Below are 115,343 nucleotides of genomic sequence, written 5' to 3'. Positions count from 1 at the left end.
TGTTTGAATGTTGCGCAAAATCTCCATTCCAAGCTGCTCGATATTTGGCATCTTAAATCCAGTGGAATTTAACACAAAATGCGCAAATTGGTTGTATAAATCAGGTAAACCAAGAACCATGGAAACAGCTTGTTGCACAAAAAGATTGCCAAAAAGAACAAGCAGCAAAATAATAACCGCAAGCAGCCCAACCAAGCTTGCCAAAGACGCAAAAGCCCTACTCCAACCGTGTTTTATAAGGCGCACAACAAGTGGCTCTATTGCCAACGCTATAAAAATGGAGATTACAACGTCGAAAACTATAAAAGCTATACTTCCCCACGCAAACCAAACAAAAATCGCAACAAATGCTGCGATTACCGCATACATAAGCGCGCGACTTAGCCAATCAGGAGGCCTTCGATTATCTCCCTTAGCTGGAAAAATCGAAGCTAAGTCGATTTTTGCGCTTGTGCCGTTGCTATCCATACGGCTTTCGTGGTTTTCTTTATTTGTCATAAATTCCATTGTACTTTACAAAGCGTGTAACACAATCAACAAAGCGTGTAACACAATCGTAACCAGATAGTCGAGTCGCTGAAATACAAAATCATATACAACAATCTAAACTATTTACTGAGATTTTTATGAAAGGATCGTGGCATGACCACTTTGCAAACTAAAGAAGATGCCGAGGCTTTGATTAAGCAAGAAGGCATTGAGTACGTATCTGTTCGATTTACTGATTTGATTGGTGTTCAGCAGCATTTTACTGTGCCAGCAAGCGAATTCTTAAACAGCGCATTTACGGATGGAATGGCTTTCGACGGCTCTTCTATGCAAGGATTCCAAGCTATTAACGAGTCCGACATGAAGCTTATTCCAGACGTAGACACCGCATACATTGACCCATTCCGCAAGCATAAGACTTTGAACGTTGCTTTTTCGATTGTGGATCCTGTAACAGACGAGCCTTATTCTAGAGACCCTCGCCAAGTGGCAATTAAGGCAGAAGCCTACTTAAAGGCCACTGGCATTGCAGATACCGCAAGCTTTGCTCCAGAAGCCGAGTTCTTTATTTTCGACAAGGTTCGTTTTGCAAACGACATGCAGCGTTCCTTCTACGAGGTGGATTCTAACGAAGCTCCTTGGAATTCTGGCATCGACACCGAAGACGATGGCAGCAACAACATTGGTTTTAAGAATCGCGTAAAGCACGGATACTTCCCTGTGCCACCTGTTGATCACAACCAAGACTTGCGCGACGACATGGTTTACAATCTTCAAAAGGTTGGTTTGATTCTTGAGCGTTCCCACCACGAGGTTGGCGGCGCAGGCCAGCAGGAGATTAACTACCGTTACAACACGCTTGTTCACGCTGGCGACGACTTAATGAAGTACAAGTACGTTGTTCACGAGACTGCTGCTTTGGCTGGCAAGGCTGCAACGTTTATGCCTAAGCCAATTGCTGGAGATAACGGCACTGGCATGCATTGCCATCAATCGCTTTGGAAAGATGGCAAGCCATTGTTCTATGCGGAAACTGGTTATGCTCAGCTTTCCGATATTGCGCGTTGGTACATTGGCGGCCTTATTAAGCACGCGTCTTCTGTGCTCGCTTTTACGAATCCTTCGCTTAACTCTTACCACCGCCTTGTTCCAGGCTACGAAGCTCCAGTCAACTTGGTTTACTCTGCTCGTAACCGTTCTGCAGCTATTCGTATTCCTCTTGCTGGAGATGCTCCTGCTGCTAAGCGTATTGAGTTCCGCGCGCCAGATCCTTCTTGTAACCCGTTCTTGGCGTTCTCTGCTCAGCTTATGGCTGGCTTAGACGGCATTATGAACCACATTGAGCCTCCTGCTCCTGTTGATAAGGATTTGTACGAGCTTCCTCCAGAAGAGCACGACGGAATTAAGCAGGTTCCTTCTTCTCTTGGTGAGGCTTTGCAGGCTTTGGAAGAAGATCACGACTTCCTTATGCAAGGAGATGTGTTTACTAGCGACTTGATTGAGACTTGGCTTAATCTAAAGCACGAAGAGATGGATATGGCTCGTTTGGCTCCAACGCCACTTGAGTACGAGCTTTACTTCCACATCTGATGCGAATAATGCGTAATAAATCGCGATAATACGCAAAAATACGCGATAAGCAAATCCCCCGCAAGAAAACTTGTGGGGGATTTTAATTTGCATTCGTCTTTTATTTTAAATCGCAAAGCCTAGTGTTCTAGCAGCGTTTACAGGAACTGCCTCATCTGCCCAATAATCCTCAAGATTTTCGTCGCTAGAAAGCGAGCGCATTTCTGCGCGATCAATGTAAAGCTCACCGCGCAAATGATCCGTCTCGTGCTGGAAGATTCGCGCTGGCCAACCGTGCAAGCGTTGCGAATGTTGCTTTCCATCCTCGTCTTGCCAAGTGGCTTGAATGTCTAGCCAGCGTTGACGAACAGCTTGATACCCAGCAACGCTTAAGCAGCCCTCATAGAAGCTGCGCGTTTGCGTGCCAATTGGCTCATAGTGCGGGTTAATAATCGCCCTAAATGGCAATTCCGCAATATCTCTAGGGTCGTCTTCGTCATCCCTAACGTGGTCTTCTACAACCGCAATCGCTAAGCCAAGCCCGATTTGCGGAGCGGCCAAACCAACTCCTGGAGCGTCTAGCATAGTGCTGTGCATAAGCGAAATAAGCTTATTAAGCGTTGCGCGCGTAAGCTGACCATCGTAAGCAACCGTGCGCTGCCTTAAAACAGGCTCCCCTGCTTGAACAATCGACAAAACGCCATCTTCTGTAGCAGAATCCAAAAGGCGCTCTACTGCGCGGCTAAGCTTAGTGTCGACACTTGCGTGATGCGTAAACATAGGACTCCTTTACAAGGCGATTCTACAAAACTTCTAACTCTATAAGTCTAACTTTGACTATTGTTGATAAAACACGTACATCAACAACAATACCAAAAGAATCAGTATATCAAGATTATCCGCGTTTTGTAGCTGTAAACGGCGTGTCTAACAACATTTTCTGGCAATCGCTCGCGCGCTACAGCTTAAGATTATCCGTTACAACTTGTGCAAGTCGTGCGCAAACCTCATCTGCTTGCTCTTGCGTTGCAGCTTCGCACATAACGCGCACAAGTGGCTCCGTTCCGCTTGGTCTAAGAAGAACGCGACCCGTGTCTCCCAAAAGCGCACTTTCCTTCTCTACAGCATTAAGAACAGCAGCATTTGTCTTAGACGCCATCTTATCTACATTCGGCACATTTACTAAGCATTGCGGAAGTTGTGGGAAGTCGGCAGCCATTTGCGAAAGCTTCTTGCCTTCGCGCACAACTTCGCGGCACAACGTAAGCGCTGTAAGAGTGCCATCTCCCGTGGTTGCAAACTCGCGATTAATCACATGCCCTGACTGCTCGCCGCCAAGAGAATAATCGCCTCTAAGCATTTCTTCTAGAACGTAGCGGTCTCCAACGCTTGTTTGAACGGTAGAGATGCCCATGTCTTTTAGCGCAAGCTTTAATCCAAGATTGCTCATTACAGTAACCACAAGAGTATTGTGATTCAGCTTGCCTTCGGCCTTCTTAGAACGCGCAAGAATGCCCATGATTTGGTCGCCATTAACCATGTTTCCGTTTTCATCAACAGCCAAGCATCGGTCTGCATCTCCGTCGAAAGCTACTCCTAAATCGGCCTTAGACGCCTTAACCATGGCTTGCAACTGCTCGGGATGCGTGGAACCCGCGTGATCGTTAATGTTGTACCCATCTGGAGAAGCGTTAATAACAATCACTTCTGCGCCAGCCCTGCGCAATGCTTCTGGAGCCACTACAGACGTTGCGCCATTTGCGCAATCTGCCACTACTCTAAGACCTGCAAGAGGCTTAGGACGAGTAGAAGACTCACTGCTTAAAGGCGCTACAGAAGAAACAAGATGATCAATATAAAGATTTGTAGCTGTAGTAGTATCGTGGCTGATTCGCCCAACACCGCTGCCAGTAGGACGCTGCCAATCCTTACCTAAAACCGCCTCAATCTCGTCTTCTTTACTGTCTGGAAGCTTAAAACCACCGCGCGCAAAGAACTTGATTCCATTATCTGGCATTGGATTATGCGAAGCAGATATTACTGCACCCATCTCTACGTTTAGCACAGAAGTTAAAAAGGCCACGCCAGGAGTTGGGATTATGCCAGCGTCTATAACGTCAAATCCGCCTGCACTCATGCCTGCAGCTAAAGCGGACGCTAGAAAATCGCCAGAAACGCGAGTATCGCGACCAACCAGCGCCCTTCTCCTAGCGTGCATTTTCTTCCCTGTATCTTCGCTATTTGAATCACTGCTATGCGTTACCTCTCCTAAAACACGAACGGCAGCATCGCCTAAATCTAGCGCTAATTGTGCAGTTAAATCACGATTCGCTAATCCTCTAACGCCATCGGTACCGAACATATTTGGCATAATCAGACTCTTTCAATTAGATTTCAAAAAACACACTGCATTCCATTTTACTCTGCAATGCGCTAGACGCGCCACAGTTTCACGCTACGACTTAAGCACTTAATAATTAAACACAAAACCAGGTTATAAACCTAATATATGCACAAAAACAATTAAGTCCGCCTAAAAAGACGGACTTAATATCTAATGCTATTTAATGCTATCTAATTCTTAAAGTGATTAAATCACTCAAATAAAACCGATAATCTAAAATCAGGCTTCTACTGGAGCATTAACATCTGCAGGCAAAGCAGCCTTAGCAGCTTCAACGATTGCCTTAAAGGTCTCGACGTCGCTAACAGCAAGCTCTGCCAAAGCGCGGCGATCCAATTCGATGCCAGCTAAGCGCAAACCCTGAATAAAGCGGTTGTAGGTGATTCCTTCTGCGCGAACAGCAGCGTTAATGCGCTGAATCCACAACTTGCGGAAGTCGCCCTTGCGAGCCTTGCGGTCGCGGAAGTTATAAGTAAATGAGTGAAGCAGCTGTTCCTTTGCCTTGCGATAAAGGCGGGAACGCTGACCGCGATAACCCGAAGCCCTATCAAGAACAACGCGACGCTTCTTGTGAGCATTAACTGCGCGTTTTACTCGTGCCATAAGTATTCCTCAGCTTTCTTAAAAATTTTTAATTGCGTCTTCGTTTTACTGCACTTACTTAGTTAGCAAGCCCTTCAAATTCTTGCTCTGTGCTGTAGCTAAAACCTTATCTGCAGACAAAGCACGACGCTTACGAGCAGACTTATGCTCCAAGTTGTGGCGCATTGCGCTACCATCGTGCATTACCTTACCAGTGCCGGTGAGGCGAACGCGCTTGGACGCTGCGGAATTAGTTTTCATCTTCGGCATTGCTGCCCTCCTTATGATTCTGATCAGATTCTACAGAAGCTTTTGCGGACACATCGGCCGCTGCCTGAGCTCCTTGCTTTGCCGCAAGTCGTGCTGCTTGACGAGCTTGACGCTCTGCGCGCGATTCAGCGCCTCTACGACGCTGCTCAGACTGAGTATGAATCTTTTTACCCTTAGGCGCGAGAGTCATTATTATGTTACGACCCTCTTGCTTAGGGGCAAACTCCACGGTTCCACTTTCGGAAACCTCATCTGCAAGCCTACGCAATAACTCAACTCCGCCTACAGGCCTCGACTGTTCGCGGCCGCGCAGCATAATGGTGACTTTTACTTTGTCTCCACCATTTAGGAATCGAAGAACATGACCCTTCTTAACGTCGAAATCGTGGTCGTCAATCTTGAGTCGGAAACGAATTTCCTTAATCTCGGCCGTACTTTGATTACGACGCGCTTCACGAGCCTTAATCTTCTCGTTGTACTTGTACTTACCGTAGTCAATAAGCTTGGCTACAGGAGGCTTAGCAGTAGGCGCAACCTCTACAAGATCGAGGTTTGCTTCCTTTGCCAGGTTCAACGCTACCGAGGTCGCAATAACACCCACCTGCTCGCCTTTCGGACCGATAAGGCGTACTTGTGAGACGCGAATCTCTTCGTTAATGCGTGGTTCGTCGCTAATGATGACTCCAATCCTTGTTAAAACAGTGGAACAGCGCACCAAAAGGTCAAAGATAAATTCAAGTTCAAACATCAATCAAATGCGCTCAAAAATAGCGCTGTAGCAAGCATATTGCCACGTGACCGAAGTCATGAACCCGAAACCCTTTAGGCTTCCAGGTGGGATATACCACTTTCTTGATTACTCAAGCCAAATGTCTATTCTACTTGGAGCCTTGACAATAATGAATGACAATAATCAAGCATGCTCAAAAATACTAAACAAGTCGCATTAAATCTCAACAAATCGCAACAAAACACGCGATATAATCGCAATTCCGCGCGCGCGATATTATATGACTATGGAGCCTTTGAAGCGCTGCGTTGTTTTAGCAGCTGGAGATTATTACGACCATACGCGCGAACACGTTCCTGATCGCGCTTTAACTATTGCAGCAGATGGTGGCTGGGATCATGCATGCAGACTTGGTTTGCATGTTGATGCTCTAATTGGCGACTTTGACTCTGTGCGATTAAAGCTCCCAACAGACGCTGCGATTACGCGACTTCCTGCAGAAAAAGATGACCCTGATTTGCTTTCTGCTCTTAAAGTTGGCTGGTCTAAAGGCTCTAGAGAATTCCATATTTTTGGCGGCTTAGGCGGCCGCGTTGATCACACGATTTCCAATATTCAGCTTATGGTTCGACTTGCAGTTAGAGGCGGAATTGGATTCTTATATGGAGACGGCACGATTGTTACAGCAATTCACAACGGTTCCCTTGACTTTCCTGCGTCAGGCGGTCCCGAAGGCCGAATGGTTTCTGTGTTCTCACACACGCCTGTTTCTAGCGATGTAAACGAGATTGGGCTTAAATATCAACTTCAGCACGAAACTATGTATGGCGATGCCGTTCAAGGATTAAGCAACGAATTACTAAACGACACTCCTGCGCATATTGACGTTCACGAAGGCACTCTTGTAATCACATTCCCTATAGACGCTCCACTGCCGCAAGTTAGCTGGTTTAAGCGACCAGTTGGCGATTTGGGAGATATAAACACCAGTGTTTCAAGCGCTCTCGCCGTTTCGCCAAAGTAGTTTTTGGCTTACATTTTATTGGCCTACATTTCAATTCCAGGAATCATGCTGCTGTTTTCCGATATACTTTTGGCTAATTTTTCTACAGTATTTTCTAAAACGTGATTAATCTTGTTGCTATTAACAGTTGTAATAGTTTCTATTAGATCGTTGTAGAAATCTTTATCTCCAGTAAAAGATTCCCAAAATTCTTGGCCAATTTTTACAGTATAACCTTCGGCTTCAATCCTCTTATAATTCGCCGATAAATCTTCTCTGGAACCATACAAAATACCAACTACGCAATCAGTTAATGGATTTATATCTTTAGACCCATTTGTTTTAGCCAATCTTGCTAAATCTTTAAAATGGTCACATATTGTTTTTACATCATCTTTATTAATTGTTTCTGGACCAGATTTTAACTGACAATAAATATGACGATTTGTAAAACTATCTTTATATTCAATATCTATTCCAGATGTTGTAGACGCAAATCCACTCAAAACTTGAGAACTCAACTTTTGTATTGCAGAACCAAAAGATGTAGAAATAGAAGTTCCAAGAACTCTAGGATATAAAATTGCCTTAGCAATTGAACGCGGCGAGGCATCACCAAAAGCAAATCTAGAAAGATATGCTATTAAGAATGGATTAAAGCTGATCTTCTTTATATCAACAAGTTTTTCGGTGTTTTTTACATGATTTTCTATTACTTGCTTATCAAAAAAAGATGAAATCTGGCTTAAAATATTCTTTCTTTCAATATCTGAAAACATAAAATCTCCCTTGACTATTCACAAAACAAACAGGCTAACATGCCGAATTTTGTATTAGAAAATTATAACATAGATAAGGCTTGAGATTTTAATTCATCGGTAGTTATATTCGATAAATCAACAGGCTTAATATCTCTAAACAACTCTCTATTTTCACCACTTAGCATAGCGATTATTGCTCTACCAACATGATAAGCAAGATTGCAAGGAACAGCATTGCCTATCTGCTTATATTTGCTTGCCATACTGCCTTCAAATTCCCAACTATCTGGAAAAGATTGAATGCGAGCATATTCTCTTACCGTTAATGGTCTAGTTTCAGCTGGATGACATCTTTCTGTTTGTCTTTGTGCTGGAGAACATGTGAGAGTGAGTGACGGCTCATTCCACGAGAGTCGCCTTGCCATACCAGTTTTTCCGCCTGGCAAATTGAACGAACCCTTCATGTAATCTTTTTGAACATCCAAAGGAAGATCACGCCAATAGCCTCCAGGAGGTACTAAGTCTAAAACCTTCTTCTTGCTTTCTGGATACGTTGCACCCTCTGATTTTGGGCACTCTCCTATTGCATCCCATAATGTAAGAACATCACTGTTTTCTTTAGGGAATAAAATCGGAATATCTAAATCTTTTCTAACTCCGATTATGACTAATCGCTCACGCTTTTGAGCAACGTCAAGAAATTGAGCGCGCAAAACTTTTAAAGCAACTTTATAGCCCAAACTATCCAAAGTATTTAGCATAACCATAATGGTTTTTCCAGAATCGTGAGTAAGCAATCCGCGAACATTTTCCATCATCAATACTTTTGGCTTAACTTGTTTAATAGCCCGCGCAAATTCAAAGAAAAGTGTTCCTCTTGAATCTTCAAATCCTTTAGACAATCCAGCATACGAAAACGCTTGACAAGGAACACCACCTTGCAATAAGTCAACTTTTCCTCTGTATTTAGAAAAATCAATATTGTGAATATCTTCTTCTACAACATTCCATTCAGGATTATTTTTGCGCAAAGTTGCACACGCATATTTGTCTACCTCATTTAACATTAAATGATTAAAACCAGCGTTACTCATTCCTAGTGCAGTTCCTCCAGCGCCAGCAAATAACTCAATTGACGTAAAGCGAGTTTTATTGTTTTTTAACACAAAAAAATGAGATTTTTTATTTTCACTATGATTTTCATAACGATTTTTAATACGTTCCAAGTCTGAAATTTTGAAAAGTCGTTTGTTGTTTGAATCCCTAACACATATTAAAAGTCCCAGTTTTGCCCAACGTCGTATAGTATCTATAGAAACGCCGATAATACGCGATGCTTGCCCAGCGGTTACATTTGAATCTTTGCTAGGGATAATATTAACAGTGACTTTAGCTTTATGCTCTAGACCTTCTAAGACTTGCGTACTTTTCTTCATAAAAACAGCATACCACAATTCTTGTAACCTTTGCATATGCAATGGTTATGATTCTATAAAATAATAGATACACATAGCTAGTTTAGAAACGCAAAATGTAGCAAAGAAGGCCAAAATGTTGCGCAAGTGTAGTACAAAATGATGCACTAACGTAGTACATACCGCACATTAAAATAAACATGTTAGTTTAAATAACGAAGACCAAAAACGTATTGTTAAAAATCGCGAAAAATCGCAAAAACCGTGCGTTAAGGTTTCACTCAAGGGAGATTCCACATGACAGTCAAGATTGGTATTAACGGCTTTGGACGTATCGGCCGTTTGGCATTCCGTCGTATTTTTGAGCTTCAAGCTCGTGGCGGTCAAGCTGGCGATATTGAAGTCGCAGCCATCAACGATCTGACCACTCCTTCAATGCTTGCTTACTTGCTTAAGTACGACAGCACTCATGGCACTTTCCGCCACGACGATGGCACCCCAGTTGAGGTGACTTCCACCGAAGACGCAATCGTAGTAGATGGCAAGACTTACAAGGTTTACGCCGAAAAAGACGCAAACAACATTCCATGGGTTAAGAACGATGGTGTTGAGTTCGTGCTCGAGTGCACTGGTTTCTACACTTCTGCAGAAAAGTCCCAGGCTCACTTGAACGCTGGAGCTAAGAAGGTTCTTATCTCTGCTCCTGCTAAAGACGAAACCACTCCAACCGTTGTGTTTGGTGTAAACCAAGAGATCTTAAAGCCAACCGATAACATTGTGTCTGCTGGCTCTTGCACCACCAACTCCATGGCTGCAATGGTTAAGCTTTTGCAAGATAAGTGGGGCATTAAGTCTGGCTTTATGACCACTATCCACGCTTACACTGGCACCCAGATGATTCTCGACGGCCCACGCGGCTCCAAGCCACGCAACAACCGTTCTGCTGCTTGCAACACAATCGAGCACTCCACTGGTGCTGCTAAGGCAATCGGCAAGGTTGTTCCAGAGGTTAATGGCAAGCTTCAGGGTCACGCTCAGCGTATTCAGGTTCCAGATGGATCCGTTACCGAGTTGACTACTGTTCTCGAGAAGCCAGCAACCACCGAAGAAATCAACGAAGCCTTTAAGAAGGCATTCGAAAACTGCGATTACTTTGGCTACAACGCCGATAGCATTGTGTCTTCCGACATTATTGGCGATACCCACGGTGGCGTTTTCGATCCAACTCAAACCGACGTTAACACTGTTGACGGCGTAACCTTGGCTCGTACCGTTACCTTCTACGACAACGAATACGGCTTTACTGCTAACATGATTCGCACATTGCTTTACTTTGCTGAGATTGCTGAGTAAAATTAGCGAAACAAATAAAGCTAAATAGTCTAGTAAAGCTAGTCTAGTAAAGCTAAATAAAGCTACAAACCCCTTGCGGTGACTCATCGCAGGGGGTTTTCGCAACGCATTGCACATGGGGGTAAAAATGGGCAAAAAACATGCTGCAACAGGCAAAGCAACGCCAGCAATCGCACAGTTAGAAAACGCTGGAATCACATTCCGCGTTGTTGATTACGAACACGATGCAGATCATATGGATGACGGCTACGGCATGGAAGCAGCGCAAAAATTAGGCGTAAATGCTGAACAAGTTTGCAAAACGCTTATGGTAGACACAGGCGAAAAGCGCGTAGTCGGCATTGTGCCAGTAAACGCCCGATTAAGCATGAAGGCGATTGCTAGCGCGGTAAATGCCAAAAAAGCAAGCATGACAAGCCCAGATGTAGCTCAACGAGAAAGTGGCTATGTTGTTGGAGGAATCAGCCCATTTGGCCAGCGCACTCATCACGAAACCGTTCTGGATGCTAGCGTTATGCACTTTGACGAGATTCTTGTTTCTGGAGGAAAACGCGGTCTTGACGTTGTTCTAAATCCAAACGATTTGGTTAGCTTGCTTAACGCAACTGTGGCAAATATTCTAGCTTAAAGTTAGCAAACGTCGTGGCAACGTGCGATAATCCGTAAGGTTGTTCATTTTAATCGTTAGGAGTTTATTATGGGTATGCGTGGACGCAAACGCAAGGCTCGCCGCAAAAAGGCAGCAAATCACGGCAAAAGGCCAAATGCTTAATGCAAATGCTTAATGCAAATGCTTAATGCAAATGCTTAATACGTTTGATTTGCGTATAAATTTGTAACTAAAAGCCCACGGATTTATTACCGTGGGTTTTTTGTTTACGTGATTTTTAATCAAACAACCAAACGACTCAAAAACGCACGCAAGGGTCTTCGCTGCATTCTAGGATTATTGCATGGCAAAGAACATAGATGAGTTGCTAGAAGCACTAGAAAAAGCACCGCAGCAAGATAAAAACACAACATTGTGCAAATCAATGCTGCTTGGCTTCGACACAGAAACAACGGGCGCAATTATTGGCAGTGATTCAATATGCTCTGCAACGCTCGTTTTTAGAGACCCAGCGCGTGGGCGTAACAATGACGTTATTGCAACGTGGCTTGTAAACCCGCATAAGCAAATCAACCCTAAAGCAAGCGAAGTAAACGGCTTTACAAACGAGTTTTTGCAAGAAAACGGAGGCGATCCAACTCAAGAAATCGAATTACTTGGAAAAGCCATTAGCCTTGCACAAAGCAAGAATATTCCACTTCTTGCATACAATGCGCCTTTCGACGTTAAAATGCTAAACCATGATTTGCAAAGATGGAGTCTTGACTCTTTGCAAAATCGCCCAAAAAGCACGATTAATGGCGGCGAGATGCTTGTTGTAGACCCACTTGTTATAGATAGAGCCATTTCTAAGCGCACTGGCAAACGAACTCTTACTTACACAACGCAGTTTTATGGAGTAGATCCAATTGGCAATTTTCACGATGCTACAGCAGATACAGTTGCTGCAGTTGATTTGATTGAGCCTATAAGCGAGTTGCACGAAAACGTTGCAAATCTTAAATTATGCGAGATTATGAATTGGCAACGAGACGCTTACGCAAAGTGGAAATTAAGCTTTGATAGCTGGCTTAAGTCTAAAGGAAGACCAGCTAGCGAAGGAAACTGGCTGTAATTAGTAGCGATTCTTGCACAATTTGCACATTTAGTGCATTTTTCGCATTTTGCAAAAGATACACAAGATGAACGCGGAAAAATCGCAAGCAGCCGCACGAATCAAATAAACACAACTAAAATAAAATCAACTAAAATAAAACGCAAATAACAAAAATAACACGAAAAACAACACGGAAAAGCAAAATGTCTTTACAAAAATTATCTTTAGACGAAGCATGCAATATTTTGTTAAAGCAAAATCTTTTGCGAGAAATAATACAAAATAAAAGTGCGCAAAAACATGACGATTTAACGCACGAAAACGACCAAACTTGGTCAATAGATGCTAGCGATTTTAGTGCACACTCAAAGCCGTACAGCCACATAACGTACGATTCGCGCGATATTAAGCCAAACACATTGCTTTTTATTAAAGGCAATTTTAAGCCAGAATATCTTAAAGACGCAGATAAAAATGGCTTAAACACATACGTTGCGCAGGATTGCTACGCGGATTACACAAATGCGGTTGGATTGATTGTAACAGATGTTCATAAAGCTATGAGCTTACTTTCGGCAGCATTCTTTAACAACCCGCAAGAAAAGCTTACGACTATTGGCATTACGGGAACAAAAGGCAAAACAACCACAGCATACTTTACTCATGCTATTTTGAACGCACATTCTAATGGCAAAGCGGCGCTATTCTCTTCGGTAGACAATTGCTTAGATGGTAAAACATATGTTGAGTCGGACTTGACTACGCCAGAAAGCCTAGATGCGTTTAGAATGATGAGCCAAGCCGTAGAAAATGGCATGAAATACCTTGTTATGGAAGTTTCGTCGCAAGCATACAAAGTCAACCGCGTGTATGGATTGCACTTTAATGTTGCGGCATTTTTGAACATTAGCCCAGATCACATAAGCCCAATCGAACACCCGACTTTTGAAGATTATTTGTATTGCAAGCGTCAAATCGTAAAAAATACGGATGCACTTGTGCTTAATGCGGATTGCGCGCATGCGGATTTGCTTCTTCAAGACGCACAAAAAAATGGCGTAAAAGTCACGACTTTTTCCAGAATACACAAAGAAGAACTAGACGGAAACACTTGTAATTGCACAGAATGCAGCGATTATTCCGATATTCATCCTTACGAAAACAGCGAAAAATACCCAGAGCTTGTTTTGCCAAGATATGTAGCGATACCAGAGTTGCAAGAATCGCAAGAATCCGATGAATCGCAAGGATTACCAAGTTCACAAGAGCATTGTATTGCGATCTTAGAAGGCGAAGCTAACGAGTACGTAAATCAAGACATGCCTAATTACAGCGCTATAGACAAATTCAATCTAAAGATTGCTGGCGACTTTAACTACGAGAACGCCACTGCAGCAATCGCAATCGCAAACGCATTAAGCATAAATGAAAACACAGATCAAAAAGCCCTACATGCTATAGAAAACGTTCAAATATCGGGGCGAATGGAAGTCTTTAAAGACACAAAATCCAATACAGTTGCCATAGTTGATTACGCACACAACTACATTTCCACAAAATCTGTTGTCGACTTCGTATACGACAAATACGGTAACAATGATCTTAGAATCACGCTTGTAACAGGATCCACGGGAGACAAAGCCGTTGACAGGAGAAAAGAAATAGTTCAAGCCGCACAAGATCGAATCAACCAATTTGTGTTCACTCAAGAAGACACAAATGTCGAAGACGAAATGGACATTTGCAAATACATGCAATCTTGCGTAACCAATCCAAACGTTGAATCGCGAATTATTATAAACAGAGCTGAAGCTATTGAGTACAGTGTTGAAGAAGCAAGAAAAGATGCTAGAGAGAACAACAGACTAAACATAATACTTGCTATCGGAAAGGGCGACGAACGCTGGATAAAGGTGCACAACAAACATGTTCCTTACGAAGGAGATTCGTTTATTATTAAACGCTTATTTAGCTAATCACCTCTTTAGCTAAAGTCATTCCGCAAGATTTGGATGAATATTAGCGCGTTGATCTTTTGGCTTCTTTAAGTCTGGATTAACGCGCTCAATCAGCATAGTGCGCGCATCTCCTGCCGTAACAAAGCTGCCGCAAATCAGCACTCCGTGCCCATACCCCACTCCAAGTTCATCATCTTCGTCAACAAGATTCACTGCCGTTTGAATAGCGTCTGGAAGATCGTCAACGCGAATCACGCGATCTTTACCAAACACGCCAATCGCAATCTTCTCTAAATCTTTAGGGTCCATAACGCGGTCTCGCCAAGAGTTACGCGTAACAATAATCTTAGTTAAAATCGGCTCAAGCACACCCAAGTATTCTTCAACTTGCTTATCTGCCATCATTGCCACAACGCCAATGAGCTGCTCAAAATTATAGTTTTCTTCGATTGTTTTACGAAGCGACTCAGCAGCATTAACATTGTGGCCGCCGTCAATAATAATCGTTGGAGAAGTGCGCACTTGCTCAATTCGGCCAGGAACCTTAACTTGACTCAAAGCCTCGGCAACCAAATCGCCGTCTAAAGCGCCATTTACAGGAAGAACAACCTCCGCAGCGGCAAGCGCCGCCAAAGCATTATGCGACTGATGCACACCAAACTTATCAATCGGCACATCTTCATAAGTGCCATTTGGAGTTCGCAAAGTGGCAACTTGACCACCAACAGCTGGAGTGCGCGAAACAACCTCTAGTTCGCCGCTGCCGTCACTAAAGTCACACAAAAGCTTGGCATTATTGCGATTTGCCACCTCTTGAATAATCGGCAAAACTTGCGACTCGTGTGGCTGCGGCCCCAAAATCACAGTGCAATTTGGCTTAATAATGCCAGCCTTTGTGCGCGCAATCTCTTCAACCGTGTTTCCAAGCCATTGCATGTGGTCCATGTCTACAGGGCCAATAATCGCAGCATCCGCGTTCATAACATTAGTGGCGTCCCATTCGCCGCCCATGCCAACTTCCATCACAGCAACGTCTACAGGAGCGTCGGCAAAGGCCCAAATCGCCATAGCTGTAAGCACTTCAAAAAAGCTCATGCGCGGCTTGCCGTCAGCATCCATGCGAGCGTCAACCATGTTTATAATGTCTTTCATTTGATCAAACACGTCAACAAACTGGTCATCGCTAATTTCTTGGCCGTCAATCATAATTCGCTCATTTACGCGTTGCAAATGCGGCGAAGTGTAAAGACCCGTGCGCAAACCGTACGCGCGGCAGATCGCCTCTGCCATGCGCGCCGTGGAGCCTTTGCCGTTTGTGCCAGTAATGTGAATCACGTGCATAGACTGCTCTGGATGCCCCAAAATATCGAGGATTAAGCGCATTCTATCTAAATCAAGATTTGTCTTGTTATGCTCTGGAGCGCGGCTCATAATATCTCGCTCAACGTCAACAATTCGCTCATTGGTGCGATTTGGATGTTCCATCGACATTTTGTGCTCCCATTTTTGATTTACGTTTTCGGATTTACGTTTTCGGATTTACGTTTTCGGATTTACGTTTCGCTCATTTTTCCAACTATCTAGATTAATAACTGTAGTGTTTTTGTACCTGATTTACGGCGTGTCGTGATACAAAAAGCGGAGATAGCGTTTGCGTTGAATAATCGGTTTTATAGCGCGTTATAGATTTCTGCAATAATCAAAAACGTTACAAATCGCACAAAACTAGCGCATAAAGGCGTGTTAGTGGCGATTAAATGGTAAAGTACACGTTGGCGTTTCTGCCCAGGCTGCGTAGGTCGAGAAACGCTCAAAGAAATTACAATGCGCAGCAATCAATAGTTAGGAACACTAATGAGTGATATTCTAAGCAACGAATCCGCAAACAATCAAAGCGAAGAAAACGCACAATACTCCGCACAATCCGAAACTCCAATAACCGATAAGGCTCGTGCAAACGCAAATCCTGCACCAACAACAATCGCAAGTCTTAAATGGCGCGTTGCAGATATATCGCTCGGCGCCGCTCTAGCCGCCTTGTTTGGCATAATCTACTGGGGCTTTACCATTGTGTTCTTCTCCCAAATCTCCCCTATTTTGCGCACTGTTTTGCCTGGATTTGGCAGCATTTTGCACGGCGTTTGGTACCTTTCTGGCCCACTTGCTCTTCTTTTAATCCGCAAGCCTGGTGCTGCAATTTACGTAAACGTTGTTGGCGCCGTGTTTGAGAACATTCTTGGCCAGCAATTCTCTGCGTTTATGGTTTTAGCTTCTGCTGCTTTGCAAGCCGTGTTTAGCGAGCTTCCTTTTGCTATCGCTCGCTACAAAAAGTACAATCTTACTTTAAGCGTAATTTCTGGCACGCTTACCGCTCTTGAATATGGTATTTACTTAATGTTTGTGGTTTACCAGGGCAAGAGCGCAAACTATCTTACAATTCACATGATTTGCGAACTTATAAGCGGCTTTGTGATTGCAGGCATTGTTCCTTGGCTTCTGTTCGTTGCAGTTCGTAAGACTGGAGCTTTGAGCAATTTTGCTTCTGGAAGAGACCAAGAAGTAGTAGCATAACTATTTACTCTAAAGCTGCTTGCGACTTGTCTTGCGCGCACCCATGCGCTTTGCGTGCTAAACAACACGTTAATCGTAGTGTGTTAAACAGCGTGTTAAACGTTTATGGGTGTGTGCTAATCTAGTCGTTGCTAACTTTGTTAGCGTGGGGCTTTAGCTCAGTCGGTTAGAGCAACGGACTCATAATCCGTCGGTCCAGGGTTCAAGCCCCTGAGGCCCCACTAAATAATCGCCTTAATGGCGTATAAAAAAGCTTCAACTCGTTTGATTCTAGGAATTACCTAATTCATCTAACAAGTTGAAGCTTTTATTTATATTCTTGCAGCCTACAGTCCTGCTTTAGAAAGATAGTCTGGGATTTCACTTGGGTACTCTGGCCACGCTCCTGCTTGAGTGCAAACGTACGCAGCAGTGTTGATTGCAGCACGATGCGCGTCTTTAAGCGAATCGCCAGCCAAAATCCTTGCAGTAAAAGTACCAGAGAATGAGTCTCCAGCGCCAACCGTATCGTTAACTTCCACATGAGGAGTTGGGTAGGTAGAGCTTTCGCCATTCTTAGTAAAGATTGCGCTAAAAGTAGATCCGCCAGTCAAAATCACGTAATCCAAACCATAGCGAGCTTGGAACCATTTGCAAGCCTCATTGTCGGAAGTTTCGCGAATATTGAACATATCTCTAAGAAGAAGCAGCTCGGAATCGTTAAGCTTAAAAACAGTTGCCTCTTTAAGAAGAGCGTCAATCAAATCCTTTGAATAATGATCGCTACGAATGTTTATGTCGAAGAACTTCATGGCGTTTGGCTTTGCGTGCTTTAAAAGCTCCAAAACAGTATCGTGGGTTTCTTGCGATCTTAAGCTAAGAGTTCCAAAGCAAATCGCGTCTGCTTTGCTAACAAGATCCACAAGTTCGCGCGTATAAACAATATGATCCCACGCAATGTTTCGCACAATCGTGTACTCTGGAATGCCATTTCTAAGCGAAACATCTACCGTACTAGTTGGCCAAGCATTGCGCTGAATAACGTGCTTAATTCCTGCTTTTTCAACTTCTTCAACAAGTTCATTGCCAAGAGAATCTTCTCCAACAGCACTAATAACGTAGCTTTCTGCACCATTACATTGCGCGTGATACGCAAAATTCGCTGGAGCACCTCCAACTCGTTTTCCTTGGGGAAGCAAATCCCACAGTAGTTCTCCAAGTGAAAGAACGATTGGCTTAGTCATTGTATTCCTTTCGAGAGTATCGATGATTTTGGCTGCGACTCGTTAATCAACATCTTTATTGCAACAAGTCACATAAATGCATAAAACACATAAATGTATAAAACGCATGAAACATATAAAGCATATGCAGCACACAAGCCACATAAACCGCAATAAAGTAATGTTGTTATAACAACTAAGTGCTATAACAACATTATTGCGTAAAGATTAGATAATTAATTTAGATAGTCTTAGATGATTCTAAATAATCCTAGATAATCCTAGATAATCTTAGATAATCCGTTTAGATAGCAGCACACTATTTAGCAGCGCGCTGAGCCATCCAAGCTTCAACATCTTCGATTTGCTTAGGAATATCGATAGAAAGCCATTCAGGACCATTCTCCGTCATCAAAACATCATCCTCAATGCGGATTCCGATTCCGCGCATTTCTGGCGGAAGCATAAGATCATTGGCAGCAAAGTACAAGCCAGGCTCGATCGTGAAAATCATTCCTGGAGTAATCTTCGCACCCTGATAAGCCTCGTAGCGAGCTTGAGCGCAATCGTGAACATCTAGACCCAAGTGGTGAGCAACACCACACGCATGCCAGCGACGATGCTGCTGACCTTGCGGCGAAAGCGATTCCTCAACGCTAACTTTTAGAATGCCCCACTCGTGCAAATGCTCTGCAAGCACGCGCATGCAAGCGTGGTGAATATCGCTGTAGGTAGCACCTGGCTTAGCAGCCTCAAAACCAGCTTGCTGAGCGTCGAGAACGCACTGGTAAAGCTTCTTTTGCAAATCCGTAAACTTGCCATTGGTTGGGAAAGTTCGCGTAATATCTGCTGTGTAAAGGCTGTTGACTTCCACGCCTGCGTCAATAAGCAAAAGTTCTCCGCTAGAAACCACGCCCGTGTTGCGCATCCAGTGCAAAATTGGAGCGTGCTTGCCAGAAGCAACAATCGTATCGTAGCCAACTTCGTTTCCAACTTCTCGAGCAACGGAGTTAAAAGCGCCTTCAATCATGCGTTCAGAATGCTCCTTGCCCAAAGCTTGAGGCAAACGCGTAAGCATGCGTTCAAAGCCTAACTTTGTAGCAGCAACAGCTTTGCGCATTTCGCCAATCTCGTAAGCGTCTTTAAGCATTCGCGCTTCGGCAGCCACTTCGTGCAACTTATCGTCTGCAGCAATATTTGCATCTTCGTCGCTAAATCCGCTCGCTTCTCTTAAAGCATCTACGCGCGCAGTTAGATCAGCATCCGACTCGCGCACAATTCGCACGCGCACGCTTTCGGCAGCGCTATTATCGTCGCTAACGTTTTTTGCAATCGCGTCGTCAAGCTCGGCAATATCGCGCGTTTCAATGCCAGTCATAGCCTTAAGCTCTTTAAGTCCTGCGCGAGGGCCAACCCAGTATTCGCCGTAGTGTGGGTCTTTATAGAATGCTGCAGTGCTATTGTCTGCGCGAGGTGCCACAAAAAGCTGAGGAATGTGGGTTTTGCCTGCTGCTTCCTCGTCGCTGCCTGCTTGCACTGGCTCAAGCACAAGAACAGCGCCTGCCTCGTAATCCTGGCCCAAGCCAGTGTAATATGCGAAAGTTGTGTCTGGCCTAAAAGCGTAGTCACAATCGTTATTTCGCACTTTTGGCTGGCCTGCTGGAATAACAAGGCGCTCGCCTGGGAATCGCTTGCCAAGCGCTTCTAGACGCGCTGGTGTGTATTTCGACGATTCAAGCGGTTCGATTTGAGGCTCCTGGTTATCCCAGCCGCTAGTCATAAACTCTTTAAAGGAATCGCTGTTTGGTCGCAAAGATCGATTGTTTACGCGGTCTTGTGCTTTTTGCGTGCCATCCGCGTTTAGTTGCTCGCCATGTATTGTTGGCGTTGATTGATGCATATCTTCTGCCATCTTGCGACTCCTTGAATTAATCTTTAATCAACCTAACTTTAATTAGTTTAATCTTTAATCAACCTAACTTTAATCAGCTTAGATTCAATCTACATTTCCCTATTTTCTTATTAGGAATGTACATTGAAAATTGCTATTTGATTGCAAAAAACTAGAGCGAAGCGTTGTAATGCTGCACTTTAAGCGTGCGTCGAGAAGAATCGAGCTTGCCGAGCACCATGCGACGCAAAGCAAGGTCGGCATCCTTATGCTCATCAAGCCAGCTTTGCCCGCGCTCAACTAATTCGTCTACATCCGCATAATTTGGATACAAGCCTTCAATCAAAGTTTCCGCCATGTGGAATGTGCGATTCTTCCAAATCCACTCAACTTCCGCAAAGTAGCGCTCAACATAAGGCTTAACCAAATCACCTTTAGCAGTGCTTGCAAATCCAGCAACAACAGCACCCATCTGCATATTAGTTAAATCAAGATTACGCAAAGCCTGTTCGAAAGCCCAATCCTTAGCTTCTGCAGTTGATCGAGCCGCACGAGCTTGGTAAGCATATTCGCGATTCTCGGTAGTATCGCGCTTTTTAAGTTCCGCATCGATTCCAGCTTCGTCCAAAGCGTTCACGCCTGCAAGAGCAATAAGAATGCTCCAACGCAAGTCGTTGTCGATTTCCAAACCTTCTAAGCACACAGAACCGTCAAGCAATCCGTTAGCGATTTGCACAAACTCACTATCTCCAACTTCGCCGTATCCAAGATAAGCCTTTAGCAACTGGAATTGCTCGTCCGATCCTGCGTTAGCTGCCAAAGCCAACTGCCATAGTTCGTGAGCAACATGCTTTGCAACTTGCGCTTGGCGCTCAGGCACAACATAGTGGCTTGCAGTTACCTTTACTTGACCAAGAGCATAGCGGAAAGTAGTTGATTCGTGCTCTGTTGCCAAGGCCTTAAGGCTAAGTTCCACAAAGCGCTCTGCTGGGAATTCTGCGTCGCGAGTCATATCCCACAATGCAAGCCAAATAAGCGAGCGAGTCAAAGAATCCTTAAAGCGGTAGAGATTTTCTGCAGCAAATTCAAGCGACTTTTCGTCAAAACGCAACTTTGTGTAAGTCAAGTCGTCGTCGTTTACAAGAATAAGCGCAGGCCTTTGCAATCCGCGCGCTTCCGCCACTTCCGTCACTTCGCCGTCAACATCTAGTTCAATTCGCTTTGTGCGCACAATTTCGCCACTTGCTTCGTCCACATTGTAGAATCCAACAGCCAAGCGATGTGCACGCAAAACTGGATGCTCAACTGGCGCGCTTTGACGCAAGCGCAAAGAAGCAATAGTGCCGTCGCTAGCTTCTTCGACTTCGGTAGAAATCGTGTTAATTCCAGCCTTTTCAAGCCATTGCGCACTCCAAGACTTAAGATCGCGTCCGCTTGTAAGCTCTAACTCGTGCAACAAATCAGCCAAAGTTGCGTTGCTATAAGCATGCTTGCTTAAGTAGTTGTGAATTCCTTCAAAGAACTTTTCGCGTCCAACATACGCTACGAGTTGCTTCAATACAGAAGCACCCTTTGCATAAGTAATGCCGTCGAAGTTAACGGAAGTGTCGTTCAAATCGTTGATTGGAGCCACGATTGGATGCGTTGTTGGAAGCTGATCTTGATTAAGCGCCCAACTTTTCTCGCCAGAATTAAAAGTGCTCCAAGCGTCATGCCATTCGGTTGCTTCAGCAGTTGCAAGAGTAGACGTAAACTCGGCAAAAGACTCGTTAAGCCAAAGATCGTTCCACCACTTCATTGTTACGTAATCGCCAAACCACATGTGTGCAAGCTCGTGCAAAACTGTTACAACGCGGCGCTCAGCATAAGCGTCTGTAACTTTGGATTCAAACACGTACTGGTCTCGAATCGTAACCATACCAATGTTTTCCATAGCTCCAGCGTTGTATTCTGGCACGTAAATCTGATCGTACTTTGCGTATGGGTATGGCACTCCCCAAGTCTTAGCATAGAAAGCAAAGCCCTTCTTTGTAATGTCAAATAAGTAGTCAACGTCTTTTGCAAACGCGTCTTTAAGTGCTTGACGGCAGTACATTGCCATTGGAACTACGCGGCCGTCCTCATTGTTGTAAGACGTGTGCCATTGCGCGTAAGGACCTGCGCAAATCGCAGTTAAGTAGGAGCTCATTTTTGGAGTTGACTCAAACACCCAGCGCTTCATGCCTTCTACAACGCCATTTTCCAAAGTGCCGTCTTCCGTATTACGGCCTTCAATCGCAGTTTCGCTCTTAACTGGCATGTTGGAAGTCACAATCCAACTTTCTGGAGCATCCACACTAAAGTCAAAAACAGCCTTCAAATCTGGCTGATCAAACACTGCGTAAACGCGGCGAGCGTCTGGAACTTCAAATTGCGTATAAAGGTAAACGTTGCCGTCGGAAGGATCCACGCTTCTATGCAATCCTTCGCCCGTGTTGGAATATTGGCAATTTGCTACGACTTCTACTGTGTTGTGCTCGGCCAAATTTGCAAGCTCGATGCGACTATCTGCAAAAACCTTAGAAACGTCAAGAGATTCGCCATTAAGCACAACGGATTCAACGCTGTTTGCAATCAAATCGAGGAAGCTTGTTTCACCAGCTTTTGCGCCAAACTCAATTTTTGTGTGCGACTTAAAGTCGCGGCCACCCTTGCCTAAATCGAGTGCAACAGTGTAGTGAATTGGCATTTGGATAGCGCTAAAACGCTCCGCAGCTTCTACGCGAGTAAGATTTGCTCCTGGCATATTAACTCCCTTTTGTGTTTATTGTGTATCTACTTGTGTATTTATGGTGATTTTACTTTATTTATGATTTTTACGTGGCTATTATCGCTTGACTAGTCCTTGACTAATCGCAAACTAATCCTTTTGCGCAAGATCCGCAACAACAGGCACAATCATTGGCTTTCTACGCAACGCGCGCGCAATCCAACTTCCAAGCGTTCTTCGCATAATCTGCTGAAGCTTGTGCGTGTCTTTCTCGCCATGCATCATAGCGTCTTGAAGCTGGAAAACAATTTGAGATCGAACTTTTTCAAAATCAGACTCGTCTTCTGCAACAGCATTCAAGTAAATCTTAGGACCTGCTACAACATCTGCGCTATCTGTATTTACTACTACAAAGCTAGACACAAAGCCTTCCGTACCAAGGATTCTGCGCTTTTCCAGCTCTTCGTCTGTAAGCTCGCCAACGGAATCGCCGTCAACGTACACGTATCCGCATGGAACAGAGCCAACAACAGCAGCGTTTCCGTGGTACAAATCCACAACATCGCCATCTTCTGCCAAAACAACATTCTTAGGATCCACGCCCGTTTTAACAGCAATCAAACCGTTTGCAACAAGATGCCTGTGTTCTCCGTGGATTGGCATAGCGCACTTTGGCTTAACAATGTTGTACAAATAGAGCAACTCGCCCTCATTGCAATGACCAGATACGTGGATTGCAGCATTGTCTTTGTTGATTACGCGAGCGCCCATTTGCACAAGCTTGTTAATAACCTTATAAACTTCGTGCTCGTTTCCTGGAATTAGAGAGCTTGCAAGAATAACGGTATCGAACTCGTTAACTGTAATATCTTTGTGTATTCCGTCTGCGATTCGCCCAAGTGCTGCCATTGGCTCGCCTTGAGACCCCGTGCACATATACACAAGCTTGTCGTCTTGAATATCTTTTGCTTGCTTTAAATCTACAACAGTATTTTCTGGAATATGCAAGTAGCCAAGATCGGCCGCAATCGACATATTTCTAACCATTGATCGCCCAACAAACACCACTTTTCTGCCATACTTGTGCGCAGCATCTACCACTTGCTGAACGCGGTGAACGTGGCTAGAGAAGCTTGCTACGATTATCTTGCGCGATGCGTTAGCAAACGCTTGATCCAAAGCCGGGCCAATCGAAGTTTCTGGCTTAACAAATCCTGGAACCTCAGCGTTTGTGGAGTCTGCCATTAATAGGTCAATTCCTTGCTCGCCAAGCTTTCCAAATTCAACCAAATCGGTGATTCTATGGTCTAATGGAAGCTGATCTAGCTTAATATCTCCAGTGTCTATAATCGTTCCCGCTGGCGTTTTTACACAAACAGCAAGAGCGTCTGGAATCGAGTGCGTTACGCTAATAAACTCCAAATTGTATGGGCCAACTTTTAGCTTTGAGCGGCCTTCTACTTGAATTGTTTTTGGCTTAATCTTGTGTTCTTCGCACTTTGCTTCAACAAACGCAAGAGTTAGCTTAGACCCGATTAGCGGAATATCTGGGCGCATTTTAAGCAAATACGGCACGCCGCCAATGTGGTCTTCGTGGCCGTGCGTTAAAACTAGCGCGTCTACTTTATCTAGTCTGTTTTGAATGTAGTGGAAGTCTGGCAAAATCAGATCCACGCCTGGCTGCTCTTCTTCTGGGAAAAGCACTCCGCAATCTATAAGCAAAATATGGCCGTTATATTCAATAACGTTCATATTTCGGCCAATTTCACCCAATCCACCAAGCGGAACGATTCGCATTGACCCCTTGCGATACTTTGGAGGCGCAACAAGCGCGCCCTCTCGCTGATCATTTACCACTGGCGGAAGCGCATTGTAAGTGGCTTTAGAGCTTTTAGGAGACTTAAATCCTTTAGATGCCCTACTCACCTTATTCGATTCAGAGTCTTTAGTTTTTTTAGTTTTTGTATTTTTATTTGTAGTTTTATTTTCTTTTTTCACAGTTTTTGTTGACTTTTTATTGTTTATATCTGAGGATTGAGGAATTTTTACAGAGTCTACAATCTCTGCAAGAATCTCATCCGTCGATTGCATCGTTGTATCACTCATCTGCTCTATTGTAGCGTTAAGCCTCAACGGATTTACAAAACTGCGACTTCGCACGTCAACAAAAGCGGCAATCACAAAAATGCCGTAAAAAATAAAAGTCGAAAATATTAAGCTAAATCTAATGCTCTAGCAATCAAATACTCTAATGCACTCTAGTGCTTGCCGTATTTTTTCCAAATCTTAATTCCAATACCAACAAGAACAACCACGATTGCAAAAATCATGGAGCCAAGTATTGCAGAACCTGATTGAATGTTAGCAAATCCAGATGCCGAGCAAATAAGTGAACCAAACATTACGCACCTTCTAAAATTCTTGTTTCTCATTTTTATTAGAGAAAATCAATTATCTCTAATTCTACAATACTTTTCTTCAAAAGATAATCTCTATATACAATCGCAAAAAATCGTAAAAACAATCACATCGCAATAGACGCGACTAATCTGCGTGCGAGTCGACGATTTCGAGCTGCATAATGCGCGAGAAATCACTTCGACTCGCTGAGCCGCTTAGAGCAGAAGCACTGCTTCTGCGCGGCGAAGACGTTCGCACGGCTAATCCGTGCGAACGACAGGACCTGCCTTCCGCACTTTGTACCACATTTGACCCAAAACACGTACAAACACGGGAAAACAAAACAACATCGGCAAACTTTGACGCCATAATGTAGACTAGAAAGACACTCAAAAATCAATCATGCTAAACATGCTAAACATGCTAAGCGCGTACAAATTTAAGGGAAGTGAATATGTCATCGCAATCGGCGCAGCAAAAGTCTTCGCCTATGTCAAACTACGCAAAATTGTTCTCTTTTGAAGGAACACGAGCGTTTTGCATATCTGGAGCAATAGCAAGGCTGCCTATTTCGATGATGGGCTTAGGAATTGTTCTAGCCTTAAACCACATTTATAATAATTGGACAATTGCAGGCACTATGAGCGCCGCATACGTGCTATCGCAAGCAGCCGTAACGCCATTATATGCAAAGCTTTTTGATAGATTCGGCCAGCGAAAAGTGGGTGTAATCGCCCTAAGTGCGCAAGTTGTTTGCATGCTGTCGTTTGCAACCGCCGCACTTTTCCACATACCTTTGCCAATACTGTTTGCGCTTGCAATTTTAATGGGTGTTACACAATTTGCGTTCGGCGCGCTTGTTAGAACTCGCTGGGCATACACTCTTAAAAGTCAAACTGACGACACGCTGCTAAACGTTGCATACGCGCTGGAATCTGGAATCGACGAGATTGTGTTTATATTCGGACCAATTCTTGCAGCGTGGCTTGCCACTAGCGTTCACCCTGTATCTCAGCTTTTTGTGCCAGTTTTGGCAAGCGGACTAGGCGGAGCATGGTTCTTGTCACTTAAAAACACGCAACCTGCGGTTGTTAAAATTGTGCAAGTAGAAAGCGCACCCGCAAATGATGAAGATGTGCGAGCTGCGCTGGAAAATGGCCCTTACCGCACATCGGAAGACTCGGCGGAAGACTCGTCAAAAAATGGCAAGAAACTAATCGCAAAAAATCTTAGAGATAGGCTTTCACTAAAACAGCTGAGGAACACAAATCGCAAAAACAAGTCAAAAAACGTGCTTCTATACCGCGGAATTATACCGCTTGTTGTTATGTTCCTTGTTTTTAACATGAGTTTTAGCGCCTTTGACGTATCTGTTACAGCAGCAATGCGCGCACAAGGATTAGACAAACTGATCGGCTTGCAACTTGCGCTGTTTGCATGCGGGTCTTTAGTTGGAGCCGTTATTTTTGGCTCGCATAAATTCCGCGGTTCTAATTGGTCTCATCTAATCGTGTTTCTAAGCCTGCTTACCATTGGCTTTATTCTTATGAACATTAACATAGATAGACTTGTGCTTCTAAGCATTTTTGAGCTTTTAAGTGGATTATGCGTTTCGCCGATTTTTGCAACTGGAAACCTTATTGTTAAAGACACGATTCCAGAGCATTCGCTTACCGAAGGATTATCTTGGCTGCCAACAGCATCGGCTACTGGCGCTTCGCTTGGATCCATGGTTGCAGGCTTTGCGATTGACGCGTGGAGTTCGCACGGCGGAATGATGGTTCCGTGGATTTCTACGCTTGTTGCGATTCCAATCGCGTCAATTGGGTGGATTATTGTAACGCGCAAGCGCAGCTAATACGCGCAAGCATTCTTCCGTATTTTGTACGCGCGACGACCTGCCTGAGCACTTAGAGCGTAGCGTGCGAGGGCAATTCGGAGCGCTGAGCCGCTCAAGGCAGAAGCATTGCTTCTGCGCGGCGAAGACGTTCGCGCGCTTAGACCGCGCGAACGATTGGCCAAATTTGGTACAAAAAGCGGAGTTAATCAACGCGACTGATGCGTGCGTCTGGCGCGGTTTACAAACGGCTCGCCCGAATATATGTACAAATCCTCAACAAGGTCTTTTACGCGATCCGCATACTTTTCGTGATCTTTTTTAGCCCACGTAGCATCTCGCCTAAGCCCGTGATAATCGTAGAAACTAACATCGCAAGCCGTGTCTGTGTGCAAAAAGTAGCGATTCACTCCGCGACTACGCAAATGTTGCATTGTGCGCTTCCACAATCCGCCGCCGACTCCGTGCCCGCGAGCGTCTGGAGAAACAATAAAAAGCTCCAACTCTGCCTGAGTCAAGTCGTTTATATGGCTCATCGCCTCCAACTTGCGCTCAATCTGACCCATTGAAATCGCAGAATCCAGCGCTTTTACGTGCAAAGAATCGTCTTTGCTAGACATCTTTGCTTCTTGCTCTTCTAGCATCTTCTGAACTTGCTTAAACAGCACTTTATCTCCGTACACGCGCGCAAGAAGCAGCCCCATAAATTTGCCGTTTATTGTTGCAACAGTTCCGTAAGTAGAAGGCTCCAAATAGTGCAGCACGAATCGCCTAGAAAGATTGCGCGAAGCGTCTGCTCCAACAGCATTCGCAATCCCCCATGTGCGCTCGTATTCTTCTACGATTGCGTCAATGTCGTTAATTTTAACTGGACGAAACTCAACCGTCATTTTGTCCTTCTTTTACTTTTACTAACTTTACTTTTACTAACTTAAATCGGCTTATGCTCTACTTTTAGATTACCAAATACGTTGATTCTAAAAAGATGCCTCGCTCAAAATCTCGTCACGAGTTTTGCACAGCGCGTGAATCTCGCGATTTTCCGCACGCGCCTCGCTAACGTAGTAAAGAGTGGCGTCAATGCAGCTTAAATCAACGTTTGTAGCGCGCGCAAGCAGTAGCCTATACCAGTCAAGCTGCTCAAGTTTTAGGCGAATATCTTCCGCACTTTTTGGCCGCTTACCCGTCTTCCAATCAACGATTGTGTAGAGTTTTGATTCGTCGTTAGCGTCTAATCCTCCTGCAAAAACAGCATCCAAAGTGCCGTTGATGATTCTATTTGCAAACTCCGTATTATCGACTTGCATTAAAATCGGCATTTCTGCAGCAAGCGGCACTCGTTTTGCCCAACGCGATTCTATAAGCCGTTGCTTCCATTGATTTAGTGCGCAACTTTGAGAATCCGAATCCTTGCGATTCTGATTAAACTCGTAAAGCAAATCTTTGCGATCTTGAGGAATAAATTGCTCATCCAGCAAAGTGCCATTTTTTACAATAGTACGCCACTTAGCGCACTCGGATGCACTAGAAGACACTGCCGAATCCACAAATTGCTGCGCCCACGCGTGGAATTTTGTACCGAGATTTGCATCCATCGACGAAACGGACGGAATTGGGCGAATGCAAGCCAATAGATTGTTGTAAACTCGATCGTTTGCGCGCGCGCTAGCGTTTGCGTTTGCGTTTACATCAGGCGCAACTTTGCTTATTTTTTGCAAAGACGTTACGTTAAGCCTAGATCCGTTGGAAATCTTTTCCACCTTTTTTGCTAAGTCTTCTAGAGAATAATCGCCAGCGTTTTGCGATGTTAAATCGGCGTCTTGAACAAACGCTTTTGCGCGGTAATAAAGCGATTTTTGATGTGATATTAAGGAAGATTCGCCATCGGCATTGCCACTAAAATCACCATTAAAATCTTCACTTTTAACATCTTCACCCTTAACAAGCTTTGCAGATTCTTGAAGCGCATTTTCTACATCTTCACTCAAAGCACAAGGCCATTCAAGCACGCTTTCTTTAGCACGCGAATCGCTTTGAACTTTAATTTTTCCAAACTCTTTAGAAAGCTCACCTGCAAAATCACCTGCAATAAAGCCAAAAACGTCTTCGCCGGAATCGCCAGAATCCGCAGAATTACTAGGATTCGCAGCATCACCAGAGACAGAATCGCCAGAATTTTCCGCCTCGCATTTTTTAACTTCAATCACACCATTAAGCGACTTTATAGCTTCCATCGACTCCTTAAGAAACACCGAAGCTGCACGCTTACGCCCATTTTCTTCCGAATCTCCCGAATTTGCTGAACCAGTTAAAAGCGCTGCAAACTTTGCGCGCGTAAGAGCAACGTACATAAGGTGGCGCTCGTCCATGTGAAGCTGGATTCCGCGCTCCTCACTTTGCGTAAATGGCATAAAATCAACGCTTTGCTGGGATTTATACGCATTATACACACGGCGAGTTTCTTCGCTCAAAAAATCGCCAGAATCCGCAGAACCACAATCCTCAGAGCCAGCATCCACCTCTTGAACAGCAGCCGCAAAATCACACAAAGCTTTGATTCTATCTGGTTTAATCTCGTCAAAAATCTTTTGCACACTATCTAAACTTTGCATGGATTTTTGCGGATGCATTGCCTCGGCACGCGTTACTGTATGCGGAAAATGCGGCAAAATATTGGCATCCACGCGCAACGCAGAAGGCACGCTTGCAGCAAACTCAATCGGTATGCGAGCGCTGGCTTGCCCATTATCATCAACTTTTAGCGAATCGCCTTGATTGCTTGGAAAAGCGCCCTCGTTTAGCCCAACTACAGCAACTGCTGGCCATTGCAAACCCTTTGATTGGTGAACTGTCATTAAAACAACTTGCGCACTATTTTGCTCTGTTCCAGAAGCTTGCAAATCAAGCGTTTTTGCTGAGTCAATCCAATTGATTAGTCCGCGCAAACTAACATCTTGCCACTCGCCCATCTCTTGCACATACGTTTCTACAATCGCGTTTAGCGAATCTAGAACATTGTGCATGTCGTTAAGCATTGTTTGATTGCTAAAATCCTTGTATTTTAAGGCCGCTCCAACAGCGCTATCAATATCTACGTTAAGCGCTTCAACAGCCGATTGCATAACGCTTGTTAGAGAATTTCTTTGCACGCGATCAACTTTATTTAGGATTTTACTAAGTCGACTTACTGCAGCAAATGCATGTGCGCTCAGCTTTTCTCGCATTTGGCTAACCCAATAATCGCCAGCAACCGCAGACTTACCAGAATCGCCAGCAACCGCAGACTTACCAGAATCGCCAGAATCCCCACTCGCCCCAAAATCGCCAAAATCGCGCATAATCAAATCCGCTAAATACACTCCGCCATAAATATTTATGACTTGCGCCGATATTTCCCCACTATTCGCCTTATTTCTAAGATTGCGAACGGCAGAATCCCACTGGCTTCTAGGCAATCCATCCTCAACAAGCCCAGCCGATGCATACACGTTGTAAAGATATTCCGTATTCGCACTATTTGCGATTGATGCCAATGCGCTCAAATCCGCAGTAGATAGCGCAAAACGAGGAGTGGCAAGAAGACGCATAAGCGAATTTGAATCGCTATGATCTTGAACAACTCTTAGCAAACTCAAAACATCTTTAACTGCAGGCTTTTCAATAAGCGAAGAGTAGCCAACTATGCTCGTGCGAATCCCAGCATCCTCCAGTTTTTGAGCATATTGTGGCATTTTTGCTTTACTTCTAAAAAGAATCGCAAGTTGCGGTTCGAGCGGATTTTCGCCATATTTTTCAACGATTTTCTTAGCGAATTGCACAACTGCATCAATTTCTTCGCCTTGATTTGGCATAAACAACGCGCAAACGGTTCCATTTGGAGCATCATCTTTTGGCTTTAGAGTTTCCACTTGCACTTCGCGATCGTCAATGCTGCTAAATCTACGACTTGCGTTTTGCGTTGAATTATCGCCATTTTCCGCGCGCATCGGCTCGGTTAGCGCGTTTGCAACTTTTAGTATAAACAGCGAATTTCTGCGCGTAACAGTTAGCGAATATTTGTTTTGCGCGCTTATGTTAAAGTCTTGTTCAAACTTGCAAAAAGCTCCAGTTGAAGCGCCTCTAAACGAGTAGATTGCTTGGAACGGGTCGCCTACTGCCATAACATGCGTGCGATTCCCCTCTGCAGCATCAAAATCGCCATAAAACAGCGTATTTATAAGCATTGCTTGCGTTGTAGAAGTATCTTGATACTCGTCTAAAAGAACTTGCGAATATTGATTCCTGTATTGCGCACAAATCGAAGGGAAATGCGTAACCAAATAATAAGCTGCAATCGTAAAATCGCTAAATTGCGCCATGTTTACGCGCTTTTTTTCGGCGTCAAATTGTAAAACAAGATCTAGCAAAATGTCTCGTTTTAGGCAAGCGTTGTATAGATTTATGCAAAATTGCAAGCACGAATCATCCCAATATTTTTCGTAACTTTTACACGCATTCTTAAACTTTTCCGCAGACGCTTTCAATGCGTCTTCTTCGCTCATCGAAGCCGTTTTTTTGACTTTTTTGTATTTCGGAATAGCTGGAGCTTTTGACGCAAGTGGCGATTCTACTTTTCTATCTGCAATAACATTTTTTAAGTGTTTTGCAAACTCATTATTCCACTTGCGTATTTTTTGAACAGCTTGAGGCACGCTTGAGCACGTTTCGCCTATACTATCTACTCCAATCATCGAGCACGATATTTCGGCACAAAGATTAATAACATCAGCACACAAAGTGTCAAAATTATATAGCTTACTTAAATTTTTAGCGTTATTTTGTGGATTATCTAAATATTTTCCGATTATACTTTTTATGATTTCCATCGCGCCAGCGTCGCTTAATGGCATTGTGTTTTGATTAAAGCCAACCAAAAGGCCATATCTTCTTACGATTGATTGAAAGAACGCGTCGTACGTCATAACTTCTGGCTTTAAGAATGACTTTGCGCCGCTTGAGCCATTTGCGCCATTTGCTCCGCTTGCGCTAACCTCCGAAGAAACGCGACTTAGCAATTCCGCAGCAGCTTTATTTGTAAACGTTAAACCCAATATGGACTCTGGCGGAACTTTGCTTTTAATTAAATGTATTACGCGGCGAGTCATAGTGTACGTTTTGCCGCTTCCAGCTCCAGCAACAATTAGCACGTCTTGATTAATCGGCGCTTCTATAACCTTTTTTTGCTCTAAACTCGGAGCACTATTAGGCGTGGATTTTACGGCGCTAACGTTGTTATTGCTCATTTTTACCTTCAATCACTTCGTAAACAGTGTCCACTTTTTCTGCACACGCAGGGCAAACGTCTAAACATCTACAATAATTTTTATGATCCGCTTTTGGCTCTGCAGCAAAACTTGTTGATTTAACAGCAGCAGCAGCAAAAAATACGCGAGATATCATCATAAGCGACCATTTTGCGCGCATTGGCAAGTCTACAAAATCCGCCCACGCACTTTGACTTACGCCTTGCGCAGGATTTTGAGCATCAATGCTTGGAAGATCATAAAGTCGATTATTGTTAGAATATCTGTAACGACTTATGATTTCACTAGCACTTAGCGAGCCATCTTCGTCAAACAGCGAAGGCTGACAAATATTCTCCGCAACGCCATTATCTTGCGCAGGAGAATCCTTATACACAACGTGGAACAGCGCACTTCGCGCGATTTTTGTGTGCTTAAGCTTTAGCAATTGCTCATAGTCTTTGTTGTTTTCGGAGCAAAAAACAATTCCCAGTTGATAGCAAATAAGTTGCAAATCGTTAAAAACTTGCTGTGTTTTAGGAACTTTTCCTGTTTTATAGTCGATTAGGCGAATTTGTTGCGTGTTGTCGTTTAACTTTCTAAGTTCCATGCGGTCGATTCGCCCCTGGATTCTAACGCGCAAATCGCATGAGCCGCCATTAGGCCATCCGCCTACCAAAAATCCCATTATTGAATAAAGATCTTCCAAGCTTGTTTGCGATCTAGCAGCAAGATTGTACGCGTTTAGAATATCATCAAAGCCAAAAGTGGCGTTTATTTGGCACTCGCAATAAGCTTCCTCAAGACTACCCAAAGGAACATCTGCAATAGTAGGCTTAGCTGTTTTTGACTTTTCGGGTGCAGGCAGAATCTTTGTTACAACACCATCCTCGTCTTTTTGCGCAAGAATCGGGTAATTTTGCCCGTTTAGCGAGCCTACAAAATATTGAGAAATCGTGTAAAGCGCGCGGCGAACATTCAAATCGTTTTTTATAAAACGGTAGCGGTCTTTTACGTTAGAAATACTAGAATCACTCGGGCAAATCGAATAATAATGCTCAATCATCTTATTTGCAACGTCTTCAATCGCCTTTTTTTGCAAAGCGCTAAACGAATCAAACGAAAAATCAAAGTCCGAAAATTCCTGCGCGCTAGCGCCAACAAACCCAGTAACAAAAGCTTGAAGCTGTGGGTAGTTTTTGCGCAAATAATCGTTGTCTAAATGCTCATCTTGACTTGCCCACCTTGCAGTTTCGTGAATAAGCGTGCCGAATTGCGCTGCCGTACTTCCTACAGTCGGGCCAGCAAATTTACTCTCCAAAAGGCAACAAACTGGGCAAGACCAAAGTTTATCTACCATTGAAGGAGATAGAGTTACAAGATTTTTATTAGTGGAGACTTTTTCTTGTGACTTTAGTGGCGATTCTTCTTGCAATTCTTCGGTTGCTTGCGATTCTGGCTTCGCAGAATCAATCGCAGAATCAATCGCAGAATCGTAATTTTTACGCATAAAATCCCAATTATCTGGATTTGCTGCATCAACTCCGTTGTTTTTCAACAGATTTAACGCATCTAACGCATCTTGAATCGTAGAATTTTTTGCCATTTTATGGCCATCATTAGAGCCACACTCCTCTTTAGCAAGCGTGATTCTAGACGCACAAACAAGACCTCTTGCATCGGCATCAACCGCCGCAAAATCGCCACAAAAATCTGTGTAATCGCAGCTTCCGTCTTGATTTCTCCAATAAATCTCTGGCAAATAGTAGTACAAAAAGTCCGAAGGAACGCAATCATCACTATTAACCGCACTTATGCAAAGATGCTTGCGAGCGCGCGTAATTGCCATTAGCAAGCTGCGCTGTTCGCCAGTAAAAATCGCTTGCTTATCACTTACGCAAATGCCATTAGGATTTTTAGAATACGCGTCAAAAAAGTACGTTATATCTCCACTTTCTCCACTTTCTCCACTTAAAATCCTGCTATTTAGCACAATATCAACAAGCGTTTCCGAAGCAAACATAGTGCTTCTAGCGGCAGTATTCGGCCAAACTCGCTGCTGAACCGCAGGAATCCACACGTAATCCCACGTTCTTCCAACCGAGCCAGAAGGCGTTGTAAGAGTCACAGCGTCTGGAAGAGGCGCCACGCTTGCAAGCGAATCCGCTTCGATTTCCATTTGGCGAACTTGATCAATAAACTCCACGATTGTTGGAGCAGCCGAGACTCCATTAGGCGTCTGCTGGCCTTGTGAGACTGTATACGAGAACGAATCCGCGTACTCAAAAAGACGCATTGCAGCATCTAGCCTATCGTTTGCCGCGCGGCCTTCATCACTATTACTAAGCGCTTGAATTTGCCACTTTTTAGCGCAATTGCAAAGATTCCAAGCCTTGCTTAAAACGTAGCTAACTTGATTTTCTCCGCTGTTTTTAACTTTTTCAAGGTTATTTTTTAGATTTTTAGAAAGTCTTAGAACAATATTAAACACGCGCATCAACGCACGCATATGAACACTGTTTGGGCGCATTTTTTGCAAAACAGAAAAGATTTCTGTAGATTTTACGCCTTGATTCTCTTCGTTTTCTGAATCACCTAAATCGCCAGAATCCGCAGAGCAGCCGTCAATAAGCGCCTTAAGAATCAAAAGATAACACGACTCAATGCTAAATTGCGTGCTATTTGCGTTTGGTTGCGCGCTAAAAACGCGATTGTCAACCGTAACGCTTGCGCTTTCAATCGCAGATGGCTCGTTTGCGCCTAAAAGGCGATTGCTAAGCGCTTTCCATTGCTCTATAAGACCGTGTAATGGCGAATTTTCTCCGCTTGCATTTGCACCGTTCGCCTTTGCACCGTTCGCCTTTGCACCACTTGCATTTGCGCCTGAAATCACTTCGCTAAGTAAACAAATTGAGCGCATAAGAGAATCAACAGCCGCCAAATCCGCGCAATTGTAATCGCCAGAATCCACAAGCGGACTTTCCAAAACGGTCTTTATTCTAGAGCGAACAAAATGTGCAATCGAATAAAGCGTGTAATTACCCGAATGCACGCTTTTTGCTAAATCATCAACACTTTTTTGACTAAATTGCGCTAACTCAATAATCGCAAAAAGCGCTTTAATAAACGGCTCGTCTCTAAGCGCGCGCGTGACGCTCGAGTAGCGCACAGGAACACCGTCTTTTCTAAGACGCTCGCCAAACGCGCGAACTGTTGCATTATCGTGCGCAATTAAAGCCATGTTTTTCCAAGGAATCTTATTGTCTAGATGAGCGCGCTTTATTTGCCAAATAACGCAATCCATCTCTTGGCTAGGAGTTCTGTACAAATCGCCAGAAACCGAAGAATTTTCTGTTTTTTGCGAATTTAATTCGATTTTTTCTATAGGAAAAGCACCTTGAATATTGGCCATTTTCCAAGCCCTGCGGGCGATAGGCGTTTGCGTTGGCATAAGCGAAGCAATCGAAAGAGAAACGCGCGCAGAAAAAAGATTTAGCGCAATTGAGCGATCTGAATGGTTTAGAAAATCGTGTATATTTTGCGATTCTTTGCGCTTTACATCTTGCGACGCCTGTTTTGCAAAATCTTCGCCAAATCCTTCGACTTTATAATCGCAAATTTTAGAAACAGCAGCTTGCATAACGCCATTTTGCGCCGATTCAACAACGTAATCTGGGTACGATCCGCGGAAGGATTGAACGGATTCGTCGGGATTTGCCGTTAAAACAATTCTCACGCCCAAGCGCGCTAGCGACTCAAGAAAAGCCAAGCCAGCAAGCGTTACGTCGTGAAAATCGTCAACAACTAACATGCGCGGAAGGAAGAGTTTAAGAGCGTAAAACTCAAGTGAAGAATCGCAAGATTCGCAAGCCGCCGAAGATTCATTAGCACTATCGCAATGTAAATTATTAAAAATATCGTTCAAAATTTGAACGCCACTTGCCAAAAGCCTAGAAGAATCAAGCCTAAAAGCGTTTGGATATTTTTTGCGCACGCAATCCGCATACTCGCTTCTAAGAGCAAAAGCCAAATTCCATTGAGTTCTAATGCGGCTAACAATAATAGACGATACAAAATCCGAGTTAACACTAAGATGCGAGTCCAAACTGTTCAACATATTTTTTTCCGCAAAATCGCTTACAATGCCCATCTCGTCTAAGCGCGCGAGCATATCTCGAAGTTGGTGAATAAAAGCGGTATTTACAGAGATGTTATAGATGTAATTAGAATCTAGCGAATCAGGTGAATCGAGCGAATCCTCGCTATTTTGCGCGTTTTGTAATTTAGAAATTGTGTAAATCCAAGAATCTTTAGAAGAATCACTAGAAGAAGAATCTTTAGACGAAGAATTCTTAGAATAGTCGCTAGCAAAATACTCGCTAAAAAGAGCGCAAACTTTGCAATTGCCACTATCGCCTTGCAAAACGTGATTAACGTGTACGCACACAACTTCGCGAAGAAGCACGTCTTGCTCGGCGCCATTAAGCAACTTAGGCGCAGGCATGCCAAAAAGCTTATTTCGCGCGGAAATCAAACTAAACGCAAGTGCGGAAAGCGTGCCAACTGGTCGCGATTGGTGCGAAACACCCAAGTTTTGAATTACGTAATCCGACATTCGTGCAGATGTGGAGCGATTTTGAGCAGCAGCAACAGCGATATCACTACGAATAGCATTTTTTAGCAAAAGCTGCGCAGCGCGATTATTAAGCAAGCAAGGCGAATCAGATGCCGCGCTCCAATCAAAACGCAAACCCAAAAGCAACGAGTTAAGCGCAAAGCTTGACTTGCCAGCGTTTGGTGCTCCAAAAACAAGCAAAACATTGGTGTTGCGTCCATGCGCGTTTTTAAGAGTGCCATTTAACAACGATTGAACAGCATCCAGCGCAGAATCTTCCGTACACATAAACACAATTCTACCAACTGACTTAGTTTGTATGTAACCTTGTAGTGCGTTTGTACCAAAAAATGCTCAAATTAGATACAATCGCACTACATAAGTAGCGCAATTCAGATCGTGTCGTTCGCGCGGATTAACCGCGCTCACGTCTTCGCCGCGCAGAAGCAATGCTTCTGCCTTGAGCGGCTCAGCGCTCCGAATTGCCTTCTCGCGCTACGCTCTAAGCTCGAAGGCAGGTCGTCGCGCGATCGTTTTTAATCGCAAGAAATGCTATTCCAATGCCAATAAAAATCAGCGTAAAAATCACAAGCAAATAAACAACACCCACTCCAAGCGTTGTGGAATTAAATGTGTTTGGCGCAAAACCAAACCACCCTGCAGGCGCTTTGTAGTTCAAAAAGTTGTACGGCGCTGCCATAGCATGATCTCCCCAACGCAACCCCAAAAACTCGCTTAGCGCAACAGCGTACGCAACGTAAGCTAGCGGCGGAATCGTAGCAAAATAAACATGAGCGCGGCTGGACTTGTACTTGTAATCAAAAAGAATAAAGTCAAAAATCGCAAGCAACGGCGTTATAAAATGCACACATAAGCTTGAGCACCCATTATTCATGTACGCGCCAACAAATCCGAGTTTGTTTGTAGGAGCCAAGAAGCACAGGTACAGCGTAAACGTGACGGCGATTGAAATCGTCATCATAAACTTAAAAACGTACCATGCGTTTGGCTTTGAATCCACCCAGGCGCCAGTTTGCTCACTTTGCTCACTTTGTTCAACCTTCTCACCCTGCTCAACGCTTTTAGACTTGAGCGCACTTCGCGTGTCTAAAATCAGCGAGCCGAGCAACGCCGCGCAAATCATCAAGTTAGAAAGATTCGTAAAATACGTTAGCGCCATTGAATCCCAAGACATTGCCATTCCGTAAATAGAGCATACGATTGCAATAACTCGAATTATGGTTCTTGTAACGTAATCTTTGCGCGTTAAGACTAGTGTTTCGCTCATTTTAAGCTCGCTTTCAAATAAGTTTTAATTCTTATTTATGTTCTTCGATTTTTCACATAAACACATTTCGTTTTACATAAATAAGATTTACTATACTTGACTCCGATCTATAAATAGCAAAACGTGCAAAATTCAATGGCGATTTTTGTAGATAATGCCAAACAATCTGCCGCAACGCCACGACCTACCTTTTCGCTTAAAGCGTAGCGCGAAAAGGCAATTCGGAGCGCTGAGCTTGCTCAAAGTTGAAAGCACAGTGTGCTTTCAACGCAAGCGAAGACGTGAGCGCGCTGTAACGCGCGAGCGACATGACCTGCCTTGTAGTGCGTTTGTACCGAATTTACGGCGTGTCGCCATACAATCGCACTACATAAACACGCAAATCTGTAGTGCAGCTAAGCGCGCTATTCCTCACGGCTATTAGCAGCCGCTCGGCTGATTTGGCACATAAAGTCCACTGGACTTTATGCCTGAGCCAAATCACGCTTTGAAGGAGCTTGAAACGCGTTATGCAATTTCAAGCTCAGTCAAAGCGAACAAAAAAGCCGCTGCAAGATGCGTAAAACAACTTGCAACGGCTAGTCGAAGTGGATTTGCTTGATTAAGCAATCACATGATTACTCAATGTCATCATCGTAATCACTCTGACCACCTTGATCGTCAAGGTAATCATCTGGATTAAAATCATCACCGAGCTTCATGTCTCCAAAATCAATGTTAGAGAAGTCAACATCCGCCATGTCGCTTTCCCCAAAGTTTGATGGAGTGCTATTTTCAGCAGTCACAGCAAGGTTTGGATACATAGCGTCACGAACTTCTGGATCCGCAGACACATCCGCATTACGGTAGCGCGCCAAACCAGTACCAGCTGGGATGAGCTTACCAATAATCACGTTCTCCTTTAGACCCTTAAGATCATCTTCCTTCTGACTCAAAGCAGCCTCAGTAAGCACGCGTGTAGTCTCCTGGAAGGATGCGGCAGAAAGCCAAGAATCCGTAGCCAAAGAAGCCTTGGTAATACCCATAAGCTCTGGTCGGCCAGCAGCAGGCTTACCGCCATTCTTAACGGCATCAAGATTTGCCTCACGGAACTTTGCCTGATCCACAAGCTCACCTGGAAGAAGCTCAGTGTCTCCAGAATCAATCACCGTAATACGGCGGAGCATCTGGTGAACAATAACCTCAATGTGCTTATCGTGAATATCAACGCCCTGAGAACGGTAAACGTTGTGAACTTCTTCCACAATATTCACCTGAGCTGCACGCGGGCCAAGGATTCGCAAAATCTTCTTAGGATCCACAGAACCCTCAATAAGCTGCGTGCCAACCTCAACGTGGTCGCCATCCTTAACAAGCATTGGAGCGCGGCGAGTTACTGGGTAAACGATTGGCTCAACGGTTGTATCGTCTGGAGTCAAAGTGACTTGACGGCCGTGATCCGTATCTTCTACCTTCACAACGCCTGGGAACTCTGCGATTGGAGCCTCGCCCTTAGGAGTACGAGCCTCAAAAAGCTCGGTAACACGAGGAAGACCCTGCGTAATATCGCTTGCCGAAGCAACGCCACCAGAGTGGAAGGAACGAAGCGTAAGCTGCGTACCAGGCTCACCAATGGACTGTGCTGCAACAATACCAACAGCCTCACCAACGTCCACGAGTCGGCTTGTAGCCAAAGACCAGCCGTAGCACTTTGCGCAAACGCCGCGCTTAGATTCGCAAGTAAGAACGGAGCGAGCCTTAACTTCTTCAACGCCGTGCGCAACCAAACTGCGCAAAACGTCCATAGAAAGCGCGTCTCCACACTTTGCCAAAACTGTTGTACCGTCTGCTGGATCGAGCACGTCTGCAGCAAGCAAGCGCGAGTATGGGCCACCATCAGCAGCCTTAACAAGCGTCAAATTGCCGTTTTCGTCGCGGTCCGCAATCTTCATCATAAGGCCACGTTTCGTGCCGCAATCTTCTTCGCGAACAATAACTTCCTGCGAAACGTCCACAAGACGACGAGTCAAGTAACCAGATTCTGCTGTACGAAGTGCGGTATCTGCCAAGCCCTTACGAGCGCCGTGCTGAGAGATGAAGTACTCCAACACGGAAAGGCCATCGCGGTAGTTTGACTTAACAGGACGAGGAATAATCTCACCCTTAGGATTTGCCACCAAGCCTCGCATACCAGCAATCTGACGAATCTGCATCCAGTTACCACGCGCGCCAGACTGAACCATAATGTTCACATTGTTGTCGTCGTGGAAGTTCTCGCGCATTGCGTCTGCAACCTTATCGGTGCATTCGGTCCACAAGTTAATCAACTCTTGACGACGCTCTTCGTCTGTAAGAAGACCCATATCGTACTGGGAGTTGATCTTTGCAGCCTGATCCTCGTAATCTTGCGCAATCTGCTCGCGATTTGGAGGAAGCACAATGTCGGAGAATGCCATTGTAACGCCCGACCAAGGTGCGCGCGTAAAGCCAAGATCCTTCAAAGCATCGAGGCTTGCGGCAACCTGAGCGGTGGAATAGCGCGTAGCAATGTCGTCAACAATCTTAGAAAGAACACCCTTTGGAACCTGCTGGTTTACAAACGGATAGTCCTCTGGAAGAGTGCTATTGAACAGCACGCGACCGCAAGACGTTGCAAACAGAACAGTTCCATCCTTAAAGCGCTCTTCGTGAACAACATCTGGGCTGCCTGGCTCTGGATTTACGACCTTAAGTTCTCCTGGCTCCCAATCCTTTGGTAGCACAAAGTCCTCTGGCACGCGGATTAATACCTTTGCCTGCATGTCAATCTCGTGCTTGTCGAGCGCCATTTGAGCTTCTGCAAGCGAGGAGAAGATTCGGCCTTGACCCTTTGCACCGTCGATTACGGTAGACAAGTAGTACAAGCCCAAAATCATATCCTGAGATGGCATTGTAACTGTGTGACCATCTGCTGGCTTCAAGATATTGTCGGATGCCATCATCAAGCTGCGAGCTTCTGCTTGAGCTTCGGCGGAAAGTGGCAAATGCACTGCCATCTGGTCACCATCGAAGTCGGCGTTGAATGCCGCGCAAGCAAGTGGTGGCAAGTGGATTGCCTTACCTTCAACCAAGATTGGCTCAAATGCTTGAATACCCAATCGGTGAAGCGTAGGTGCGCGGTTAAGAAGAACAGGATGCTCGGAGATAACTTCCTCGAGCACGCCCCAAACCTCGGAATCTCCGCGATCCACAAGGCGCTTGGCGCTCTTCATATTCTGCGCAAAGCCCTGATCCACCAAACGTTTAATAACGAATGGCTTAAACAGCTCCAACGCCATTGGCTTAGGCAAACCGCATTGATGCATGCGAAGGCTTGGACCAACAACGATTACGGAACGGCCAGAATAATCAACTCGCTTACCGAGCAAGTTCTGACGGAATCGACCCTGCTTACCTTTAAGCATATCGGAAAGCGACTTTAGTGGCCTATTGGATGCGCCAGTTACTGGGCGGCCACGGCGACCGTTGTCGAAGAGTGAATCAACAGCTTCCTGAAGCATGCGCTTTTCGTTATTAAGCATGATTTCAGGAGCGCCAAGCTCAATCAGCCTCTTCAAACGATTGTTACGGTTGATTACGCGACGGTACAAATCGTTCAAATCAGATGTTGCAAAGCGGCCACCATCAAGCTGAACCATTGGTCGCAAGTCTGGTGGGATTACTGGAATAACGTCCAAAACCATTGCTTCTGGCTTGTTTCCAGTAGTCAAGAACGCGTTCACAACCTTAAGTCGCTTCAAAGCGCGCGCCTTGCGCTGACCAGTACCATTGTCGATTTCTTCGCGAAGTTCTACAGCAGCAGACTTAAGATCGAAGTCTTGCAAGCGCTTCTTGATTGCTTCCGCGCCCATGCATCCTTCAAAGTAGTCGCCATAGCGATCTTCCATCTCTCGCCAAAGATCAACATCGCCTTCCATATCTCCTGCACGCAAGCCCTTAAAGCGATCGAAAACTGCGTTCAAACGCTGAATTTGCTCGTCGTAGCGAGTACGGATAGCAGACATTTCGCGCTCAGCTCCAGCACGCAACTTAGACTTTGCGCTACCTTTTGCTTCGCCCGACTCTTCTAGCTCGTGAAGATCCTCTTCTGCTTTCTTTGCACGCGCATCAATCTCGTTGTCGCGGCGCTTGCGAAGATTGCCAATCTCGGTATCAAACTCGTCTTGCAAGTCTGGAAGATCCTGGTGACGCTGCTCTTCGTCTACCTTAGTAACCATGTAGGCTGCAAAGTAGATGACCTTTTCCAAGTCTTTTGGAGCAATGTCGAGCAAATATCCCAAGCGGCTTGGCACACCCTTGAAGAACCAAATGTGTGTTACAGGAGCCGCAAGCTCAATATGACCCATGCGTTCGCGGCGAACGCGGCTGCGTGTAACTTCCACGCCGCATCGCTCGCACACGATTCCCTTAAAGCGCACGCGCTTATACTTGCCGCACGCGCACTCCCAATCGCGAGTAGGACCAAAAATCTGCTCACCGAACAGACCATCCTTCTCTGGCTTAAGGGTACGGTAATTAATGGTTTCTGGCTTCTTAACTTCGCCGTGGCTCCAGCTACGGATGTCTTCGGCAGTGGCCAGTCCAATCCTCAGTTTGTCAAATGCGTTGACGTCCAGCACTATTATCGTCCTGTCTCATGAAATTGTTTTTCTAAGTTTCTTAAAGTGATTAGTGATTAGTGATTAGTGATTAAAACACTTGTAACACTTGTATCACTGGTATTCAGGTTCTTGAATAACTTGGTCTTCTTTGGCAGACGAATCTGGTCGTGCACCAATATTAAAGCCCAAATTTTCAGAAGACGACACCGGATCATCATCTTCATCCTTCATGTCGATTGCCACTCCTTCGGAGTTAAGCACCTCAACATTCAAGGAGAGCGACTGCATTTCCTTGAGCAACACCTTAAAGGACTCAGGAATACCAGCAGGTGGAAGATTATCGCCCTTAACAATAGCGCCATACACGCGCACGCGACCGTCAACGTCATCAGACTTTGTGGTCATCATTTCGTGCAATGTGTACGCAGCGCCATAAGCCTCAAGCGCCCACACTTCCATCTCACCAAAGCGCTGGCCGCCGAACTGAGCCTTACCACCCAACGGCTGCTGGGTAATCATAGAGTAAGGACCAGTGGAACGAGCGTGAATCTTATCATCAACCAAGTGATGCAGCTTCAAGATGTACATGTAACCAACAGAAATTGGCTTAGGGAATGGTTCACCAGTGCGGCCGTCAAACAGTGTTGCCTTACCGTCGGAGCCAACAAGCTTATTGCCATCGCGGTCTGCAAGCGTAGTGCTCAAAAGACCCTTCAAAGTCTCTGGGCGCACGCCGTCGAACACTGGAGTTGCAACAGGAGTGCATGGATCGCCGTGCTCGGCGCCTTCTGGCACGTACTTCTTCCAAGCAGCCTCAAGGTCTGGATCCAAGTTAATATCCCAGCCTGCGTGAGCAATCCAACCCAAGTGAAGCTCGAGCACCTGGCCCAAGTTCATTCGAGAAGGCACGCCCAGCGGGTTAAGCATAATGTCTACTGGAGTACCATCCTCCAAGAATGGCATATCCTCTTCTGGCAAAATGCGGGAAATAACACCCTTATTACCGTGACGACCAGAAAGCTTATCGCCCTGCGTAATCTTGCGATGCTGAGCAATGTACACGCGAATCATCTGGTTTACGCCATTTGGAAGCTCATCGCCATCGTCTTCAGCGTCTTCACGAGTGATTTCCTTAACAGCAATCACAGTACCAGTTTCGCCGTGTGGCACGCGCAAAGAAGTGTCTCGAACTTCGCGGCTCTTTTCGCCAAAGATTGCGCGAAGCAAGCGCTCTTCTGGAGTAAGCTCGGTCTCGCCCTTAGGTGTTACCTTACCAACCAAAATGTCGCCAGCTTCCACCTCGGCACCAATGCGAATAATACCGCGCTCGTCGAGGTTTGCAATAGCGTCTTCGCCAACGTTTGGAAGATCGCGAGTAATCTCTTCGGCACCAAGCTTGGTTTCGCGAGCATCAATCTCGTACTCTTCAATGTGAATCGAAGAAAGCGTATCGTCTTGCACGAGTCGCTGAGAAATAATCACAGCATCCTCGTAGTTGTAGCCGTTCCAAGGCATAAACGCAACGAGCAAATTCTTGCCGAGTGCAAGCTCACCCTTGTCTGTTGCAGGGCCATCAGCCAAAACAGTTCCTGCTTCCACGCGCTCGCCATCTTTAATAAGCGGCACCTGGTTGTAGCAAGTAGTCTGGTTGGAACGCTGGAACTTAGAAAGCTTGTAGCTAGATTGAGTTCCGTCATCGTTCATAACGCGAATAATATCCGCAGAAACGTAGGTTACAACGCCTGGCTTTTCGGAAAGAATCACGTCTCCAGAATCAACTGCAGCACGCCATTCGGAACCCGTACCAACAAGTGGACGCTCCGACTTAATAAGAGGCACGGCCTGGCGCTGCATGTTGGTACCCATCAAAGCACGGTGACCTTCATCGTGCTCCAAGAATGGAATCAAGCTTGCGCCGAGGGAAACCATCTGACGTGGGGAAACATCCATGTAGTCAACAGTGCTTACAGGCACATCGACTGCCTCTTCTTCGTCCACGCGAGCAAGCGCCTGCGTGCCAACAAAGTTGCCATTTTCGTCGAGTTCCTGGTTTGCCTGAGCAATAACATGCTCTGCTTCGCGGTCTGCAGTCATATATTCGACTTCGTTAGTCACATGACCGTTAACAACCTTACGATAAGGCGTTTCAATAAAGCCGAATGGATTAATACGACCAAAGGTTGCAAGCGAACCGATAAGACCGATGTTTGGACCTTCTGGGGATTCGATTGGGCACATACGACCAAAGTGGGATGGGTGCACGTCTCGAACTTCCATAGATGCGCGGTCTCTAGAAAGACCACCAGGACCAAGAGCCGAAAGACGACGCTTGTTTGTAACGCCTGCCAAAGGATTGTTTTGATCCATAAACTGGCTAAGCTGGGAAGTTCCGAAGAACTCCTTAATCGTAGCGTTAACTGGTCGAATGTTAATCAATGACTGTGGTGTAATCGCCTCAGCGTCTTGAGTTGTCATGCGTTCGCGCACAACGCGCTCCATGCGGCTTAAGCCAGTACGAATCTGATTCTGTACAAGCTCGCCAACCTGGCGGATTCGGCGGTTTCCAAAGTGATCAATATCGTCTACGTCTACACGCAACTGCACATCTTCGCCATCGCGCTTGCCTGGGAAGGTCTTTTCGCCAGCATGCAAAGTAACCAAATACTTGATTGTGGCAATAATGTCTTCGCGATTCAAGCTGCGATCGTTGTAATCCGCTTCCAAACCAAGCTTGCGATTAATCTTGTAGCGACCAACGCGCGCCAAATCGTAGCGCTTTGTGTTGAAGTAGAAGGATTCGAGCAAATTGCGGCCCGCGTCGGCAGTTGCAGTATCTGCTGGACGAATCTTTCTGTACAAGTCTGTAAGAGCATCGTCTTGAGTATCGATTGGCTCTTTTTCTAGAGCGTCGAGAACAAGAGGATAACCCTGGAATGCTTCGGCAATTTCTGGCTTAGTCATGCCGATTGCCATTAAGAATACGATTGCAGACTGCTTGCGCTTGCGATCTACGCGCACGCCAAGAACATCGCGCTTATCAATCTCGAACTCAAGCCACGCTCCGCGACTTGGAATGATTTTTGCGCCAAAAACGTCTTTATCGGAAGTGCGATCTTGCGTGCGATCGAAGTACACGCCTGGGGAACGCACAAGCTGAGACACGATTACGCGCTCAGTGCCGCCAATAATGAATGTTCCGTGTGGGGTTTGTAATGGGAAATCACCCATAAAAACAGTCTGGCTCTTAATCTCGCCAGTTTCGCCGTTTTCAAACTCTGCGTTTACGTACAAAGGAGCGGAATATGTGTAATCCTTCTCTTTGCACTCAAGCACAGTGTGACGTGGCTCTTCAAAATATGGATCCGAGAATGTGAGGCTCATTGTCTCAGCAAAATTCTCGATTGGAGAAATCTCTTGGAACACTTCTTCCAGACCAGAGACGTGTGGCACAGTGTGAGTGCCATTTGCCTCATCTTCTTCGACGCGCTTCTTCCAACGCTCGGAGCCGATCAGCCAGTCAAAGCTGTCGGTTTGCACACCGAGGAGGTATGGCACATCGATTGGCTCACAAATGGAGCCGAAATTCACACGATCCGACGCTTTGTGCAACTTAATGCTGTGCTCGTCGGCACGCGCGATGACTTTGGTGGTGTTCGTCGTAGCTTGTTCAGCAGCCAATGGACGTTCCTTTATCGCTAGCTAGTTTTATTAATCCTTGGGAGCTTTAGAAAATCGCAGCAAACGCGCTTAAAATCAATGATTTTGGGTTTGCGGGCGCCTTCTTCGGTTCCTTGAGTATGCCCGCTATATGACACACCGTGTACAAAGAGACGATTTTACCCCTTCGCTTCGACTTTTTATCGTCATTTATGCAGGTACTAGCGAACAGAAATAACCACGGGATTGCTTTGCAACCCTGCTACGTCCTTATGCTCGATTTGCGCAATGTATGTTCCGCGCGAAACTTTAGGCAAATCGGAGTCATTCGCGCAATTTTCTCCACTTGGCGTGCCAATCGTAGCGTTTGCATTCCAAGTAAACTTTTTATCGTACGAATCGCCTTTTGCCATAAGTAGCGGCTTGAGTGGAATTACGCACATATCTGATTGCCATTGCGGAACAACTGCTTGCGGTTTTTCTTTTATTTTAGATTTAGACGACTTATTTGACTTATCGCCTTTTGCGCCAGAAGAATCGCCAGCCGCTTGCGATGAATCGCCTGCGCTTTGGCCTATATTCAACACCATTCTTCCGCTCGAAGCGTCAATCCTGCACGAATCGTCGCCTTCGTAAACAATGTGAGCGTTAAACTCTAAAGTTCCACCCATTGGAACCGCCTGAGATGCAGCAGATAGCTCAATTCTAACGTCTTTTGCACTGCATTTTTTTATGACTCCAACAGGCCTTGGATCTGGTACAAGCTGTTTAGATAGAGTAACGTCTGAATGTTTGTTTATAGCGGTTCCGATTGCGCTAATGCCCTTAAAAATGCTGACTATGCAAAAAATGCAGAATGCTAAAACAGCCAGCAGCCCCACGCAAACTACGATTCGGCGGCGAATGTACATGCGGCGTCTCGCAGCACTAATCTTCCGCTTAGGTTTACGTTTTAATACAGGCATATTAACCATTGTAATGCATGAGTAGTTTTAAGACTATTTTTGGCTATTTATGGCGATTTCTAGCTATTTATTACTATTTTCCGCCCTCAAATCCAAGCTGACGCCACGCCTCATAAATGGCGATTGATGCGCAATTCGTAAGATTTAAGCTTCTAAGCGAAGGACGCATTGGCAAGCGAACCTGTTCCGCAACATGCGGGCCTGCCATAATATCCATTGGGTCTGGAACATCTCCTGGCTCTGGCCCAAAAAGCAAAATATCGTTCGGCTTATACTCAACATCTGTGTAAAGTTTTGTGGCGTTTGCAGTAAACGCAATTATGCGAGAATTTGGCATTGACTCAACAAGGTTTTCAAAATTCGGATGCATAACAACGTGTGCCATATCGTGATAATCAAGACCCGCACGACGAAGCTTTGTGTCTTGAAGATTAAATCCAAGCGGCTCTACAAGATGCAAAATGGTGCCCGTTACAGCGCAAAGGCGTATCGCAGAGCCTGTGTTTCCTGGGATTCTAGGCGAATAGAAGCACAAGTGCGGAGTTTGAGTTTGCGCAGTGCTTGCATCTTGCGCGCTTAGCATGGCATCCATAACGCTGATTGGATTTCCGTGCGCGTCTGTTACAAGCTCGTCTGGGCCGTAGTTTGACTTTCGGTAGCCGTACTCATACATCTGCTCTACGCGATTGACTGGGTTTTGTGCATCTAGGTTTTGTGCATCCGTGTTTTGTGCATCTTGCATATTCGTAATAATCACCTCAATAAAATCATCATAATAAAAATAAGCGCAAATCCTGCAAAATCAGCCCACGAGAACACAGCTCCCGTAAATACAACAGCCGTGATTGCAGCCATAACAGGCTCGCTCGCGCCCAAAAGCGTTCCGCGCACAGATCCAACTCGCATAATGCCAGCCAAAAACATCCAATATGCGCCAAAAGTTCCGCCAACAATCGTAAAAGTAAACAGCAAATACGCGCGCAAATCCAAAGGAGGCATTGTTTGCCATGGCTTCACAAATGGCAGCATAATAAGACCTGCAATAATAAACGTGATTCCGTTTACAGTAAGATTTCCCCATTTTGCAATCAATTTAACTGGCATAATCGCAAGCGCCGCCGTACTCGCAGCATCTGCTAATCCCCACAAAAGTCCCATCAACGGCAGCGAAAGCGAGCTAAAATTGCCGCCCGTTGCCATAAGCGCAGTTCCTGCAAACGCAAGCAAAACACCAATGTTTTCGCGCAAAGTCGGAGTTCTTTTTGACCGCAAACACACGTAAACAAGAACAAAAAGCAGATTGAGGCTTTGCAAAACGGTAGCTGTTCCAGAGTTAGTCCAGTCGATTGTAAAAAGATACGCAACTTGCGTTAAAAGCACGCACACAATACCTGTTACGACTAGCATTGGCCATGATTTTTTTGTGCTTAATGCGCCAACGAGTTGCTTGCGATTAACAATTGAGGCAACAATTACGAATAGCACGCCTGCAGCAAGCTGACGAACGCACGCGATTTGCAGCGGACTTACAAGGTATTTAGACATTAGAATCTTAGAAACAGTAGCGTTTGTGCCCCAAAGCGCGCCGCCAAGAATTGTTAAGATTATGCCAATCATCATTGTGCGCGGACTATGATCAACTGCAGGATTCGGTTTTTTAGGTTTTATTTTTTGGATATTCTTTACAAAACCAACATCCATGCTAAACACCTTCTAAACTTAAATCCTGTATTTGCTAATAATCCTGTAGTTTTGCGCATCTGTAGTAAGTCGCAAATCGCAAGTCTGGCAAATCGCTTACTACATATGAAAAATCTACACTATCATATAATCAACAACACGCACATAATCGACAACACGCAATTGCAAGGATTGTGTGTGCAATAAATCTATTAAGGTGATTTAAGAATCGCAAAAACGTTAAAAATGTCGCTCGCGCGTTACAGCGCGCTCACGTTTTCGCTTGCGTTGAAAGCACACTGTGCTTTCAACCTTAAGCAAGCTCAGCGCTCCGAATTGGAAAATCGTTAGCGCGGCCTAAGCGCGCTAACGTCTTCGCCGCACGTAAAGTCCATTGGACTTTACGTTTGAGCGGCTCAGCGAATCGAAGTGCATTCGCGCGCTACGCTTTAAGCGCTCATGCAAGTCGATTCGCGCTACGCTTTAAGCGAAAAGGCAGGTCGTCGCGCCCGCGCATTATGCAGCTCGAAATCGTCGATTCGCGCAACGCGCGATTTTGCATTATCCGCACACTATGTTATCTTATTTAAGTTGTCTTTTGTTATGCGATTTAGCACAATGATTGATGTGGAGAATTCGCCTAGTGGTCTATGGCGCACGCTTGGAAAGCGTGTTGGTGTAACAGCCTCACGAGTTCGAATCTCGTATTCTCCGCGAGTAGGGTTTCTAGCCAATCACTAGAAGCCCTTTTTCGTACTATATACTTTGCACAGCTTTATTTATACCAGCTTTATTTATACCAGACTTATTTACGCTTAGCGCGCAATAAGTGGCGCTACTTGCGATTCGTAAGCGCGCAAAGCCATATCAATCACATTGTGCATATCGTAGTAGTTGTATGTTCCCAATCGCCCACCAAAAACAGTGTTCGGCTCAGCCGCTGCAAGCTCCGCATAGCGCACATACAAGGCTTTATCTTCCTCCGTGTTCACTGGATAATACGGCTCATCCTCGCGGCTGGCTGCGCGAGAATACTCCTGCCAAACCACAGTCTCCCCAGCTTTAACGCTTTTACCTGGCACAAAATCAGCATCGCCGCTAGCAACGCCCTCAACCTCCCCGCGCTCTGGATTAAAGTTCTTAAACTCAATCGCGCGCGTAAACGGAACATCTGCATCCGAATAGTTCATAACTGGGCAGCCAAAGTGGTCATTCTCCTTATAACGCACCTCTTTAAAGTCAACAGTACGCCACTTTAACTCGCCAAGCGCGTAGTCAAAATACCTATCCACTGGCCCCGTATAAACCACTGGCACTCCAGCTTCCGCCAACGCGCGCTTATTAAACGGCTGCGATTCGTTGAAAAAGTCCACTCCAAGCGAAACGTGAATCAGCGGATTATCAATCATGCGCTGCATCCAAGCAGTGTATCCGTCTGTAGGCAAGCCTTCCCAAGTGTCTTTAAAGTAACGATTATTGTAGTTAAATCGCACAGGCAAACGCTTAATAATTCCAGCAGGCAGCTTAGAAGGATCTGTTTGCCACTGTTTTGCTGTGTAGTTTTTAATAAACGCCTCGTAAAGCGGACGCCCAATTAAACTAATGCCCTTATCGTTTAGATTCTGCGGATCTTTACCAGCCAGCTCACCTGCCTGGCTTTCAATAAGCGCCTTTGCTTCTTCTGGCGTGTAGTGAGCGTGGAAGAACTGGTTAATTGTACCCAAGTTGATTGGCAGCGGGTAAACTTCGCCGTCATGCGTTGCATACACGCGATGCACGTAGTTGGTAAAAGACGTAAAACGATTTACATAATCCCACACTCGCTTGTTGCTGGTGTGGAAAAGATGCGCGCCATACTTGTGGATTTCAATTCCCGTGCGCTCGTCAAAATACGAGTAAGCGTTGCCGCCAATGTGATTACGCACGTCAATAATCTCAACGCGAGCGCCAGCGCGTTCTGCAGCCTGCTGAGCCACAGTTAGGCCGAACAATCCTGCTCCAACAACCACTAAATCTGGGTATTCGCTCATTTTCCCACTCATTTCTTGCTTTCTGATTTGCACTTACTCTTCGATTTTTAATTGCATTACTTCATATTTTTAATGCATTACTTCATATTTTTGATTTTGCAATCGTAGATTATTTTTTCAAGATTCCTAACACACGCCATAGTAAAACATTGCGCGCGCTGTAAAATCGTAAGCTTTTTAACAGCTGATTTAGCAAATTCTACGTCTTTAGCATAATTTTTTTCGTATATTTTTTGGATTTCTGCGTCGCTATTTTTTCCGCTTTTAAGCGTATTTTCTCCGCTTTTCATCGCGCATCGCTCGTAACGCAAATTCCCAACCATTGTGTAGTAGCTTCTTGCTGGCAAAACGTTGTGTTCTAAGCACAAATCCCAATTTGCTCGAACTGCGTCTATATGATCGTGGTAAAAGCCCGCGTCTCGCATTTTATGCGTTACAGAATCCGTGCGTTGCAGCCAGTAATACAGCACTGCGTCCACGTGAGCCACGTAATTCATGCGCGAGTACAGCACGCTTGCCATCGCCGTGTCTTGCGCAAACTTTCCTTCGGGGAATCGCACTCCCTCCCAGATTTCTCGCTTGTAAAGCCTGCACCAATTCGCTTCGTTAAAGTAGCGCGCTTCGCTGTTTTTGCCCAGCTTGTTTCCGATTATTCTAAATATTTTGCAAAATACAGTTTGATACGCTTTTAGAGGATTTTTTACGATTTTTATTTGAGTCGCGTTCTCTAAACGCGCGGTTGCTTGCGACTTATCCGCACCCAATCCACTCGCACTCAAGCCAGCTTCTTTTTTAATCTGCTCTAAACTACTTAGCCCAAATTGACGCCATTTCGCTTTGCTCATACTAGCTCCGCTTTGCAAAAGCGCGTTTAACAAAATCTCAATATTTTTACAATCTAGAATATCGTCATTGTCTGCAAACGCTATAAATTCCCCACTCGCTGCATCTAGCCCTGCGTTTTGCGCGCGCGATATTCCGCCGTTTTGTTGGTGTATTACTTTAACTCGCGAATCTTTTGATGCATACGAATCGCAAATTTTACCCGAATCGTCTTTTGATCCATCGTCTACCAAAATCAGCTCTATGTTTTTGTACGTTTGCGCAAGAATCGAGTCCACGCATCCGCTCAAATATTTTGCAGAATTGTAGACTGGCACGATTATAGAAACTAGCGGATTTTCGTTTTTAGCATAATTTTCCATTGCTATCATTGCTATCCTTTCAAACCGCGTTCTGTTCTGCTTTACAAGATGAGATTTTGCTAGATGAGATTTTGCGCATTTGACGAATCTTCTTCTGCCCATCCTTAAATCCGCGTATCATCGCGCGAATCTTAGCAAATTTATTCTTTTCCCACAAAGCAACGAAAATCATATCTCGCACAACCGCACGCAACGACTTAACGTACGAGTATGTTCCCATTTTGTAGTCCACTACTTGCATATTTCGCGCTATGTAGTACTTGCGATTTGCGTTGTGGTTCCACACGATTGGGTGTTTTATAATCAAGTTTATTGAGCGCGCTTTGCCGATTTGGTGTTCCATTATAACGTTTTGGCATTCTACGATTTGCCAGCCAGCGCGCACTAGTCTCCTTGAAAAGTCGAAGTCTACTCCGTCGATTTCTAGCCATTCGTCAAATCCGCCGATCTTAGCCCACGCTTCTACGCTTGTTAAGCTTCCAGACGTTATGCATTCGTCTTCGTGACACTTGCTGTGTAAAATCGTGCCGTCTAAACGGTTTTTTAGCAAAGAGCATACAATTGCGATTTTTGAATTTTTTGCATTTTTTTGATTTACAAGACTTCCCTGATTTTCTAGGATTTTCTTGTATTCGCTAATCATGTTGCTTGGCACAACAGAATCGTCGTTAAGCGTTAGAACCCAGTTAAAACCTTGCGATTTTGCCCATTCAAACACTTGCGTCAATGCTTTTGCAAAACCAATATTTTGACTGTTTTTAACTAAAGTCACGTTTGCGTATTTGCTTACAACTTCTTGCAAGCTTTTAACATTTTTAGACGCATTGTCTACGATTATTACGCGCTCTACTTGATTGCATAACGCTTCTAAACACGTGCTTACGTCTGTTAAAGTTGGATTATAGGTGATTATTCCTGCACAAATATGCATGTTAATCCAAACTGCGATTCGTGCTGCTATTATCACTGCGATTTCTCACAGCACTTTCAACGCTATTCTTGCTACCACTTTTCACGCAACATTTGCTCACAAAACCAACAATCAAGTTTGTAAAACGCTTGAGCATTACAGAAAGCACAAGAATCACCACAAACTCTGCGATTAGCAATCCGTACGCTTGCCAGCGATTAAGCCACACAGGGTATATTACTGTAAACACTTGCATTATTAACACGTGGTGAACCAAAAAAATCGGGTACGAATATGCGGATATAAACTTTGTGCACGCGCTTAGTGGCTTAAAACTTTTAACAAGTTCGCCAATGTAAGACAGCAATAAGAATGCTAATATTCCTACAACCGTAACTGCAATATTGTCTTTTAATATGTGCGTTAATTGTTGTGCTGCAAGAATCACAAAAGATACTGCTGCAAGCCAATGCGGCACTTTTTTAATAAACTTTACAAAAATCATGCCAAATACTAATTCTGGCAATCTTGTTGTTAAAAGAATATCAGACGGCACTCGTGGAATCTGGTAAAACATAAAGAACACAACTGTTACAGCATATAGAGTCAACACAATGCACACAGTTGCTATTGGCATTTTGTTTACACCAACTCTTAAAAGCGGAAACACTATGTAAAACAGTATTATGAATCCGAGGAACCATTCACCTAAAGTGTAAAATGTGCCTACACCGAATGCAGAAGCATATCCATCCATTCCAAAAAGCGAAAAAATTACTGTTATCTTATGCCTTGGTACAAAAATATAGCCATTATTGCGAACAAACAGTAAAATATTCGCCACTACAAATGCCACCCAAAACATTGGATACAACGTTTTTGCGCGCTTTGTGTAGAATGTGCGCAAATCCAGGCTTTCTCTATCCCCGTAGTTGTACATAAGAGCGGCGCCAGAAATAATCAAAAATAGCGATACTCCTAATCCACCAATGTAAATTCCAAATGGCCTATTTACAAAGAATCGCGTAGGCTCCAAATACGGATTGTTAAAATGAGTTACAACAATCAAAATCGCAGCTATTGCGCGAATCCAATCCAAATAGAAAAGTCGCGGTTTTTTTGCGCGCGCGCGAACGCATTTTGTTGCGTCTGTATTTACGCTTATATCACTCATCTTCTTTACCTTCACTACCAACGTTACCTTTACGACAAATGTGTACAATTCTTTGAGCTATGTACAAAGCCTTATAAAATACGCGTTTTGCAATACTTTTTAGCACTCTTAAAACAGTGTAGCGGAAGCGCTTTCCGCGCATTACTTCTCTACAAGTTTCTTCCAAATTGTGCTTAATCCACGGCGTGCTAACAGATTTTGATAGTTCTCGAACATCGAATTCTAGATTCGTCATCTCTATTCGCGCAAAGTGGTCGGAGAATATGTATGCGTCGTAGTAGCCGTTTGATTGCGGCACATACCCGTATGCTCGCTCTATAAAGTGCAACAACGTTCCGTCTATTTTTAGCGGTTCTGCTGGGAAATCTTCGTAAGTCCACTTTCTATCCAATAGCCCGTGCAGTGCTTTCGTGCGGAACCAGAACATTGTGCCAAGCGGAGCTATAGCGTCTTTGTTTTCGTCTAACGGAACGCTGATTCCTAACGTTTTTTCTAGGAATTTCTTTGTACCCTCAAAGTTTGGACCCCAAGTGTATGTAAATCCTGGGAAGTAGTCTGCATGATTTGGCGGCGTTGGCATTGCCATTCCAAGTCGCGGATGCGTTTCAAATAGATTTATAACGTTTTGCACATACTCTTTACTTGCAAGAATATTTTCAAAACACTTGTAAGCGAATCCGTCACCTATGCTTCGAGGAGATAATTGCGTGACTTTTTTATCGTGAGCAAAGCATACGTAATCGTACTTCATAAGATCTGCGCCGCCGCCCACTAAGAATGCGCTCACATCTCTACCTCTATTTTCAATCAACCGCACGTCTACGTTATACGGAAGTTGTTTCACGCGTTGTTTCACGATTTGCTGGTTTTCTTTCGATCCTACAGTTAAAATAACGTCACATCCTTGCGGCATGGATTGAATATAGTGCAAACTTTTATCTAGCAAATCCATGTAATACAAGTGCATGCACAACGCGACTTTTGGCTTAGATGCAGGCTTAGCAGTAGATGTTGATGTAGCTGTTGATGAGTTTTCTACAATCTGATTTTGCGGCAAAATGTATCGCAAATGAAGATTCTTCATCAAATCTGCCATATTCATGCTTCGCAAAGCATTTTCCCAAATCAAATCCGTGTTGTAATCGGTGTGATCCCGCAAATACTCATATAAATCCAATGCCGAATTTCCAACAGATTGCGTAGAAACGTCGGAGTAATCGTGGAAGAAAGACCTGCGCTTAAAAATCGGGCAACGCTTATATTCCACAATCTGCCTTGCAGCATACGTTATTGGACCATAAGAATAGCCTTCTAAATCACTCGTATCAACGTATACAGACCACTTGTATCCCTTGTCTGCAAATCGCTTTGTAAACACAGATTCATGTAATCCAACCGACTCAAAGTAGCTGTTGATTGGTGGAAGATTATTCCAATAATCCTGAAAATCTTTGGATTGAACAAAGCTTTTTCTGTATGCGTGAAAATGCGATTGAATATGTTCTGGCAAATATCCGTACGGACTGTATCCAAACGGGTCTCCATTAACCTTATGAAACTTTGTTATGCCCCAAAAATCAAGGTCTTTTGCGTTCATAGCGTTAAACATTTCGCTAAACGGATAAACTGGCCCCATAATCGTAGCGTTAAATAACACTACTTCATCAAACTTTTCCAGATTCTCCCAACCGTAAGAGTCCATTGCAGTTTTGTACGCCCACACGTCAAAACCCTTGTTTTCGCGCAAAATAAACTTATTCGCATAGCTTTTAAGCATTGCTTTGCTTGGTTCGTCTATTTTTCCGTTTACTACAATCGCAAGCTCGTTAAAGAATGGCTTAAATCCGTCAAGCAACGTAGACACATAACGGTCTGCGTGACCTTGCGCATCATAGAAGAAGAAAATGCCCAAGCGCTTTGGATTTTCCAAAATCATGTTATCTCCCGATTTACCTTTAATTATCTTTTATTATTCTATTGTGTAATTTTGTATTTTGTTTAATCTCAAATTTATTTTTTAGACTTTATTTATCATTCTTTGGTTTAATTAAGTTTTTAACCATATTTTTTATCTTTTTTGCAAAACGCTTATAAGCTGGCATTGCGTCATAACGTTTTTGCTCTTCAATTTGCAAACGTTTTTGTTCTTCTTCGTATTTTTGTTTACTCACTTGCATAATATGCAAAGACATTAAGTCTACTTGCTCAGCATAAGTTGCGTTCTGTGAATCATTAAAACTATCTGGTTTAATGTTTCGGTAAACGTTAAGAAGAGCATCACAAACGGAGCCGTGTTTTATTACGCAATCATCTTCTACAACTTGATTCATAAGGTGCACAAGCTCTTCTAGCACAATCAAGCACGCGCGCTCTAATCCCCATGTTTCAATAACAGCGTTTATTGCTTCTTGAAAATCCTCGACTTTTAGTCTTGTAAAGAACTCATCTTTTACTATTTTCAAAGCGCGATTATTAAACCATTTTGCAGCTTCTTCAACGGTTTGCTTGCGACTTTTCAGCGCACAATCGTCGAAAGAATCATTAACAAAAATACCATTGGAATCGTCAACAAAATCGCCAGCAAAATCGCAAAAAGCATTCACAACATCTTTAATGTATTGCTGTTCCGTGCTAAATCTTTCAACGCTTATTTTAGATCTTCCAGAAATTCCTCTGCCAATATGGTATTTAAGCGCGCGGAACGCCGTTAAGTCCTTCAAAGTCTTAGCAGAAGATGCCGTTACAAAGTATTCGTATGCGTCTTCGACTTTAGTGAGTCTAGTAGAAACTGTTTTTTCAAAAGAAGCGCGTATTAAATCGCCATTAAAAAGTGCTGTTATTACATTCCAAGGCATCCAATGCGGAAAATCGCTAGAGAACGACGATTTTATAATATTGTCTCCCGATTGATCTCCATTGGTTTGCGCATACATTTGATCGTAACTGTATGCAAAATCTTCGTCCGATTTGCCTTCTGGATGAATAGAAACACCAAAATGCAATATATCTGCGGGATGACTACTAACGTACGAGTAAAGAACTTCGCAAGTTTTAAGCTCAATCTCATCGTCTGCGTCAACAAAAAGAACGTAATCTCCGCTAGTTGCCTTAACAGCGGTTTTACGAGCCATATGCAATCCGCCATTCAAAGCCTTAGCAATAATTTTTACTCTAGAATCTTTTTTCTCGTAATCGCGAAGAATTTGCAAAGTATTATCTGTACTAGCGTCGTCAACAACAACAATCTCAATGTTTTTAAGGGTTTGATTAATAAGTGAATCCATACATTGCTTAATATACGGCTCTTTGTTATAAGCGGGAACCACTATGGAAATTGCAGGATTCATAAATCGTCTCCATTGCACACTAATCAGTAAAACAGCACAAATCATGTCTATTGTACTACTAAACGTAATCCTTATAGCTTGTTGAGCATGTATAGAATCTTATAATACAATTGTAAGTAGCGCATATAGATTAAACGCATAGAAAGGTTGTATCATGAATCAAACGGAGTCTAGTGGCATTAAAACACTAAATAATAATCCAATACACAACTCATCTGTGCTAGTAAAAAATAACGTGCTAGTAAAAAATAACGAAAAAAGCATAGATAATAACGCAATTGATACAGTTGCAGAAAAAACGTATTCTTTTAAAGACTTCATTTATTTTTGTAAATCTAATGTTGCAGAACTTGCAATAAGCGCGATTTTTTTGATTATTGCATACGGCCAAAAAGCTTTTTCTAACACTTTCTCTATAGATACAGAGGGGATGATTGCACGCGCAAACAATCTTTATAATTCTTGGATTCGCCTAGAACGCTTTGGATTGCTAGCTTTTAAGTACATTACAGGAAGATACTGGTATAACAATTCATTAGCTGGAATCTTAATGGTTCTTGCGCTTTTTGCGTCTGCAACAACATGGGCATACTTGTTTAGCAAATCGCATAATTTAGGCGCAAAATTCCACCCAGCTTTATTTATAATTCCGTTTATAAGCGCTCCTATTCTTGCAGAAATGCTTGGATTCTTGCTTATGGGAGATGATGTAGCTTGTGCGCTAATGTTTGTTAGCATATCGCTTATGTGTGCGCATAACGCGTACCAAAATCGTAAAGAACTTAAAACTCTTTTAACATACTCACTAATGGCTATTGTTTTTGCACTTTTTGGATTCACAATCTACCTAGCAATGACTACTGTTTTTATTGCTGGAACAGCCATGATTGCGCTAATAGTTAAAGGAAACTATGCATGCAAATTCAAAAACACAGTAACTTACGTTTTTACGTATATTTGCGTGTTTATAGCAAGTTATGCATGCTATGCGATTTTGAACAAGATTGTTATGGCTGCCAACCACACCTTTACGGATCCATACATTAAGAACCAAATGCGCTGGGGCAAAGACCCTATATCAACAATCATTCATACTATACTTTCGCATGCAAAAAGCATGTATCTAGGAAGAACAATATTCCATAGCGTATTTATAACAATTGCATTAATTGCTTTAGTGCTGTTAATTATTGTTCAAGTGATTCGTAAAAAACTTAACGCTTTTACTATTATTTTTGCTATTGCTATAGTTGCAAGCCCTATGATGATGAGCGTAATACTTGGAACATCTGGAGTAGCGCGAACGGAACTAACATACCCTCTTGCTGGAGCTTTTGCATGCATGTATTTGTTGCATTACATTATGCAATTTAGCAAAAAGACTTTAACAACGATTATTGCATGCGTTCTTCTTGCAATTATTGGATTAAGCCAGTCGTTTACAGTAAACCGCTTGTATTACACGGAATACATGACTTACAACCAAGACTATTACATTGCTCAAGACGTTGTTAGAAGAATAGAAGCAATACAAGCAAATCATAAAAATCCGCTTAAAGTAGTATTCGTTGGAAATCATAAAGCAAACTACAATCCTAATGAATTTAAGTCAAATCAGCTTGAACTTATTGGGCGATCAATGTTTGAGATTGGATTCTCAACTACTCACGGCACATGGGTAAAAAGTGGTTTCATAAGCTCAACTACTGGAGTTAATCTAGAAACACTTGGATCAGAATCCGACTATATGAATGCAGAAAAAGCCGCGCAAGATATTCCTTCTTGGCCTTCGAATGAATGCACTACTGTTTTAGATAACAAGTATATAATCGTAAAATTCTAAATTACTAACTAAAAATAAAGTTGTTAACGCTTTATAAATGTACCAAACAAACAAGTATAAAGCGTTAGCAACTTAAATAAGTGTTTCAATCTCGTAACGTGGGCGATGCTTAGATTCCATATAAATCTTTCCAATGTATTCGCCCACAATGCCGATTGAAAGCATAATCAATCCGCCAATAAACCACATTGAGAACATAACAGAACCCCAGCCAGCAACTGCTTTTCCTTGCAAAACGGAAACTATTACGTAAACAAATACGCATAGCGAAACTAAAATAGACGCGAATCCTGCAAATGTTACAAAACTCAAAGGCTTAGTAGAAAAAGACGTAATACCGTCTATAGCAAACGAAATCATCTTTTTAAGCGGATACTTAGACACACCAGCTTTGCGCTTACCGCGTACATACTCAACTTTTGTTGACTTAAAGCCAATCGACGGCACTATGCCACGCAAGAAAAGATTAACTTCTTTATATTCCAAAAGAGCTTTCAACGCATTCTTGCCCATAAGTCTATAATCGGCATGATTTGGAACGGTTTCTGCACCCATCCACTTAAAAACACTGTAAAAAGCTAATGCAGTATTGCGCTTAAACCACGTGTCTGTTTCTCTAGACGAGCGAACGCCATACACAACCTCGTAGCCTTCCACATATTTTGCAATAAATTGATCAACAACATCAACATCGTCTTGCAAATCAGCGTCCATGGAAATTGCAGCATCGCAACCAGATTTATATGCTGTAGTTAAGCCAGCAAGCAAAGCATTTTGATGACCACGATTATGCGCAAGCTTTACTCCGCCAAAAAGCGAAGGATTCGACTGGTGTAAATCGCAAATAATATTCCAAGTTGAATCTCTAGAACCATCATCCACAAAAAGAATACGGCTAGAATCCGAAATAATCTTATTTTCAATAAGAAAAGTAACTTTGCTTAAAAGAATACTAGAAGTATGCGGAAGAACAGGCTCCTCGTTGTAGCAAGGAAGAACAAAATATATGCATGGGCACTTGCCGTTTTGTAATGTTTCACGCAACTTTAATCCTTTCTAAAAACCATAATTTAGCATTAAAAATCCAGAAAAGTGACGATTTGCAATAACTATTTTAGAAAATCACTCATAATCTTTTGGATTTTGCTATTATCTCCCCAAACTGCTGGAGAATCGTATGGTCTATCTGGAAATGCGCCATACTCAAGCGAAATATCAAGATTATTCTCGCGAATGTAACGCTCAACGCGATCTGCAAGCGAAACAGGCTCCCCCGTGCAGCAATTAATTACGCCATTTACTTTATCTTGCAAAACGGTTGCAGCAATTTGCTTAGCCAACACGTCTACATTAATAAAATCGTACTTGTTTTTTCCAGTGGTAAACGGAAAAGTCTTCTTTCCTTCTTGAGCAGCTTGAAGAAGTTTAGAGAAAATAGAGTTTCCACGAGCGTCGTCGCCAACAATGTAGTACGCACGAATCCATTGAACAGTGGCATTATACTCTTTACCCAAAAGCAAAGTAGCTTCACGCAAAGCATTCTTAGAAATGCCATACATAGAAGCTGGCTTGCAAGGCGTGCTCTCATCAATAGCGCCCTCCCAGTAGCCAACTTCGTGCATAGAACCCATAACAGCAATCTGCTTTAAGCCACCCGAAAGCATAAGACGAATAAAGCGGTAATGGTTCGATAAATCTTCCATGTGCGTGTCTGCAGCATGCTTAAAACCGTTGCGCCAAGCCATGTGCAAGCAAACGTCTGGGGACCCAAGCTTTGTGAACAAATCAGCATCATCGCTAAAAATATTCGCTTCAATACGCGTTGCACGCTCATCAACACCGTCTAAACGCAAGTCGGAAGCAATTACGCTAGCGCCTGCATCTAAAAGAGCTTTAACAACGTGACGACCAATATATCCACCAGCACCAGTAACAAGAATTCGCTTACTCATAATTTTTCAGTTTAGCAGCGTATAAAAACTTTCAAACATGCCAAGCACAGTAAAGCTATAAACAAAAGCAACCTAACACAAAACACGTGCTAGTTATTAGCACAAATCAATCCCCAAATGTAAACTTAACAAAGTTATACGTGCATGCACACTGCAAATTTTGTAAGAAAGGCAGCGATGACAACAAAGTCTGACGCCATCTATCACCCTGGTAGAAGCAAAGGTCTGATTGACATTCCAAGATACCTTTATTTGCTTGACTTACTTGTAAAAAAAGAAGTACGCATAAGATATCGCGGTTCTTGGCTCGGTATGGCTTGGACGTACGTAAAGCCAATAACACAATTTGTAGTGTTCTACGTTGCAATGGGAATTTTCTTAGGACTTGGCCGCGGAGGTGGAATTCAAGCCTACCCACTGTACCTTTTTAGCGGAATCATAGTAACAAACTTTTTTGTAGAAGCATTCTCTAATTGCACAAGATCAATACTTTCTAATGCTGGCTTAATACAAAAAATCTATCTTCCTAGAGAGCTATTCCCACTTGCATCGCTACGAGTTGCTTTTGTGCACTTTTTCCCACAAGTAATCGTGCTTATAATCGGAGCCTTATGCATGGGGTGGATTCCAGATTTTGCAGGCGTAATAGTGGCAATAATCGGATTTATTAGCGTGTGTACGTTTGCGTTTGGTCTTGGATTATTCTTTGGAGCAATAAACGTTTTTTACAGAGATGCAGAAAACATTACAGACTTGGTAGCAATGGTTGCTGTATGGCTTGCGCCGTGCTTCTACACGTGGCAGATGGTTGCAGCTCACGCACCACGATGGGTTTTAGAGATGTATTATGCAAATCCTATTGCAATAAGCGTTGAAGCATTCCACCGCGGATTCTGGCTAAATGCCACAGATCGCACTTTCCAATTTGCAGGAGCTTGGTCTTTAAGACTTTGCGAAAGCCTTGTAGTTGCATTTGCTGTACTACTTATTGGCGAAGTTACATTTAGACATCTTGAAGGCAAGTTTGCTCAAGAAATTTAAGCTTACTAAGATTTTGTGGATTTTACTTTTAAGAGCAGCAGGAGTTATATATGAATAAGCCTTATAACACACTTCCAGAAGACGTTGTGTTAAGCGTTTCTAACGTTACTAAACGATTCTCGCTGCGAGCAAATCATTCGATTAAAGAGTCGATTGTAAACTTGCTAACACCGCCGTCTAAAAAGCACGAGACACAAAACTTTACAGCTTTAAGCAATGTTAGTTTTACTATTAAACGCGGCGAAACTGTTGGACTAATAGGCATGAATGGCTCTGGAAAGTCCACTATGCTTAAAATGCTTTCTGGAGTTATGCAACCAGACGAAGGCGAAGTTTGTGCGCGCGGAAGAATCGCAGGACTAATCGAAGTTGGAGCAGGATTTGCTGCAGACTTAACTGGTCGCGAAAACGTGTATCTTAACGGCGCAATTCTTGGAATGACAAAAGAAGAAATAGACGATAAATACCAATCAATAGTAGACTTTAGCGAAATAGAGCCTTTTATGGACACAGAAGTTAAGTTCTACTCTTCTGGAATGTTCTTACGATTAGCGTTTTCTGTAGCAGCGCACAGCGATCCAGACATATTCTTAATCGACGAAATTCTTGCAGTTGGAGACGAAGCTTTCCAACACAAGTGCATTACTAGGCTTAAAGAACAGCAAAAACGAGGGCAAACAATGGTAATTGTTTCGCACAGCGAAGATCAAATTAAGCAACTTTGCTCTCGCTGCATAGTGCTGTCTCATTCACACATGATTTACGACGGTGAAGCCGAGCCAGCATTTAACGCAATGCGAGAAAGCTTAAACAATAAAGCATAAACAAAAATCTTAAACAATAATCAAAACTAAAAAGCAAAAGGCATATAAGAGGATATTATGGAAAACATGAGTAACACAACAAACTTTGAGCCAAAAAACATAATTGTAACTGGCGGATGTGGCTTTATTGGGTCTAATTTTGTGCACTACGTAGTGAACAATCACCCAGAAACGCACGTAACAGTATTAGACGCGTTAACGTACGCAGGAAATATTGAAAATATTGCAGGATTGCCAGAAGACAGAGTTGATTTTGTGCACGGCAATATTTGCGATGCTGAGCTTTTAGATAAGCTTGTTCCAGGTCACGACGCTATTGTGCACTACGCTGCAGAATCGCATAATGACAACAGCATTGCAGACCCTGAACCATTCCTTAAAACCAACGTTGAAGGCACTTTTAGACTTCTAGAAGCAGTTAGAAAGTACGGCATTCGATACCATCACATTTCCACAGATGAAGTGTACGGAGATTTGGCATTAGACGACCCAGCTAAATTTACGGAAGAAACGCCATACCACCCATCCAGCCCATACAGCTCCACAAAAGCGGCAAGCGATATGTTGGTACGCGCATGGACTCGCACATACGGTTTGCACACAACAATCAGCAATTGCTCAAACAACTACGGACCATACCAGCATGTTGAAAAGTTTATTCCTCGACAAATCACAAATATTTTAGAGGGTATTCGACCAAAGCTATACGGTCAAGGATTAAACGTGCGAGATTGGATTCACACTGAAGACCACAGCAGCGCTGTTTGGACAATCCTAACAAAGGGAGAACTTGGAAACACGTACCTGATTGGTGCAAATGGCGAGAAAAACAATATAACAGTTTTGCGCATGATTCTAGAAATGATGGGCAAAGATGCAGACGACTTTGACCTTGTAAAAGATCGCCCAGGCCACGATCGCCGTTACGCAATCGACAGCACAAAATTGCAAACGCAGCTTGGATGGAAGCCAAAGCACACAGACTTTACAACAGGCTTAGAGCAAACAATCAAATGGTACACAGAAAATCGAGCATGGTGGGAAGGCGCTAAAAGCGCAACCGAAGCGAAATATAAAGCACAAGGACAGTGAATCGCATAAAAGTCAAGCTTGCTTGTACGAAGATTGCATGCAACTTGTATGTAATAGTTTGCAAATCTAGCCAAAAATAGTCATAAATCTAATAAAAATAAAGAATTTGCAGGATGCTATGGAATTTGAAAAAGAACTAAGCGTTACAAAAACCAATATTCCAGGTTTAATCGTGTTCGATCTTCCAGTGCACGGAGACAACCGCGGATGGTTCAAAGAAAACTGGCAGCGCGCTAAAATGACGGCTCTAGGTCTCCCCGACTTTGGGCCTGTGCAAAACAACATTTCGTTCAACGAAAAACGCGGAGTAACCAGAGGCATCCACGCAGAACCATGGGATAAATACATAAGCATTGCTACTGGCGAAGTATTTGGCGCATGGGTAGATTTAAGACCAGGGCAAAGCTTCGGTCAAGTGTACACAACCACACTAAACCCAAGCAAAGCAATCTACGTGCCTAGAGGCGTAGGAAACAGCTTCCAAGCACTGCAAGACGGCACAGCATACACTTACTTAGTAAATGCACACTGGTCGCTAGAGCAAAAGAAAACATACACTTTTGTAAACCTTGCAGACCCAGAATTACACATTAATTGGCCAATACCGCTCGAAGAATCCGAGCGCAGCGAAGCAGACTTACACCATCCAATGCTAAAAGATGCAAAGCCAATGGCACCAAAGCGCACTCTTGTAACTGGATGCAATGGTCAACTTGGTCGCGCAATACAAAACTATGCTAAAGAGCATAATTTAGAAGGATTTGAGTACGTAGACTTAGATAGCTTCGATATAGCAAATAAAGACGATTACAACAGCTACGACTGGGATTTGTACGGAACGATTATTAACACTGCAGCATACACGTCTGTAGATGGCGCGCAAACGCCACAAGGGCGAAGAGACGCGTGGAATAGCAACGTTAAAGGAGTGGCAAATCTTGCAAAAATTGCGCAAGAACACCACATTACTCTTGTGCACATCTCAAGCGACTATGTTTTTGACGGCACTCAAGAAAATCACAAAGAAAACGAAGACTTTGCACCACTAGGCGTGTACGGCGAAACAAAAGCCGCTGCAGATTCTCTAGTAGCAAATGTTCCACAGCATTATATTATTCGCTCAAGCTGGATTGTTGGAGAAGGACGAAACTTTGTAACGCGCATGATTGACTTTGCAAACCGTTGCAAAAATGGCGAATCCGTTAGTGTTCAAGCTCCAATAGATCAAACTGGAAGACTCACTTTTGCAAGCGACTTAGTAAAAGGCATGTTCCATCTTCTAAACACGCAAGCACAATACGGAACATACAATCTTACAGGATCTGGCAAAATCGCGTCTTGGCACGATATTGCTAAAAAAGTGTTTACACAACTTAATGTAGACACAAACAAAATCGAAGCAAACAGAGTAGACGATTACACGCGCATATCTAATGGCTCTCCTAGACCACACAAGTGCGCACTTGACTTGCAAAAAATCGAGTCCGCTGGATTTACGCCAGACGATTGGGAAGATTTGCTTGAATCTTACGTAAATAGAATTGAACAAAACAACAAGTAAAGGATGTTTCAAAGATGAAAGGCATTATTCTTGCTGGCGGTTCTGGCACACGCCTGTACCCACTTACTACCGTAACGTCTAAGCAGCTTTTGCCAGTTTACGATAAGCCAATGGTCTACTACCCTCTTAGTGTGCTTATGATGGCTGGAATACGAGATATTCTTGTGATTTCTACTCCTCAAGACTTGCCGAATTTTGAAAGGCTGCTTGGAAGCGGAGAGCAATTTGGAATCAACTTATCTTACAAAGTTCAGCCATCTCCAGACGGACTTGCTCAAGCATTTATAATCGGAGAAGAGTTTATAAATGGCGATTCTTGCGCGCTTGTTCTTGGAGACAATATATTCTACGGAAATGGCTTGGGAGCAATTCTAAAGCGCGCTGCACACGTAGAACACGGCGCTACAGTATTTGGCTACTACGTAGACGACCCAGAAAGATACGGTGTTGTGGAATTTGACGAAAATCACAAAGCCGTTAGCATAGTAGAAAAACCAGAACACCCAGCATCAAACTATGCTGTTACAGGCTTATACTTCTACGATTCCAGAGTTACAGAGTTTGCAAAACAAGTTAAACCGAGCGCGCGCGGAGAACTTGAGATTACAGACCTTAACAAAATGTACTTAGAAAATGGCTCGCTAAACGTTATGACTCTTGGTCGCGGATACGCGTGGCTAGACACTGGCACAATGGACTCGCTTTACGAAGCGGGCGAATTTGTGCGCACAATAGAGCGAGCGCAAGGGCTGCCAATCGCAGTTCTTGAGGAGATTGCGTACGAAAATCAGTGGATTAGTCGCGAGCGTTTGCTTGAGTCGGCAGAAAAATATGGTAAAAGCAATTATGGCAAGCACTTAAAGCAGGTTGCTGAAAATCGCATTATTATATCTAAAGATTTGTTTGAAGATTAGTAAAATAAATTAATAACTTAATTTAACAAAAAGACCGAGCTGTTTACGCACGGTCTTTTTATTTTATTTACTGACTTTTTCTATCTTTACATAAAGTTACATAAAGATTAAGAATCACACTCCAAAAGCATAAGTCTTAGTGTCTTGAAGCTTACCATCTTTTGAATACGCTTCGAAATGAGTCCAATAAATTCCAGGATGAGGACTCCACAAAGCCCATGGCCCCTTAAATTGGCTCACCCACTGCTTAGCGTTGTAATCGTAAATCTTAATAATCGTATATCCACTAGGATTATTCGTTACAGCGCCTAAGAGAACGCTACTTCCTTGCCAAGCTGCGTAAGTTCCAGAAACAATCGTTTTTTCAACAAACTCAGGCTCAACAGGATTGTTTACTTGGTAGCGGAAGGCAATTGTTTTACTTCCAAGAGACTTATAAGTGTAAGCATCGCGAACCTCGCAATGAAGCCAATAATCGCCATTGCTTGTTACCCAAGATGCCCAATTGCCAACACTCCAATCAGATATTGTATGCCATTGTTTATTATACAAATCGTAAGAAAGCCAACGATATTCCAAGCGTCTATTCAAATTGCCTGTAACAGCAGCTCCAACAGCAATATCGTTATTGCGAATAATCCACGTAAAGTCTACGCTAGTTTGCGTTACTGGAGAATTTGGACCAGTTCCAAACGCGCTAACATCAACATTTCCATCAATACCAGATATGCGAGCCTTAGACGTGTACTGCCATCCGCGCAACGCCGTTCTAATGTTAAATAGCGGAGTTGCGCCGTAGCTAGCAACCCAACTTGCTCGATCGTGAATGTATTGCGAATTAAGCGGGCCTCTCAAATAGTTTGCATATGAGTAAATGCCAAGTTTTGTGTATCCTGCGCTATACAGCTGATTCCACCAAGACGAAACAATGTTTTGGTAAACGTATGGGCTAGTTGGAGCAGTGTGGCCAGCCCAAACCCATTTTTCAAGATCGTAGTAAACAGGATAAGAAAGGTCGCCTGGACTAACGCCTGCGCGCCTAAGAAGACTTGCAACGTCTGCGCCCTCGTTAGCGCCATCTTCTGGTTTTTCGGCGTAAGAATACATGTAAATTCCAAATGGAATGCCTAAACGCTTGCATTCTCTAATATTTCGCAAAGCGTATTTATCGTAGCCGTTTTCCCATCCGTAGCTAATTCGTATAATCGCGCCTTCTACGCCAGCTGCCTTAGCTGCAGCCCAGTTAATTTCTTTTTGATATTCGGAAACATCAATCACACCACTGGCGTTGTACGCAAACAGGCTTCCATTGCCATCATAGAATGCCTGAGTTCCGTTGTAGTCTCCCCACCTAGTGCCAAAGCCGTTTGTTGGCAAAGAAATCTTACGCACCGAGCCATAAGTTGTATACGTGGATGTTCTAGATTCTAAAGCTTGTGACTCCTGGCTCTTTTCGTTTGAGTCAGTTTCTTGGGGATTTTTTTGATTAGAGCTTATAAGAACAACCTTGTTTTTTCTAAGAGAACGCTTATTTTCAACATGCTTTTTGCTAGAAATCTGAGTGTTATTGGTGGTAGAAGAATCAGCATTAGTACTATCTGAATTAGTTACATCTGAATTAGCACTGCTCGAATTTTCGCGCTTTATCTCTTTTCGCAAATCGCCAACAGTTATAGGCGTAAAACGCTCACCGTTACTTTTAGCAAGTGGATCTGGCTGCTTATCTTTAGTTCCAACAAGCTTAGAATCGGTAATAGTTTGGCCAGTTTTAAGTGACTTTAATTCTCCATTATCTGCAATCGCATACTTTGAAGACACAACTTCGTCTTTGTTTGTAAAGGAAGATGCCACTTTTTTAGGCAACTTAGAATCATTGCGTGAATCGCCATTAGAAAACGCATTTAATTGATCTTCTTCAACAGTGTTAGTGCCATTATCTGACAATTCCGCACTATTTTCACCATCTGCGCTATCTGCAATATTTGCGACTTTGGAAGCAACATTCTTAAAATCCAAACGATTTTCTACTTTAAACGCAGGAGCAGAATTTACAACAAGAGCTGTTGCTATAGAAACTAAACTTGCAATTACACGTACAATAAACTGTCCCAAAATCCCTCCAGACACATGTTTTACGTGTTTAACTGTTACAACAATACCAACATGCGCAAACAGCTTAAAACATGTGTGCATGAAAACAAAATGGAATCAAATAAGAACAAAAGTAAGAATAAAAGTGGAGCGGATGACGGGAATCGGACCCGCGTCATCAGTTTGGAAGACTGATACTCTACCATTGAGCTACATCCGCAATATGCGAATTTTGCAAGCTATTAATTGCCTTGCAAAACAGCAACTCGATTAATTATACAGACTGTTTAGACCTAAAGCAACTTTCGACACTCGCGCTAAATTGTACAATTCTCGGAAAATTTGCACATTTAGTGCACATTGAATACACATTCATGCGTAAAATTCGCTGCATGCTCGCATGATTAAGGTTTTATGATTAAAACTCGCGTAACTCCAAAACAACAAACGCAAGTGCAATAGCAGAAGAGTTTTGCACTAAGCCATCGTGACTTAAAGACAGATGCCAATTAGGGCGTTTTACGCCATCTACGCGATTAACATCATTAGCGCTGGCGGATTCCTGCGGATTAGTCGCCTCTGGCGTGTGCAATGACTCTAAAAGCTTTTGATTAACGTCTTCACTAAGCCGAACGCTTGGGCATCCATGCGAATCGTCTAAAATCTCAATGCTTGCCCAAGGCGTGTTGTCTAAAGTATACGGATATTGCAAACCAAGAGTGCTCATCGCCTCGCACCACGCTTTTATAACCGCCTCTTTACCAGCCCAGCGAGCCGCAACATGAATCGCCTCAGCGTCGTTTTTTAAGTGTGCTCGCATAGCGCACTGCCTAAGCTCACGCGTAGAAAATAGCGAGCGCCACCCATTGCCATCTTGCATTTGTTGCGCAAAATCCGCAACATTAACAACATCGCAACCAATGCCTGCAATCATTGAACTCACTTCCTAACTGCTCTAGAGCGCGCGACGACCTGCCTTTTCGCTTAAAGCGTAGCGCGCGAAGGCAATTTGGCGCGCTGAGACGCTCAGCGTAGAAGCACGGTGTGCTTCTACGGCGGCGAAGACGTTCGCGCGCTTAGACCGCGCTAACGATACACCTCGATAGCGTCGAAAAATCTCGAATCTCTACCTCACTTTGCGTAATCATGTAGTGCGTTTGTACTGAATTTTGGTGTTTTTTGATACAATCGCACTACAAAAACACGCAGAACTGTAGTGCGATTGTATGGCGACACGCCGTATTTTAGGTACAATCGCACTACAAGGCAGGTCGATTCGTTAGCAATAATAGCCACTTGCATCTAAGCGAGCATCTGGGTTTAGCAGCATAGCTTTTTCTGCCTCATGCCCATCGTAGCGCGATCCATCTGGCATGCGCGTGCCGTCTTTAAGCAAACGGCGATTTTCCACAGGCTCAAACAGTTGCACATGATCCATCATGCCCTCTTGCAAAAGTCGATGGCCCGCAGCCAAACGCGCATTTGCCTTTGCTCGCCACTCGTTAAGCGCATCCACGCCAGCGCTAGACGCTACAGCCGCCTCAAACGCACCAGGATGCACAAGCGCCACGAATCCGCTAACATGCCCGAATCCAAGCGATGTAGCAAGAGCCGCTTTAACAGATCCAATATGAATCCTCTTTCGCAACCAAACCATGTGGTCGTCGCGCGCAAGCTTAGGATCCACGCAATCAAGCGAAGCGTTGATTGGAACCCAACCACTTCTAAACAGCTGAGTCAAGCCATTAATCTGGAACACGCATGCGCCACCCTTTGCGTGGCCAGTAAGCGACTTTTGGCTAATCACAAATAGCGGATTTCCGCTTGTGCGCCCAATCGCGTGAGCAAGCGTATTGTGCAACTCGGACTCGTTCGGGTCGTTTGCGTTTGTAGACGTATCGTGCTTAGAAACAACAGCAATATCGTCTGGAGTAACACCAAGAGCCGCCAAATCGTGCACAAGCTTGGAATCGCGGCCGCCCAATCCTGCAGCGAGCGCACCCAATCCTGGAGCTGGAATCGAAGTGTGAATACCATCCGCGTACGAGTGAATAAATCCAACTACGCCAGCAACAGGCAATCCAAGCTTAAGCGCAATATCTCCTCGCGTAATAAGAATCGTGCCTCCGCCTTGCGCTTCCAGGAATCCTCCACGCCTGCGATCATTGGCACGCGAGAAGAATCGCGGATTTATGCCCTTTTCGTACATTTCCTCGCTGTTTGCAGTAGCGTTCATATTGCCAAAGCCAACCACGGACTCAACGCCAATATCGTCAATCGCGCCTGTTACAACAAAGTCAGCTTTGCCAAGCGCAATCTTATCAACGCCTTCTTCTAGCGAAACTGCAGCAGTGGCGCATGCCGAAACTGGCTGAACCATGTTTCCATAGCCGCCAATATACGTTTGCATTACGTGAGCTGCAACAACATTTGGCAACGCTTCTTGAAGCACGTCTGTAGGAATTTCGTGATTTAGGAATCTATCCAAATACAGCTTTCGCATAGACGTCATTCCGCCAAATCCTGTGCCTTGAGTCGATGCAACAAGAGACGGATGCACAGATTGCAAGATTTCCGAAGGCGTAAATCCTGCGCAAATGTAGGCATCAACAGTAGAGACTATGTTCCAAAGAGCAATCGGATCTACGCTTCCAACCATCGAAGCTGGAATACCCCACTTTAATGGGTCGAAGCCCTTAGGCAATTGCCCACCAACAGTGCGCGTCATGGCTGCTCGCCTTGGCACGCGAATCATGGATCCAGCTTTGCGCGTAACAATCCATTCGCCAGACTCTGGGTCGCTAGAAATCTCTGTGTGCTCTTCGTCTAGCGCCACATATTCGCGCGCAATTTGCTCTGTAGCAACGTTGAAAGACACATCGTGGTCGAGGAAGATTTCGGCTTCTTCTTCGTTTGCTCCGTCTTTGTAGTCGCTGCCCATACCAGTCTCAAACGGCCTTATTCCCGAGCGAGCCACTACCTCGTCGCGATACTTTTCTGCAATGTCTTCTTCTGGCACAAGCGTGCCTTCCGCATCGTACCATCCTGGCTTTGGCGAATCTTGCCAAGTTAGCAAGCCCATGCTCCAAGCCAATTCCAAAACAGCACCTGCACAAAGCGAAACCGTTCCGTCATCTTGGATTGACTGCTCGGCACTAAAGCGCGTACGACCAGAACCCCAAGGGCCAATCTCGCCAACAGAAACTATAACGATTTGGTCTTGCGGCTTTGCTGTTACGTTCTTCCAATCTTCCAAGTTCACGCTTGCTTGAGTTGGAATATTTGGAGACGGAAGCGCCTTATTTAGAGACTTGACTTCAGACTTGATTGAAGAATCGTTTGCAGCATTCTGATTAGCCTGCTTACGACTATTCTCTTGCAAAGCTTGAGCTTTAAGCTCGTTCAAGTCAAGAGGCTCCGAGCCTAATCCACCTGTTAAATCAACGTCTAGAGGCGCCTTTGCAGCAAGCTCGCGCGCATCTTTAGTGCACAAGTCAAGCAAAAGATTTGCCATCTGGCTTGTTGTAAAGGTTTTTAAGCCACGACTTTCAACAGCTTCCACAAGAGGATCATTGCCTCCCATTAAGCCAGTTCCGCGCACCCAGCCAATCTTTGGATGAGCAAAAGTTACGCGATTCGACCACACTTTTTCTGCATGCGCGCGGTTAACAATGGCGTCAAATGCGCTCTTGACTTCGCCATAAGCTCCGTCGCCGCCAAAAATACCGCGATTAGGCGATCCTGGCAACACAACGTGCATACAATGCTTTACATCTGTATCTGCTCCGATTTGCGCAAATCCTGCGATTGCGCGCTCAACACCCCAAAGCATAAGCCTGGATTGCGATTCAAAAAGCGCACCAGAATCCGCCAAAGTTCCACTAACTGGCGGAGCTGCAAATGGGAAGAACAGCGTTGGGCTGTAAGCAGGCTTCAAAATGGTGGTTGTAGCGCCACTAACCTTCTTAGAAACTGTGCCAACCCACTTTACAAGAGCGTCAACATCTCGATAACTAGACAAGTTTGCTGGAACAAGCCACAATTTAGCCGAAGCTGTTGCGTGAAGTCTGTAGGCTTCTTTAGCCCACTTTTTTACACTCGGCTTAAAGCTGTGAGAAGTGGCAATAACCGTAGCTCCGCCTTCTAGAAGACCAGTCACAACTCGTGCTGCAATCGAATTTGGCGCAACGCCTGTTACAACAGCAACGTCTCCTTCAAAGCAATTTGAGAAGATTTGCGAATCGTCTCCATAATGCTCATGATTGCGCAACTTTGGCAAATCGCTAGTAGACTTTAGTGCATCTTTTGCGACTTGCTCAAAAATAGAAGACAATACGTTGCGATTATTATCGTTGCGATTATTACCGTTGAATTTATTATCTTTGCACTTTTTAGCAAACCACTCAGCTTCGCGAGCGGTTGCGATCCCTAATCCAACAAAGCTACCGTAGCGGTTCAAAATTTCGCTAACTTGCTTAAGATCTTCGGAATTATTCGCGCAAGAATCATACCCAGAATTGTAGTAGATACGCGCCAAATCTTCGCGAGCGCTAGCCCATCGATCGTCGAAAAGAATCGCCTTGCGCTCATCGAATCGAGGCTCTACTTGCTTTGGCCAATCTGCTCCAAGCTCAGCTTCTACAGCTGCAACAACAGCCGCATTTTCATCCGCTTCATCTTGCACTTTAGGCTCTTCAACACCAAGCTTTGCTAGCACAAACTTAGCAGTGGCAGCCAAAACGCCATCCGCGCCAACAACCTGCTGTGCAAAAGCGTCAAGCGCTGCAGAATCAACAACCGCGCCACCTGCAGCGCCAGATCCTGCAGAACCTGGCTGAGCAAGAGTAATTCCATGCTGTTTAGCAACTTGATTAATCGCAGAATCAATCAACGCTTGAGCTGCAGAAGCGTTCTTTGCTGGCTGCGTAGAGAGCTGCGCCAAATCGCCTCCGCGAACGCTTGCGCCAGAGCGCGTTTGCAAAACAAGCGCCGCCAAAACGTGCGCACGCCAGCCTTCGCCAAGCTTATAGACTTCCGTAATTCGCTTATCTACTTGAGCAGGCTTTACGCCAGCTGCACCAAAAAGCGACCTCAAACTTTGCCTTACAATGTCGCTAAGAACGGCACCAAAAGCCTTGTAGCGAGGAGCAGCGGAGTTTACTAGCTTGCTAAGAGCACTCATTGGAGCTTCCGCAGCGCCGTCCACGCTAGGCACGCCAAGCTCGGAGCTTATGTCCATTAAAAGCTGGTTTCGCCTAGAAGATACGCCGTTTGTTAGCGTATCCGTTGTGTCGGCAGCGCCAATTTGGTCGGCGCGAATCTTAGCACTGTATGCAATCAGCATTTCAATAGCATCCGACGCCTTAAATGCAATATCTTCAACAGAATCAGATGGCACATTTGGCACTGCATTTGATGCATTTTGCACATTTTGCACAGAATTATTTGCATTATTATTTGCATTTATTTGAGCAGATGCAGCACTTGCCGTTGCGGAAGCTTCCGACTTTTGTGCGGCCTCCTGGGAAGAATCGCCAGCAGCAGCCGCCTGCTCATTAGCCGTGCTTTCATCGTCTTCAAAAACTTCTGGCACAAGCGAATCTGTATCTGTTTTATAAACACGACTCTCGTCTCGTCCAACGTTATAAACAGCAACACGCTGACTACTAAACTCTGGCAATGCAAGCGTTTTTGTACCAAGATTTGCCAAAGTTGGAGCATTCGCTAAACCAACTTCAACGTATTCTTCTACACCTAATCCGCCGCAAGAAGTGCTAGAGAACATAAGCGCTTGCGTTTCAATCCAGCGAACAGGGGAAGCAAACTGCCAAGAAAGAAGCTCCGTAAGAAGCAATCTGCCAAGCTTTTGCTCGTCTGCAGCATAAGAATCCCAAGTTGCATCATCTTGTAAAGCCGCTTCAATTCGCTTTGAAGGCACAACGTCTAGAATCTTTTGCGCAAATTCGCGCGTAAGCTCAAACGGGCATGCAACCAAGTTTGGAATGTAGCGGTCAACAAGCACTGAGTAGTCAATATGCTTTGGAAGAAGCGAATCCAGCTTATCGCGGAACTCTGGCACACCTTTTCTAAGCAGCTTGGAATGGAATGGCACGTCAATTCCTGGAACCAAAATAAACGGCGGCTTTCCACCATATTCTTTAGCACGCTTAGCGGAATCTTCGGCCAAAGCTTTAAGACCTTTTATTGTTCCTGCAATCGCATACTGCTGACCTGCCAAATTGTAGTTTACGATTTGCAAGAATTCGCCAGTTTGCTTAGAGATTCCTTCAACATACGCGTTTACGCCATCGTCTCCTACGCCAAACTGGTTTGGACGCAAAGCTCCCATTCTATAGTTGGATCGGCCTTGCGCATCTCGCTCAATCAAATGATGCATTGTAGATCCGCGGTGGAACACGAGTTCCAACACGGTTTCTAGCGGAATAATTTGAGCGAAAGAGCTTAGCGCATTGTATTCACCAAGCGAATGGCCAGCAAAGTAGGCAGGCCAAATATCGCATCCAGCTTCACGCAAGCGAGCAGTTTGTGCAAAAGCAACAGTAGCGAGCGCAACTTGCGTAAATTGCGTTAAGTTAAGCAAGCCTTCTGGGTGACGATACGTTACGCCATTTGCTGTTAGTTCCTTAGGATTATCTCGAACAACAGCAAGAATTGAGAATCCGAGCTTTTCGCGAGTAAGCTTATCGGCGCGCTGCCAAGTTTCGCGCACAGCTGGCGATTTTGCGCGCTCATCTAGCGACATACCTTGCTTTTGTATACCCTGACCTGGGTATACAAAGGCGGCGCGCGGCGAGCCTGTAAGAGCGCTGGCCTTAGACACAACTTGCCCATTTACGCGGCATGTTACTTCTAGCGCAAGTCCTGCGCGTCGAACTTTTCCTACGCGCTCAACAGTTATCTCAACCTTATCGTTAAGCTGCACCATGCCGTACATGTTGTACGTCCAGCCAATCAACTCGTAGCGCGCGCCTTTTTCGTCCAAGGCTTGCGCAACGTGCTGAGCTGCCGCCGAAAGCCACATTCCGTGCACAAGCGGCGCTTTAAGCCCAGATATTGCAGCGCCTCTGTAAGAAGTGTGAATTGGGTTAAAATCGCCAGAAGTGCGCGCAAATGCCGTCATGTCTTTAGGCGCGCTCAAAACAACTCTTCTAAGCATTCTTCTAGGAGTTGCATCTACATCATATTCGTGCAAATCCGCGGCAGCTCCGTATTGCGCAGCAGGCTTTGGCAGAGCTGCACTGTAGCTGCGACCACGAATCGCGAATCGTTCTGTTTCGTGAGCTAGATGCGTTCCGTCTTGCGCATTGTGAATTATGTGTATTGTCACTACTCGCCCAGAAGCTGATTCGGCGTAATCTTCTGCCCAACCAGTGAGGTTTATGCGTGTTCCAACATATTTTTGCAGGTCGTCTGTAGATACATCTAGTTCTATTAGGTGATCTAAATGAACCGCGTTAAGCAAGCCTTCGATTACTGGGTACCCGTTTACCATTACGGATCCCAAAGCAGAATAAATTGTTGGCCAAGCAGGACCAACTAGCGCATCTGGAACAATTCTAGACGGCTGTAATCCGCCCGAAAGTCGCCCAGCTGTAGCAGATTCGTGATCGATTCCAAGATTTCTAGAAAGCGTGTACGAAGACTTTACTACGCCGAATGGCACTTCTTGCGACTTGCTGCTTTCATCTACTTTAGGCATTTCGCTTAAAGCATCTCCCGTAATCGCAACGTTTCCAATGCCTGCTGTAGCTGCAAGCATCTTATAAACGTGCTCTGGCAAGCGATCTCTATCTACTACCGGCACGCCCCCTGCGCGATTTGCATCTACAATAAGCGGAATCACAATGCTTCGCACAGCATGATTCTTATTGCTATTATCAGCCTTACTTGAATCGTTAGCACTTGAATCGTTAGCACTTGAATCATTGCCGCTTAAATCATCCCAGAATGTGTCTAATTTAATATCTAAATCAAGCTTAATTACGCTATCTTCTTCACTAACAACGCTTATAACGTAGTTTTCGCTATTATTTTGCGTTTTATAAGCAGGATTAGAAGTTAGGTGACCAATCCAAGATATATTCGGGCATGCGCGCACGTATTCTTCAACATTTTTTGCGCACGCGATTTGACTAAACGCGCTTTGACTAAACGCGCTTTGCGCAAGAGAAACTCTAGAATCGCCAGCAACCGAACGTTTTATAACCGCATCTTCAAATCTTCCCAAAATATCTGCGATTGGCTCGTCCATTGTTGTTATTCCAGCAACAGAAATCGGCCCTGGAATTACGCGAACAGCGTCTGCCGAGTAACGCGAATCTTCCGACTGCCAAAGCTGATCTTGGCCCCACCAGCGAAGCAAATCGTTGTCGATTACTGGCACAAACGGCATTGGCTTAGGGTATTCGCGCACCAAAGTTGGGAACCATGCAGCATCCATTGGAATAACATTTGTTTGCGCTGCATCTGGGAACTTTTCAATAAGATTGTTCAAAGCTTCTTGAGGATTTTCAAAAATGATTTTAGAAGAAGGCAAGCTTGACTCAAATTCGCCAGAATCTTGCAACGCAAAACGCGCTTCGATTCTTTTAAGCAAATGAGCATATCGATCCGCATACGTGGAATCTGCCCACGGGTAGCATAAATCGAGGAATCGCTGGGCAAATTGCTGGTATGTCATGCTTTCAACATTGCCAAAATATGGCTTTGCTGTTGTGTTAAGAGCAGCAATAACCTCGTCTTTACGTAATTCAAGCTCTTCTGGATGCTTCATCATGTGCACAAGAAGCCTTCCACAGCGCGCAGATGCATTCTCAATCTCGTAAATATCCGCGTGCAAATGACTTAATCCGCTTGTTACTCCGCCAACAACCTTTCCAGAAGGCACCCAGCGCTCGCCAATCGGAGCAAACGGATCTTCACTTGCGCCAAGACCTTCCACACACGCATCATTTGCTTCTGTAATTCCAGGCGTCTCCACCAACATGCGCTTAACTTGCGGGCTTGTGTGCGCTTCCTTTGCCGTCATTGCTGCAGTGCCAATCATCACAGCATCTACTGGCATATTTGGCAAGTCGTACTTATTGGACCATTCGCCACTAATGTAGTCGGCAGCTCGCGAAGGAGTGCCGACTCCGCCACCTGCTACAAGCACCAAATTATTGCATTCGCGCACTTGAGTATAAGTGCTAATAAGCAAATCGTCTAGCGACTCCCAAGAGTGGTGGCCGCCTGCAGATCCACCTTCTACTTGCGCAATAATCGTTGCTGGCTTAACAGCTTTTGCAATGCGAATAACTTGACGAATCTGCTCTACTGTTCCTGGCTTAAAAGCAACATACGGGAATCCATCTTCTTGAAGAGTTTTAACAAGTTCCTTCGCTTCGTCTAGCTCTGGGATTCCTGCAGAAATAACAACTCCGTCGATTGGCGCTCCCGAAGCGCGCTTTTTTGGAACTATACGCTTGGCGCCAAATTGCAAATTCCACAAATAGCGGTCCATAAACATGGCGTTGAATTCTACAGTTGCTCCCTCTTTTAGCTGCTTTTGGAGCATTTCAACATGCTTGTTAAACACTTCTTCTGTTACTTGGCCACCGCCTGCAAGCTCCGCCCAGTATCCCGCGTTTGCAGCAGCAGCAACGATTTGCGGGTCTACGGTTGTTGGAGTCATGCCTGCAAGAAGAACAGGAGCCTTGCCCGTTAGCTTGCTAAACTTTGTAACTACTTTGCGCCCTAATGGCGTTTCTACTACGCGTGGTGCAAAATCCGCCCAGCATCCCGTTCGCAAAGAATTTGCGGAAGAAGCATCCATTGTAGACGCATTAGCACGATACGCCATTGTTCCAGCTTCTACAATTCCAGCGCCACTTCCCTGAACTAGCACGCTTGTAAGCTTTCCAAGCACTTCTCCAGGACCCATGTCGATTATCCACAAATCTTTAGCAGATTTGCCCAGATTTGCCAAAGTCTTTTTGATTTGACTTGCCCAATCCACTTGTTCTACTAAAACTTGATTTGCAAGACTTCTAGTAAGCTCGGCATTTAATCCAGCTTCTTTTGCCCATTTTTCAGCGTTATCTACCGCTTTGCTCATCATTGGCGAATGGAATGGCACTGTAACGTCTAAGTACTCTGCGATTGGCGCAAAAACCGATCCGCCGCGCATCTTCATATCTCGTAATTTTTTAGAATGAGCCGCTTCTTTTTGCGCTTCGCTTAAAACGGCCTCCATGTCTTGCGGATAGCCCGATAACACCATGTGATTTCGCGAATTTTTAACTGCTATCGAAACTTCGGCACGCTTACGATCCACGCGAGAAATCAAGACTTCTGCCTGTTTTTGAGTTACGCCTTTTAATGAGAGCATTGGAGTAGCATTGCCGTTTGCGCTTATTTCCAAAAGCCGCGCTTCGCGATCTGCAGCCGCTCCGATTATGTATGCAATCGCCAAAAGTTCCGCGATTTTGCTTTGCGCTGCCTGCCAAGAACCAGCCTCTAATCGCGCTTCTACCATTTTTGCAGCAATCACGCCTTGAGAATGCCCAAGACTTGCGATTGGCTTGCAAACTTCAAAATTGTACCCAAGATTCGTAAAATCGCTAACAGATGCAAGCTGCGCCAATGTGATTCCTGGAACGCTTATTTGAGCGTCTTGCGTGCGCTCGTTTGCAGATTCTAAAGCGTCGAATACGTTTATGTCTTTTCCTGCGTTTGCTAAAAGCTGCGCATATATGTTGTTTAGAAGTTTTTTGGCGCAATTGTTATACTCGCGAAGCTGAGCGTTTAAGTCTTCATCTTTTTGCGCGTCTTTTAACGCTTGAACCCACGGCGTGGATTGCCCTGCAAAAACTAAAATATGTGGATTTTGTGCAAGCTCATCAAATAAGTATTTTGTCATTTTATTTCCTTTGTTTGTGGGTTTACGTTTTATTTTTAAGATTTGTGTTTTGTGTTTTGATTATTTGTGACTTTGATTTATTTGTGACTTTGATTATTTGAAATTGTTGCTAGTCGCGTCCGCGGCTGCTTGCGACTTTTGCGCGGCTGCCAAATCATTCTCAAATCACCCTAAAATCACCCTCAAATCACATTGGCTGGTTTCCATGATGCTTCCCCGTTCTCGAAACGCGTTTTTTACTTCTTAAAATCTTCAAAGAATTAGCAATAACATCTCTTGTTTGCTCAGGATCTATCATTGCGTCAATCTGGCCAGTTTCCAGCGAAAGATTCGCGTTTACAGTGGTATTTTCGTAATCTTCAACAAGCTTTTTTCTTAAAGCGTCAACATCTTGACCGCGCTCTTTTGCTTTTTGCAAATCCTTGCGATGAATAATGTTCACAGCTCCTTGAGCGCCCAAAACCGCTATCTGGCTGGTAGGCCAAGCATAGTTAAAGTCTGCGCCCATAGACTTTGAGCCCATTACAATGTATGCTCCACCAAAAGCCTTGCGTAAAATCACGGTAACAAGCGGAACTTGCGCGTTTGCGTATGCGTAAATCACTTTTGCGCCTCTGCGAATAATTCCAGCGTGCTCCTGGTCCGATCCTGGCTTGTATCCAGGAGTGTCTACAAGAGTTACAACAGGAAGATTAAACGCGTCGCACAATCGCACAAATCGCGCTACTTTTTCGGAAGAATTAACGTCTAAAATTCCAGCATTGACTTTAGGCTGATTTGCCACTATTCCAACAGGATGCCCGTCTATGCAAGCAAAACCAACAACCGCGGATGCAGCATAAAGCTCCTGAACTTGCACAAATTCGCCATAATCTACGATTGCGCGAATAACGTCTAAAACGTCGTACGGCTGGCGATCATTGCTCGGCACAATAGTCGCAAGCTGCTTAGCGGTTTCTCTGTCTGCGCGAGTGGCAGCGTATGCGAATGTTGGCGGATTTTGATTGCAATTTTGCGGCAAATAAGCAAGGATCGTGCGCGCGTAGTCAATGGCGTCCGCCTCGTCTTCGCCCAAATAGTGAGCAACGCCCGAAGTGGAGTTATGCACATATCCACCGCCCAAATCGTCCATGCTAATCGACTCGCCTGTAGCAGCCTTAACAACATCTGGACCAGTTACAAACATGTTGGAATGCTCGCGAGTCATGATTATAAAATCCGTAAGAGCAGGGCAATAAACTGCGCCACCAGCGCAAGGGCCTAAAATCAAGGAGATTTGCGGAATTAAACCGCTTGCTTCACAAGTTTTTTTGAAGATTCTGCCATATTGCGTAAGTGCGTTAACGCCTTCTTGAATGCGAGCGCCGCCCGAGTCGATTAGCGCAACAACAGGAACCGCAAGTTGCAACGCCATGTCTAAAAGATGGCAAATTTTCTGGCCTTCAGCGCGTCCAAGCGTGCCGCCGCGAACGGAAAAATCTTGAGCATAAACTGCCACTTTTTTGCCGTACACTTCGCCAAAGCCAGTGATTACAGCACATCCTGCAACATCGTTATTTATGTCTCCGCCGTTAAAGCGGCCGATTTCTTCAAACGTGCCCGTGTCAAAAAGCAAATCTAAGCGCTCTCTTGCAGTGGATTTTCCCTTTGCATGCTGGCGTTCTAAAGCCTTTTGCTCGGCGTCTCTTGCAAGGCGAGCCGCGTGTTCTACGGCTGCTTTTCCGCGCTGAGGCTGCGTAGGCTGCGTAGGCTGAGCGGCTTGAGCGTCTTGCGCATTTTGCGTGTCTTTATTAACTTGTGCAGCGCTTTTATTAACATCTTTTGCAACTTGCGTATCATCTTTAGTAAGCGCACTCATTTTGCACTACCGCCTTTAGTTACGTCAATTGTTACAAGCTTTTCGCCTGCTTCTACACCATCTCCAGGCCCCACAAAAATGCCAGTAACTACGCCTGCTGCAGGTGCGTAAACGTAGTTTTCCATTTTCATGGATTCAAGAACAGCAAGTAGGTCGCCTTTGGCTACGCTCTGACCTTCCGCAACGTTTACACGCGTAATCACAGCTTGCATTGGAGCCGAAATCACGCCAGGAGCGTCCTTCGGTGTTTCCGACTTATGAGTATCTCCCCTTAATCCTCGCCCTCTAAGCGGCTGCGATGCGAGAACCGTGCTTCTAACTCGTGCAGAACCAGTAAGATTGTCTACAATGTCTTGCGGAATCGTAAGTTTTACGCGCTTATTGTCTACTTCTATTACAAAAGACTCCATTTTGGTCGGCTTATTTTGAGCGTCTTCACTAGCCTTATTGGAATCCAAAGAAGCAGGCTGTCCGCCATTTGCCGCTGCAGCAGTGCGGTTCAAATACTTGCGTTCAAGCCATTTTGTAGAAATATCAAAATCGTGATCTTGAGCCGTAAAATCAGGGTCGTTAAAAATTTGCTCAAAAAGCTTAGCAGGAGTAGGCACGCCCTCAATGCAAAGCTCCTTAAGCGCACGCCTTACGCGAGCAATTGCCGCATCGCGATTTTGCGCACTAACAATAAGCTTGCCCATCATGGAGTCGAATTTTGGAGACACGCTATCTCCAACTTCTACGCCAGAATCCACGCGAATTCCAGGGCCCGATGGCCACTCTATTTTTGTTAGCGTGCCTGCACTAGGCGTAAGATTCGTTGCTGGATCTTCCGAAGTGATTCTAAGTTCAAAACTGTGTCCGCGCGAAGGGTGATTTTGCGTAAGCTCGCCGCCGTCGGCAATCGTAAGCTGTTCGCGCACAAGATCTAGTCCGCTAACTTCCTCACTAACTGTGTGCTCAACTTGCAATCGTGGATTAACTTCCAAAAAGTAAACTTTGTGTTGAGAAGTCACCATATATTCGCACGTGCCCAAACCAACGTAGTCAACAGCTTCAAATAGGTTACGAGAATATCGGTGAAGCTGCGCATTCTCATCATCGGTAAGGAATGGTGCTGGTGCTTCCTCAACCAACTTTTGGTTTCGGCGCTGCACCGAGCAATCGCGCGTGGAATATATGGTGAAGTTTCCATGAGAATCGCGGCCAACCTGCGTTTCCACGTGGCGAGCCTTGTCTATAAAACGCTCAATAAAGTACTCGTCAAGGTCGCCGCCTTGCAAAGCGTCGTGGTTCATGTAGAATCCGCGAAGCTCATCATCGTTTTGCACAACGGTTATTCCGCGGCCGCCGCCGCCATCCGTGCGCTTCATCATAACTGGGTAGCCGTGTGTTTGCGCAAAAGTCAGCAATTCTCGAATGTCTTTTACTGGCTCCGATATTCCTGGAACGGGCGGCACTTTAGCGCGAGTTGCAACGCGCCGCGCGGTTATTTTATCCCCCAAATCAATAAGCGCTTCTGGCTTCGGACCAATCCACACAGCGCCAGCATCAATCACCTTTTGCGCAAAACTCGCTACTTCCGATAAAAATCCGTAGCCAGGGTGTACAGCATCCGCGCCGCTTTTATGCAAAATGTCTATAATCGCGTCTTCGTTTAAATAAGTGTCTCTGTACGTGTCTCCGGAAAGCGCGTACGCTTCGTCTGCCATTTCAACATACTGTGCTTGACGGTCGGATGCCGCATAAATAGCCACAGTTGGGATTCCCATTTCTTGGGCAGTGCGAATCACTCTAAGCGCGATTTCGCCGCGATTTGCCACAAGTATTTTTTTGATATTCGTAACCATACGTTACAAGTTATAGGAAATTTGGCTTATAGTATCCGTGAATTTGAACAAAACATTATGCGATTTTTTGTAAACTTCTCCAACGCGCGCTGCCCGATTCTTGTCTAATCTTTGATTCAGCAACGAAAAACAATACGAAAGAAGGATATCGTGGCTAATTTTGAATCAAACTCTGGCGCAAACTCTAATGCAGTTGCATCTAAGGCATTTGACATTAATCGTTTAGCTGTTCCATTTGCTAAGGCATTTTTGTTTACTGTTCTTATTAGCGCTGCCACTATGGCTGGCGCATTGCCAATTCCTGGAACTCCTGTTCCTGTAACTTTGCAAACTTTGGTTTTGGCTTTGGCAGGTCTTACTTTGACTTGGCGCCAAGCCGTTAGCTCTGTGCTTATGTACCTTGCGATTGGTGCTGCTGGAATGCCAGTGTTTGCAGGCGGAAAGAGTGGCGTTGTGGCTTTTGCAGGTCCTAGCGTTGGATTCCTTGTTGGATTCGTATTCGGCGTGGCTGCGATTGCGCTTGTAAAGTCTGCTCTCGAAGGTGTTGTTAATGCTGCTATGCCAGAGGATTCTGTTGCTAAGAAATTTGCACGATTTGGCGCGTATTTTGCAGCGTCTGTTGTTGGTTCTCTTGTGATTTACGCATTTGGATTTGTAGGCCAATCGCTTATGATGCACTTGCCTGTTTGGGCAATCGCCGTGGCTTCTACTGGCTTTATTGTGGGCGATATTATTAAGGCTGCAATCGCTAGCGCAGTTTGCGCAGGATTGTATGGCGCGTTTAAGCACAACGCGTGATCGTGAAGCGTGATTATGCGTGATTATGCGTGATTAATCGCAAGCGCAACGCGCTAACTATTCCAAGACCGCAGTCTCGTCGCTGCGGTCTTTTTTGCATCCAAAAGCAAGATCACTTTGACTCATTTTCGCGCTCAGGCAGGTCATGTCGTTAGCGCGGTCTAAACGCGCTAACGTCTTCGCCTGCGTTGAAAGCACACTGTGCTTTCAACTTTGAGCAAGCTCAGCGCGCCAAATTGCCTTCGCGCGCTACGCTTCAAGCGCTCAGGCAGGTCGTCGCGCAAGCTAGGTAGAGATTCGAGATTTTTCGCAGCGGATGAAGCGAACCTCAGCATGAAATGGTGATTCGCTGAAGCAGCAAGAAAAATCGAGAATCTCAGGCGATTAAGCAATACGTAATTGTTCAAGCACGTAAGAGGGCTGGGTGATTCTTGGTCGAACAGTATAAGAGCGGCAGCCGATATTAGACAACCCAATGACACACACATACAAACAAACTTAAACCAAAAACAAAAAATCAAAGCCAAATCGGAACAACCGCAACAGCAGACAACACGCAAGAGGCGGAGCGTTGTGAGACAAGAAACACCCAGCCCTCCTACAACACTAGGCGAGGAAAACCGTTCGCGCGTTACAGCGCGCTCAGGTAGGTTGTCGCGCCCACGTTTGTATCAAACACTAAGCGCGTGAACATCGCCCGTGTGCACAATCGCAGATTCTCCCGAGTCTTTAAGAATCAAAAGCGAAGCATCATCAGTAACGCTCTGAGCAATGCCTTTAACGCATTCGCTGTTGTTTAACTCGCTATTAACTTCTGGCGCATACACGCTAACTTTGCGCCCAAGAGTCCAGCAAACTGCGCTAACTTCCTTACGCAAGCACAATGCGTTTTGCGCAGGATTTTGCACAAAACTCGCTAGTCTACTGTTTAAGTTTTGCGCTAAACGCTTAGCAATAATATCCCTTAATTGCATTGCATTTGGAAGATTCGCGTAATGCATTTGTAAAGATGTTGCTTTTTCGATTGGAAGATTGCTTTTAGACACATTAAGATTAAGGCCGATTCCAAAAATCACACCAATATTTTGTTGTAAAGAGTCATGATTTGCAAGTGCTGCGATTTCGGTTAAAATTCCGCCTTCTTTGCAATCGCCAATAAAAATGTCATTTGGCCACTTGATTTTTATTTCTTGACCAAAATCGCAAATTTTACTTTCGACTTCGCCGATTTCGCTAATTTCGCCAACTTCGCTGGCTTCTGCGATTTTGCGCGCACCAACATCTTTAAGCGCGCCAATCAACGCGTCTCTTGCGCAAAGTCCTGCAATCATAGGCAGCCAACCGTTGTATTTTGAATCCATAACAACGCTTTTTGGCAAAACAGCACCATAAGACGCTAGAAAGCTTTGCCCCGATTCGCTAACCCACTTGCGACCAAGACGACCTCTGCCAGCGCTTTGATTGTTTGCAATAATCGCACAAACAAGCGGATTCAAGATTGAAGAGCTTTCAAAATCGCAATCAATAAGCTCTTTTCGCGCAATATTTTGCGTAGAATCAACCGAGTCTAAAAAGATAAAATTCATCGAGAATTAAATCCCTTAAAATCTATTAAAATCGCCTAAACAGACTAAACCTATTAAACAACAGCTATCAAAGAAATAGCTATCAAACAATAGGCTCTACCTGGTCAAAGCCAAGCTCCACAGGAGTCTCTCTGCCAAAGATAGAAACAAGAACCGTAAGCTTTTGCGTTGTAGGATCTACGTCCGAAACAACGGCAGCCATAGTTGCAAATGGGCCGTCGGTAACTGTAACTTGATCTCCAACCTTGTAAGCAACCTCAACAGTACGCTTACGAGCTGCTGCTGGCTTATCTCCAGCCTTCTTCAACGCCTCAGACGCAATCATAGGAGCCATCATATCAATAACTTCCTTGCGGCTAAGAGGCGCTGGCTCCTTAGACGGGCCAACAAAACCAGTAACACCTTCGGTCTCGCGCACAATGCGGCGAGCATTCTCGTCTGGCCACATGCGAATAAGCACATATCCTGGAACGCGCACGCGCGTAATAACCTTCTTGCCCTTGTCTGTGTGCTTTTCGACTTCTTCCATTGGAACTTCAATCTGGAAAATCTTGTCTTCCAAACCAAAGCTTTGAACGCGAGATTCAACGTTAGTTTTAACGCGCTTCTCGTAGCCAGAGTAGGTGTGAAGAACATACCACTTGCCTTCAAGAGTTCGCAAAGTCTTGGAGAATTCGGCAACAGCGGCTGCGCCAGCATCTGTAGGGTCTACGTCTGCAGAGTCGGCGGAATCGGTGGAATCAGCAGAATTGTCGGCAGAATCAGCGTTATTTTCCGCTGGCAAATCGCCAGCAGCCGTAGAATTAGCCTGCTCATGCGCCTCCACCGCATCGGCAGATGCGTCTAAATTCGCAAGATTATCTAGATTCTCTACAGAATTATCTACGGATTCAACATTTTCGAGATTCAACTCGTCAGTCATATTTGCACACCCTCAAAATTCGTCTAAATCAGCCAAACAGCCACATAACGGACTTTCCTAAACCGAAGTCCATAACAGTGACAAAAACCATCAAGAAAATAACAAAAATAAACACGGAAGCTGACCAAGCAAACAACTCTTTGCCGTGTGGAGCTACGACTTTGCGCGTTTCGTCAATAGTTTGCTTAATGAACATGCCAATACGCATGAACAAATTTGGCTTCTTCTCTTTTGCCTTGGCCATGCTTGAATCCTTCGTTTGAAAATTGTTAACAATAAAACTGGCAGGGACGGCGGGACTCGAACCCACAACCTACGGTTTTGGAGACCGTTGCGCTACCAATTGCGCCACATCCCTAGGTGAACTTGCTAATCATACCTTAAAAAGATTGACTTGGCAAAACCGCCGAATATTCATGATAGCGGAAGGGCAAGATTTAAGGGTTTTTATTATGATTAGCGAGTGTCGCTAAATGCGCGGTTGCTGGCGACTTTTCCGCGTGAAAACGCGCTGCAACGCTTAAAACGCGCTTCCGCCTTCAATCCACTGCTTCATGCGCCTCATGCCCTCTGCAAGTTGACTATCCGCCAAAGCGCACGAGAATCGCAAGTAGCCAGGCGCGCCAAAAGCCTCGCCAGGAACAGCAGCAACATGCGCTTCGTCAAGAAGCATTTGCGCGAACACAGACGATGTGCCTGGAATCTTAGAATCCTTGCCCAACGGGCGATTAAGCAGCGCCTCAACGTTTGCAAACGCGTAGAAAGCACCGTGCGAAAGAGGGCAAGTCACGCCTTCCATGCTGTTTAGCGCTTGCACAATCGCCTTGCGACGAGCGTCGAAGGAATCACGCATTTTTGCAACTTCGTCTAATGGCCCGCCAACTGCTGCAAGAGCTGCGCGCTGCGAAATATTAGAAACGTTAGACGTCATGTGGCTTTGAAGCTTAATCGCGGCTTTTGCGGCCTCAAGCGGCGCAACCATCCAACCAACACGCCAACCTGGCATTGCGTAAGTTTTTGCAACGCCATTCAAAACAAGCAGCTGGTCGCGCACTTCTGGCACTTCCACGCCAATGTACGAAGTTTTTACGCCGTCGTAATGCAAGTGCTCGTAAATCTCGTCGGAAAGCACCCAAATATGGTGTTTTACAGCCCATTCGCCAATCGCGCGAATCGTTTGAGCGCTCCAAATAGCGCCTGTTGGATTAGAAGGCGAAGTTACAATAATCGCACGCGTGCGCGGTGTGCGAGCCGCCTCAATCGCATCAATATCTGGCTCAAAACCGCAATCTGCGCCAGACATAACCGCCACTGGCACGCCGCCTGCAAGTTTTACTGCCTCTGGATAGCTTGTCCAATATGGCGCTGGGATTATAACTTCGTCGCCGTCGTTTAGCAAAATCTGGCATGCTTCGTAAACAGCCTGTTTGCCGCCATTCGTTACAACAACTTGATTTGGGGAAACATCGTAGCCAGAATCGCGTTTAACTTTGCGCGCAATCGCCTCGCGCAACTCTGGAAGGCCAGCCGTAGCTGTGTACTTGTAGTTTTTTGGGTCTTTGCATGCGGCGGCTGCGGCTTCCACAATGTAGAGCGGCGTTGGAAAATCAGGTTCGCCTGCGCCGAAGCTAATAACGTCGATTCCTGCGGCTTTCATCGCTTTTGCTTTGCCATCTACAGCAAGCGTTGCGCTTGGAGCGACTTTGTTAATGCGATTGCTCATAGAGCGCCATTGGGAGTTTGATGTATTTGCTGCGATTTGCGATGCATTTGCTGCCATATTTGCTGCGATATTTTCTGCCATACTTACAGTTTAGCCATTACACGTTATTTCACGATTTTGCGCATAAATTGGGTAGAATTTGGTACAATCACACTACAGTTTTGTTTGTTTGTGTAGTGCGTTTGTATTAAAAAACACCGAAATTCAGTACAATCACACTACAAGGCAGGTCGTCGTTCGCGCGGTCTAAGCGCGCGAACGTCTTCGCTTGCGTTGAAAGCACACTGTGCTTTCAACCTTAAGCAAGCTCAGCGCTCCGAATTGCCTTTTCGCGCTACGCTTTAAGCGAAAAGGCAGGTCGTCGCGCAACAATAAACAAGGAAAGCGCAAATCGCAGCAAATGCTATAAAAGCACAAGATTGTCGCGATGAACCACAGGATGCGCGTATTGCCGCCCCAAAGTGGCCTCTAAATCATCCGTTGTAAGACCCATTACCTGCGGTATCTCGTCTGAATCAAATGCAACTAGACCCTTGGCTAAGTGGTTGCCATGCTCGTCGTCAATCCACACTGGGTCGCTTGCAGAAAAATCGCCAGTAACTCCCACAATTCCAGCAGCCAGCAGGCTCGCTCGCCCTGCGCAAACAGCTGCAGCAGCACCAGCATCTACAATAATCGAGCCATGCGGATTAGACGCAAAACCAATCCAAAGTCTTCTAGAAGACGCGCGCGAGTTTAGTGGAGCAAACACGGTTCCAACCGAATCGCCAGATAGCGCACCCTCCGCGTTACTAGCACATGTCAAAAGCGTTGGTATTCCAGAAACAGCAGCAACGTGCGCCGCATCCATCTTGGTCACCATTCCACCTGTGCCAACGCCCGAGCCGCTTTCGCCAACTTTAACATCGTCTAGCGCGCGCGTAACATCTGCAACAAAGCCAATTCGCTTAGCACCTGGCTCGCTAGGCGGAGACGTGTAAAGCGCGTCAACGTCTGTTAAAAGAACCAGCGCATCTGCTCGCACAATATTCGCCACAAGCGCCGCAAGCCTATCGTTATCTCCAAAACGTATTTCGTTGCTAGACAAAGCATCGTTTTCGTTTACGATTGGCACAACGCCTAATTCCAGCAGCCTAAGCATTGTACGTTGAGCATTGCGATAGCGAGACGGCGAAATAGTAACGTCTGCTGTTAGCAGCATTTGACCAACTTTTAGGCCATATTTTGCAAAAGCTTGCTCGTATTGCGCCATAAGCAAACCCTGACCAACCGAAGCCGTAGCTTGCTGCGTTGGAACGTCTTTTGGCCTAGAATCAAAGCCGAGCAGCCCGAATCCTGCTGCGATTGCGCCAGAAGACACAAGCACAACATGCGCTCCGTTAATTTGCGCGCGACTAATGGCGTCTACTAGCGAGCGCAGTTTTTGCACATCTAAATGGCCATTTTGCGCCGTTAGCGAGCTAGACCCCACTTTTACGACTATTGTGCGCGCATTGCTAATTGAACGCCGAACCTCGTTTTCGGTAGGCTCAATTGCTTTATTAACCATTATTAATCAATTACTCTCCACGCCCAAACAGGCTCTGCTCATCGTGTTTGTCGTCATCTACCGATGGATCCGCCCAATGACCTTGCTTGCGTTCCGCCATCATCGCATCTCGCACAGCGCTCTTTGCGTCCATCATAGTGTGGTAATCACGGCGACGCTCCGCATTAGTGCGCCTTGCACCACGCGGATCATTTGCCTCAAGTCGCAAGTCTTTTCCGCGCGCACCAAGGCTTGCGCCGTCCAAACCTTCCGCACCTGCTGCAATGCTTGGATCCCAGTCAAAGCAAACCATGCGATTGCCGCGGCCAATCCTAATCTCGTCTCCTGGTCGCGCGCCCTTCTTGCGCAACTCGTCTTCTACACCAAGTTTCGCTAAGCGATCCGCCAAATAGCCCACTGCCTCGTCGTTGTCGAAGTTTGTTTGCACAACCCAACGCTCTGGCTTAGCGCCCGTAACAGTAAACCAAAAGTCGCCATTTTTGTCTTCTTCGCGCTCAATCGTAAAGTCGCTAGCACTTCCGCGGCCATCGTCGCGCCTGCGTCTTAATGCTGGCTGCTCAAGCGGCTGAATAACAACTCGCTCTTCTTCGCGCGCTGCCTCTTGCTCGGCAAGCTTTTCGCGCATACTAGCCACCATCTTTCCAAGCGCAAAACCAAGCTCTTTCAAACCTTCGTGAGATGCAGTAGAAATCTCAAAAACTGGCAAGCCCATTTTTTCAAAGTCGCTTCGCACAAATTCTGCCAACTCTTTTGCTTCTGGCACATCAATCTTGTTGAGCACAATAATTCGCGGACGCTCGGGAATCGGAATCGCTCCAAGCGGCAAATCAAGCTTGTTTGCGTATTGCGAAAGCTCGTGTTCCAAAGCATTATAATCGCTGATTGGGTCGCGATTTGGCTCCAACGTTGCACAGTCGATTACGTGGGCGATTATTTCCGTGCGCTCAATGTGACGCAAAAACTCTAACCCCAAGCCCTTTCCTTCGGAAGCACCTGGAATAAGCCCTGGCACATCTGCGATTGTGTAACGATATTCGCCAAAGCTGACTACACCAAGATTTGGAACAAGCGTTGTAAACGGGTAATCTGCGATTTTTGGCTTTGCAGCGCTGATTGACGCTACAAGACTTGACTTTCCTGCAGATGGGAATCCAACTAGTGCAACGTCTGCTATCGACTTTAGTTCTAGGATTACGTCTCGCTCTTCACCAGGCTCGCCAAGCAGCGCAAATCCTGGAGCGCGGCGCACTTTATTTGCAAGAGCAGCGTTTCCAAGACCGCCTGCGCCTCCTTCTGCGACTACGAAAGTGTCTCCTACGTGTTGCAAATCCGCCAAAACGTTGCCTGGCCTTTTTTGTGCGCCCGATGCGCCCTTCGCCTCAAAAATCACGGTTCCAACTGGCACAGGGAGTATAAGATCTTCTCCTTTGGAGCCGTCTTTTGTATCTCCTAAGCCCATTGTGCCGTTTTGCGCTACGCGATGAGGCATAAATCGGTAATCAAGCAAGCTATTTGCATTGCGATCGGCTACGAATATAACGCTTCCGCCGTTGCCGCCATTGCCGCCATTTGGCCCTGCAAGTGGCTTGTATTTTTCTCTACGCACGCCTGCGGAACCGTTGCCGCCGTCGCCGCCTTTAACATGTACTGTTACTCGATCTACAAAATCGCTCATAACTTTTACCTTACTTGATGCTCAATACTCGCCAGCTTTGCGAAAACAAAAAAGCCGCACCGAACGGGGTGCGGCTAGAAGATTAATGAGTTACTCAGGCGGTAACTACGTCTACAACCTTGCGATCGCGACGAATACCAAACTTCACATTGCCGTCTACCAAAGCATACAGCGTGTGATCCTTGCCCAAAGCAACGTTCTGTCCTGCATGGAACTTGGTGCCGCGCTGGCGAACAATAATGTTTCCAGCCACAACAGCTTCTCCACCGAACTTCTTAACGCCAAGATATTGCGCCTGCGAATCGCGACCGTTGCGCGAGCTGGACGCACCCTTCTTATGTGCCATCTTGCTGTCCTTTCAGGTTTATAACACCGTCAATCAGGCGATGGCCGTGATCTTGACGAGAGTCAACTTCTGACGATGACCCTTGCGGCGAGCCACGCCAGTCTTGTTCTTATACTTCATAATGCTAATCTTTGGACCCTTAGCTTCGTCGTTAAGAACTTCTGCCTTAACTGTGATCTTTGCAAGATCCTTAGCGCTTAAGGTCACCTTAGCACCGTCAACAACGAGCGCGACCGGGAATTCCACGGTATCGCCCTTCTTTGCATCGAGACGGTTTACGAGGATGGCGTCTCCAACCTCAACCTTCTCTTGATGGCCACCGGCCTTCACAATCGCGTACATAATTCGTTCCTTAGCTAAATTGAAAGCTTTACTTTTGCCTCGCGCGCAGCATTGAACATGCGGCAAGACACCGACTATCAAAAATACACCTACCCCTGTACTAACGTCAAGAGCTAATCTATAAAGTCGAGCTAAACAGTAGAAACTATTGTACTCAAGCCTTATACTTTGGGCGTTTTTAGTTTTCTGACTCGTCTGTTTTTTCTTGCGACTCGTCTTTTTCTTGCGACTCGTCTGTTGCTTCTTGCGATTCATCGGTTTCTTGCGACTCTTCCGCTGGCTTATCTACTGGCTCATCTACTGAAAAATCGCCAGCAAACGCCGCATTCGCAGCATCCTCACTAATCGCAGAATCCGCAGAATCATCACCATCCGCAGAATCCTTACCGCCGTCCAAACTTCTGCGCAAAGACTCCTCAAAGAATGCCGAAGATGCCGCAGCCGCCGCAATCTTAGCCAACTTAGCGCGAACATCCGCACTAGACTCCTGCTTAACTGTAGGCGCAGTGTCCGCAATGCTTCCGTGGCCGTGCTTATTGGTCTTAATAAACGGATCTCCGCCCTTAAGCGCATACGGATCCGCATACTCCGAAGACACAGTCGGCTCGTCGTGAAGAATAAACCCGCGGCCTTTGCACGTTGGGCACTCCTCCGAGAACGCCTCAACAAGCCCCTGCCCAACGCGCTTACGCGTCATTTGTACAAGGCCAAGAGACGTAACTTCCGCAACCTGATGCTTTGTGCGGTCGCGCGCAAGACACTCAACAAGACGGCGCAAAACAAGATCGCGGTTTGCTGGCATAACCATGTCTACGTAGTCGATCATAACCATGCCGCCAATATCGCGAAGTCGCAGCTGGCGCGCAATCTCTTCGGAAGCTTCCAAATTGCAACGAGTCACAGTCTCTTCCAGCGATTTTCCGCGGCCAATAAAGCGGCCCGTGTTCACGTCAATCGTTGTCATTGCTTCCGTTCGGTCAATAACAATCGAACCTCCTGCAGGAAGATAAACCTGGCGCTCCATGCCTTTTCTAAGCTGGCTGTCGATTTGCCACTTGTCGAACACGTCTTTACCTTCATGCTCTGCAGGATCCCAGTACTCAATCTTGCTTCGCAAATCAGGCGCCATCATCTCCAAGTATTCGCAAATGCGGTCGTACGCGCCCTTGCCTTCCACAATCATCTTTTGGAAGTCATCGTTAAAAATGTCTCGAACAACGCGAATCGCCACGTCTGGCTCGCCTTGCAACAGCTTTGGACGCTTTCCGTGCAAGAATTCCTGACGCTTTGCTTCTATGCGATCCCATTGCTTTACAAGCGACTCAAGGTCTTTTTCAATCGCATCTTCACTAGCACCATCGGCAGCAGTTCTAATGATTATGCCCATGTCTTTAGGCGCGATTTTGCTTACGATTGCGCGAAGTCTGCTGCGCTCTCGGTCGGATAGCTTGCGACTTACGCCCGTCATCGCTCCAGACGGCACCAACACCAAGAACCTTCCAGCAAGCGTTACTTGCGATGTTAGTCGCGCACCCTTATGGCCTATAGGGTCCTTAGTAACCTGCACTAAAACAGGGTCTCCCGCCTTAAACGCAAGCTCCATTCTTCGCGGCTGACCTTCTAGCCTGGTTGTATCCCAGTTGACTTCGCCAGCGTAAAGCACGCCGTTTCTAGCCTGACCAATGTCTACGAATGCAGCCTCCATGCTTGGCAAAACGTTTTGCACGCGGCCAAGGTAAATGTTTCCAACGGTTGCAACTTCTTGAATGTCGGAAACGTAATGCTCAACAAGAATGTTGTCTTCGATTACAGAGATTTGCGTGTGACGATCGCGTTCGCGCACAACCATAAGTCTGTCAACGTTTTCTCGTCTTGCCAAAAAGTCTTGCTCCATAAGCAAGTTCTGGCGGTTGCGCTCTCTGCGATTATCGCGGCGGCGCTGCTTTTTGGCTTCCAGCCTTGTGGAGCCTTCAATATCTGTGATTTCGTCAATATATTGCTGTTTTCTAGACCTTCGACTTTGCGAATCCGCCTCTGCAGAGTCAAATCGCGATTCACTCGTGCTTGAATCATCTGCAATCTTGGATCTGCGACGCCTGCGCCTACGCGTGTAAACTTCTTCGTCTTGAGATCGCAATTCTTCTGGGTCTGGAATCAAATCTCGGTCTTCTTGAGAAACCTCAATTTCGTCTACGCTGTACTTGCTTGACGCCGAGTTAAAGGAAGAATCCTCGGATTCTGCAGATTTATTGGCATTATCTGCTCTATCTGCCCTATCTACTCTAGAGGAGCGCCTGCGACGCCTGCGCCTTGTTACAACACCATCCTCGTCATCTTGCAAATCGGATTCTTTTGCGTAGACTTCATTTGAATCTGCGCGATCAGCGCGATCTGCACTATCTGCTCGATCTGCGTTATCAGCGCTATCAAAGTTATCAACGCGATTTCGAGCAAAATCTCCACTAAAATCATCCTCAAAATCGCTATAGTCAAGTCTTCTAGAGGCTTTTCCAGCTTTACGATTTTCTATTGGCGCGTAAGTTATATCGTCGTATTCAAGGTCTTCTTCGATTTGCTCAACCTCGGCAGCAGCTCTGCGCTCTGCAGCGTTAAGTCTGCGATTTTTGCGCGATTTTCGGGCGTTCTGGCTTCCATACTCGCCGCGCTCACTTGCTTGCGATTCATCTTGATTTGCATTCTTATCTCGCTCAATTTGAGCGTTTTTCTCGTCACGATTTGCTCTAGAACGCACGCGAATCAATTGCGTATCGTCATCTTGCAAATCATAATTCTCGTCAAAACTCTCGCGGCTGCCTTTAGCTTTTGCAGAAGACTTGCTCGAGCGAGTCTTACGCGATTTTTTAGAATTGCGATTTGTGTCTTCACTAAAATCGTCTTTGTTTTCAAATGATTCGCTAAAATCTAAACTATTGTCTGTTGACTTGCGATTATTACGCGACTCGCGGCTATTTCGCCTACTATCGTCTTTACTGCTAGAATCTCGCGAATCTCGCGAATCACGACGGCTGTGCGAATCGCGCTTATTACTGCTTGAATCTTCGTAATCCGAATCCGCATCGCGGCTTTCAGCAGAATGCTCGCGCTGAGGCAAAACTGGCTCTTGGAACAAAAGCGATGTTATTGGTCGCAAATGTGCTTGAGATTGCTGCTGTGCATAAGAACTATCTGCCGCAGAATCCGCAACAAAAGGCGCAGAATCCGCCGCCGCTACTCCAGAGCGCAAATCTTGAGTATCTCCGCCTTCAACGTGCAACTTCATCGATTCGCCAGCAGCTCCTGCAACCCTAACTACACGCCTTCCAGCGCGCCTGCGACGCACGCCGTTAGCAGCATCTTTAGAGCCCGAAACAACATTAACAACGCCGCCAACTCTAGCGGAAGTAGCATTAGGATTTACGCTAGCATTAGAATTCACGCTAGAATCAGCACCAGCATTCTCGCTAGCACTAGAATTAGCATTTTCATTTTTATCTTTTTTATTATCGTCTGCTTCAAATACGTTGAAGCTTTCTCGCGTTACTCTGGGCACAATGCTCCTAGCGAAACGCTGCAATCGTCTCGCGCTCTTAGCCTGGAATGGGCACGCTTATGCGAGCCACCCCTCGGGCTGTTAATAAAGTCTAGCTGCGCGACAGCGGACACCTGCCTCAATAAAATCATGCGATAAAACGCGCGAGGGGATCGACGCCGTCGAATGCTTTGGCGGCTTGCAGCGCCACCGTTCTCTAGTATGCCATATTGCAACGTCAAACAACATACGCTCTTAAAAGTCAATTTCGCATTACCCCAATCGCAAAATCAGCGCTAAAATCGTTTGCATGGGTTTAATCAGCGCTATGCAGGGCTTTTGCGTAATCGGCATCGTAATTGCCGCAGGCTATGTAACCGCACGTCTTCGCATCGGCGGATCGCAAGCACAAATGGTGCTTAATCGCGTAAGCTTCTTTGTTTCTAGTCCTTGTTTAATGTTTGCAATCCTTGCAAAAGAGCCAATTTTTGAGATTTTCCACTCGTCAATTTTTGTTGCGTTTTTCTCCGCAATGATTGTTGGAATCGCATTTGTTCTGCTTAATCGCCTGTTCTTCCACCTTCCTGCGGCAGATTGCACAATCGGCGCGCTTAACTCGCTTTACTTAAACTCAAACAACATTGGCTTGCCTGTTGCAACTTATATTCTTGGAAATCCCGCGCTTGTTGCCCCGATTTTAGTTATGCAGCAAGCTGTTTTTACGCCTGTTGGACTAACGGTTCTAGACGTTACAACTACTGGAAAGTGCTCGCTTAAGCGCATTGCTCAGCAGCCGCTTAAACAGCCACTTTTAATCGGTTCACTTGGAGGAATTATTATTTCGGCAATTTCCGCAAAAGTTGGATATTTCCCTGTTCCGAATTTTCTTTACGACCCAATCAAAATGATTGGCGATTCCGCGGTTCCTATGATTTTGATGGCTTTTGGAATGTCGCTTTACGGCAGCAAGCCGCTACAAAAGGATTCTAATCGCGCTGCGATTGCGACGGTTGCGATTCTTAAAAATCTGATTATGCCAATTGTTGCGTTTTTGCTGGCTTATTTTGTTATGGGCTTTAGAGGTGCTACGCTCTACGCATGCGTTGTTCTGGCGGCTCTTCCGACTGGTCAGAACGTGTACAATTACGCTGCACGATACAATGTTGGCTTGAGTTTTGCGCGCGACGGAATCCTGTTTTCTACTATTACGAGTCCGATTTTTATTGCGCTAATCGCAGCAGTTTTAGGGTGACTAATTCTCCCGCATTTTGTAGCTGATTCACAGCGTGTCGCGTCGTTAGCGCGGCCTAAGCGCGCTAACGCCTTCGCTTGCGTTGAAAGCACACCGTGCTTTCAACTTTAAGCAAGCTCAGCGCTCCGAATTGCCTTCGCGCGCTACGCTTTAAGCGCGAAGGCATGTCGGAGCGCAAAAAGCGCACAGCTACCTTTGCGATGCTAGCTCATTAGACAATTCGTTAAGTATAGCTTTTCTAGTCCACGCACTCACAGTCATCTTTCTACGCTTCGCATCATCTTCGATTAAATGCCAAACAGTATCACTCAACCTAACAGTACGCGGCTTCAATGGCTGAGTCTCATCTTCCCAAGCTCTTCCAGAAAACTCTGTAACAGTAGCACCAGAAAAATTGCCTTCCGCTTCTGCAGCCCACTTGTCAACAATATCGTCCGTAATAACGAATCCATTTTCTGCCGTATACGTATTCCTACTCATCTTGCATCCCTTATCTCTTGTAAAAATCCTTTTGTAAGCCGATTCGCATGAATTATAAGTATTGCATTGTTCTCAAGCTTTACAAAAAAACAAGCGACATATTAAAAGCTAAGCAATCACAACACTTTGCAATCATCTTGCTTTTTGAGCAAGAAGCAGTTTGCACGCTTCTCGAACAACGTCCCCAACTTTCACACCCTGCTTATCAGCAGAAGCCTTTAGAGCCTCCGCATCTTCAGCAGATATGCGGAAAGTTATAGGCAGCATAGCTTCTTCATAAAGAGGCGGTCTGCCAAGCGGCTTTTTAATACGTAAATTACCAGCTTTTCCATGATATATGCCTTTTTCAGCATCATTTTCCCATTTATCAAGCATTTCATCGGTAACGTCAACGCCACCTTCACCGCGAAAATTAGCCATAATCACTCCTAATATTTCGTATACGAAATGTTATCACATTGTGCCAGAGATTATCAAAATATGGCTAATCGAACTAATCAAAGCATGCAAAAAGCCTAATGCAAATTGGCGCAAAGCATGTAAAAAGCATACAAAAAGGCCCTTGCGCGCATTACACACAAAGGCCTTTATCATATATATAGCTTCTACGCGTTCAGCACCATTCAGAGCTAAACACAGCCAAATAGCTTAGCGGCGAATCTTACGGAACGCTGCACCAGCACCAGCCAAAACGCTAGCAGCCAAAGCAGTCAAAGCAACACCAACACCACTATTAGGCAAACCACTAACACCACTCTTCACAGTAATGTTAGTCCAACCAAGCTGATTGCCCTGCTCATCAACAAGAACAACCGTATGCTTGCCAGAATAACCAGCTGGGAACATGGCATCAAACTGAGGCTTACCATTAACCAAGCGAACAGTCACATAATTAGCACCATCAGCACCCTTAAGAAGACGTGGGCTAGAGTAAATGAACGCATAAGCCTTAGCAGAACCATCACGGTTCAAGCGATCAAGGAACGCCTGGTTAGAAATACTCAAAGTCACCCTGTTCACAACGCCAGCAACAACAACATTATTAGCACCAGCCGTAATCATGCCCTTCAAAGCAGGCAACAAGTCAGCAACAGAAGCAGGAGCCGCAGGAACACCAGCAGCAGGAGCAGACTGAGATGCGCCAGCAGGAGTCGAAGCGGATGGAGTTGTTACAGACGGAGTCGAAGATGGAGTATCATCCGATGGAGTTGAAGGATTAGACGGAGTCGTATGGTCTGGTTCCACAGGATTCACTGGCTTTGGAGTTGGAGTCACTGGCTTTGGAGCTGGTGGAACAACTGGATCTGTATTCTTCTTTTCACCAACAAGCTCGCTCACATCAGCTGGAGTCAACTTATAGTCAGCAACCTTATCACCGTCAACATGTGCGAGAGCATCATGAACGTTAAACTCTGGAGCCTTTGGTTCTTCCTTCTTAGGATTCTGAACTTCCTGAACCTTAGTTTCTTGCTTTACAAGCGTTTCCTCAGCCTTAGTTACACCCTTATTAGCAGCCTCGAGAAGATTCTTCTTGCTCTTGAGCTGCTTCTGCAACTTTCCAAGCTCCTCAGCAGCCTTATTATAAGCTTCGGAACCAGACGGGCCAGTCTGTTGCTTTGCCAACTCGTCAAACTTTGCTTGAGCGGTCGCAACTTGACCTTCAAGAGCCTTAACATCGCCGCGAATAGTTGCAGCCTGAGTGTAAGCCTTAGCCACGCTCGTAGCCTTATCATTCAACTCGCTGAAAGCAGTGGCAATCTTTTGAGCGTTTTCCAACTGTTCTTGAAGCTTCGTTTTTTCAGCACCAGTAGCCTTATCAATCTTAGCTTGCAAAGCCTTAACACTACCTTCAGCCATCTGCTTCATGAGCAACGCGTTCTGAGCCTTCTGGTTAGCTAAATCTTGAGCCGCCTTAAACTCGGCATCTTCCTTAGTAGTGTCAACCTTTGGTTCTGGTGCTGGAGGAGTCTGGGGCTCGGCCTTATGTTCGTCTGGGTTGGCTGGAATCTCTGGCTTAGTATCATTGCCGTTCTGGTCATGGTCCTCATCAAACATGTGAGGGTCGAACTTTGGCAATGGCTTATCACTACCATTATAATTCTTATGAGTATTATACATTTGGTCGTAATAATTCTCATACTCATTTTCAGTGTTCTGGAGCTGGTCCCATTCCGAACCAGAGCCATAAATGTCATCTTCTGGCTTAACGGTTGGAGTTGTTACAGGAGCGGGCTTTGGAGCGTTGTTAGGAACCTCATCAGGGTACCCAGCTGGAGCCGTTACAGAAGCGTTAGTTGGAACCTCGTCAGCAAAGGCGAAGCTACCAACGAATCCGCAAGATACCACGATAGATGCGGCAGCTATACCAGCAATCGCTTTCTTATTTAACATGATCTTCCTTTCTTCTTCCTTCTCACGTATAAGCGTGCGAAGAGAGCAATCGCAAGAATACAACTGAATATTCTCGCAATCTAAGCCCTAAAACATGGACTATCAGCACTTAGAATACCCCCCCCCCGTAGCCCTAAATCAATATTTTCACACAAAACACGCGTCATTTTTTACAAAAAAACTTTTACAAAAACCAGCCTCATTCTTAAAGGAGTCGAATTCGACCCCTTTAAAATTCGGATTGTTAATACTCTCCCACAATCCCCATGAATCACAAGCAAAATTACAAAATCAAGCACAAGCCATAAAAACATCTAACAACTAGCAGAAAACTATCATGCATCAGCGCATAAACGTCATTTTATAAGATTTCACAGATAAGAATCAACAAACTCGGATTATGATACAAACACACTACACAAACACACAAAACCGTTGAAAACACTATGTTTTATAGTATATATTTCACGAAAATCAATGTCAATATATGCTGATTTTTCACCAAATCAAGGGTAAAAATATGCCGATTTTTCACGAAAATCGAGGTACAGCGCAATTTTACATTTAACAAAAACTAGCAAAAGCTGGAAGTCTACTTCCAAATTCTGCAAAACTAGCTAACATTTGGAAATCTACTTCCAAACTGCGGATCTCTTTGCGCAGCTACCTTCACACAACTATCTTCGCGATGCTACTTTTGCGCAACTACTTTTGCGAGGCAAGAGAATCAAGGCGAGCACGGAAGGACGGCCAATCAGTGCGCATTGCCGTAAGTAACTTCAGCTTTGACACATCGTCAATCGGCACCCACTTAATCTCCATGCTCTCGTCGTCGTGCGCACACGGATTCACACAATGCCCTGGCTTTTCAAACGCGAAAACCGTTGTATAACGCCAATTTCCATGACTTTCGCAATACGCTCCAACAACATCAATATCTTGAGACGTTATGTTCGCTTCTTCAAACGACTCGCGCAACGCGCCCTCAATCGCAGTTTCGCCATCAGATATTGCGCCGCCAGGAATCCCCCACGTGCCGCCTTCCGCGCTCCAAAGCGCGCGATGTTGCATAACAACGTGAGTCACGCGCCCAGTGGCATCGTCTCGCCTAGCAAGCAGCACGCCAGCCGCGCCATTATGACCCCAATGCTTGCGCCCACAATCGCACATAACCCATCCGTCTCCTGGCTGATGCACGTTTTCTTTAGGCACTTGCGTGGAAGCTGGATCGTCTTTAATCGCCTCGCCCTCTAACTTGCGACTATTCCACAAATCTGGCCAAGCGTACCCAAGCTCCGAAACCATCTGCCTTAGCAGCGGCAAGCTGATTCCAAGAACTCCATGCGGATCTCCCTGAATTCCCTCAATAAAAGCTCCGCCAAAGCCTTCTAGCGTAAAGGATCCTGCCACTTCCAGCGGCTCGCCAGTTTCTACGTACGCGCGAATTTCCTCATCGCTCATATGTGCAAAAGTCACGCTTGCGCGGCTCACTTTGCACACGGTTTTGCCACTTTTTGCGTCAATTAAGCAATGGCCAGTAAACAATTCTCCAGTTTTTCCGCTCATTTGCTTGATTCGCGCGGCGGCCAGCGCAGGAGTATGCGGCTTACCGTAGCATTCGCCGTCTAGCAAAAACATGGAGTCGCAGCCAACAATAAGCACGCTGTTGGAATCAGAAGAAGACTTATTCGCGTGCGCAAAATCGTGAATATCAAAAGTCTTAGTAGGCACTTTTACGCCCGAAAAATCGCGAGTTTGCGCGGTATCTACGTTATGCGTTACGTCTGATTGCGAATCGTCTGCCAAAGCGCTACTAGCAGTTTCAGAAGATTCAGATTCTGCATTCTCAGCCTCAGACTCAGCCTCCAGCGGATACCCCACAACCAAATCTCCACTAGCCGAAGCCGCTGCATTTGCAACAAGCTTCCACGACTCATACACTGCAAAAGCCTTTGCTCGCGCCAAAATCGAAACGCGCTCCTCGGCACTCATCTGCTCCACGCTAACGCCTCGCGCATTTGCAGCATTACGCAAAGCCGCTGGCTCATCTACCTCACTCACGTGAATCACAGGAATCACACCTGCAGCAGCCAGCACCGCTCTTCTTGCAGGAGACTGAGAAGCCAAAATCAACGAAACTGTCATATTCCCCTCTTTTTACAACTTCAAACAAATTATTCGCAAATTATTGCAACACAGCTTGTAGTTGGCATTGCTCATTATGCATCTGAGCATCTCTCAAAATTAAAGACTGTAAATACTTGCTTTTATTTGGCAGGCCATCTCTCTTAGCTGCGCGAGAAATATACTCACTCCAAGATTTTGGAACACGAAAACGCTCTTGTACACTTATTTCGCGCTTTTCCTTTGAGTTTGGTCTACCTGGTCCAGATAAAGATGCAAATATTTCAGTTGCATCGGAATCTTCAGAAATCAGAGTTTGCATAATTTTTGCGGCATCTTCGCCTGAAAATTGTGCTACAGGTGGATTATTTGGAGCAGACACATTTTCATCAGCTAAATTCTCATAAATATCCATTTCAATCACCTCATTTGCCCCATTTTTTCCAATATTTAAACCATTTATCAGTCAAATGCTCTACGTGAAACACAAGAAAATCTTTACCTTGTGGCCTTGCAAGCACTTCAATTAAATCATCTTCCCACGCACCTGGATGCCTTAAACATATAACTAAAGCAACAACTGTTCCCTCCGAGCTAGGTGGATTTGACACGTCATTAGGATTAACTAAGGCAAACCATACAGGTTTAGCCATAGCTCTTCGTATCTCTTCCTCATTTAGATGATCTTCATCAAAATGTTTGTACGCAGATTTGGGATCAAATCTAATAACCATTAATTAAATGTACCACAATTTATTGACCTGACAATTATGCAAATGTTTTGCAAGCTACGCGCGAGATGCCGTTACGCCGTGCGAGTCGATTTTTACGTGCAAAATCTTCCAATCGCAGCCACCTAAAAGCGGTTTTGCAATTTTTTCTATTTTTCCAGCTACAGTTTCCGCACTTTCTATTTTTCCGCTTACATTAGTAGCGTTATTTTCCTCTACGGAAGCTTCCGACTTTTCCTCGTAGAACACCGCTGCGCAAGATCCAGCTCCCGAGATTGCAGCCGCAAACCCCTTGTCTCGCAAAGCTTTTACCAAATCCCAAGTTGGTTGTATAAGACTTGCTCGGTATGGCTGGTGAATAGCGTCTTGAGTAGCCGTAAAAAGCAAATCGTTTCTGGAAAGAGTTGTTTTTGCGCAAGAATCGCCAGAATCCGCAGAATCGCAAGAATCAGCAAATGCGCTAAAATCACCAAAATCACCAAACGCAATCGGCAATAAGCAAGCGCGCGAAACGTTAAACACAGCATCTGCATATGGCACTTTTTCTGGAAGAGCTTGACGAGCCATTTGCGTTGAAAGAGTAAAGTTCGGCACAAAAATCGTTGCACGAATTTGCTTAGAAACGCCGTATCGAACAGTGTGGAACTCATCACCATTCTTCCAACTGGTTGTTAATCCGCCAAAAACCGCTGGAGCAACGTTGTCTGGGTGACCTTCAATCGCAGCTGCAAGCTCAAAAATCGCCTGCTTGTTAAGATTCCCATTATGCGCAAAAGCCCAAGCTGCAGCCACGCCCGAAACAATCGCACTGGCGGAAGACCCCATTCCGCGCGCTTGAGGAATGCGATTATGCGCTTCTAGAGTAAATCGCAAACGCGGCAAGCCAAACGCTTCGCACGCTTTGCGAAACGCGCGAACAACAAGATGCGTCTCGTCTTTTGGCAACGTATCTTCGCCTTCGCCATGAATAATCACGCGAACATCTTGCGAATCATCAAGCGAATCATCAAGCGTAAAAACTAGCGAATCCGCATAGTCAAGCGCAATTCCTGCAACGTCAAATCCCGACCCAAGATTTGCGCTGGTTGCTGGCACGCAAACTGACACACTGTTGCATACTGGTTTCATTTCGCACCTTTTCCACTCGAGCAGCCTATCAAATTACTAAATTATTCAATTACTCGATTACTCAATAATTCGCAATGCAAGAGGCTTTGCACACACAACATCCACTTTTTGCAAATCGGCAAGAACCGCTTGCAAATCCGCCTCTGTGCAATCTTTTACAAGCACGCGCAAATCGCCAGGGCCGCTGATTCCGCAAGCTGGGCAATCGCCTTCGCCATCGTATTGAGTTTGGCAAAGCATAGGCAATCGTTCCGCGTTTACACCGTGCTCCTCAAACACATCCATCACTTCGCCGCAAAGCGCAAGCGAAGTATCTTCCATGCTGCATCGCACAACAAAATCCGCACGAATCGAGCGCGTAGAAGCCAAAGACTTAGCGTTATACATTGGCACGCTAGCATCGTTGCAGCCGCGCGCTATGTTTCTAGCAGCTCCAACAATATCTCCAACAACCGCGCTTGCTGTTGGAGCGCCACCAGCGCCGCGGCCGTAAAACATAAGATCATCCGCCGCTTGTGCTTTAACAAAAACGGCGTTAAAGCTGCCATGAACGGAAGCCAGCGGATGCTCTTTGCTAACCAACGCTGGGTAAACACTTGCGCTCACTGCGCCACTCGAATCGCAAGCAACCGCCGCAAGCAGCTTAATCACGCGATTTTCTGCACTGGCAGCCGCAATATCTGCTGCCATAATCGCGCTAATTCCTTCAACGCTAACGTCATCAATGCTTATTGGCATCTGGAATGCAAGCGTTGCCAAAATCGCAGCCTTATTTGCTGCATCAAATCCTTCAACGTCTCCTGTAGGGTCCGCCTCCGCGTATCCCTTTTCTTGAGCTGCTCGCAAAGCCGAATCAAAATCAAGGCCGCGCACTGTCATTTCGTCAAGAATGTAGTTTGTAGTTCCGTTTACGATTCCAAAAATTTGCGTGATCTTGTCGCCTACAAGCGACTCTCTAAGCGGACGCAAAATCGGAATTGCGCCTGCAACAGACGCCTCAAAGCTTAAATCGACTCCGTTTTTTTGCGCGCACTCGTAGAGTTCTGGACCAAACTTTGCAAGCAATGCTTTGTTTGCTGTTACAACCGATTTTCCGCATTCTAGCGCGGTTTTTACAAATGTGTGCGCTGGCTCCAAGCCGCCAATTAGCTCAACGATTATGTCTATATCTTCGCGTTTACAAATCGCTCCTGCATCTGCACTTAAAAGATCTTTGGCAATCCATGGCGCGTCCACGTCTTCTGGATGCAAGCACGCGACTGCAGCAAGCTCTAGCGGAGCGCCGATTCTTGCAGATAGTTCAGCGTTTTCTTCCACTATTAGACGCGCTGTTTGCGATCCTACTGTTCCAGCGCCTAAAAGACCCACGCGAATTGGATCTGCGGCAAAGCAATCGTCATTTGCACATTGAGCGCTTTCTAAATTGTTTTTGTCTAACATAGACGCCTCCTAACTTAAATCAATATTCAATTAAATCAATCCAATTTACACAAACAGCACAAACATATTCAGCTTGCACAAACAGCACAAACAAATTCAGCCTACGCAAATAGCCTGCACAAACAGCTTACAAATTCACCCTACACAAACAGCATAAGCAAATTCAGCAAAACGGACGCAATCAAGAATCCCATAACGCCAACAGTTCCATAAAGTGCTTTTGTTCCAGCGCTCCCACGAATCTCTAGCGGCGAATCGTAGAATTCAAGATACCTCTTGCGACGAGCAAGAAGCACAATTCCAAACACAAACATAACAATCATAAACATTGCGTAAAGGCCTATAAACATAAATCCAGGAGCCAAATCCGCAATCTCATGAGTGTTCAAGTTCTCAACCTTAATAAGATCTCCATTTGAATCCATCATGTTGTTTGAAATCCACATTGCTATAACGCTTCCCTGGAAGTTTACAATCATGTGCAAAAATACGCTGTACCTAAGCTGCGATGTACGAACGTACATGTATCCAAACACAAGACCAAGCCCAAAAGCGTAGAAGAATTGGAACATGTTCATGTGGAAAAGCGCAAACGCCAATGCAGAGAACACAATCGCGCGCTTTTCGCCATACACGCGCAACCTGTCTATAATTTGCTTTCTAAACAGCCACTCTTCCACAACTGGAGCTAAGAATACAACAAAAAGCAGCGTTTCCCACACGTTTCCGCCTGCTACAACGTCTGCAATCCTATTCTCGGCTTTTCCGCCAGAAATAAGCGCGGAAGCAACAAGCCCAATGTAACTTCCTGCATACATTATTGGCACGCTAACAGCAAAGAATCCGCCAAATTGGCGCAAAGACATAGTAAACTTGCGAGTTTTTACCGCTGGTGTACGCCTTAGAACAAGCATTGCAAGCGGCAACGCTATTAGGTATTGCGCAACATCCGAAGAAACAAAGGAGCTTAGCGAAGGTGTTAAAACGCCTTTTGGAACAAACACACTAATCAACTCGCCGATTAAAAGCGTTGCAAGAATCCACGTAAATAGGAACACGCACAGCGACACTCCTACAGATCCTTGACGCCTGCGCGCAATCGTATACGCATCTGGATGCTGCTTGTTTGCAAGCTTACGCTGTTTACGCATTTTTACCTCCGACTAGTCTAAAATCACGCCTTCAATAAGCTTTGTGATTAAATCGCTGTAACTTATTCCGGTTGCTTCCCAAGCTTTTGGATACATGGAAATTGGCGTAAATCCAGGCATTGTGTTGATTTCGTTAAGGATTACGCGGCCGTCTTTAGTTACAAAAGAGTCCACGCGACTTAGCCCTCTGCCGTCTGCCGCTTTGAATGCTGCGAGCGCCGTTTTGCGCACGCGCTGCAAAGTCTCTTCTGGCAAATCTGCTGGCACTTCCACGTGCGAAGCCGCAGAATCCATGTATTTGCTGTCAAAATCGTAGAACTGGTCTTCTCCAGCTTCGCGCTTGTCGAGCACAACCTCTCCAGGCCAGCTGGCTTTTGGCTCTTCGCCGTCGCGCGCTGCAAGAACAGCGCACTCAATTTCTCGCGCGTCAATTCCTTGCTCTATCAATACTCGCCAATCGTGCTTTGAAGCCTCAAAAACGGCATCTGCTAAGGCCTTGGCATCGCGCGTTTCTATTTTTGTAACTCCAAAACTAGACCCTGCACGGCTTGGCTTTACAAAAAGCGGATACTCTAGTTTTTCTTCTTCAACCTGCTCAAGAATTTCGTTTGCATACGCGTCGAAGCGATTTGCCGCGTCGCTTGCAAACTTGCGTGCATCCAGCGCAATTCCAGGAGCCACAGCAATTCCCGCCGCCTTAAAAAGCTGCTTTGCGTAGTATTTATCCATGCACGCAGCAGATGCCAAAACTCCGCAACCAACGTACGGAACTTGCATCATTTCTAGCAAGCCTTGCAAAGTGCCGTCTTCGCCATTCGGGCCGTGAAGAACTGGGAAAACAGCGTCAATATGACCTAAGCTCGTAAGCATGCCATCCGCCTCTCGCACCAAAAATCCGTCGGCGCCCTTTGCTGGGTCAAGCACAACATCGCGCGTTTCCGCTGTTTTTGTGATTACTGGCAGCTCGCCTTGCTCCATGCGGAAGTTTCGCGGATCTTCGCCACCAACAATCCACTCGCCTTGCTTTGTGATTGCAATGCGTACGATTTCAAATCGACTTTCGTCTACAGCACTGAGCACTCCAGCGGCCGATATGCAAGAAATCGAATGTTCGTCTGCTTTACCGCCATACAAGAACACTACACGCTTTTTCGTCATTTTTTTCCTTTATATTATTTTGAATTATTTATATATTTTGAATTATTTTAGTTATCTTTGATTATTTTGAATTATCTAAGCGCGCTGCTTTCGCAACTGCTACTTTCGTGCTTCACTACTCTTCGCAAACATCGTTATCAAAAAGCATTGCAAGCATCTCTTGGCAAGAGATTCCTTCTTCCAGCACGCGAGCCATTGCGCTTGCAAGCGGAGTTGCAACTCCCAAACGCTTGCCCATTGCTACAACCGCGCTAGTAGTTGGAACGCCTTCCGCAACGCCATTACTCACAGCGGTTGCTTCTTCAACGCTCATGCCTTTTCCAAGATTTGATCCAAAAGTGTAGTTGCGGCTTAGAGGAGATCCGCAAGTTGCCACTAAATCGCCAAAGCCTGCAAGTCCTGCAAAAGTGCGAGAATCCGCGCCTTCCGCAACGCCCAATGCCGTCAACTCTGCAAGACCGCGCGTTTCAATCATCGCTGCTGTATTTTCGCCATAACCCGCTCCTCGAGCCATGCCAACTGCGAGCGCAACAACGTTTTTAAGCGATCCGCACATTTCTACGCCAATCACATCTGTTGAAACAAACGCCTTAAAGTAGCTGTTTGAGCAAGCTTTTGCAACCACTTCGGCATTTGTGCGATTCTCGCACGCAACAACCGCCGCCGCATGCTGCCTTAGTGCCACTTCTTTGCTTAAGTTTGGCCCAGATAGCGCTGCAAAACGGTTGCGCGGTAAGTTCAAAGCTTCGCACACAACCTCGTCCATGCGCTTGCCTGTAGATCGCTCAATGCCTTTCATAAGCGAAACAACAATCGCATTTTGCGGAATCTTGCAAACAAATTCTTCGAGTGCAACGCGCGCAAACTGTGCTGCAATCGCAACTACTACAATGTCTGCGTTTGCTACGGCTTCTGCGCGATCCCCCGTAGCTGTAATGTTTTCTGGCAAACGCTCTACGATTGGCAGCCTAACTTCGTTGCGGTGATTGCTACGAATGCCTTCAACAATTTGCGGCTCTATAGCCCACATTGTCACTTGATTTCCCGCGTCTGCAAGCACCTGCCCAAACGCGGTACCCCAAGCTCCAGCACCCAACACCGTAACGTTCATGTTTACGCCTAGCCTTTCGATTTATGAGTTTGTAAACTACTTTGGTCGTAAGCCATTTGTAGCGATTTACAACTAGTCAAGTTATAGTCAACTTAGTCAACTCGTAGCAAACTTAGTTAATTTGTAGTCAACTTAGTCAACTTTTAATCACACTATTACATAATTCTACACAGTGCGCTTTACGGGCATTTTGTGAAGACTTTATTAGTGATTTATTAGTGATTTGCTTACGATTTTCTAATGATTTATCACTGATTCATCAACGATTTATCGCTTATCGAATCGCAAATTTACAATCGCTATTCTTTCACTCTTTTCATAAGCTTGTAATCGAAGTATCCAGCTGGCGATTTTTCGCCGCGAATCTCTTCCATAATTTCCGTCATGCGCACGCGTACGCGACGAGCCAATTCGGCAGCAGATTCCATAGGCGGCAAATCGCCCCAATTTTCCATATCTTTTAGAAGATCCGAATAGTCAAGACGCGCATCGTAGCACATTACAACGTTTTTCTTTGGCCACGGCCACCAATGATTAATGCTTGCAGCACCCCACGTAACAGCGCAAAATAGCGGAATTTGATGTCCAAGCCTGCGCGATGCTTCGAGCGCAATAATGCCAATTCCTGGCTTCATGCTCATAGGCCATTTTTGAGGGTCGCGCGTAACTGTTCCTTCTGGCCATACGCTAAGCGGCCTGCCGTTTGTTAGGATTTTAATCGATTCTTCTTCGATTTCGCGCGCTTTTCCGCTTCTGCGCGGAACTGGTTGCATGCCAACAAGCTGAAACCATTTTCCCATGATTGGCCAATTCGCAAGCTCTGCTTTTGCCATGTATCGCGGACGGCGGCCTTGGTGGAATAGAGACGTCATTGGCACAAAAACGTCGAACATTGTAACGTGCGTGCAAGCGGTTATAAACACGCCTTCTTCTGGCACATTCTCTAATCCCCACGCGCGCACTTTACAACGAGATCTAAGCACGCGAGACGTTCCTTCAAGCAGCCGTTCGGTTGCCTTTGGATTTTGCGCGTTGATTTCTGCCGTATTTGGCGTACGCGCTCCCGTTGGGTAGTAATAAGTAGGGTCAACTAACTTGTGTGCGCGCGCTAAGCGTTCTACTTGCTCATCGCTGAGCGGCTTAACTGCGCTTCTAGGCGAAGGTTTTCCTTTAGATACCATACGTCTATTGTGCCGCAAACTATAAACCGCAAAATATTCCATAAGCACACTACATGATTACGCCAGACGCTGTAGAGATTCGAGATTTTTCGCAGCGGATGAAGCGAACCTCAGCATGAAATGGTGATTCGCTGAAGTAGCAAGAAAAATCGAGAATCTCGGTGATGAAAGCTACGCAATTGTTCTAGACATTCAGAAGGTTTGATGTATTTCTATACGAGCAATAAAAGAGGAGCGTAGCGACGGGACTTGCGAGGAGAGAAATACTCAAACCTCGCGCAACAGCAAATAGAGAAAATCGCTCGCGCGGATTAGCCGCGCTCACGTCTTCGCCGCGCAGAAGCAATGCTTCTGCCTTGAGCGGCTCAGCGCTTTGAAGGAGCTTGAAATGCATTATGCAATTTCAAGCTCAGTCAAATCGTGCAACGACTGATCGTAGTTTCGGCACAATCCTCGCTACCAACCCGTGTTTAGGCGAGCACACCCACGCTAGAACAAACATAAAAGTCGCAACCAAAACGATTGTTCCGCCAGTGGCAGTGTCTAAACTCCAAGACAAGTACATTCCAAGAATCGAAGAAGCGCACCCAATAGCAGGCGCTAAAATCATCATCTTTCCAAGTCGGTCGGTAAGCAATCGCGCAGTCGCCGCAGGCGTAATCAAAAGCGCTAAAACAAGCACGTTTCCAATTATTTGCACAGATACTACTACAGCAATCGCAACTAAAACGTATAGCATTCCATCCAACCACGCTACTGGCAACCCCATTGCGCGGCTTGTTTCGCGGTCCATCGAAACGCATACTAGCTCTTTGTGGAACATCATTAAAAGCGTTACGATTATTAGCCCTGTTATTGCTACTACAGCAATGTCGGAGTCTGGGATTCCTGTAATGGAGCCAAATAGGAACGATTCCAGGGATCCTGCATAGCCCGAAGCTTTTGATATTACTACGATTCCGAGCGCAAAGGCAGACACAAAAAATACGCCTATAAACGAGTCTTCGCGAAGCCTGCGATTTTGGCTAAATATTGATACGATTAGCGCGGTTGCAACTCCTGCGAGCGCGCCGCCAAACAGCAAGTTTCCTTGCAAAACAAACGCGATTGCGAGTCCTGGGAAAACGGAGTGCGCTACTGCGTCTCCAATAAACGCCATTCCGCGTAGCACTACGTAGCATCCAACTACGCCGCAAATTACGCTAGAAAGGCACGCCACTATAAGCGCTTTGAGTAAAAACCAAAGGTCTGGGTTTGTAAGGTCTTGTATAAAGTCGATTGGAGATAGCATTATTTTTCTACCACACTTTCATGCGCCATAACGCGCTCAACTGCTTTGATTAGTGGATTTTGCGGAGCTACGTGGAAGGTTCGTACCCACTGTTCTGTTTGCAAATTTTGCGGCTCATCGTCGCCCACAATAGTGCCATCAAATAGCATTATTCTCGAGCATGAGTTAATTGAGCCAATAATGTCGTGCGAGCTCATCAAAATCGCTTCTCCCGACTTTGCTAAGTCCAAAAAAAGACTCGTGAGCAGCTCTTGAGTAGGCATGTCTAAGCCTGTAAATGGCTCGTCTAAAAGCATTAATCGCGGCTGCCCTGCAAGAGCGCGCGCAACGAGTACGCGCTGCCTTTGGCCGCCCGAAAGCTCTCCGATTGTGCGATCTCTAAAATCCGCCATTCCTGTGCGCTCAAGAGAATCAAGCGCTATCTTGTAATCCTCTGTTTTTGCACGACGAACGTAGCCAATATGACGAATGCGGCCCATCATTACTACGTCTAGTACGGAAAGTGGGAAATCCCACGCAATATCGTGGCGTTGCGGCACGTATCCAACGTTACTTACTCGCGAATTATTCAAAGATTCATCGCTTTTACTAGCGTGCACTTCGAGTTTTCCAGAATGCGGTATTAGCCCCATAATCGCGCGGAAAAGCGTTGTTTTTCCAGCTCCATTTGCGCCAAGAAGCCCCACAAATTCGCCACTTTTAATCGTAAACGAAACGTCTTTTACAATCGTGCGACTGCCGTAACTTACGCTTAAGTTTTGCGCGTTTATAACATTATTCGCGTCCATATTTGCGTCCAGGTTCGTGTCCATATTTCCCTCGTCAATCTTCATCACTTAAATCCAACTTAAATCCAACATAAATCCACCATCAATCTCACTTCAAACACTTTGCCAAAGAATCCGCATTCGCTCGCATCATATCCGCATAAGTTCGCACTTTAGAATCGAAAGCGTCTCCATAAATCGGGCAAACTTTTACGTGCGCTTGCGCCGCAAGCTCTTTAAGCACAGACGAACGCGAGATCAAATTCGGCTCCAAAAACACAGCTGGAATCTCTAAATCGCGCAAAATCTGCTGCAATCTACGCCTATCTTGCACACTCGGCTCGCTCGAAGGATTAATCGTTACAAATCCTGCAATATTCACGCCGTAAGTCTTACCCAAGTACGCAAAAGCGTCGTGCGTTGTAACCAAATTGCGCTTCTCTTTTGGTATTGACGCAACTTTTTTGCGCATATAAGCGTCTACATCTAACAACTTGTTAATGTATCGGTCCGCATTTTCGCGATATTTACGAGCATTTTTAGGGTCCACTTCGCAAAGGCGATCTGCGATTGTGCGCACGTATGCTATGCCATTTTTTACGGATTGCCACAAATGCGGGTCAATGTCTCCGTGAACGTGCTTTCCTAAAACTGCTTGCGGCAGCTGATAAATCTTCTGCCTTGCAGCTCCCAAAAACCTGTATCCTTGCTCGGCTGGTATCTCTTTTAGTGCGTTAGTTGGCACTTCTACAACAACATCTTGCGGCTTGTAATACACGCGTTTTGGCGCAGCGGAGCGTTTTTCTTGCAAAGTATCTACGCGGTACACAAATCCGCGTTTTGCTAAGTCGTAAGCTAAATCTGCATGACCTTTGTTTAGCACTACGCTAGCTCCACGTTTTTTGGCTATTTTTTGCGCGTTTATGCCTACAGCAAATCGCATTTTGGTGTTTCCAAGGCTAGAAACTACCTCGTTTTGCGCGTTTAGCATATCGGCGTGCAAGTCAAGAGTGTATTCGCCTGGCTTGCTAAACGCCCAGCTTAAATGCGTGTGCGCGTCTGCTGGCAAGTCTACATGGTCGTTTGCGCTTATGCCGTTTGCGCTGTTAAAGTATGTTTCTACGCTTCCAAAAGTGCCAGTCAAATATGCAAATAGCGCGCCAGGCCCCTTTACTTTTGTTGCTGTTAAGCGTATTCTGTCGGAGCGCTTCATGTTGTATGCGTTAGGCTTTATTACAGTCGCGCGACCTTCTTTTGTTGCCGTAGATGGCGCATTCGATTGCAAAGATTGACCCGACTTTTCTAGTTGGCTATCTTGTTTTGAATTTGTTTTTGTTTTATTGAGATTGTTTAGCGAAGCTAACTCACCAGCCGCCGCCGAGGGCGATTCTTCCGCACGCTTTTGCGTATTTTCACTTGTAGCGCCTTGCGCGCTATGCGCTTCCTCGCTCGGTTGCGCAGCCATGCGTTCTGTAGCAAGCCCTAGCCAAATCGTGTCTAAAGACACGTCTTCTATCATCGGAATAATATCCGCCGCGTGCTTAACGCTTTCTTCCGCAAGTTGCACATTTGGCACGCCTTTTCGCAAATTAGCGTCCAAAGCTGTAATTACGCCGTGTTCTTCAAGCATCATGTAATTGCTAAAAGCAACATCCGCGTACACAACGTCTCTAATTGAGCGCAAACGCGGCTCGTACGAATGCGGATCCGCGTTATCTGGCACAATCGCGCTCACATTTGCCGCGTCTCCTGCCACATTCGCAACCATATCTCGCAAAACGCCTGTAGTTGTAACTACATTAATGCGACCATCGCGATGTACTGCACGATTCCCATTAGCACTACCACAAGCAGAAAGCGGCAAAATAAGCGCAACGGCTGCAATTGCAGCAAGCGAAGAGAACAAAGTTTGCTTTACTTTTTTGGGCTTACGAATCACCCTTACACACTCCTACTACTAATAGCGCAACAACCAGTTGAAGCTAACAAGTCCACGCTTGTGTAGATACCAAATTCCTGCACCCAAAACGCCAAGCACAGCAATAATTCCACCAGCAAGAAGCGAATAAGCAAGTGAAGGATTTCGCTTAAATAATCCTGTTACACCTTTTGCTTCAGACTTCACAACATCGTCATTATCGTTCAACTTCTGTCGGTACAAACTTTTAGCAAGTCTCTTGTTACTAATTTTTGAAACAAGACCTTTATGCTTTTTAGCTTTTCTTGGCAATTGTTTTCCAGAGTGTGAATTATTTGATCCAAAACCACGACCACCAACAAAAGAATTTCCACCACCAACGGCACCTATTCCATGGCCGCCATTATTTCCGCCGGAACGAGGCAAATTAGCAGGTTTTGGTGGATTATAAGGTGCAGAAGGATCAACCTTTTTGCCTTGTGTATCCTTTCTTTCATTACCTTCGCCGCCGTCAGCATACCCCATTGGTGTTTCTTGTGGATCTACACCGACAGCAACATGAATATTGCGAGTTACTGTAGAATTCCCGTCAGAAGCTTGGAATTGCAATGTGTAATATCCCGGTTCGTCGAAATCCCAATTCGCATGAGCATGCGTATTTGCAGGTATCGTATAATCTGTTGCTCCTTGAGTGGAGAAAATCTCTTGATCTCCACCGCCCAAGCCGCCAAACATCCAGACACGTACATTTCCAGGACCTTCAACTCCTGTTAGGCTCAATTGAGTTGGCTTATGCGGATTCATAGACTGATTATTCCAACCCATCCATGGCACACCATCAATTTGTGTTTGCGGTATACGATACACGCCGTTAGTTTTACCAGCATCACCAACTGCGAATACAACTGTATCCGGGTCTCTAAAGACGTGGCTTCCTGTCACATCTTCTTGCACAGCCATATCAACTTTATTTGAATCGCCAGTATATACAGCAATATCAACGTGACCATGATCTATAACAAGTTTGTCGCCCTTGATGTCTTTGAACTTTGTCACAGCAGATTGCTGACTTTGAGAAACTTGCTTTCCGTTTTTAGCGTTATGTTCCCCATTAATAAGAACACCGTTATTACTTCCAAGAAGTCCT

At 45.2% G+C, this 115,343-nt stretch carries 78 protein-coding genes and 4 tRNA genes (2 of these 82 running past the window's edge); 19 read left to right on the top strand and 63 right to left on the bottom strand.

The features are described from left to right. Nucleotides 1-498 carry the beginning of an AI-2E family transporter gene (locus HXT45_RS02025; RefSeq protein ID WP_004130021.1) on the bottom strand. The gene continues 1,143 nt to the left of window position 1, outside the view, so the window shows 498 of its 1,641 coding nt (coding positions 1-498); its start codon is at nucleotides 496-498; its stop codon lies off the left edge, out of view. A 144-nt stretch (nucleotides 499-642) separates the two neighbouring features. Here HXT45_RS02025 and glnA point away from each other — a divergent pair, with 144 nt between their 5' ends. Next, nucleotides 643-2,079, top strand: coding sequence for a type I glutamate--ammonia ligase (glnA, locus tag HXT45_RS02020; RefSeq protein WP_004132709.1), 1,437 nt, complete (start codon nucleotides 643-645; stop codon nucleotides 2,077-2,079). A 105-nt stretch (nucleotides 2,080-2,184) separates the two neighbouring features. Here the strand turns inward: glnA and HXT45_RS02015 are convergent, their stop codons facing one another. From HXT45_RS02015 to infC, 5 genes are all read right to left on the bottom strand, one after another. Beyond that, a complete protein-coding gene (locus HXT45_RS02015) occupies nucleotides 2,185-2,838 on the bottom strand; it encodes a peptide deformylase (RefSeq protein ID WP_004130015.1) in 654 nt (217 codons plus the stop codon). 178 nt (nucleotides 2,839-3,016) lie between these two features. Further along, nucleotides 3,017-4,429: a phosphoglucosamine mutase gene (gene glmM / locus HXT45_RS02010; RefSeq protein ID WP_421782082.1), complete on the bottom strand. Its 1,413-nt coding sequence runs from the start codon at nucleotides 4,427-4,429 to the stop codon at nucleotides 3,017-3,019. A 252-nt stretch (nucleotides 4,430-4,681) separates the two neighbouring features. Then, nucleotides 4,682-5,065: a 50S ribosomal protein L20 gene (gene rplT, locus HXT45_RS02005; RefSeq protein WP_004114536.1), complete on the bottom strand. Its 384-nt coding sequence runs from the start codon at nucleotides 5,063-5,065 to the stop codon at nucleotides 4,682-4,684. Nucleotides 5,066-5,119: 54 nt separating this feature from the next. After that, entirely contained in the window at nucleotides 5,120-5,314 is a 195-nt protein-coding gene (gene rpmI, locus HXT45_RS02000; protein ID WP_004132712.1) for a 50S ribosomal protein L35, read from the bottom strand. Next, a complete protein-coding gene (gene infC / locus HXT45_RS01995) occupies nucleotides 5,295-6,062 on the bottom strand; it encodes a translation initiation factor IF-3 (protein WP_016636400.1) in 768 nt (255 codons plus the stop codon). The genes rpmI and infC overlap by 20 nt, the downstream gene beginning before the upstream one ends. 268 nt (nucleotides 6,063-6,330) lie before the next feature. Here infC and HXT45_RS01990 point away from each other — a divergent pair, with 268 nt between their 5' ends. Beyond that, nucleotides 6,331-7,068 (top strand): thiamine diphosphokinase, encoded by a 738-nt coding sequence (locus tag HXT45_RS01990; RefSeq protein ID WP_115761743.1) that lies wholly within the window; start codon nucleotides 6,331-6,333, stop codon nucleotides 7,066-7,068. 23 nt (nucleotides 7,069-7,091) lie between these two features. Here HXT45_RS01990 and HXT45_RS01985 read toward each other — a convergent pair whose 3' ends face one another. Together HXT45_RS01985 and dcm are read right to left on the bottom strand one after the other, a co-directional pair. Next, entirely contained in the window at nucleotides 7,092-7,826 is a 735-nt protein-coding gene (locus HXT45_RS01985; protein WP_421782080.1) for a PmeII family type II restriction endonuclease, read from the bottom strand. Nucleotides 7,827-7,888: 62 nt separating this feature from the next. Then, nucleotides 7,889-9,280, bottom strand: a complete 1,392-nt coding sequence (gene dcm, locus HXT45_RS01980) for a DNA (cytosine-5-)-methyltransferase (RefSeq protein ID WP_018637527.1) — start codon at nucleotides 9,278-9,280, stop codon at nucleotides 7,889-7,891. Nucleotides 9,281-9,520: 240 nt separating this feature from the next. Here dcm and gap point away from each other — a divergent pair, with 240 nt between their 5' ends. From gap to HXT45_RS01955, 5 genes are all read left to right on the top strand, one after another. Beyond that, the gene (gene gap / locus HXT45_RS01975) at nucleotides 9,521-10,576 is read left to right on the top strand and encodes a type I glyceraldehyde-3-phosphate dehydrogenase (RefSeq protein ID WP_004130004.1); all 1,056 of its coding nucleotides are present in this window, start codon (nucleotides 9,521-9,523) and stop codon (nucleotides 10,574-10,576) included. A 127-nt stretch (nucleotides 10,577-10,703) separates the two neighbouring features. Next, nucleotides 10,704-11,204, top strand: a complete 501-nt coding sequence (gene ybaK / locus HXT45_RS01970; RefSeq protein ID WP_004130002.1) for a Cys-tRNA(Pro) deacylase — start codon at nucleotides 10,704-10,706, stop codon at nucleotides 11,202-11,204. A gap of 69 nt (nucleotides 11,205-11,273) precedes the next feature. Then, nucleotides 11,274-11,348 carry a 50S ribosomal protein bL37 gene (locus HXT45_RS01965; RefSeq protein WP_369803150.1) on the top strand — a complete coding sequence of 25 codons (75 nt, stop codon included), beginning with the start codon at nucleotides 11,274-11,276 and terminating at the stop codon, nucleotides 11,346-11,348. Nucleotides 11,349-11,529: 181 nt separating this feature from the next. After that, nucleotides 11,530-12,300, top strand: a complete 771-nt coding sequence (locus HXT45_RS01960; RefSeq protein ID WP_421782077.1) for an exonuclease domain-containing protein — start codon at nucleotides 11,530-11,532, stop codon at nucleotides 12,298-12,300. Nucleotides 12,301-12,485: 185 nt separating this feature from the next. Then, nucleotides 12,486-14,258, top strand: a complete 1,773-nt coding sequence (locus HXT45_RS01955; RefSeq protein ID WP_421782075.1) for a UDP-N-acetylmuramoyl-L-alanyl-D-glutamate--2,6-diaminopimelate ligase — start codon at nucleotides 12,486-12,488, stop codon at nucleotides 14,256-14,258. Nucleotides 14,259-14,276: 18 nt separating this feature from the next. On the opposite strand, the gene HXT45_RS01950 is transcribed toward HXT45_RS01955, so the two are convergent. Then, nucleotides 14,277-15,731, bottom strand: a complete 1,455-nt coding sequence (locus tag HXT45_RS01950; protein WP_115793777.1) for a bifunctional folylpolyglutamate synthase/dihydrofolate synthase — start codon at nucleotides 15,729-15,731, stop codon at nucleotides 14,277-14,279. A 363-nt stretch (nucleotides 15,732-16,094) separates the two neighbouring features. Between HXT45_RS01950 and HXT45_RS01945 the strand changes: the two genes are divergently transcribed. Both HXT45_RS01945 and HXT45_RS01940 read left to right on the top strand, forming a co-directional pair. Next, nucleotides 16,095-16,811: an ECF transporter S component gene (locus HXT45_RS01945; protein WP_421782073.1), complete on the top strand. Its 717-nt coding sequence runs from the start codon at nucleotides 16,095-16,097 to the stop codon at nucleotides 16,809-16,811. Between the two features lie 147 nt (nucleotides 16,812-16,958). Then, nucleotides 16,959-17,032, top strand: a tRNA-Ile gene (locus tag HXT45_RS01940). 105 nt (nucleotides 17,033-17,137) lie between these two features. Here the strand turns inward: HXT45_RS01940 and HXT45_RS01935 are convergent. The 5 genes from HXT45_RS01935 to HXT45_RS01915 form a co-directional block, all read right to left on the bottom strand. Further along, on the bottom strand, nucleotides 17,138-18,034 hold the full coding sequence (locus tag HXT45_RS01935; protein WP_004132728.1) for a carbohydrate kinase family protein: 897 nt from the start codon (nucleotides 18,032-18,034) through the stop codon (nucleotides 17,138-17,140). A 298-nt stretch (nucleotides 18,035-18,332) separates the two neighbouring features. Then, nucleotides 18,333-19,913 (bottom strand): aminopeptidase P family protein, encoded by a 1,581-nt coding sequence (locus HXT45_RS01930; RefSeq protein WP_415697576.1) that lies wholly within the window; start codon nucleotides 19,911-19,913, stop codon nucleotides 18,333-18,335. Nucleotides 19,914-20,076: 163 nt separating this feature from the next. Beyond that, the gene (gene pepN, locus HXT45_RS01925) at nucleotides 20,077-22,689 is read right to left on the bottom strand and encodes an aminopeptidase N (protein WP_421782071.1); all 2,613 of its coding nucleotides are present in this window, start codon (nucleotides 22,687-22,689) and stop codon (nucleotides 20,077-20,079) included. Nucleotides 22,690-22,803: 114 nt separating this feature from the next. Then, nucleotides 22,804-24,759, bottom strand: a complete 1,956-nt coding sequence (locus HXT45_RS01920; protein WP_102705088.1) for a ribonuclease J — start codon at nucleotides 24,757-24,759, stop codon at nucleotides 22,804-22,806. A gap of 152 nt (nucleotides 24,760-24,911) precedes the next feature. Continuing rightward, complete coding sequence (locus HXT45_RS01915; RefSeq protein WP_020758154.1) at nucleotides 24,912-25,085, bottom strand: hypothetical protein; 174 nt, start codon at nucleotides 25,083-25,085, stop codon at nucleotides 24,912-24,914. Nucleotides 25,086-25,507: 422 nt separating this feature from the next. On the opposite strand from HXT45_RS01915, the gene HXT45_RS01910 reads away from it, so the two are divergent. Next, nucleotides 25,508-26,911, top strand: coding sequence for an MFS transporter (locus HXT45_RS01910; RefSeq protein WP_102704921.1), 1,404 nt, complete (start codon nucleotides 25,508-25,510; stop codon nucleotides 26,909-26,911). A gap of 188 nt (nucleotides 26,912-27,099) precedes the next feature. Here HXT45_RS01910 and HXT45_RS01905 read toward each other — a convergent pair whose 3' ends face one another. From HXT45_RS01905 to HXT45_RS01865, 9 genes are all read right to left on the bottom strand, one after another. Then, a complete protein-coding gene (locus tag HXT45_RS01905) occupies nucleotides 27,100-27,780 on the bottom strand; it encodes a GNAT family N-acetyltransferase (RefSeq protein ID WP_102704919.1) in 681 nt (226 codons plus the stop codon). Between the two features lie 87 nt (nucleotides 27,781-27,867). After that, a complete protein-coding gene (locus tag HXT45_RS01900; RefSeq protein WP_421782068.1) occupies nucleotides 27,868-32,172 on the bottom strand; it encodes a UvrD-helicase domain-containing protein in 4,305 nt (1,434 codons plus the stop codon). After that, the gene (locus HXT45_RS01895; RefSeq protein ID WP_421782066.1) at nucleotides 32,162-37,075 is read right to left on the bottom strand and encodes a PD-(D/E)XK nuclease family protein; all 4,914 of its coding nucleotides are present in this window, start codon (nucleotides 37,073-37,075) and stop codon (nucleotides 32,162-32,164) included. The genes HXT45_RS01900 and HXT45_RS01895 overlap by 11 nt, the downstream gene beginning before the upstream one ends. Nucleotides 37,076-37,289: 214 nt before the next feature. After that, nucleotides 37,290-38,075, bottom strand: coding sequence for a hypothetical protein (locus tag HXT45_RS01890; RefSeq protein WP_421782064.1), 786 nt, complete (start codon nucleotides 38,073-38,075; stop codon nucleotides 37,290-37,292). 617 nt (nucleotides 38,076-38,692) lie between these two features. Continuing rightward, nucleotides 38,693-42,712, bottom strand: coding sequence for a DNA-directed RNA polymerase subunit beta' (locus HXT45_RS01885; RefSeq protein ID WP_421782062.1), 4,020 nt, complete (start codon nucleotides 42,710-42,712; stop codon nucleotides 38,693-38,695). A 93-nt stretch (nucleotides 42,713-42,805) separates the two neighbouring features. Next, a complete protein-coding gene (rpoB, locus tag HXT45_RS01880; protein WP_060785614.1) occupies nucleotides 42,806-46,372 on the bottom strand; it encodes a DNA-directed RNA polymerase subunit beta in 3,567 nt (1,188 codons plus the stop codon). Nucleotides 46,373-46,572: 200 nt separating this feature from the next. Next, a complete protein-coding gene (locus HXT45_RS01875) occupies nucleotides 46,573-47,325 on the bottom strand; it encodes a peptide ABC transporter permease (RefSeq protein WP_421782060.1) in 753 nt (250 codons plus the stop codon). Nucleotides 47,326-47,389: 64 nt separating this feature from the next. After that, on the bottom strand, nucleotides 47,390-48,058 hold the full coding sequence (locus HXT45_RS01870; RefSeq protein WP_421782058.1) for a tRNA (cytidine(34)-2'-O)-methyltransferase: 669 nt from the start codon (nucleotides 48,056-48,058) through the stop codon (nucleotides 47,390-47,392). 11 nt (nucleotides 48,059-48,069) lie between these two features. Then, entirely contained in the window at nucleotides 48,070-49,017 is a 948-nt protein-coding gene (locus tag HXT45_RS01865) for a DMT family transporter (protein ID WP_016636192.1), read from the bottom strand. Between the two features lie 608 nt (nucleotides 49,018-49,625). On the opposite strand from HXT45_RS01865, the gene HXT45_RS01860 reads away from it, so the two are divergent. Next, nucleotides 49,626-49,710: transfer RNA gene (locus tag HXT45_RS01860), tRNA-Ser, on the top strand. Nucleotides 49,711-49,811: 101 nt separating this feature from the next. Here HXT45_RS01860 and glf read toward each other — a convergent pair. From glf to HXT45_RS01830, 6 genes are all read right to left on the bottom strand, one after another. Beyond that, nucleotides 49,812-51,026, bottom strand: a complete 1,215-nt coding sequence (gene glf / locus HXT45_RS01855; RefSeq protein WP_421782272.1) for a UDP-galactopyranose mutase — start codon at nucleotides 51,024-51,026, stop codon at nucleotides 49,812-49,814. A 77-nt stretch (nucleotides 51,027-51,103) separates the two neighbouring features. After that, a complete protein-coding gene (locus HXT45_RS01850) occupies nucleotides 51,104-52,231 on the bottom strand; it encodes a glycosyltransferase family 2 protein (protein WP_415691345.1) in 1,128 nt (375 codons plus the stop codon). A 19-nt stretch (nucleotides 52,232-52,250) separates the two neighbouring features. Continuing rightward, entirely contained in the window at nucleotides 52,251-53,162 is a 912-nt protein-coding gene (locus tag HXT45_RS01845; protein WP_415691346.1) for a glycosyltransferase, read from the bottom strand. A 1-nt stretch (nucleotide 53,163) separates the two neighbouring features. After that, on the bottom strand, nucleotides 53,164-54,315 hold the full coding sequence (locus HXT45_RS01840; protein ID WP_415704625.1) for an acyltransferase family protein: 1,152 nt from the start codon (nucleotides 54,313-54,315) through the stop codon (nucleotides 53,164-53,166). Beyond that, the gene (locus HXT45_RS01835) at nucleotides 54,308-56,251 is read right to left on the bottom strand and encodes a rhamnan synthesis F family protein (RefSeq protein ID WP_421782056.1); all 1,944 of its coding nucleotides are present in this window, start codon (nucleotides 56,249-56,251) and stop codon (nucleotides 54,308-54,310) included. Before HXT45_RS01835 ends, HXT45_RS01840 begins: the two co-directional genes overlap by 8 nt. An 88-nt stretch (nucleotides 56,252-56,339) precedes the next feature. After that, nucleotides 56,340-57,662: a glycosyltransferase family 2 protein gene (locus HXT45_RS01830; RefSeq protein ID WP_421782054.1), complete on the bottom strand. Its 1,323-nt coding sequence runs from the start codon at nucleotides 57,660-57,662 to the stop codon at nucleotides 56,340-56,342. Between the two features lie 154 nt (nucleotides 57,663-57,816). On the opposite strand from HXT45_RS01830, the gene HXT45_RS01825 reads away from it, so the two are divergent. Beyond that, nucleotides 57,817-59,505 (top strand): glucosyltransferase domain-containing protein, encoded by a 1,689-nt coding sequence (locus tag HXT45_RS01825; protein ID WP_421782052.1) that lies wholly within the window; start codon nucleotides 57,817-57,819, stop codon nucleotides 59,503-59,505. 72 nt (nucleotides 59,506-59,577) lie between these two features. Here the strand turns inward: HXT45_RS01825 and HXT45_RS01820 are convergent, their stop codons facing one another. Both HXT45_RS01820 and HXT45_RS01815 read right to left on the bottom strand, forming a co-directional pair. Beyond that, on the bottom strand, nucleotides 59,578-60,549 hold the full coding sequence (locus HXT45_RS01820; protein WP_004129916.1) for a glycosyltransferase family 2 protein: 972 nt from the start codon (nucleotides 60,547-60,549) through the stop codon (nucleotides 59,578-59,580). 65 nt (nucleotides 60,550-60,614) lie between these two features. After that, the gene (locus HXT45_RS01815; RefSeq protein WP_421782049.1) at nucleotides 60,615-61,457 is read right to left on the bottom strand and encodes an NAD-dependent epimerase/dehydratase family protein; all 843 of its coding nucleotides are present in this window, start codon (nucleotides 61,455-61,457) and stop codon (nucleotides 60,615-60,617) included. A gap of 177 nt (nucleotides 61,458-61,634) precedes the next feature. Between HXT45_RS01815 and HXT45_RS01810 the strand changes: the two genes are divergently transcribed. The 5 genes from HXT45_RS01810 to rfbA all read left to right on the top strand — a co-directional run bounded on the left by HXT45_RS01810 (nucleotide 61,635) and on the right by rfbA (nucleotide 66,889). Next, nucleotides 61,635-62,498: an ABC transporter permease gene (locus tag HXT45_RS01810; RefSeq protein ID WP_004112141.1), complete on the top strand. Its 864-nt coding sequence runs from the start codon at nucleotides 61,635-61,637 to the stop codon at nucleotides 62,496-62,498. A gap of 152 nt (nucleotides 62,499-62,650) precedes the next feature. Further along, nucleotides 62,651-63,322 (top strand): ABC transporter ATP-binding protein, encoded by a 672-nt coding sequence (locus HXT45_RS01805; RefSeq protein ID WP_373271617.1) that lies wholly within the window; start codon nucleotides 62,651-62,653, stop codon nucleotides 63,320-63,322. Between the two features lie 57 nt (nucleotides 63,323-63,379). Continuing rightward, complete coding sequence (rfbB, locus tag HXT45_RS01800) at nucleotides 63,380-64,414, top strand: dTDP-glucose 4,6-dehydratase (protein WP_004129905.1); 1,035 nt, start codon at nucleotides 63,380-63,382, stop codon at nucleotides 64,412-64,414. A 118-nt stretch (nucleotides 64,415-64,532) separates the two neighbouring features. After that, nucleotides 64,533-65,975 (top strand): sugar nucleotide-binding protein, encoded by a 1,443-nt coding sequence (locus HXT45_RS01795; RefSeq protein ID WP_421782047.1) that lies wholly within the window; start codon nucleotides 64,533-64,535, stop codon nucleotides 65,973-65,975. A gap of 14 nt (nucleotides 65,976-65,989) precedes the next feature. Beyond that, complete coding sequence (gene rfbA, locus HXT45_RS01790; protein WP_016636204.1) at nucleotides 65,990-66,889, top strand: glucose-1-phosphate thymidylyltransferase RfbA; 900 nt, start codon at nucleotides 65,990-65,992, stop codon at nucleotides 66,887-66,889. Between the two features lie 114 nt (nucleotides 66,890-67,003). Here rfbA and HXT45_RS01785 read toward each other — a convergent pair whose 3' ends face one another. The 6 genes from HXT45_RS01785 to HXT45_RS01760 all read right to left on the bottom strand — a co-directional run bounded on the left by HXT45_RS01785 (nucleotide 67,004) and on the right by HXT45_RS01760 (nucleotide 83,603). Further along, nucleotides 67,004-69,001, bottom strand: a complete 1,998-nt coding sequence (locus tag HXT45_RS01785) for a GH25 family lysozyme (RefSeq protein ID WP_421782269.1) — start codon at nucleotides 68,999-69,001, stop codon at nucleotides 67,004-67,006. A gap of 125 nt (nucleotides 69,002-69,126) precedes the next feature. After that, nucleotides 69,127-69,200, bottom strand: a tRNA-Gly gene (locus HXT45_RS01780). A gap of 198 nt (nucleotides 69,201-69,398) precedes the next feature. Then, complete coding sequence (locus HXT45_RS01775; protein WP_004132957.1) at nucleotides 69,399-69,914, bottom strand: holo-ACP synthase; 516 nt, start codon at nucleotides 69,912-69,914, stop codon at nucleotides 69,399-69,401. A gap of 345 nt (nucleotides 69,915-70,259) precedes the next feature. After that, entirely contained in the window at nucleotides 70,260-79,901 is a 9,642-nt protein-coding gene (locus HXT45_RS01770; RefSeq protein ID WP_421782045.1) for a fatty acid synthase subunit beta domain-containing protein, read from the bottom strand. 187 nt (nucleotides 79,902-80,088) lie between these two features. After that, nucleotides 80,089-81,759 carry an acyl-CoA carboxylase subunit beta gene (locus HXT45_RS01765; protein ID WP_248901016.1) on the bottom strand — a complete coding sequence of 557 codons (1,671 nt, stop codon included), beginning with the start codon at nucleotides 81,757-81,759 and terminating at the stop codon, nucleotides 80,089-80,091. Beyond that, the gene (locus HXT45_RS01760) at nucleotides 81,756-83,603 is read right to left on the bottom strand and encodes an acetyl/propionyl/methylcrotonyl-CoA carboxylase subunit alpha (protein WP_421782043.1); all 1,848 of its coding nucleotides are present in this window, start codon (nucleotides 83,601-83,603) and stop codon (nucleotides 81,756-81,758) included. The genes HXT45_RS01765 and HXT45_RS01760 overlap by 4 nt, the downstream gene beginning before the upstream one ends. 150 nt (nucleotides 83,604-83,753) lie before the next feature. Here HXT45_RS01760 and HXT45_RS01755 point away from each other — a divergent pair, with 150 nt between their 5' ends. Next, nucleotides 83,754-84,401: a biotin transporter BioY gene (locus tag HXT45_RS01755; protein WP_172539708.1), complete on the top strand. Its 648-nt coding sequence runs from the start codon at nucleotides 83,754-83,756 to the stop codon at nucleotides 84,399-84,401. 671 nt (nucleotides 84,402-85,072) lie between these two features. Here the strand turns inward: HXT45_RS01755 and HXT45_RS01750 are convergent. From HXT45_RS01750 to HXT45_RS01705, 10 genes are all read right to left on the bottom strand, one after another. After that, nucleotides 85,073-85,987, bottom strand: a complete 915-nt coding sequence (locus HXT45_RS01750; protein ID WP_004132966.1) for a biotin--[acetyl-CoA-carboxylase] ligase — start codon at nucleotides 85,985-85,987, stop codon at nucleotides 85,073-85,075. 82 nt (nucleotides 85,988-86,069) lie between these two features. Further along, complete coding sequence (gene nusG, locus HXT45_RS01745) at nucleotides 86,070-86,909, bottom strand: transcription termination/antitermination protein NusG (RefSeq protein WP_018620066.1); 840 nt, start codon at nucleotides 86,907-86,909, stop codon at nucleotides 86,070-86,072. 28 nt (nucleotides 86,910-86,937) lie between these two features. Beyond that, nucleotides 86,938-87,153 carry a preprotein translocase subunit SecE gene (gene secE, locus HXT45_RS01740; protein ID WP_004111941.1) on the bottom strand — a complete coding sequence of 72 codons (216 nt, stop codon included), beginning with the start codon at nucleotides 87,151-87,153 and terminating at the stop codon, nucleotides 86,938-86,940. A 38-nt stretch (nucleotides 87,154-87,191) separates the two neighbouring features. Then, nucleotides 87,192-87,267 (bottom strand) — tRNA-Trp (locus tag HXT45_RS01735). 162 nt (nucleotides 87,268-87,429) lie between these two features. Beyond that, nucleotides 87,430-88,689: a pyridoxal phosphate-dependent aminotransferase gene (locus HXT45_RS01730; protein ID WP_421782266.1), complete on the bottom strand. Its 1,260-nt coding sequence runs from the start codon at nucleotides 88,687-88,689 to the stop codon at nucleotides 87,430-87,432. Between the two features lie 346 nt (nucleotides 88,690-89,035). Continuing rightward, the gene (gene proB / locus HXT45_RS01725; RefSeq protein WP_004132969.1) at nucleotides 89,036-90,181 is read right to left on the bottom strand and encodes a glutamate 5-kinase; all 1,146 of its coding nucleotides are present in this window, start codon (nucleotides 90,179-90,181) and stop codon (nucleotides 89,036-89,038) included. 10 nt (nucleotides 90,182-90,191) lie between these two features. Continuing rightward, nucleotides 90,192-91,856, bottom strand: a complete 1,665-nt coding sequence (gene obgE, locus HXT45_RS01720; RefSeq protein ID WP_421782039.1) for a GTPase ObgE — start codon at nucleotides 91,854-91,856, stop codon at nucleotides 90,192-90,194. Between the two features lie 94 nt (nucleotides 91,857-91,950). After that, on the bottom strand, nucleotides 91,951-92,202 hold the full coding sequence (gene rpmA / locus HXT45_RS01715) for a 50S ribosomal protein L27 (protein WP_004106248.1): 252 nt from the start codon (nucleotides 92,200-92,202) through the stop codon (nucleotides 91,951-91,953). A 33-nt stretch (nucleotides 92,203-92,235) separates the two neighbouring features. Continuing rightward, nucleotides 92,236-92,544 (bottom strand): 50S ribosomal protein L21, encoded by a 309-nt coding sequence (rplU, locus tag HXT45_RS01710; protein ID WP_004111933.1) that lies wholly within the window; start codon nucleotides 92,542-92,544, stop codon nucleotides 92,236-92,238. Between the two features lie 178 nt (nucleotides 92,545-92,722). Then, the gene (locus HXT45_RS01705; RefSeq protein WP_421782037.1) at nucleotides 92,723-96,094 is read right to left on the bottom strand and encodes an Rne/Rng family ribonuclease; all 3,372 of its coding nucleotides are present in this window, start codon (nucleotides 96,092-96,094) and stop codon (nucleotides 92,723-92,725) included. A 289-nt stretch (nucleotides 96,095-96,383) separates the two neighbouring features. Between HXT45_RS01705 and HXT45_RS01700 the strand changes: the two genes are divergently transcribed. Next, entirely contained in the window at nucleotides 96,384-97,325 is a 942-nt protein-coding gene (locus HXT45_RS01700) for an AEC family transporter (protein WP_421782035.1), read from the top strand. A 189-nt stretch (nucleotides 97,326-97,514) separates the two neighbouring features. Here HXT45_RS01700 and HXT45_RS01695 read toward each other — a convergent pair whose 3' ends face one another. The 16 genes from HXT45_RS01695 to HXT45_RS01620 all read right to left on the bottom strand — a co-directional run. Beyond that, nucleotides 97,515-97,805 (bottom strand): hypothetical protein, encoded by a 291-nt coding sequence (locus HXT45_RS01695; RefSeq protein ID WP_415697480.1) that lies wholly within the window; start codon nucleotides 97,803-97,805, stop codon nucleotides 97,515-97,517. 132 nt (nucleotides 97,806-97,937) lie between these two features. Beyond that, entirely contained in the window at nucleotides 97,938-98,225 is a 288-nt protein-coding gene (locus tag HXT45_RS01690) for a hypothetical protein (RefSeq protein WP_004129832.1), read from the bottom strand. 228 nt (nucleotides 98,226-98,453) lie between these two features. Further along, nucleotides 98,454-100,196, bottom strand: coding sequence for a hypothetical protein (locus HXT45_RS01685; RefSeq protein WP_421782033.1), 1,743 nt, complete (start codon nucleotides 100,194-100,196; stop codon nucleotides 98,454-98,456). Nucleotides 100,197-100,901: 705 nt separating this feature from the next. Continuing rightward, nucleotides 100,902-102,341 (bottom strand): Maf family nucleotide pyrophosphatase, encoded by a 1,440-nt coding sequence (locus tag HXT45_RS01680; RefSeq protein WP_421782031.1) that lies wholly within the window; start codon nucleotides 102,339-102,341, stop codon nucleotides 100,902-100,904. Nucleotides 102,342-102,381: 40 nt separating this feature from the next. After that, nucleotides 102,382-102,735 carry a hypothetical protein gene (locus HXT45_RS01675; RefSeq protein WP_018646327.1) on the bottom strand — a complete coding sequence of 118 codons (354 nt, stop codon included), beginning with the start codon at nucleotides 102,733-102,735 and terminating at the stop codon, nucleotides 102,382-102,384. A gap of 10 nt (nucleotides 102,736-102,745) precedes the next feature. After that, the gene (locus HXT45_RS01670) at nucleotides 102,746-102,973 is read right to left on the bottom strand and encodes a hypothetical protein (RefSeq protein WP_219722708.1); all 228 of its coding nucleotides are present in this window, start codon (nucleotides 102,971-102,973) and stop codon (nucleotides 102,746-102,748) included. A gap of 135 nt (nucleotides 102,974-103,108) precedes the next feature. After that, nucleotides 103,109-104,179 carry a homoserine kinase gene (gene thrB, locus HXT45_RS01665; protein ID WP_421782028.1) on the bottom strand — a complete coding sequence of 357 codons (1,071 nt, stop codon included), beginning with the start codon at nucleotides 104,177-104,179 and terminating at the stop codon, nucleotides 103,109-103,111. 57 nt (nucleotides 104,180-104,236) lie between these two features. Beyond that, on the bottom strand, nucleotides 104,237-105,619 hold the full coding sequence (locus HXT45_RS01660) for a homoserine dehydrogenase (protein ID WP_421782026.1): 1,383 nt from the start codon (nucleotides 105,617-105,619) through the stop codon (nucleotides 104,237-104,239). Nucleotides 105,620-105,759: 140 nt separating this feature from the next. Continuing rightward, nucleotides 105,760-106,770 (bottom strand): CPBP family intramembrane glutamic endopeptidase, encoded by a 1,011-nt coding sequence (locus HXT45_RS01655; RefSeq protein WP_415704607.1) that lies wholly within the window; start codon nucleotides 106,768-106,770, stop codon nucleotides 105,760-105,762. Nucleotides 106,771-106,782: 12 nt separating this feature from the next. Then, nucleotides 106,783-107,928 (bottom strand): D-alanine--D-alanine ligase family protein, encoded by a 1,146-nt coding sequence (locus HXT45_RS01650; RefSeq protein ID WP_421782024.1) that lies wholly within the window; start codon nucleotides 107,926-107,928, stop codon nucleotides 106,783-106,785. A gap of 115 nt (nucleotides 107,929-108,043) precedes the next feature. Then, nucleotides 108,044-109,039: an NAD(P)H-dependent glycerol-3-phosphate dehydrogenase gene (locus HXT45_RS01645; RefSeq protein ID WP_128831884.1), complete on the bottom strand. Its 996-nt coding sequence runs from the start codon at nucleotides 109,037-109,039 to the stop codon at nucleotides 108,044-108,046. Nucleotides 109,040-109,338: 299 nt separating this feature from the next. Continuing rightward, nucleotides 109,339-110,220: a lysophospholipid acyltransferase family protein gene (locus tag HXT45_RS01640; protein WP_421782022.1), complete on the bottom strand. Its 882-nt coding sequence runs from the start codon at nucleotides 110,218-110,220 to the stop codon at nucleotides 109,339-109,341. A 409-nt stretch (nucleotides 110,221-110,629) separates the two neighbouring features. Beyond that, nucleotides 110,630-111,511, bottom strand: a complete 882-nt coding sequence (locus HXT45_RS01635; protein ID WP_004129803.1) for an anchored repeat-type ABC transporter permease subunit — start codon at nucleotides 111,509-111,511, stop codon at nucleotides 110,630-110,632. After that, a complete protein-coding gene (locus tag HXT45_RS01630; RefSeq protein WP_421782264.1) occupies nucleotides 111,511-112,344 on the bottom strand; it encodes an anchored repeat-type ABC transporter ATP-binding subunit in 834 nt (277 codons plus the stop codon). The genes HXT45_RS01635 and HXT45_RS01630 overlap by 1 nt, the downstream gene beginning before the upstream one ends. Before the next feature lie 43 nt (nucleotides 112,345-112,387). Further along, nucleotides 112,388-114,217, bottom strand: coding sequence for an anchored repeat ABC transporter, substrate-binding protein (locus tag HXT45_RS01625; protein ID WP_115761696.1), 1,830 nt, complete (start codon nucleotides 114,215-114,217; stop codon nucleotides 112,388-112,390). Nucleotides 114,218-114,235: 18 nt separating this feature from the next. After that, nucleotides 114,236-115,343 carry the 3' portion of a choice-of-anchor M domain-containing protein gene (locus HXT45_RS01620; RefSeq protein WP_172534976.1) on the bottom strand. The gene runs 1,064 nt beyond the window's last position, so the window shows 1,108 of its 2,172 coding nt (coding positions 1,065-2,172); its start codon lies off the right edge, out of view — the gene reads right to left on this strand; the stop codon is at nucleotides 114,236-114,238.

It is taken from the genome of Gardnerella sp. DNF01199S (genome assembly GCF_049244155.1).
Taxonomy (GTDB): domain Bacteria; phylum Actinomycetota; class Actinomycetes; order Actinomycetales; family Bifidobacteriaceae; genus Bifidobacterium; species Bifidobacterium piotii.
The sequence above is the reverse complement of the archived record's forward strand: the minus strand, read 5'-3'. Positions and strand labels throughout refer to the sequence as shown.

Excerpts from the sequence above, each read along its gene's own strand:
- HXT45_RS01760 (WP_421782043.1), bottom strand. The coding sequence starts at position 83,603 with ATGGTTACGAATATCAAAAAAATACTTGTGGCAAATCGCGGCGAAATC.
- HXT45_RS01955 (WP_421782075.1), top strand. The coding sequence starts at position 12,486 with ATGTCTTTACAAAAATTATCTTTAGACGAAGCATGCAATATTTTGTTA.
- HXT45_RS01675 (WP_018646327.1), bottom strand. The coding sequence starts at position 102,735 with ATGGATATTTATGAGAATTTAGCTGATGAAAATGTGTCTGCTCCAAAT.
- HXT45_RS01890 (WP_421782064.1), bottom strand. The coding sequence starts at position 38,075 with ATGAGCGAAACACTAGTCTTAACGCGCAAAGATTACGTTACAAGAACC.
- HXT45_RS01680 (WP_421782031.1), bottom strand. The coding sequence starts at position 102,341 with ATGACAGTTTCGTTGATTTTGGCTTCTCAGTCTCCTGCAAGAAGAGCG.
- rfbB (WP_004129905.1), top strand. The coding sequence starts at position 63,380 with ATGGAAAACATGAGTAACACAACAAACTTTGAGCCAAAAAACATAATT.
- pepN (WP_421782071.1), bottom strand. The coding sequence starts at position 22,689 with ATGCCAGGAGCAAATCTTACTCGCGTAGAAGCTGCGGAGCGTTTTAGC.
- infC (WP_016636400.1), bottom strand. The coding sequence starts at position 6,062 with ATGTTTGAACTTGAATTTATCTTTGACCTTTTGGTGCGCTGTTCCACT.
- HXT45_RS01640 (WP_421782022.1), bottom strand. The coding sequence starts at position 110,220 with ATGGTATCTAAAGGAAAACCTTCGCCTAGAAGCGCAGTTAAGCCGCTC.
- glf (WP_421782272.1), bottom strand. The coding sequence starts at position 51,026 with ATGAGCGAATACCCAGATTTAGTGGTTGTTGGAGCAGGATTGTTCGGC.
- HXT45_RS01695 (WP_415697480.1), bottom strand. The coding sequence starts at position 97,805 with ATGAGTAGGAATACGTATACGGCAGAAAATGGATTCGTTATTACGGAC.
- HXT45_RS01650 (WP_421782024.1), bottom strand. The coding sequence starts at position 107,928 with ATGACGAAAAAGCGTGTAGTGTTCTTGTATGGCGGTAAAGCAGACGAA.
- HXT45_RS01770 (WP_421782045.1), bottom strand. The coding sequence starts at position 79,901 with ATGACAAAATACTTATTTGATGAGCTTGCACAAAATCCACATATTTTA.
- gap (WP_004130004.1), top strand. The coding sequence starts at position 9,521 with ATGACAGTCAAGATTGGTATTAACGGCTTTGGACGTATCGGCCGTTTG.
- HXT45_RS01845 (WP_415691346.1), bottom strand. The coding sequence starts at position 53,162 with ATGCATATTTGTGCAGGAATAATCACCTATAATCCAACTTTAACAGAC.
- HXT45_RS01960 (WP_421782077.1), top strand. The coding sequence starts at position 11,530 with ATGGCAAAGAACATAGATGAGTTGCTAGAAGCACTAGAAAAAGCACCG.
- HXT45_RS01990 (WP_115761743.1), top strand. The coding sequence starts at position 6,331 with ATGGAGCCTTTGAAGCGCTGCGTTGTTTTAGCAGCTGGAGATTATTAC.
- HXT45_RS01825 (WP_421782052.1), top strand. The coding sequence starts at position 57,817 with ATGAATCAAACGGAGTCTAGTGGCATTAAAACACTAAATAATAATCCA.
- HXT45_RS01635 (WP_004129803.1), bottom strand. The coding sequence starts at position 111,511 with ATGCTATCTCCAATCGACTTTATACAAGACCTTACAAACCCAGACCTT.
- HXT45_RS01945 (WP_421782073.1), top strand. The coding sequence starts at position 16,095 with ATGAGTGATATTCTAAGCAACGAATCCGCAAACAATCAAAGCGAAGAA.
- HXT45_RS01690 (WP_004129832.1), bottom strand. The coding sequence starts at position 98,225 with ATGGCTAATTTTCGCGGTGAAGGTGGCGTTGACGTTACCGATGAAATG.
- rpmA (WP_004106248.1), bottom strand. The coding sequence starts at position 92,202 with ATGGCACATAAGAAGGGTGCGTCCAGCTCGCGCAACGGTCGCGATTCG.
- HXT45_RS01920 (WP_102705088.1), bottom strand. The coding sequence starts at position 24,759 with ATGAGTGATACAACGATGCAATCGACGGATGAGATTCTTGCAGAGATT.
- HXT45_RS01835 (WP_421782056.1), bottom strand. The coding sequence starts at position 56,251 with ATGATTTTGGAAAATCCAAAGCGCTTGGGCATTTTCTTCTTCTATGAT.
- secE (WP_004111941.1), bottom strand. The coding sequence starts at position 87,153 with ATGGCCAAGGCAAAAGAGAAGAAGCCAAATTTGTTCATGCGTATTGGC.
- ybaK (WP_004130002.1), top strand. The coding sequence starts at position 10,704 with ATGGGCAAAAAACATGCTGCAACAGGCAAAGCAACGCCAGCAATCGCA.
- HXT45_RS01930 (WP_415697576.1), bottom strand. The coding sequence starts at position 19,913 with ATGCATCAATCAACGCCAACAATACATGGCGAGCAACTAAACGCGGAT.
- HXT45_RS01915 (WP_020758154.1), bottom strand. The coding sequence starts at position 25,085 with ATGAGAAACAAGAATTTTAGAAGGTGCGTAATGTTTGGTTCACTTATT.
- HXT45_RS01900 (WP_421782068.1), bottom strand. The coding sequence starts at position 32,172 with ATGAGCAATAACAACGTTAGCGCCGTAAAATCCACGCCTAATAGTGCT.
- nusG (WP_018620066.1), bottom strand. The coding sequence starts at position 86,909 with ATGACTGACGAGTTGAATCTCGAAAATGTTGAATCCGTAGATAATTCT.
- HXT45_RS01765 (WP_248901016.1), bottom strand. The coding sequence starts at position 81,759 with ATGAGTGCGCTTACTAAAGATGATACGCAAGTTGCAAAAGATGTTAAT.
- HXT45_RS01910 (WP_102704921.1), top strand. The coding sequence starts at position 25,508 with ATGTCATCGCAATCGGCGCAGCAAAAGTCTTCGCCTATGTCAAACTAC.
- rfbA (WP_016636204.1), top strand. The coding sequence starts at position 65,990 with ATGAAAGGCATTATTCTTGCTGGCGGTTCTGGCACACGCCTGTACCCA.
- glmM (WP_421782082.1), bottom strand. The coding sequence starts at position 4,429 with ATGCCAAATATGTTCGGTACCGATGGCGTTAGAGGATTAGCGAATCGT.
- thrB (WP_421782028.1), bottom strand. The coding sequence starts at position 104,179 with ATGAAACCAGTATGCAACAGTGTGTCAGTTTGCGTGCCAGCAACCAGC.
- HXT45_RS01700 (WP_421782035.1), top strand. The coding sequence starts at position 96,384 with ATGGGTTTAATCAGCGCTATGCAGGGCTTTTGCGTAATCGGCATCGTA.
- HXT45_RS01840 (WP_415704625.1), bottom strand. The coding sequence starts at position 54,315 with ATGAGTGATATAAGCGTAAATACAGACGCAACAAAATGCGTTCGCGCG.
- HXT45_RS01935 (WP_004132728.1), bottom strand. The coding sequence starts at position 18,034 with ATGACTAAGCCAATCGTTCTTTCACTTGGAGAACTACTGTGGGATTTG.
- HXT45_RS01985 (WP_421782080.1), bottom strand. The coding sequence starts at position 7,826 with ATGTTTTCAGATATTGAAAGAAAGAATATTTTAAGCCAGATTTCATCT.
- HXT45_RS01895 (WP_421782066.1), bottom strand. The coding sequence starts at position 37,075 with ATGTGTACGGAAGATTCTGCGCTGGATGCTGTTCAATCGTTGTTAAAT.
- HXT45_RS01815 (WP_421782049.1), bottom strand. The coding sequence starts at position 61,457 with ATGAGTAAGCGAATTCTTGTTACTGGTGCTGGTGGATATATTGGTCGT.
- HXT45_RS01660 (WP_421782026.1), bottom strand. The coding sequence starts at position 105,619 with ATGTTAGACAAAAACAATTTAGAAAGCGCTCAATGTGCAAATGACGAT.
- HXT45_RS01655 (WP_415704607.1), bottom strand. The coding sequence starts at position 106,770 with ATGCGTAAACAGCGTAAGCTTGCAAACAAGCAGCATCCAGATGCGTAT.
- HXT45_RS02015 (WP_004130015.1), bottom strand. The coding sequence starts at position 2,838 with ATGTTTACGCATCACGCAAGTGTCGACACTAAGCTTAGCCGCGCAGTA.
- HXT45_RS01905 (WP_102704919.1), bottom strand. The coding sequence starts at position 27,780 with ATGACGGTTGAGTTTCGTCCAGTTAAAATTAACGACATTGACGCAATC.
- obgE (WP_421782039.1), bottom strand. The coding sequence starts at position 91,856 with ATGAGCGATTTTGTAGATCGAGTAACAGTACATGTTAAAGGCGGCGAC.
- HXT45_RS01685 (WP_421782033.1), bottom strand. The coding sequence starts at position 100,196 with ATGTTAAATAAGAAAGCGATTGCTGGTATAGCTGCCGCATCTATCGTG.
- HXT45_RS01830 (WP_421782054.1), bottom strand. The coding sequence starts at position 57,662 with ATGAATCCTGCAATTTCCATAGTGGTTCCCGCTTATAACAAAGAGCCG.
- HXT45_RS01795 (WP_421782047.1), top strand. The coding sequence starts at position 64,533 with ATGGAATTTGAAAAAGAACTAAGCGTTACAAAAACCAATATTCCAGGT.
- HXT45_RS01870 (WP_421782058.1), bottom strand. The coding sequence starts at position 48,058 with ATGCAAGATGCACAAAACACGGATGCACAAAACCTAGATGCACAAAAC.
- HXT45_RS01630 (WP_421782264.1), bottom strand. The coding sequence starts at position 112,344 with ATGAAGATTGACGAGGGAAATATGGACACGAACCTGGACGCAAATATG.
- glnA (WP_004132709.1), top strand. The coding sequence starts at position 643 with ATGACCACTTTGCAAACTAAAGAAGATGCCGAGGCTTTGATTAAGCAA.
- HXT45_RS01775 (WP_004132957.1), bottom strand. The coding sequence starts at position 69,914 with ATGATTGCAGGCATTGGTTGCGATGTTGTTAATGTTGCGGATTTTGCG.
- dcm (WP_018637527.1), bottom strand. The coding sequence starts at position 9,280 with ATGCAAAGGTTACAAGAATTGTGGTATGCTGTTTTTATGAAGAAAAGT.
- HXT45_RS01950 (WP_115793777.1), bottom strand. The coding sequence starts at position 15,731 with ATGTCGATGGAACATCCAAATCGCACCAATGAGCGAATTGTTGACGTT.
- rpmI (WP_004132712.1), bottom strand. The coding sequence starts at position 5,314 with ATGCCGAAGATGAAAACTAATTCCGCAGCGTCCAAGCGCGTTCGCCTC.
- rplU (WP_004111933.1), bottom strand. The coding sequence starts at position 92,544 with ATGTACGCGATTGTGAAGGCCGGTGGCCATCAAGAGAAGGTTGAGGTT.
- HXT45_RS01645 (WP_128831884.1), bottom strand. The coding sequence starts at position 109,039 with ATGAACGTTACGGTGTTGGGTGCTGGAGCTTGGGGTACCGCGTTTGGG.
- HXT45_RS01730 (WP_421782266.1), bottom strand. The coding sequence starts at position 88,689 with ATGGCAGCAAATGCATCGCAAATCGCAGCAAATACATCAAACTCCCAA.
- HXT45_RS01850 (WP_415691345.1), bottom strand. The coding sequence starts at position 52,231 with ATGGAAAATTATGCTAAAAACGAAAATCCGCTAGTTTCTATAATCGTG.
- rplT (WP_004114536.1), bottom strand. The coding sequence starts at position 5,065 with ATGGCACGAGTAAAACGCGCAGTTAATGCTCACAAGAAGCGTCGCGTT.
- HXT45_RS01875 (WP_421782060.1), bottom strand. The coding sequence starts at position 47,325 with ATGGTTAATATGCCTGTATTAAAACGTAAACCTAAGCGGAAGATTAGT.
- HXT45_RS01750 (WP_004132966.1), bottom strand. The coding sequence starts at position 85,987 with ATGAATTTTATCTTTTTAGACTCGGTTGATTCTACGCAAAATATTGCG.
- HXT45_RS01865 (WP_016636192.1), bottom strand. The coding sequence starts at position 49,017 with ATGGATGTTGGTTTTGTAAAGAATATCCAAAAAATAAAACCTAAAAAA.
- proB (WP_004132969.1), bottom strand. The coding sequence starts at position 90,181 with ATGGTTAATAAAGCAATTGAGCCTACCGAAAACGAGGTTCGGCGTTCA.
- HXT45_RS01810 (WP_004112141.1), top strand. The coding sequence starts at position 61,635 with ATGACAACAAAGTCTGACGCCATCTATCACCCTGGTAGAAGCAAAGGT.
- HXT45_RS01670 (WP_219722708.1), bottom strand. The coding sequence starts at position 102,973 with ATGGCTAAACCTGTATGGTTTGCCTTAGTTAATCCTAATGACGTGTCA.